Origin of the sequence: Chelativorans sp. J32 (assembly GCF_000518985.1) — a bacterium.
GTDB lineage: Bacteria > Pseudomonadota > Alphaproteobacteria > Rhizobiales > Rhizobiaceae > Chelativorans.
Window position 1 is genome coordinate 1 of sequence record NZ_JAEQ01000013.1, and the last position, 106431, is coordinate 106431.

The 106431-nt window shown below is 61.5% G+C and carries 116 protein-coding genes, 2 tRNA genes, 1 pseudogene and 1 riboswitch (1 of these 120 only partly in view); of the genes and pseudogenes, 62 read left to right on the plus strand and 57 right to left on the minus strand.

Features of this window, described 5'->3' with window-relative positions; all coding sequences use genetic code 11:
- Positions 1 to 469: IS630 family transposase (locus tag CHEJ32_RS0115995; RefSeq protein ID WP_028034688.1), on the plus strand; the 469-nt coding region annotated here is incomplete at its 5' end.
- 75 nt (positions 470 to 544) lie between these two features.
- Here CHEJ32_RS0115995 and rpoH read toward each other — a convergent pair.
- Together rpoH and CHEJ32_RS0116005 are read right to left on the minus strand one after the other, a co-directional pair.
- Positions 545 to 1471 (minus strand): RNA polymerase sigma factor RpoH, encoded by a 927-nt coding sequence (rpoH, locus tag CHEJ32_RS0116000; RefSeq protein WP_028034689.1) that lies wholly within the window; start codon positions 1469 to 1471, stop codon positions 545 to 547.
- Positions 1472 to 1636: 165 nt separating this feature from the next.
- Positions 1637 to 2668, minus strand: a complete 1032-nt coding sequence (locus CHEJ32_RS0116005; RefSeq protein WP_028034690.1) for an RluA family pseudouridine synthase — start codon at positions 2666 to 2668, stop codon at positions 1637 to 1639.
- Between the two features lie 30 nt (positions 2669 to 2698).
- Here CHEJ32_RS0116005 and CHEJ32_RS0116010 point away from each other — a divergent pair, with 30 nt between their 5' ends.
- The 5 genes and pseudogenes from CHEJ32_RS0116010 (at position 2699) to CHEJ32_RS0116040 (ending at position 6387) form a co-directional block, all read left to right on the plus strand.
- Complete coding sequence (locus tag CHEJ32_RS0116010) at positions 2699 to 3094, plus strand: hypothetical protein (RefSeq protein ID WP_028034691.1); 396 nt, start codon at positions 2699 to 2701, stop codon at positions 3092 to 3094.
- A 1205-nt stretch (positions 3095 to 4299) separates the two neighbouring features.
- Positions 4300 to 4375 (plus strand) — tRNA-Glu (locus tag CHEJ32_RS0116025).
- A 248-nt stretch (positions 4376 to 4623) separates the two neighbouring features.
- The gene (locus tag CHEJ32_RS0116030) at positions 4624 to 5388 is read left to right on the plus strand and encodes an HpcH/HpaI aldolase/citrate lyase family protein (RefSeq protein ID WP_028034694.1); all 765 of its coding nucleotides are present in this window, start codon (positions 4624 to 4626) and stop codon (positions 5386 to 5388) included.
- A 48-nt stretch (positions 5389 to 5436) separates the two neighbouring features.
- Positions 5437 to 5906: pseudogene (locus CHEJ32_RS25050) on the plus strand (DUF1801 domain-containing protein).
- A 55-nt stretch (positions 5907 to 5961) separates the two neighbouring features.
- Positions 5962 to 6387, plus strand: a complete 426-nt coding sequence (locus CHEJ32_RS0116040) for a DUF1801 domain-containing protein (protein ID WP_034658621.1) — start codon at positions 5962 to 5964, stop codon at positions 6385 to 6387.
- Between the two features lie 23 nt (positions 6388 to 6410).
- Here CHEJ32_RS0116040 and CHEJ32_RS0116045 read toward each other — a convergent pair whose 3' ends face one another.
- Positions 6411 to 7493: a substrate-binding domain-containing protein gene (locus CHEJ32_RS0116045; protein WP_051469707.1), complete on the minus strand. Its 1083-nt coding sequence runs from the start codon at positions 7491 to 7493 to the stop codon at positions 6411 to 6413.
- 242 nt (positions 7494 to 7735) lie between these two features.
- Here CHEJ32_RS0116045 and CHEJ32_RS0116050 point away from each other — a divergent pair, with 242 nt between their 5' ends.
- From CHEJ32_RS0116050 to CHEJ32_RS25055, 6 genes are all read left to right on the plus strand, one after another.
- On the plus strand, positions 7736 to 8785 hold the full coding sequence (locus tag CHEJ32_RS0116050) for a sugar ABC transporter substrate-binding protein (RefSeq protein WP_028034697.1): 1050 nt from the start codon (positions 7736 to 7738) through the stop codon (positions 8783 to 8785).
- Positions 8786 to 8875: 90 nt separating this feature from the next.
- Positions 8876 to 9691, plus strand: coding sequence for an ATP-binding cassette domain-containing protein (locus CHEJ32_RS0116055; RefSeq protein WP_028034698.1), 816 nt, complete (start codon positions 8876 to 8878; stop codon positions 9689 to 9691).
- Positions 9681 to 10925 (plus strand): sugar ABC transporter permease, encoded by a 1245-nt coding sequence (locus CHEJ32_RS0116060; protein ID WP_028034699.1) that lies wholly within the window; start codon positions 9681 to 9683, stop codon positions 10923 to 10925. The genes CHEJ32_RS0116055 and CHEJ32_RS0116060 overlap by 11 nt, the downstream gene beginning before the upstream one ends.
- A gap of 23 nt (positions 10926 to 10948) precedes the next feature.
- The gene (locus tag CHEJ32_RS0116065) at positions 10949 to 11677 is read left to right on the plus strand and encodes an SDR family oxidoreductase (protein WP_028034700.1); all 729 of its coding nucleotides are present in this window, start codon (positions 10949 to 10951) and stop codon (positions 11675 to 11677) included.
- A gap of 51 nt (positions 11678 to 11728) precedes the next feature.
- Positions 11729 to 13366, plus strand: a complete 1638-nt coding sequence (locus CHEJ32_RS0116070) for an FGGY-family carbohydrate kinase (RefSeq protein WP_028034701.1) — start codon at positions 11729 to 11731, stop codon at positions 13364 to 13366.
- A gap of 134 nt (positions 13367 to 13500) precedes the next feature.
- A complete protein-coding gene (locus CHEJ32_RS25055) occupies positions 13501 to 14028 on the plus strand; it encodes an SH3 domain-containing protein (protein ID WP_034658636.1) in 528 nt (175 codons plus the stop codon).
- A gap of 182 nt (positions 14029 to 14210) precedes the next feature.
- Here the strand turns inward: CHEJ32_RS25055 and CHEJ32_RS0116080 are convergent, their stop codons facing one another.
- The 7 genes from CHEJ32_RS0116080 to CHEJ32_RS25065 all read right to left on the minus strand — a co-directional run bounded on the left by CHEJ32_RS0116080 (position 14211) and on the right by CHEJ32_RS25065 (position 17797).
- Positions 14211 to 14477, minus strand: a complete 267-nt coding sequence (locus CHEJ32_RS0116080) for a zf-TFIIB domain-containing protein (protein WP_028034702.1) — start codon at positions 14475 to 14477, stop codon at positions 14211 to 14213.
- A 67-nt stretch (positions 14478 to 14544) separates the two neighbouring features.
- Entirely contained in the window at positions 14545 to 14874 is a 330-nt protein-coding gene (locus CHEJ32_RS0116085) for a low affinity iron permease family protein (protein ID WP_028034703.1), read from the minus strand.
- 73 nt (positions 14875 to 14947) lie between these two features.
- Entirely contained in the window at positions 14948 to 15436 is a 489-nt protein-coding gene (locus CHEJ32_RS0116090; RefSeq protein WP_028034704.1) for a BA14K family protein, read from the minus strand.
- A 94-nt stretch (positions 15437 to 15530) separates the two neighbouring features.
- Positions 15531 to 15932: a lysozyme inhibitor LprI family protein gene (locus CHEJ32_RS0116095; RefSeq protein WP_028034705.1), complete on the minus strand. Its 402-nt coding sequence runs from the start codon at positions 15930 to 15932 to the stop codon at positions 15531 to 15533.
- 221 nt (positions 15933 to 16153) lie between these two features.
- On the minus strand, positions 16154 to 16909 hold the full coding sequence (locus tag CHEJ32_RS25060) for a DUF3618 domain-containing protein (protein ID WP_051469708.1): 756 nt from the start codon (positions 16907 to 16909) through the stop codon (positions 16154 to 16156).
- A complete protein-coding gene (locus CHEJ32_RS0116110; RefSeq protein WP_028034706.1) occupies positions 16906 to 17301 on the minus strand; it encodes a phage holin family protein in 396 nt (131 codons plus the stop codon). Before CHEJ32_RS0116110 ends, CHEJ32_RS25060 begins: the two co-directional genes overlap by 4 nt.
- A complete protein-coding gene (locus CHEJ32_RS25065; RefSeq protein WP_051469709.1) occupies positions 17291 to 17797 on the minus strand; it encodes a hypothetical protein in 507 nt (168 codons plus the stop codon). Before CHEJ32_RS25065 ends, CHEJ32_RS0116110 begins: the two co-directional genes overlap by 11 nt.
- A gap of 283 nt (positions 17798 to 18080) precedes the next feature.
- Here CHEJ32_RS25065 and CHEJ32_RS0116120 point away from each other — a divergent pair, with 283 nt between their 5' ends.
- A complete protein-coding gene (locus CHEJ32_RS0116120) occupies positions 18081 to 18788 on the plus strand; it encodes a ribonuclease activity regulator RraA (RefSeq protein WP_028034707.1) in 708 nt (235 codons plus the stop codon).
- A 42-nt stretch (positions 18789 to 18830) separates the two neighbouring features.
- Here CHEJ32_RS0116120 and CHEJ32_RS0116125 read toward each other — a convergent pair whose 3' ends face one another.
- From CHEJ32_RS0116125 to CHEJ32_RS0116160, 8 genes are all read right to left on the minus strand, one after another.
- Positions 18831 to 20063 carry an amidohydrolase family protein gene (locus CHEJ32_RS0116125; RefSeq protein ID WP_028034708.1) on the minus strand — a complete coding sequence of 411 codons (1233 nt, stop codon included), beginning with the start codon at positions 20061 to 20063 and terminating at the stop codon, positions 18831 to 18833.
- Positions 20064 to 20075: 12 nt separating this feature from the next.
- Positions 20076 to 21050, minus strand: coding sequence for an oligopeptide/dipeptide ABC transporter ATP-binding protein (locus CHEJ32_RS0116130; protein ID WP_028034709.1), 975 nt, complete (start codon positions 21048 to 21050; stop codon positions 20076 to 20078).
- Positions 21037 to 22032 carry an ABC transporter ATP-binding protein gene (locus tag CHEJ32_RS0116135; protein WP_245261144.1) on the minus strand — a complete coding sequence of 332 codons (996 nt, stop codon included), beginning with the start codon at positions 22030 to 22032 and terminating at the stop codon, positions 21037 to 21039. Before CHEJ32_RS0116135 ends, CHEJ32_RS0116130 begins: the two co-directional genes overlap by 14 nt.
- Before the next feature lie 16 nt (positions 22033 to 22048).
- Positions 22049 to 22993, minus strand: a complete 945-nt coding sequence (locus CHEJ32_RS0116140) for a succinylglutamate desuccinylase/aspartoacylase family protein (protein WP_028034711.1) — start codon at positions 22991 to 22993, stop codon at positions 22049 to 22051.
- Between the two features lie 36 nt (positions 22994 to 23029).
- Positions 23030 to 23881: an ABC transporter permease gene (locus tag CHEJ32_RS0116145; RefSeq protein WP_028034712.1), complete on the minus strand. Its 852-nt coding sequence runs from the start codon at positions 23879 to 23881 to the stop codon at positions 23030 to 23032.
- A gap of 1 nt (position 23882) precedes the next feature.
- The gene (locus CHEJ32_RS0116150; RefSeq protein WP_028034713.1) at positions 23883 to 24863 is read right to left on the minus strand and encodes an ABC transporter permease; all 981 of its coding nucleotides are present in this window, start codon (positions 24861 to 24863) and stop codon (positions 23883 to 23885) included.
- A gap of 95 nt (positions 24864 to 24958) precedes the next feature.
- Entirely contained in the window at positions 24959 to 26488 is a 1530-nt protein-coding gene (locus CHEJ32_RS0116155) for an ABC transporter substrate-binding protein (protein WP_028034714.1), read from the minus strand.
- A gap of 5 nt (positions 26489 to 26493) precedes the next feature.
- A complete protein-coding gene (locus CHEJ32_RS0116160; protein ID WP_028034715.1) occupies positions 26494 to 27564 on the minus strand; it encodes a GntR family transcriptional regulator in 1071 nt (356 codons plus the stop codon).
- Between the two features lie 220 nt (positions 27565 to 27784).
- Here CHEJ32_RS0116160 and CHEJ32_RS0116165 point away from each other — a divergent pair, with 220 nt between their 5' ends.
- Positions 27785 to 28762 carry an aldo/keto reductase gene (locus tag CHEJ32_RS0116165; protein WP_028034716.1) on the plus strand — a complete coding sequence of 326 codons (978 nt, stop codon included), beginning with the start codon at positions 27785 to 27787 and terminating at the stop codon, positions 28760 to 28762.
- 36 nt (positions 28763 to 28798) lie between these two features.
- Here CHEJ32_RS0116165 and CHEJ32_RS28075 read toward each other — a convergent pair whose 3' ends face one another.
- On the minus strand, positions 28799 to 29050 hold the full coding sequence (locus CHEJ32_RS28075) for a DUF982 domain-containing protein (protein WP_034658623.1): 252 nt from the start codon (positions 29048 to 29050) through the stop codon (positions 28799 to 28801).
- Positions 29051 to 29205: 155 nt separating this feature from the next.
- Between CHEJ32_RS28075 and CHEJ32_RS0116175 the strand changes: the two genes are divergently transcribed.
- Together CHEJ32_RS0116175 and CHEJ32_RS0116180 are read left to right on the plus strand one after the other, a co-directional pair.
- Positions 29206 to 29436: a hypothetical protein gene (locus tag CHEJ32_RS0116175; protein ID WP_028034717.1), complete on the plus strand. Its 231-nt coding sequence runs from the start codon at positions 29206 to 29208 to the stop codon at positions 29434 to 29436.
- On the plus strand, positions 29418 to 29627 hold the full coding sequence (locus CHEJ32_RS0116180; protein ID WP_028034718.1) for a hypothetical protein: 210 nt from the start codon (positions 29418 to 29420) through the stop codon (positions 29625 to 29627). Before CHEJ32_RS0116175 ends, CHEJ32_RS0116180 begins: the two co-directional genes overlap by 19 nt.
- 273 nt (positions 29628 to 29900) lie before the next feature.
- Here CHEJ32_RS0116180 and CHEJ32_RS0116190 read toward each other — a convergent pair whose 3' ends face one another.
- Positions 29901 to 30140 (minus strand): DUF3072 domain-containing protein, encoded by a 240-nt coding sequence (locus tag CHEJ32_RS0116190; protein WP_028034719.1) that lies wholly within the window; start codon positions 30138 to 30140, stop codon positions 29901 to 29903.
- A 129-nt stretch (positions 30141 to 30269) separates the two neighbouring features.
- Here CHEJ32_RS0116190 and CHEJ32_RS0116195 point away from each other — a divergent pair, with 129 nt between their 5' ends.
- Positions 30270 to 30539: a PepSY domain-containing protein gene (locus CHEJ32_RS0116195; protein ID WP_028034720.1), complete on the plus strand. Its 270-nt coding sequence runs from the start codon at positions 30270 to 30272 to the stop codon at positions 30537 to 30539.
- Positions 30540 to 30600: 61 nt separating this feature from the next.
- Here the strand turns inward: CHEJ32_RS0116195 and CHEJ32_RS27205 are convergent, their stop codons facing one another.
- From CHEJ32_RS27205 to CHEJ32_RS0116215, 4 genes are all read right to left on the minus strand, one after another.
- Entirely contained in the window at positions 30601 to 30771 is a 171-nt protein-coding gene (locus CHEJ32_RS27205; RefSeq protein WP_156936719.1) for a hypothetical protein, read from the minus strand.
- A gap of 89 nt (positions 30772 to 30860) precedes the next feature.
- Positions 30861 to 31817, minus strand: a complete 957-nt coding sequence (locus tag CHEJ32_RS0116205) for an ABC transporter permease (protein ID WP_028034721.1) — start codon at positions 31815 to 31817, stop codon at positions 30861 to 30863.
- Entirely contained in the window at positions 31804 to 32745 is a 942-nt protein-coding gene (locus CHEJ32_RS0116210; RefSeq protein WP_028034722.1) for an ABC transporter ATP-binding protein, read from the minus strand. The genes CHEJ32_RS0116205 and CHEJ32_RS0116210 overlap by 14 nt, the downstream gene beginning before the upstream one ends.
- The gene (locus CHEJ32_RS0116215) at positions 32742 to 33962 is read right to left on the minus strand and encodes an NEW3 domain-containing protein (RefSeq protein ID WP_028034723.1); all 1221 of its coding nucleotides are present in this window, start codon (positions 33960 to 33962) and stop codon (positions 32742 to 32744) included. The genes CHEJ32_RS0116210 and CHEJ32_RS0116215 overlap by 4 nt, the downstream gene beginning before the upstream one ends.
- Before the next feature lie 405 nt (positions 33963 to 34367).
- On the opposite strand from CHEJ32_RS0116215, the gene CHEJ32_RS0116220 reads away from it, so the two are divergent.
- The 6 genes from CHEJ32_RS0116220 to phoB all read left to right on the plus strand — a co-directional run bounded on the left by CHEJ32_RS0116220 (position 34368) and on the right by phoB (position 40657).
- Positions 34368 to 35408 carry a PstS family phosphate ABC transporter substrate-binding protein gene (locus CHEJ32_RS0116220; RefSeq protein WP_028034724.1) on the plus strand — a complete coding sequence of 347 codons (1041 nt, stop codon included), beginning with the start codon at positions 34368 to 34370 and terminating at the stop codon, positions 35406 to 35408.
- A 121-nt stretch (positions 35409 to 35529) separates the two neighbouring features.
- On the plus strand, positions 35530 to 36900 hold the full coding sequence (pstC, locus tag CHEJ32_RS0116225) for a phosphate ABC transporter permease subunit PstC (RefSeq protein WP_028034725.1): 1371 nt from the start codon (positions 35530 to 35532) through the stop codon (positions 36898 to 36900).
- A 2-nt stretch (positions 36901 to 36902) separates the two neighbouring features.
- A complete protein-coding gene (gene pstA / locus CHEJ32_RS0116230; RefSeq protein WP_028034726.1) occupies positions 36903 to 38273 on the plus strand; it encodes a phosphate ABC transporter permease PstA in 1371 nt (456 codons plus the stop codon).
- The gene (gene pstB, locus CHEJ32_RS0116235; protein WP_156936720.1) at positions 38270 to 39145 is read left to right on the plus strand and encodes a phosphate ABC transporter ATP-binding protein PstB; all 876 of its coding nucleotides are present in this window, start codon (positions 38270 to 38272) and stop codon (positions 39143 to 39145) included. Before pstA ends, pstB begins: the two co-directional genes overlap by 4 nt.
- A gap of 31 nt (positions 39146 to 39176) precedes the next feature.
- A complete protein-coding gene (phoU, locus tag CHEJ32_RS0116240) occupies positions 39177 to 39875 on the plus strand; it encodes a phosphate signaling complex protein PhoU (protein WP_028034728.1) in 699 nt (232 codons plus the stop codon).
- A gap of 95 nt (positions 39876 to 39970) precedes the next feature.
- Positions 39971 to 40657: a phosphate regulon transcriptional regulator PhoB gene (gene phoB, locus CHEJ32_RS0116245; RefSeq protein WP_028034729.1), complete on the plus strand. Its 687-nt coding sequence runs from the start codon at positions 39971 to 39973 to the stop codon at positions 40655 to 40657.
- Here phoB and CHEJ32_RS0116250 read toward each other — a convergent pair.
- Entirely contained in the window at positions 40636 to 41898 is a 1263-nt protein-coding gene (locus CHEJ32_RS0116250; protein ID WP_028034730.1) for an ROK family protein, read from the minus strand. The two genes, phoB and CHEJ32_RS0116250, sit on opposite strands and share 22 nt — an antisense overlap.
- Positions 41899 to 42191: 293 nt before the next feature.
- Between CHEJ32_RS0116250 and xylF the strand changes: the two genes are divergently transcribed.
- The 3 genes from xylF (at position 42192) to CHEJ32_RS0116265 (ending at position 45440) form a co-directional block, all read left to right on the plus strand.
- The gene (xylF, locus tag CHEJ32_RS0116255; RefSeq protein ID WP_028034731.1) at positions 42192 to 43235 is read left to right on the plus strand and encodes a D-xylose ABC transporter substrate-binding protein; all 1044 of its coding nucleotides are present in this window, start codon (positions 42192 to 42194) and stop codon (positions 43233 to 43235) included.
- A 93-nt stretch (positions 43236 to 43328) separates the two neighbouring features.
- On the plus strand, positions 43329 to 44642 hold the full coding sequence (locus tag CHEJ32_RS0116260) for a sugar ABC transporter permease (protein ID WP_028034732.1): 1314 nt from the start codon (positions 43329 to 43331) through the stop codon (positions 44640 to 44642).
- A 12-nt stretch (positions 44643 to 44654) separates the two neighbouring features.
- A complete protein-coding gene (locus tag CHEJ32_RS0116265; protein WP_028034733.1) occupies positions 44655 to 45440 on the plus strand; it encodes an ATP-binding cassette domain-containing protein in 786 nt (261 codons plus the stop codon).
- A gap of 2 nt (positions 45441 to 45442) precedes the next feature.
- Here the strand turns inward: CHEJ32_RS0116265 and CHEJ32_RS0116270 are convergent, their stop codons facing one another.
- From CHEJ32_RS0116270 to CHEJ32_RS0116285, 4 genes are all read right to left on the minus strand, one after another.
- Positions 45443 to 45748: a hypothetical protein gene (locus tag CHEJ32_RS0116270; RefSeq protein ID WP_028034734.1), complete on the minus strand. Its 306-nt coding sequence runs from the start codon at positions 45746 to 45748 to the stop codon at positions 45443 to 45445.
- Positions 45749 to 45817: 69 nt separating this feature from the next.
- Entirely contained in the window at positions 45818 to 45988 is a 171-nt protein-coding gene (locus tag CHEJ32_RS27210) for a hypothetical protein (RefSeq protein WP_156936721.1), read from the minus strand.
- 35 nt (positions 45989 to 46023) lie between these two features.
- The gene (locus CHEJ32_RS26810) at positions 46024 to 46191 is read right to left on the minus strand and encodes a DUF1328 domain-containing protein (protein ID WP_028034735.1); all 168 of its coding nucleotides are present in this window, start codon (positions 46189 to 46191) and stop codon (positions 46024 to 46026) included.
- Between the two features lie 121 nt (positions 46192 to 46312).
- The gene (locus CHEJ32_RS0116285; protein ID WP_028034736.1) at positions 46313 to 47110 is read right to left on the minus strand and encodes a response regulator; all 798 of its coding nucleotides are present in this window, start codon (positions 47108 to 47110) and stop codon (positions 46313 to 46315) included.
- A gap of 206 nt (positions 47111 to 47316) precedes the next feature.
- Between CHEJ32_RS0116285 and CHEJ32_RS25075 the strand changes: the two genes are divergently transcribed.
- Positions 47317 to 47520, plus strand: a complete 204-nt coding sequence (locus CHEJ32_RS25075) for a NepR family anti-sigma factor (protein ID WP_034658639.1) — start codon at positions 47317 to 47319, stop codon at positions 47518 to 47520.
- Positions 47521 to 47523: 3 nt separating this feature from the next.
- Complete coding sequence (locus CHEJ32_RS0116295) at positions 47524 to 48075, plus strand: sigma-70 family RNA polymerase sigma factor (protein WP_028034738.1); 552 nt, start codon at positions 47524 to 47526, stop codon at positions 48073 to 48075.
- Here CHEJ32_RS0116295 and CHEJ32_RS25080 read toward each other — a convergent pair.
- Entirely contained in the window at positions 48058 to 48474 is a 417-nt protein-coding gene (locus CHEJ32_RS25080) for a response regulator (RefSeq protein WP_051469711.1), read from the minus strand. The genes CHEJ32_RS0116295 and CHEJ32_RS25080 overlap by 18 nt on opposite strands.
- 207 nt (positions 48475 to 48681) lie before the next feature.
- The gene (locus CHEJ32_RS0116305; RefSeq protein WP_245261145.1) at positions 48682 to 49734 is read right to left on the minus strand and encodes an AI-2E family transporter; all 1053 of its coding nucleotides are present in this window, start codon (positions 49732 to 49734) and stop codon (positions 48682 to 48684) included.
- Positions 49735 to 49947: 213 nt separating this feature from the next.
- Here CHEJ32_RS0116305 and CHEJ32_RS0116310 point away from each other — a divergent pair, with 213 nt between their 5' ends.
- From CHEJ32_RS0116310 to CHEJ32_RS0116320, 3 genes are read left to right on the plus strand one after another with little or no spacing between them, the layout of a single operon-like run.
- Positions 49948 to 50283, plus strand: coding sequence for a hypothetical protein (locus tag CHEJ32_RS0116310; protein ID WP_028034740.1), 336 nt, complete (start codon positions 49948 to 49950; stop codon positions 50281 to 50283).
- Between the two features lie 13 nt (positions 50284 to 50296).
- Positions 50297 to 50734, plus strand: a complete 438-nt coding sequence (locus CHEJ32_RS25085; protein WP_034658628.1) for a hypothetical protein — start codon at positions 50297 to 50299, stop codon at positions 50732 to 50734.
- 30 nt (positions 50735 to 50764) lie between these two features.
- Positions 50765 to 50965, plus strand: coding sequence for a hypothetical protein (locus tag CHEJ32_RS0116320; RefSeq protein WP_028034741.1), 201 nt, complete (start codon positions 50765 to 50767; stop codon positions 50963 to 50965).
- Between the two features lie 30 nt (positions 50966 to 50995).
- On the opposite strand, the gene CHEJ32_RS0116325 is transcribed toward CHEJ32_RS0116320, so the two are convergent.
- Positions 50996 to 51889 carry a diacylglycerol kinase family protein gene (locus CHEJ32_RS0116325; protein WP_028034742.1) on the minus strand — a complete coding sequence of 298 codons (894 nt, stop codon included), beginning with the start codon at positions 51887 to 51889 and terminating at the stop codon, positions 50996 to 50998.
- 203 nt (positions 51890 to 52092) lie between these two features.
- On the opposite strand from CHEJ32_RS0116325, the gene CHEJ32_RS0116330 reads away from it, so the two are divergent.
- The 4 genes from CHEJ32_RS0116330 to CHEJ32_RS0116345 all read left to right on the plus strand — a co-directional run bounded on the left by CHEJ32_RS0116330 (position 52093) and on the right by CHEJ32_RS0116345 (position 55271).
- The gene (locus CHEJ32_RS0116330) at positions 52093 to 53235 is read left to right on the plus strand and encodes a PRC-barrel domain-containing protein (protein ID WP_028034743.1); all 1143 of its coding nucleotides are present in this window, start codon (positions 52093 to 52095) and stop codon (positions 53233 to 53235) included.
- 181 nt (positions 53236 to 53416) lie between these two features.
- A complete protein-coding gene (locus CHEJ32_RS0116335; protein ID WP_028034744.1) occupies positions 53417 to 54349 on the plus strand; it encodes a ring-cleaving dioxygenase in 933 nt (310 codons plus the stop codon).
- A gap of 2 nt (positions 54350 to 54351) precedes the next feature.
- The gene (locus CHEJ32_RS0116340) at positions 54352 to 54984 is read left to right on the plus strand and encodes an alpha/beta hydrolase (RefSeq protein WP_028034745.1); all 633 of its coding nucleotides are present in this window, start codon (positions 54352 to 54354) and stop codon (positions 54982 to 54984) included.
- Positions 54981 to 55271, plus strand: a complete 291-nt coding sequence (locus tag CHEJ32_RS0116345; protein ID WP_028034746.1) for a GNAT family N-acetyltransferase — start codon at positions 54981 to 54983, stop codon at positions 55269 to 55271. The genes CHEJ32_RS0116340 and CHEJ32_RS0116345 overlap by 4 nt, the downstream gene beginning before the upstream one ends.
- 41 nt (positions 55272 to 55312) lie before the next feature.
- Here the strand turns inward: CHEJ32_RS0116345 and CHEJ32_RS0116350 are convergent, their stop codons facing one another.
- Positions 55313 to 56287 (minus strand): M91 family zinc metallopeptidase, encoded by a 975-nt coding sequence (locus CHEJ32_RS0116350; protein WP_198023879.1) that lies wholly within the window; start codon positions 56285 to 56287, stop codon positions 55313 to 55315.
- Between the two features lie 244 nt (positions 56288 to 56531).
- Here CHEJ32_RS0116350 and CHEJ32_RS0116355 point away from each other — a divergent pair, with 244 nt between their 5' ends.
- Positions 56532 to 59129, plus strand: coding sequence for a TIGR02302 family protein (locus CHEJ32_RS0116355; protein ID WP_028034748.1), 2598 nt, complete (start codon positions 56532 to 56534; stop codon positions 59127 to 59129).
- A gap of 103 nt (positions 59130 to 59232) precedes the next feature.
- Here the strand turns inward: CHEJ32_RS0116355 and CHEJ32_RS0116360 are convergent, their stop codons facing one another.
- The gene (locus CHEJ32_RS0116360) at positions 59233 to 59442 is read right to left on the minus strand and encodes a hypothetical protein (protein WP_028034749.1); all 210 of its coding nucleotides are present in this window, start codon (positions 59440 to 59442) and stop codon (positions 59233 to 59235) included.
- Between CHEJ32_RS0116360 and CHEJ32_RS0116365 the strand changes: the two genes are divergently transcribed.
- On the plus strand, positions 59441 to 59755 hold the full coding sequence (locus CHEJ32_RS0116365) for a co-chaperone GroES (protein ID WP_028034750.1): 315 nt from the start codon (positions 59441 to 59443) through the stop codon (positions 59753 to 59755). The genes CHEJ32_RS0116360 and CHEJ32_RS0116365 overlap by 2 nt on opposite strands.
- Positions 59756 to 59801: 46 nt before the next feature.
- Positions 59802 to 61430, plus strand: coding sequence for a chaperonin GroEL (groL, locus tag CHEJ32_RS0116370; protein WP_028034751.1), 1629 nt, complete (start codon positions 59802 to 59804; stop codon positions 61428 to 61430).
- Between the two features lie 105 nt (positions 61431 to 61535).
- On the opposite strand, the gene CHEJ32_RS0116375 is transcribed toward groL, so the two are convergent.
- Both CHEJ32_RS0116375 and hpt read right to left on the minus strand, forming a co-directional pair.
- The gene (locus CHEJ32_RS0116375; protein ID WP_028034752.1) at positions 61536 to 61901 is read right to left on the minus strand and encodes a response regulator; all 366 of its coding nucleotides are present in this window, start codon (positions 61899 to 61901) and stop codon (positions 61536 to 61538) included.
- 58 nt (positions 61902 to 61959) lie between these two features.
- Complete coding sequence (hpt, locus tag CHEJ32_RS0116380) at positions 61960 to 62502, minus strand: hypoxanthine phosphoribosyltransferase (RefSeq protein ID WP_028034753.1); 543 nt, start codon at positions 62500 to 62502, stop codon at positions 61960 to 61962.
- A gap of 659 nt (positions 62503 to 63161) precedes the next feature.
- Here hpt and ftsE point away from each other — a divergent pair.
- From ftsE to CHEJ32_RS0116405, 4 genes are all read left to right on the plus strand, one after another.
- Complete coding sequence (gene ftsE / locus CHEJ32_RS0116390) at positions 63162 to 63821, plus strand: cell division ATP-binding protein FtsE (RefSeq protein WP_028034755.1); 660 nt, start codon at positions 63162 to 63164, stop codon at positions 63819 to 63821.
- A complete protein-coding gene (locus tag CHEJ32_RS0116395; protein WP_156936722.1) occupies positions 63814 to 64803 on the plus strand; it encodes an ABC transporter permease in 990 nt (329 codons plus the stop codon). The genes ftsE and CHEJ32_RS0116395 overlap by 8 nt, the downstream gene beginning before the upstream one ends.
- 104 nt (positions 64804 to 64907) lie before the next feature.
- On the plus strand, positions 64908 to 65600 hold the full coding sequence (locus CHEJ32_RS25090) for a YdcF family protein (protein WP_051469712.1): 693 nt from the start codon (positions 64908 to 64910) through the stop codon (positions 65598 to 65600).
- Positions 65601 to 65686: 86 nt separating this feature from the next.
- The gene (locus CHEJ32_RS0116405) at positions 65687 to 66505 is read left to right on the plus strand and encodes a 1-acyl-sn-glycerol-3-phosphate acyltransferase (RefSeq protein WP_028034757.1); all 819 of its coding nucleotides are present in this window, start codon (positions 65687 to 65689) and stop codon (positions 66503 to 66505) included.
- On the opposite strand, the gene CHEJ32_RS0116410 is transcribed toward CHEJ32_RS0116405, so the two are convergent.
- Positions 66500 to 67033, minus strand: coding sequence for a gamma-glutamylcyclotransferase (locus CHEJ32_RS0116410; RefSeq protein WP_028034758.1), 534 nt, complete (start codon positions 67031 to 67033; stop codon positions 66500 to 66502). The genes CHEJ32_RS0116405 and CHEJ32_RS0116410 overlap by 6 nt on opposite strands.
- 61 nt (positions 67034 to 67094) lie before the next feature.
- Here CHEJ32_RS0116410 and CHEJ32_RS0116415 point away from each other — a divergent pair, with 61 nt between their 5' ends.
- Positions 67095 to 68075: a DUF2125 domain-containing protein gene (locus CHEJ32_RS0116415; protein WP_028034759.1), complete on the plus strand. Its 981-nt coding sequence runs from the start codon at positions 67095 to 67097 to the stop codon at positions 68073 to 68075.
- 6 nt (positions 68076 to 68081) lie between these two features.
- Here CHEJ32_RS0116415 and CHEJ32_RS0116420 read toward each other — a convergent pair whose 3' ends face one another.
- The gene (locus tag CHEJ32_RS0116420; protein ID WP_028034760.1) at positions 68082 to 69023 is read right to left on the minus strand and encodes a prephenate/arogenate dehydrogenase family protein; all 942 of its coding nucleotides are present in this window, start codon (positions 69021 to 69023) and stop codon (positions 68082 to 68084) included.
- A 3-nt stretch (positions 69024 to 69026) separates the two neighbouring features.
- On the minus strand, positions 69027 to 70127 hold the full coding sequence (hisC, locus tag CHEJ32_RS0116425; RefSeq protein ID WP_028034761.1) for a histidinol-phosphate transaminase: 1101 nt from the start codon (positions 70125 to 70127) through the stop codon (positions 69027 to 69029).
- Positions 70128 to 70207: 80 nt separating this feature from the next.
- Positions 70208 to 70286: riboswitch (SAM riboswitch) on the plus strand.
- 54 nt (positions 70287 to 70340) lie between these two features.
- On the opposite strand from hisC, the gene metA reads away from it, so the two are divergent.
- On the plus strand, positions 70341 to 71279 hold the full coding sequence (metA, locus tag CHEJ32_RS0116430) for a homoserine O-succinyltransferase (RefSeq protein ID WP_028034762.1): 939 nt from the start codon (positions 70341 to 70343) through the stop codon (positions 71277 to 71279).
- Between the two features lie 11 nt (positions 71280 to 71290).
- On the opposite strand, the gene CHEJ32_RS0116435 is transcribed toward metA, so the two are convergent.
- Together CHEJ32_RS0116435 and CHEJ32_RS0116440 are read right to left on the minus strand one after the other, a co-directional pair.
- Positions 71291 to 72358, minus strand: a complete 1068-nt coding sequence (locus CHEJ32_RS0116435; protein ID WP_028034763.1) for a nitronate monooxygenase family protein — start codon at positions 72356 to 72358, stop codon at positions 71291 to 71293.
- A 1-nt stretch (position 72359) separates the two neighbouring features.
- Positions 72360 to 73121: a class I SAM-dependent methyltransferase gene (locus CHEJ32_RS0116440; protein ID WP_028034764.1), complete on the minus strand. Its 762-nt coding sequence runs from the start codon at positions 73119 to 73121 to the stop codon at positions 72360 to 72362.
- A 102-nt stretch (positions 73122 to 73223) separates the two neighbouring features.
- On the opposite strand from CHEJ32_RS0116440, the gene gloB reads away from it, so the two are divergent.
- Positions 73224 to 73991 carry a hydroxyacylglutathione hydrolase gene (gene gloB, locus CHEJ32_RS0116445; RefSeq protein ID WP_028034765.1) on the plus strand — a complete coding sequence of 256 codons (768 nt, stop codon included), beginning with the start codon at positions 73224 to 73226 and terminating at the stop codon, positions 73989 to 73991.
- Positions 73992 to 73994: 3 nt separating this feature from the next.
- Here gloB and CHEJ32_RS0116450 read toward each other — a convergent pair whose 3' ends face one another.
- The gene (locus CHEJ32_RS0116450) at positions 73995 to 74885 is read right to left on the minus strand and encodes a DMT family transporter (protein WP_028034766.1); all 891 of its coding nucleotides are present in this window, start codon (positions 74883 to 74885) and stop codon (positions 73995 to 73997) included.
- A 105-nt stretch (positions 74886 to 74990) separates the two neighbouring features.
- On the minus strand, positions 74991 to 75749 hold the full coding sequence (locus tag CHEJ32_RS0116455) for a DUF3108 domain-containing protein (RefSeq protein WP_028034767.1): 759 nt from the start codon (positions 75747 to 75749) through the stop codon (positions 74991 to 74993).
- 220 nt (positions 75750 to 75969) lie between these two features.
- On the opposite strand from CHEJ32_RS0116455, the gene rpmB reads away from it, so the two are divergent.
- Together rpmB and CHEJ32_RS0116465 are read left to right on the plus strand one after the other, a co-directional pair.
- Entirely contained in the window at positions 75970 to 76266 is a 297-nt protein-coding gene (rpmB, locus tag CHEJ32_RS0116460; RefSeq protein WP_028034768.1) for a 50S ribosomal protein L28, read from the plus strand.
- 50 nt (positions 76267 to 76316) lie between these two features.
- Positions 76317 to 76943, plus strand: a complete 627-nt coding sequence (locus CHEJ32_RS0116465) for a VUT family protein (protein WP_028034769.1) — start codon at positions 76317 to 76319, stop codon at positions 76941 to 76943.
- A 6-nt stretch (positions 76944 to 76949) separates the two neighbouring features.
- On the opposite strand, the gene CHEJ32_RS0116470 is transcribed toward CHEJ32_RS0116465, so the two are convergent.
- The 5 genes from CHEJ32_RS0116470 to CHEJ32_RS0116490 form a co-directional block, all read right to left on the minus strand.
- Entirely contained in the window at positions 76950 to 77969 is a 1020-nt protein-coding gene (locus CHEJ32_RS0116470) for an esterase-like activity of phytase family protein (RefSeq protein ID WP_028034770.1), read from the minus strand.
- Positions 77959 to 79851 (minus strand): cobaltochelatase subunit CobT, encoded by a 1893-nt coding sequence (gene cobT, locus CHEJ32_RS0116475; RefSeq protein WP_028034771.1) that lies wholly within the window; start codon positions 79849 to 79851, stop codon positions 77959 to 77961. Before cobT ends, CHEJ32_RS0116470 begins: the two co-directional genes overlap by 11 nt.
- Before the next feature lie 18 nt (positions 79852 to 79869).
- The gene (locus CHEJ32_RS0116480; RefSeq protein WP_028034772.1) at positions 79870 to 80217 is read right to left on the minus strand and encodes a GFA family protein; all 348 of its coding nucleotides are present in this window, start codon (positions 80215 to 80217) and stop codon (positions 79870 to 79872) included.
- A gap of 8 nt (positions 80218 to 80225) precedes the next feature.
- Entirely contained in the window at positions 80226 to 81212 is a 987-nt protein-coding gene (cobS, locus tag CHEJ32_RS0116485) for a cobaltochelatase subunit CobS (protein WP_028034773.1), read from the minus strand.
- A gap of 73 nt (positions 81213 to 81285) precedes the next feature.
- The gene (locus CHEJ32_RS0116490; RefSeq protein WP_028034774.1) at positions 81286 to 81906 is read right to left on the minus strand and encodes a J domain-containing protein; all 621 of its coding nucleotides are present in this window, start codon (positions 81904 to 81906) and stop codon (positions 81286 to 81288) included.
- Between the two features lie 221 nt (positions 81907 to 82127).
- On the opposite strand from CHEJ32_RS0116490, the gene CHEJ32_RS0116495 reads away from it, so the two are divergent.
- Positions 82128 to 82430: a BolA family transcriptional regulator gene (locus CHEJ32_RS0116495; protein ID WP_028034775.1), complete on the plus strand. Its 303-nt coding sequence runs from the start codon at positions 82128 to 82130 to the stop codon at positions 82428 to 82430.
- 37 nt (positions 82431 to 82467) lie between these two features.
- On the opposite strand, the gene CHEJ32_RS25095 is transcribed toward CHEJ32_RS0116495, so the two are convergent.
- The 3 genes from CHEJ32_RS25095 to CHEJ32_RS0116510 are packed head-to-tail and all read right to left on the minus strand — an operon-like array spanning position 82468 to position 85471.
- Positions 82468 to 83760, minus strand: a complete 1293-nt coding sequence (locus CHEJ32_RS25095; protein ID WP_034658629.1) for an HlyC/CorC family transporter — start codon at positions 83758 to 83760, stop codon at positions 82468 to 82470.
- Positions 83757 to 84887, minus strand: coding sequence for a 3-dehydroquinate synthase (gene aroB / locus CHEJ32_RS0116505; protein ID WP_028034776.1), 1131 nt, complete (start codon positions 84885 to 84887; stop codon positions 83757 to 83759). The genes CHEJ32_RS25095 and aroB overlap by 4 nt, the downstream gene beginning before the upstream one ends.
- Positions 84866 to 85471: a shikimate kinase gene (locus CHEJ32_RS0116510; RefSeq protein WP_028034777.1), complete on the minus strand. Its 606-nt coding sequence runs from the start codon at positions 85469 to 85471 to the stop codon at positions 84866 to 84868. The genes aroB and CHEJ32_RS0116510 overlap by 22 nt, the downstream gene beginning before the upstream one ends.
- A 115-nt stretch (positions 85472 to 85586) precedes the next feature.
- Here CHEJ32_RS0116510 and CHEJ32_RS27455 point away from each other — a divergent pair, with 115 nt between their 5' ends.
- From CHEJ32_RS27455 to CHEJ32_RS0116540, 6 genes are all read left to right on the plus strand, one after another.
- Positions 85587 to 85733, plus strand: a complete 147-nt coding sequence (locus tag CHEJ32_RS27455) for a hypothetical protein (protein ID WP_028034778.1) — start codon at positions 85587 to 85589, stop codon at positions 85731 to 85733.
- A 72-nt stretch (positions 85734 to 85805) separates the two neighbouring features.
- A complete protein-coding gene (locus tag CHEJ32_RS0116520) occupies positions 85806 to 86732 on the plus strand; it encodes a site-specific tyrosine recombinase XerD (protein ID WP_028034779.1) in 927 nt (308 codons plus the stop codon).
- Between the two features lie 93 nt (positions 86733 to 86825).
- Positions 86826 to 87776 (plus strand): acetyl-CoA carboxylase carboxyltransferase subunit alpha, encoded by a 951-nt coding sequence (locus CHEJ32_RS0116525; protein WP_028034780.1) that lies wholly within the window; start codon positions 86826 to 86828, stop codon positions 87774 to 87776.
- Between the two features lie 217 nt (positions 87777 to 87993).
- Positions 87994 to 89289, plus strand: coding sequence for a murein L,D-transpeptidase family protein (locus CHEJ32_RS0116530; RefSeq protein ID WP_028034781.1), 1296 nt, complete (start codon positions 87994 to 87996; stop codon positions 89287 to 89289).
- The gene (locus CHEJ32_RS25100) at positions 89286 to 89564 is read left to right on the plus strand and encodes a sulfurtransferase TusA family protein (RefSeq protein WP_034658630.1); all 279 of its coding nucleotides are present in this window, start codon (positions 89286 to 89288) and stop codon (positions 89562 to 89564) included. Before CHEJ32_RS0116530 ends, CHEJ32_RS25100 begins: the two co-directional genes overlap by 4 nt.
- A 130-nt stretch (positions 89565 to 89694) precedes the next feature.
- The gene (locus CHEJ32_RS0116540; RefSeq protein WP_051469713.1) at positions 89695 to 90915 is read left to right on the plus strand and encodes an MFS transporter; all 1221 of its coding nucleotides are present in this window, start codon (positions 89695 to 89697) and stop codon (positions 90913 to 90915) included.
- On the opposite strand, the gene CHEJ32_RS0116545 is transcribed toward CHEJ32_RS0116540, so the two are convergent.
- Positions 90905 to 91939 carry a GTP-binding protein gene (locus CHEJ32_RS0116545; RefSeq protein ID WP_156936724.1) on the minus strand — a complete coding sequence of 345 codons (1035 nt, stop codon included), beginning with the start codon at positions 91937 to 91939 and terminating at the stop codon, positions 90905 to 90907. The genes CHEJ32_RS0116540 and CHEJ32_RS0116545 overlap by 11 nt on opposite strands.
- A 6-nt stretch (positions 91940 to 91945) precedes the next feature.
- Positions 91946 to 93049: a D-alanyl-D-alanine carboxypeptidase family protein gene (locus CHEJ32_RS25105; RefSeq protein WP_034658643.1), complete on the minus strand. Its 1104-nt coding sequence runs from the start codon at positions 93047 to 93049 to the stop codon at positions 91946 to 91948.
- A gap of 183 nt (positions 93050 to 93232) precedes the next feature.
- Here CHEJ32_RS25105 and CHEJ32_RS0116555 point away from each other — a divergent pair, with 183 nt between their 5' ends.
- From CHEJ32_RS0116555 to CHEJ32_RS0116580, 5 genes are all read left to right on the plus strand, one after another.
- On the plus strand, positions 93233 to 94396 hold the full coding sequence (locus CHEJ32_RS0116555; protein WP_028034784.1) for a M20 aminoacylase family protein: 1164 nt from the start codon (positions 93233 to 93235) through the stop codon (positions 94394 to 94396).
- Between the two features lie 106 nt (positions 94397 to 94502).
- Positions 94503 to 94579 (plus strand) — tRNA-Arg (locus tag CHEJ32_RS0116560).
- A gap of 419 nt (positions 94580 to 94998) precedes the next feature.
- Positions 94999 to 96600: a glucan biosynthesis protein gene (locus CHEJ32_RS0116565; protein ID WP_028034785.1), complete on the plus strand. Its 1602-nt coding sequence runs from the start codon at positions 94999 to 95001 to the stop codon at positions 96598 to 96600.
- 182 nt (positions 96601 to 96782) lie between these two features.
- Positions 96783 to 98588: a glucans biosynthesis glucosyltransferase MdoH gene (mdoH, locus tag CHEJ32_RS25110; RefSeq protein ID WP_034658631.1), complete on the plus strand. Its 1806-nt coding sequence runs from the start codon at positions 96783 to 96785 to the stop codon at positions 98586 to 98588.
- On the plus strand, positions 98585 to 99763 hold the full coding sequence (locus CHEJ32_RS0116580) for an OpgC family protein (protein ID WP_028034786.1): 1179 nt from the start codon (positions 98585 to 98587) through the stop codon (positions 99761 to 99763). The genes mdoH and CHEJ32_RS0116580 overlap by 4 nt, the downstream gene beginning before the upstream one ends.
- A gap of 43 nt (positions 99764 to 99806) precedes the next feature.
- Here the strand turns inward: CHEJ32_RS0116580 and lysA are convergent, their stop codons facing one another.
- Genes lysA through argH form a run of 3 tightly spaced genes read right to left on the minus strand, consistent with a single transcriptional unit; the run spans position 99807 to position 102759 of the window.
- Positions 99807 to 101072 (minus strand): diaminopimelate decarboxylase, encoded by a 1266-nt coding sequence (gene lysA / locus CHEJ32_RS0116585; protein WP_028034787.1) that lies wholly within the window; start codon positions 101070 to 101072, stop codon positions 99807 to 99809.
- A 28-nt stretch (positions 101073 to 101100) separates the two neighbouring features.
- Entirely contained in the window at positions 101101 to 101304 is a 204-nt protein-coding gene (locus CHEJ32_RS0116590) for a lipoprotein (protein ID WP_028034788.1), read from the minus strand.
- Positions 101305 to 101337: 33 nt separating this feature from the next.
- Positions 101338 to 102759 carry an argininosuccinate lyase gene (gene argH, locus CHEJ32_RS0116595; RefSeq protein WP_028034789.1) on the minus strand — a complete coding sequence of 474 codons (1422 nt, stop codon included), beginning with the start codon at positions 102757 to 102759 and terminating at the stop codon, positions 101338 to 101340.
- 27 nt (positions 102760 to 102786) lie between these two features.
- Here argH and CHEJ32_RS0116600 point away from each other — a divergent pair, with 27 nt between their 5' ends.
- From CHEJ32_RS0116600 to CHEJ32_RS0116610, 3 genes are all read left to right on the plus strand, one after another.
- Positions 102787 to 103458 (plus strand): TlpA disulfide reductase family protein, encoded by a 672-nt coding sequence (locus CHEJ32_RS0116600; RefSeq protein ID WP_028034790.1) that lies wholly within the window; start codon positions 102787 to 102789, stop codon positions 103456 to 103458.
- Positions 103459 to 103511: 53 nt separating this feature from the next.
- Positions 103512 to 103865, plus strand: a complete 354-nt coding sequence (locus CHEJ32_RS0116605) for an MliC family protein (RefSeq protein WP_034658632.1) — start codon at positions 103512 to 103514, stop codon at positions 103863 to 103865.
- A gap of 74 nt (positions 103866 to 103939) precedes the next feature.
- Positions 103940 to 106216 carry an acyl-CoA dehydrogenase gene (locus CHEJ32_RS0116610; RefSeq protein ID WP_028034792.1) on the plus strand — a complete coding sequence of 759 codons (2277 nt, stop codon included), beginning with the start codon at positions 103940 to 103942 and terminating at the stop codon, positions 106214 to 106216.
- A 27-nt stretch (positions 106217 to 106243) separates the two neighbouring features.
- On the opposite strand, the gene CHEJ32_RS0116615 is transcribed toward CHEJ32_RS0116610, so the two are convergent.
- Positions 106244 to 106431: the final stretch of a 3-hydroxybutyryl-CoA dehydrogenase gene (locus tag CHEJ32_RS0116615; protein WP_028034793.1), read on the minus strand. Its footprint extends 694 nt past the window's final position; 188 of the gene's 882 nt are visible here — the last part of the coding sequence; its start codon lies beyond the right edge, outside the window — the gene reads right to left on this strand; it ends in the stop codon at positions 106244 to 106246.

The window sequence follows — 106431 nt, forward strand, 5'->3', positions numbered from 1 at the left end:
CTACCGCTGGGGACCATGCGGCAAGCGCCTGCGCGGCTTTGCCCCGCACGGCCACTGGCGCACGCTGACCTTCCTCGGCGCTTTGCGCCACGACCGGCTGACGGCGCCTTGCGTCTTCGACGGACCGATCAACGGCCAGTGTTTCCGCGCCTATGTCGAGCAGCAACTCGTGCTGGTGCTTAAACCAGGCGACATCGTCGTCATGGACAATCTCGGCTCTCACAAGTCGGCCGCCGTCCGGCAGATGATCAAAGCCGCCGGCGCAAGGCTCTGGTATCTGCCCCCATACTCGCCCGACCTCAATCCGATCGAGCAGGCCTTCGCCAAGATCAAGCACTGGATGCGTGCGGCCCAGAAGCGAACCATCGAGGAGACATGGCGGCACATCGGCGGCCTTGTCTCCTCAATCCAGCCCAGCGAATGCAGTAACTACTTCGTCAATGCAGGATACGCTTCCGTCAAAACCTGAAAGGCTCTAAGAAAAAGCCCTCCCGGATGGGAGGGCTTTCAATGTCATCGCGCTGCAGTTTCAGGCAAGACAGCTTCAGACGGAAGCATGCTGTCCTTCGTTCTGCGTCTGGGTGGTGCGGAGCGCCTGGGCCTGACGCTTAGCGGAGGCCTTCACCGCTTCCTGCACCTTTTCGAAGGCGCGCACCTCGATCTGACGCACGCGTTCGCGGCTGATGTCGAACTCGCCGGAAAGCTCTTCCAGCGTCATAGGATCGTCGGAAAGCCGGCGAGCCTCGAAGATCCGGCGTTCCCGATCGTTCAGGACTCCCATGGCGTCTTCCAGCATGCGCCGGCGCGACTCCAATTCGTCCTGCTCAACCAGCATCTCCTCCTGGTTCTCGTGTTCGTCCACAAGCCAGTCCTGCCACTCTCCGGACTCGCCCTCGGTTGCGCGGATCGGCGCGTTGAGGGAAGCGTCGCCCGAAAGACGGCGGTTCATTGAAATGACCTCGTCTTCGCTCACATTGAGCCGTGTGGCGATTTCCGATACCTGCTCCGGATTGAGGTCGCCCTCTTCCAGAGCCTGAATCTTGCCTTTCACCTTGCGGAGGTTGAAGAACAACCGCTTCTGGTTCGCCGTGGTGCCCATCTTCACGAGGCTCCACGAGCGCAGGATATATTCTTGAATAGCCGCCTTGATCCACCACATCGCATATGTAGCCAGGCGGAAGCCGCGTTCGGGTTCGAACTTCTTGACGGCCTGCATGAGGCCGACATTACCCTCGGAGATGACTTCTCCGATGGGTAAGCCATAGCCGCGATATCCCATGGCGATCTTCGCCACGAGCCGCAGATGGCTGGTTACAAGCTTATGCGCGGCGTCGGTGTCGCCATGCTCGTGATAACGCTTCGCGAGCATGTACTCCTCTTCCGGCTGAAGCATGGGAAATCTACGGATTTCCTCGAGATAGCGGGTGAGACCACCCTCGCCAGATACAATGCTTGGCAATGTCTGGGCCATTTAGCACCCTCCTTTCTTCGCCCCCTAGAGGCGGGCGGACGCGTGGCCGCACCGGTGCGCACCACGACACATAGCCTATATAGGGACAAATGCGGAGAAATAAAAGCTTCCTACGCCGGTCAACAATACGTTACCGGGCTCGCGGTATCAATCCGCATTCCGTGATCACAAACTGGCGAAACCGTCGAGAAGTTCCCTCATATCGTCAGGAATTGGGGCTTCGAAATGCATCAGCCTTCCAGTTTCGGGGTGGCGGAAGGCAAGGAGTCGCGCGTGCAAGGCCTGCCTGGGAAAGGTGGCGACCTTTTGCGCCAGCTCCGGCGGAAGGCGGTTGACCTTGGTGCGGAACGCGCGTCCGTAATCGGGATCGCCCAGAAGCGGGTGGCCGATATGCGCCATGTGGACCCGGATCTGGTGCGTGCGTCCGGTTTCCAGCCGGCATTCGACAAGCGAGGCGATCTGCTCTCCAGGATTCCCGGGGCCGTACCGTTCCAGAACCGTGAAGTGAGTGACTGCATGGCGCGCATCGGAGCGTCCGGCGGGCACCACGGAACGAAGCGTCCTGTCGCTCGAGGAACGGCCAAGGGGAACATCGATGGTGCCGGATGCGCGATGGGGAGCCCCCCAAACAAGCGCGACATAGGCGCGTTCGAGGTCGCCGTCTCGTCCGTGATCCGCGAAAGCTGCGGCGAGCAGGCGGTGGGCATGGTCGCTCTTGGCCACCACCATCACGCCGCTCGTGTCGCGATCGAGCCGATGCACGATTCCCGGCCGGCGCACCCCGCCAATCCCCGAAAGGCTTTCGCCGCAATGGTGGATGAGGGCGTTCACCAGCGTGCCCGTCCAATTGCCCGGTCCGGGGTGAACCACCAGGCCGGCCGGCTTGTTGATTACGATCAGGGCGTCGTCCTCGTAGAGGATCTCAAGCGGAATGTCCTCGCCCTGAGGTTCCGGCGTTTCCGGCTCGGGCAGGATGATCCGGTAGGTCTCGTCCATCGAAACCTTTCGCTTGGGTTCGCTCACCACCCGGCCATCAAGCGTTACCGCGCCTTCGCGGATGAGGGCCTGTATGCGGCTGCGGGAGAATTCCGGTGCGAGTGCCGTCGCAAGCCACTGGTCGAGTCTCTTGCCTGCGGATCCTTCATCTGCCCGCAACTCTTTCCATCCCGCGCCGGCTTCGCTATCAGGACCACTCATTTCCGATTTCTCTCACGATTGGAAGAACCCATGGCCGGGCCGGATGCCTCGCTCGAACCTGATGAAGAGAAACCGCTCGACCCCGCCACGGAGCGCGTGCGCCGCAAACTGGTTCGCTTCATGGTCATCAATCTCGGCATTTTGCTCGCCGCGGTTATGGCCGTGGTGTTGGCGCTTGTCTACAAATCCGTGAGCGAGAAGCCTGCCGAAAGAGAAATATCCGCGGTACCCACCGTCCCTTCGGGTGAGATGATCTCCGGCACGATCCCTCTGCCTGCGGGAGCCCGCATCATTTCGCATTCCGCTGCGGGAGACAGGCTCACGCTGCTTGTGGCACTCGCCGACGAAAGCCAAGCGATCTACCTCTACGACATTCCGGCGAGGCAGATAATCGGACGTTTCTCGGTGACGGGCGAAGGACACTAAGCGAAGCTTGGGGCGGCATCCCCACCGGCTACACGATATGAGAACCCGATAGCCTTGCGTCGGGAGAAGCTGGCTTCGCCTCTGTTCGAAGCCTGGACGCCAGCCGGTGCATGCCGTCCATGAGTCGCAGATGTCGCCGCTCAAGCCTCTGCTCAAGGTATACTGCAGGATGAGCAATACGACGCCAGATAATTCAATTATATAAATATCCTTTATCAATAACTCACGCGTTCTCCGTATATAGTCTCCGATAAGCTGACGTAATTTCATAGTCTACTTAATTTATAGGTGTTTTATGGGTCGTTCACATATTTTGGCCGCTCTTCTTGTCGGCCTTACTCTTCCGGGCTGTGCCGCTGTAGAGGAGGCATGGAGGCAGGCAACCATGTCGGATCGGGACCGTTGCCTAAGTTACGGGCATCGTGAAGGCAGTGAGCGGTTTGCAAGTTGTATGCAGAGGCTTTCCATGCAGCGCGAGATACAAGCTGCAAACCGGCGCCGTCAGGAGGAAATTCAAGCTGCAAACCGTCGTCTCGATGATCTAAGGAACGAGTTTCGGAAGCGGACAGAAGCCGAGGCGGAAAGCCGCAGGCGCGCTGAGATGGAGGCAGAGACAGAGCGGCGCCGGCGCACGGAAGCTGAAGAAGAAGCCCGCAGGCGCATGCAGGCAGAAGAAGAATCGCGCCGACGCGCAGGGGTCGAGGAAGAGAGGCGTAGGCGCGCCGAAGCGGAAGCGGATGCCGAAAGGCGCCGGCGCGCGGAAGCGGAAGCAGAAGCCGAAAGGCGCCGGTCTGAGGCCGCAACCACTCGTGTATCGCCCGAGCCTCCCTCGCCGTCCATACCGCCCATGCCACCTGCGCCAGACTTGGGCGGTGGTGGCGAATGGTGAGCCGAAGCTAAAGGAATAATCGCAGACGGGAAAGAATCAGCTTCGCGCAAGCGATGGTTTGCCGGCTGCGCCTGTTCCTTTTGATATCCAGGCCGCAAAACCCTCTCGGCGAACGAGTGCTCGTATTGACGGCTCCGGCGCGATTGTCGTCGATGCTGCCACGCGGCGGGGTTTCCCTCAGGGGCCGCGCCGCGCATTCGCGGTTTTCGTGGCGATCGGCAGGAGCATTTGGAACCGGCTCCACGGAATATTCGAAGAAGCGGTTGGAGGCTGTTGCAATTCCTGCTGATCCCGACTATATCGCGGGCTTCTGAGCGCTCCCATCGTCTAGCGGTCTAGGACGCCGCCCTCTCACGGCGGAAACAGGGGTTCGAGTCCCCTTGGGAGTACCAGCTTTCTCCATCAAGTCAGCGCCGGCTAATGCGACCCCAACTGTGGGCACGCGACTGTTTTTGTGCGCCTATGCGCAGTATTTGGCCGGCTCGCCAAAGGTGAGCAGCCTCAAGCTTCCATCAGGAAGAGCTCATCGGTTGCGATCGGTATCGGCTGCTTCTATCGCCGATGCCGGACTCAGCGTGCGTTGTGAAAGGCTCTGAGTTATTGAGGCCTGCGCAGGTGATTCAATGGTGAGGAGGATTTCATGCCCGGCTTTCGTCAAAAATGTCTCGAATCTGAGCGGCTCATCGGGACATTCGCGGCGATCCCACACGCCGTCGCAATTGAGATTATCGCTTCATCAGGCGTGGATTTTCTTTGCATTGATTGGGAGCATTCCCAGATCGGCCGGGAGCATATCGAGGACCTCATTCGCGCTTCCGATGTGCATCGGATTCCTGCAATGGTGCGCGTTCCCGGGCATGCGCAGGAATGGATCGCTTCCGTGCTCGATGCAGGTGCGGCAGGTGTGCTCGTCCCGCGGATCGCAACGGCAGAACAGGCGCGGCGCGCGGTTGCTGCCACGCGTTATCCGCCCTTGGGCGAAAGGGGCGTCGGGCCGGGGCGCGCATCCTGCTACGGGTACCGCATCCCCGATTACCTCGACACGGCCAACTTGAATATTCTCCTGGCCGTTCAGGTCGAGACGGCGGAGGGGCTCGCGAATATCGACGAGATCGTTCGTGTCGAGGGCGTGGACATGATCTTTATCGGCCCGGGAGACCTGTCTGTCTCCCTCTCTGCCGGCGGCAGGCCGGGCGCCGAAGAGCTCAATGCTGCAATCGGCAGGATCACGGAAGCGGCGCGCGATGCCGGGAAGGCCGTGGGCATCTTCCGTCCGTCGACTGAGGATATCGACGCCTGGTCTGCGCGGGGGATCAGCTTTTTTATATTGGCCAGCGATACGATGATCCTTGGAGCCGGATTGGCTGCCGCGGCCAAGGCCGCACGGGAGTGCGGGTCGACTTGATTCCAAATCGCGGTATCCTCGTTTCTGTCCACGAATGGAGCGAATGCGATGGCCAACGAGAAGCCCCGAGCAGGGAGCCCCGAAAACAAGGGGGAAGCCCCCGGTTCTGAGGTGGCCGCAAAGCCGGTGCTCCTCGCGGGTGGCAATCCTCAAATTCCCAAGGGCTACGGAGACGCTCCTGTGCAGGCCTATATCGCGGCCATGCCCGGCTGGAAAAGCGATGTCGGCCGCCGCATCGACCAGATCATCACGAGCGTCGTTCCCGAGGTGAGCAAGGCAGTCAAGTGGAATTCCCCTTTTATGGTATCGAGGGGCAGGGATGGTTTGCCGCCTTTCATTGCTTCACGAAATACATCAAGGTGACCTTCTTCCGCGGAAGCTCGCTCGATCCCCTTCCGCCCGGCAAGTCCAAGCACAAGGAAGTGCGATATCTTGATGTTTACGAAAACCAGTTGGATGAAGCACAGCTTGCCGATTGGATAAGGCAGGCTAGCCGGCTGCCCGGCGAAAAAATGTGAAGGCGCGACCGCGGGCGTGCTCGGTCCTTATAAAGCGCGAAGGAATCGATAATTGATGGAAAAGGGTAGCAAGGAAACCGGCGCGTCGCCCTCTCAACTGATCGATGCGAGAATCCAGGAACTTAATGATTGGCGCGGCGAGACCCTCGGCCGGATCCGCTCACTCATCAAGGAGGCCGATCCCGAAGTGGTGGAGGAGTGGAAGTGGAGAGGGGTGCCGGTATGGTCGCATGCCGGGATCATCTGCACCGGTGAAACCTATAAGAACGTCGTCAAGATGACCTTCGCCAAGGGCGCCTCGTTGGAGGATCCATCCAGCCTTTTCAACTCCAGCCTGGAGGGCAACACCAGGCGGGCGATCGATATCCGTGAAGGCGACAAGATCGATGAGGAAGCATTGAAAGCGCTCGTTCGCGCTGCCGTCGCACTCAACCTGTCCACCCGTCCCAGCCGAGCTCGAAAAAGTGCAAAGGAGGCTTGAGGGCAGCCTGTCGACGGACGGTCTTAGCCGGCAAGGTTCACCTCCCGAAAAGCCTCTCCCGTCCGGCTCCATTCATCGGGAACGCGGAGGATGCAGGGAATCTTGCGGAGGATATTGGCCGACGGTTGCATGTCGATCATCTCGAACACCGCTTCCAGCATATGCGGCACGTCCTGTTCCGCCATCCCGACGTTCTCCGGCAGGCGGGCAGCAAAGGAATCCCAGTCGAAGCAGCCAAAGCGAAGGCCGGATCTGCCGCCTCGCTTGTTTCGCTGCATCCACCGCACCACGCCCTCGAGCGTGATGGTGGAATTGACGAAAATTCCGAAGCGCTCCGGCAGATCCATTGTTTCAAGCGCTTCCTCGGCCTTCTCCGCCGCGTAGCCTCTTATGATGATCTGGTCCGCCGGCACTTCGAGCCCCAACTCGGCATGGGCTTCGCGAAAGCCGCGTAGCCGCTCGGCGGTATTGTGATCGCTCGCGCGCCCGCCGATGAAATAGAGCGGTTCGCGCACCCCAAACTCCGCGCGGATGCGGGAAAGAATGATGCGGGTCAGGTCGCGTGCTCCGCCGAAATTGTCCGAAACAACGGAAGGCGAGCGGCTTCCCGGCAGGTCGAGATTGATCGTCCTGATACCTGCCGCCGCGCATAGCTCGCTGATCCGGTCGGGATCCGTCGCTCCGGTGGCGATCAGCAGGTCCACCTGATAGGAAACGAGCGCGCGTGCGGCCTCCACTTCCAGTTCCGGTTCGCGCTGCGTGCAGGTGATGACCGGGAAGAGCCCGCGCTGCCGGCTGCGCGCCTCAAATTGCTCCGCAATCGCGCCGAAATACCGGTTGTCGTATTTGGGCATGATCATGCCCACGATGTTGGAGCGCTCCCGCCGCAGCACGCTCGCTTGCAGATTAAGCGCGTATCCCTGTTCCTCTGCGATACGGGTAATCCGCTCCGCCAGCTTTTCGCTGATGCGGCGCTTCTTCCAGGTGCCGTTCAGGACAGCGCTCACCGCGCTGGGAGAGGTCCCGGCGATTTCCGCGATGTCGTAAATCGTTGTCCTTTTTATCGAATTCCCGGCGCCATTGCCGGCGCCACTGCCGTTGTCCACGCGCTCACCCTTTCATGTCGCGATTTGATCTTGACACCAAAGCGACGAAACAACAATCTTAGCTTCATCGATTGAGCACGTATGCACAATCGATGGTGCAATGGAAAACCGGGCTATGCTGGCCAAACGGCTTGCAGGACGGCGGTTACAAATTCACGGGCAGGGAAGCCTCTCCTCGCGGGAGCCCCTTAAGAATGATTTCAGCTCTTCTCGGGCTGGAGCGATATGTGGAGGAAACAGACATGAAGACGATCCTTACGTTTGCCGGCGCCTCAGCCTTGGCCATGGCCGCGCTTTCCGGCACCGTATCCGCACAGGAGGCGGCGACGGTCGCCTTTCTGATGCCCGATCAGGCATCCACCCGCTATGAAGAACATGATTTCCCGGGCTTCAAGGCGGCAATGGACGAGCTTTGCCCGGACTGCACGGTGATCTACCAGAACGCCAATGCGGATGCCTCGCTGCAGCAGCAGCAGTTCAACTCGGTCATCGCCCAAGGGGCGAAGATCGTCGTTCTCGATCCGGTGGACTCGGCGGCTGCCGCAGCCCTTGTGGAGATTGCGCATTCGCAGGACGTCAAGGTCATCGCCTACGACCGTCCGATCCCCGATGTCCCGGCGGATTATTACGTCTCCTTCGACAACAAGGGCATCGGTCAGGCGATTGCTCAATCCCTCGTGGATCATTTGAAGGCCACGGGCGTTCCCGCAGGATCCGGCGTCCTTCAGATCAATGGCTCGCCGACGGATGCCGCCGCTGGCCTGATCCGCGACGGCATCGATGCGGCGCTTGACGCCTCCGAATACAAGACGCTCGCCGAATACGACACGCCGGATTGGGCTCCGCCGAAGGCGCAGGAGTGGACCGCCGGCCAGATCACCCGTTTCGGATCCGAAATCATGGGCATTGTCGCCGCAAATGACGGCACGGCGGGCGGCGCGATCGCGGCCCTCAAGGCAGCTGGCGTCAATCCGCTCCCGCCCGTCACCGGCAATGACGCGACCATTGCAGCGCTGCAGCTGATCATTTCCGGCGATCAGTACAATACCATATCCAAGCCTTCCGAGATCGTCGCCCGCGCAGCGGCGGAAGTGGCGGTAACCTTCCTGAAGGGGGAGACTCCCGAGGCGAAGACCACGCTCTATAATACCCCGTCGGAGCTTTTCGTGCCGGCCGTGGTCACGAAGGAGAACATCAAGGCCGAGATCTTCGACAAGGGCATCCAGACGCCTGAGGAGATTTGCACCGGCGAATATGAGGCGCCTTGCAAAGAGCTCGGAATCCTGAAGTAAGCGCGCGCTAGCGGCTATCCTGAAGAAGACCATTGCGCTCACGCGATCGAGTTTGCGTGGGCGCAGGGCCGAGAAAGGAGGGAAGGGCGAATGAGCGCAGTGTCCCCCGGCAACATGACGCGAGGCGAGCCAATCCTGCGCCTGCGCGGCATTTCAAAGCAGTTCGGAGCGGTATCCGCGCTGGCCGATATCGATCTCGATATCCATGCGGGCGAGGTGGTGGCGCTTGTCGGCGACAATGGTGCGGGCAAGTCTACCCTCGTGAAGGTTCTCGCCGGCGTGCATCAACCCACATCCGGCACGGTCGAGTTCATGGGCCGGGAAGTGACGCTCGACACGCCCGCAAAGGCCCTGGAGCTTGGCATCGCCACCGTTTTCCAGGACCTGGCGCTTTGCGAGAACCTGGACGTGGTCGCCAATCTCTTTCTGGGGCACGAGGTTGCCCCCTGGCATCTCGACGAGGTGGCGATGGAGGTTCGTGCCTGGACGCTCTTGAACGAGCTCTCGGCGCGTATCCCTTCCGTGCGTCAGCCGATCGCTTCGCTCTCAGGCGGCCAGCGGCAGACCGTCGCCATCGCCCGTTCCCTTCTGCTCGATCCCAAGATCATCATGCTGGATGAGCCGACCGCCGCCTTGGGTGTCGCGCAGACGGCGGAGGTTCTCAACCTGATCGAGCGGCTGCGTGACCGCGGTCACGGCGTCATCCTGATTTCACACAATATGGAGGACGTCCGCGCGGTCGCCGACAGGATCGTCGTGCTGCGTCTCGGGCGCAACAATGGCGTGTTCACCACCGAAAACTCGAACGAAGAACTCGTAGCGGCCATAACCGGCGCAACGGAAAATGCGGTCTCGCGCCGCCGTGCCCGCAAGTCTGAACAGATAGGCGTTGAACATGACGCATGAGAGCCGTTCCGCCGCACTCGACCGCGCCGACGTTCGGGTTCGGCATGATGAAGGTTTCGCCGGCATGGCCCGGGGCTTTATCGACCGGATCCGCACCGGCGATCTGGGCATGCTGCCCGTCGTGGTCGGGCTGATCCTCATCGCTACGGTCTTCACGTCGCTGAACCCGGTCTTCGTGGCGCCCAACAATCTCGTCAATCTTCTCTTCGACGCGGCGGCTGTCGGATGCATATCGCTCGGCATCGTCTGCGTGCTCCTGCTCGGCCAGATCGACCTGTCCGTCGGCTCGATGAGCGGACTTGCCTCCGCGCTTGTCGGCGTCCTTTGGGTGAATATGGGCACGCCGCTGCCATTGGCCGTGCTCGGCGCTCTTGCCACGGGCGCCGTTGTCGGCTTCATCTACGGCACATTCCTCAACCGCTTCGGCATGCCGAGCTTCGTGTCCACTCTGGCCGGTCTCCTCGCGTTGCTTGGCCTGCAGCTTTACATCCTCGGGCCGACCGGCTCCATCAACCTCCCCTACAGCTCGCCTCTCGTGCGTTTCGGACAGATCCTGGTGATGCCTGACTGGCTCAGCTATGTGCTGGCGATCGTCCCAGGTGTGGTGATGGTCGTTCTCGGCCTTCGCACAATCCGCACCCGTGCCGCCGCCAATCTGTCGAGCCCCGGTATCAGCGTTCTTTTGTTCAAGGCGGGCGTGCTTACCGCGGCCCTGCTGATCGCGGTGGTCTATCTCAACCAGGGGCGTGGCATCCCCTACATGTTCGGCCTGTTCGTCGTGCTGGTCGTCGTGATGAACTACGCGCTGACCCGCACGAAATGGGGCCGGTCCATGTTCGCGGTCGGCGGCAACACAGAGGCTGCGCGGCGCGCCGGTATCAATGTCAACCGCATCCGGCTCTCGGCCTTCGTGCTCTGCTCCACGCTGGCCGCTCTGGGTGGCGTGCTTTCCGCCTCCCGCCTCGCATCGGCCAGCCAGCAAGCCGGCACCGGTGACGTGAACCTGAACGCGATCGCAGCCGCCGTTATCGGTGGCACGTCGCTGTTCGGCGGACGCGGCTCTGCCTGGTCAGCGCTGCTCGGCATATTGGTGATCCAGTCCATATCGAATGGTCTCACGCTGCTCAATCTGAGCTCGTCGCTCCGCTACATGATCACCGGCGCGGTGCTTGCGATCGCGGTGATCGTGGATTCCCTTGCGCGCCAGTCCCGCGCCAGCCATGGCCGCGCTTAATCCTAATCGAATGGAGAAAGACAATGGCTGAAAGCATGAAGGGCAAGGTCGCCGCCATCACCGGCGCGGCATCGGGCATCGGCCTCGAATGCGCCCGCACGCTCCTTGCCGAAGGCGCCACCGTCGTCATGATCGACCGGGCAGAGGATCGGCTGAAAGCCCTTTGCGAGGAACTCGGCCCCAATGCCCGGCCTCTGGTCGTTGACCTGTTGGATGGCCCGCAGGTCTCGTCCATGCTCGACAAGATCATCGAGATTGCAGGCCCGCTCGACATCCTGCATGCCAATGCCGGGGCCTATGTCGGTGGCCCGGCGGCCGAGGGAGATCCCGATGCCTGGGATCGGATGCTCAACCTGAACATCAACGCCGCGTTCCGCTGCGTCCGTACCGTCCTGCCTCACATGATAGAACGCCGGACGGGCGATATCATTTTCACCTCGTCGGTTGCCGGCGTGGTGCCCGTCGTTTGGGAGCCGGTCTATACGGCCTCGAAATTCGCCGTTCAGGCCTTCCTGCATGCGACGCGGCGCCAGGTTTCGCAACACGGCATCCGTATGGGCGCAGTCTTGCCCGGGCCGGTGGTGACGGCCCTCCTCGACGACTGGCCGAAAGCCAAGATGGAGGAGGCGCTCGCCAACGGCTCGCTGATGCAACCGAAGGAAGTGGCGGAAGCGGTGCTCTTCATGTTGACGCGCCCGCGCAACGTGGTCATTCGCGATCTCGTCATTCTCCCGAACAGCGTGGACCTCTAGACAAGCCGCCTTCGGCGGGGGCCCCCGCCTGGCTGACGCACAGGAGCGCCAATGCCCCAGGACCGGACTTCTTTCGCCCGTAGCGAAGCCTATCTGCTCGGCATAGATGTCGGCACAGGCAGCGCACGTGCCGGTCTCTTCGACCGGGATGGCAGGATGGTCGCTGCAGACAAGCGCGACATAGCCCTTTGGCGGGAGGGTGCTGAAATCGCCGAGCAATCGAGCAATGACATCTGGTCCGCCGTTTGCGAGGCCGTGCGCGGCGCGGTGGCAAAGGCCGGCATCGAGCCGTCTCTGGTCGCCGGAATCGGCTTTGACGCGACCTGTTCGCTTGTCGTCCTGGGAGATGGCGGCAGGCCGCTGCCCGTCGGCAGGAGTGGAAATCCCGAACGCAACATCATTGTCTGGATGGATCACCGGGCGATCGAGCAGGCGGAGCGGATCAACGCGACCCGCCACAAGGTACTGGATTATGTCGGCGGCGTGATCTCGCCGGAAATGGAGACCCCGAAGCTCCTTTGGCTCAAGGAGAACCTGCCCGACACTTACCATGCCGCTTGGCAATTCTTCGATCTGGCCGATTTTCTGAGCTGGCGGGCGACAGGGGACCTTTCGCGCTCCACCTGTACCGTCACCTGCAAGTGGACCTATCTCGCGCATGAAAACCGCTGGGATCCGGATTATTTCCGCAAGATTGGCCTGGGCGACCTGCCCGAGCGGGACTTCGCTCCCATCGGACAATCTGTGGTTCCGCCCGGCACTCCGGTCGGGCAGGGGCTGAGCGGCGAAGCGGCTGCCGAACTGGGTTTGCGGCCGGGGATTCCGGTCGGCGCGGGGCTGATCGACGCGCATGCCGGTGGCATCGGCACCGTGGGCGCGGATGGAGAGCCGGAAAAGAATCTCGCTTATGTCTTCGGCACCTCATCTTGCACGATGACAACCACTCGCGACCCTGTCTTCATCCCAGGCGTTTGGGGTCCCTATTTCCAGGCCATGGTTCCGGGCATGTGGCTCAACGAGGGCGGCCAATCGGCAGCCGGTGCAGCCATCGACCAGCTCTTGTCGTTTCATCCGGCATCCGCCGAAGCGAAGCAGGAGGCGAAGGCAGCGGGCACATCATTGCCGGGATGGCTTTCCGAGCGGGCGCGCCAGACGGTAAGCGACCCGTCCGAGGCCGCAATGCTTGCGCGCGGCCTTCACGTCGTTCCGGAATTCCTCGGCAATCGCGCGCCCTTTGCCGACCCGCACGCGCGTGCGGTCATCGCGGGCCTCGGCATGGAACAGGATGTTTCAAGCCTCGTGTCTCTCTATATCGCGGGCATTTGCGGCATAGGGTACGGCCTGCGTCAAATCCTGGAAACACAGGACAGGGCAGGGGCCATTGTCGAGCGGATCATGATTAGCGGTGGAGCGGGGCAGGACCCCCTCGTGCGCCAGATCCTGGCCGATGCGGCCGGACGCCCGGTCTTGGGCAGCCAAGTCGAAGAGCCTGTGTTGCTCGGCGCAGCAATTCTTGGTGCCGTCGCCTCGGGTCTCTATCCGGACATCGTTACCGCTATGGGCTCCATGTCCGGAACATCGGCTGATTACCAGCCTGCCGGCGGCGCGATCGCCGCGGAGCATGAGGCACGATATCGGGCCTTCCTTTCTCTTCAACAGGCGGCCCGGGACGTCCGCGCCGCCTCCTGATACTGCCGCAAACGAGCGGGCACTTGATGCCTTTCTCATGAACGGCTTGTTCATCCTGTGCTCATTCGGGACCGTTTAAAACCGCCTCGTTTCCTGGCCTGCTTCGGCGGCCCATCACCAGAAATGAGGTTCGTATGTCGTATAAGTCTCTCGGTGCGGTTGCCATTCTCGCAACGCTACTTGCGCCCGGTGCGGCCATGGCCGCATCCGCGGTCGCGACCACCAATGTCAATCTTCGGGCAGGTCCCTCCACCGCTTATCCCGCGGTCAATGTGGTCGGCGCGGGCGAGGGCGTCAGAGTTCACGGATGCCTGAACAGCCGGTCGTGGTGCGATGTGAGTTATGGCCGCCAGCGCGGCTGGATGTCATCGAACTATCTTGCATTCATCGATCGTGGCCGGCGCTATACGGGCACCCACGCTGTCACCGCGCTTCGCGCCCCCGTGATCACTTTCTCATTCGGCAAATACTGGGACGATCATTATCGCGGGCGGCCGTTCTACCGTGATCGCGACCGCTGGGAGCGGCGGGACTTCCGCGATGCCCGGCAAGAGCTGCGACATGAAAGGCGCGATGTTCGCGACGCTCGCCGCGAACTCCGAGAAGAACGTCGTGAATTGAAGGATGCCCGCAAAAGGGTGGAGCATGAGCGCTGGCGCTAGTGCTGGAACCGGATCGGCTTTTGAAGCCGAACGCGTCGGCCCGATAAGCGCGATACGTCGATTCGATAACTTACTGGCGTCCTTGTGCGTCCGAATGGACGTGCGGCGCTGTAACGGAGGCGTATCAGAATGAAGGGCGGCTTTGGCCGCCCTTTTTCACTTCTTCCGCACCGAATACCTGATCAGAAATCGAAGATTTCGCCCAGCAGGGACTTTTTCTTCTTATAAGGACGCTGCGCGCCATGGTCCCGGTCGCCGTAATGATCCCTGCTTTGGCTTTGCGGTCTTTGTCCATATTGAGCGGATGGCGCGTCGTCGGCGGTCCGCTCTATTATCTTGTCGAGTTCTCCCCGGTCCAGCCAGACTCCGCGGCATTTAGGGCAATAATCGATTTCGATTCCTTGCCGCTCGCTCATCACGAGTTCAGCTCCGTCTAGTGGGCACTGCATGTCTCTCTCCTCCGGCTAGGCCTTGAACTGTATCACGGGATGCCTCTTGGCGCGCGCTCAGAGTCGTTCATTCCGAAATCTGCTGATGGGCCCGATGCTCTTCGATGACTTCGGGCTCTTCCTGATCCAGCTTGGTAAGATCGTTGCGCGCACGCGTATGAACGCGAAGAAGCTCGTCCAGCTTGGCCTGAAGCGCCTGGGTATCGCGGTGCTCGGCACGCTGGATGAAGAGCGTCATGGCCCAGGTGACGAGGGTGGCAAATCCGTGCCAGTCCAGCGTCTCCGGCTGGATGATGATCCATAGAACCGTGTAGCTGCCCAGGACTACGAATGCCCCAGGACGCGCGCTTAACGTGCCCAGACTGGTCGTGACCCGGCGGACTTGTTCCAGAACCATGCCGCCAAACCGCAGAGTTAGGCTGAGGTTCCAGAGAGGCGGGTCCGTGCCGAGGCAGCACGGACCCCTGCGGTCAGCTATAAGGCGATACGCACTGGCGACGCGGCCCGTTGTAAGGCTGGTATGTGTTGTCCGATGGACGATAGGATCTGTACCGGTTGTAGCACCATTGGACATGGGCGTTGCCGGCGGGCCTTGCCTGTTGGCCCTGGCTCATGGCGCCGCCGATAATAGCCCCGAGCGCAAATGCGGCAGGCGGAAACCACCAACCATTATATTCGCGATATCCCGGCCGGCGCTCGCGGAAACCCCTGTGGCCACGCCAATATACACCATCGCCACGACGCTCGAAGCGGTCATTGTCCCAGCCGCGACGGCGATCGTCGCGGTATCTGAAATCGCGATCCCGGTCGAAGCGGCGGTCCTGGACTTTGATGATGTTGGGAGTGGCTTCCACAGCCTGTGGAAGTTTGAGAGGAGCGCTCATGGCCGGCGCTGCGGTCCCGATCATCATCGCGACCGCGAGCATCCCACAGAGCGACGCTGACGGTTTCTGTCTCATTTTGGCCTCCAGATTGAAGCGTCTGCTCTTCAACCATGAGGAGGAGCAACAGTTCCCTCGATGGAGTAGTCGGCGTCCTAATCGTACTTATGGATCATCTGGCAGCCGGAACGGGGCAGCTTAGATCGCCCTCCTGACAGGAGAGATAGGTTTCGAGGTCCTTTAGGCGAGCTTGGGTGAGGCTTTGCATGCAGCCTGACAGAACCGCCGGATAGATGCTGCCCTCTGCGGCATTGGAGGTCTGGAACCGGCACTCCGCGTCCCGGTAGGCGATCCAGGCGCGCTGTGCTCCTGTCAAAAGCTTTCTCGCATCCTCATCCAGGCGTGCCACGATTTTCTGATACGCGGTATTGAGTCGCGCATCCGCTGCCTTGTAGGCCTTGTCCGCGCATTGGTTCATTGTGGCTTGGTCTTCGGGCTCGGCGCAGTCTTCGGCAACAGCGTTCGAAATGGAAGCTCCCAGAAATAGCAGGGCGGCGAGCAGCGGCAATCTCATCAAGCATCTCCCTTCGTTGACCCCGGCCCACTGCCGAGAGTCCTCGATTTGCTGCTTCATCGCAAGGGAGCTAGCGGTCGAACCACCAGATGGCCAGGGCGACCACGAGCACGATGAGGAGATAGGCTATTTTTCGCGGTTCGAGGCGGTACATCTGCGATCCGTCCGGTTTGACGAATCGCTTATATACCGCCGGGCAGATGAGTCACACTCTCTGCCGGCTATTGCTGGCCACGCTCAGTGAGCGAATCCTGGGTGCTGCTGCTTTCCTCGGTTGCCGAATGAACGGTTTCGGAAACAGCGCTTTTCGCCTGTTCCAGCCCACTATTCATCGCATCCATCGCGCTTTCGCGCGCCTTCTGCCCATAGGGCCTAAGAACTTGCTCCTCGGCTCTGGTCGTGGGCAGCATGGCTCCGATCGCGGCGCCCACGGCCATTCCAAGCGCCCCGATGATGAGCGGTTCTTGGTCGAGCGTGTCGCTTACCATCCTCTGCAGGTTGCTTCCCGCATCCCGAACGCGAGAAGATGCGTGTCGGCCAGCATCGCTCGCCCATTGACCTGCCGCGTGCGCCCGCTCGCTCGCTGAATGCAATGCGCTCGTCGCCGAGCTTTCCGAAGATGTTTCGGAGCCGAAGGAAGACGTGCCGTAGGATTCCTCGGGCCAGCTTCCGTCGGTGTTCGGATAAGTGCCGCTGCCGCTCATCTTGTGCCGCAACGTATCGGCTTTCGGGCCACCCCCCATGAAAAGCCAAGCCAGTCCGACGCCGACCAAGGCCAAGGGCAGCGGATTGTCCCTGACCTGGGTTTTCAGATTGTCCAGGGCCAAGGCACCATCGGAATTCTTGAAATACGTGCCGATTTCGTCGAGGAGTTGGCCGGGAGAGAGTTTCCGCTGGAGCGTCTCGGCGGTTTCGCTCATCCTGCTGCGGACGGCTTCGGCCTCGCGCTCCAGTTCGGCTGATGATTTCTGCGTCATCGGATCTGCTCCTTTACTGTCCGCACATCCCGATCCAATTGCGCCTGTGTCCGATCGGGCGTCAGATTGCTCGCCGACATGTTCGAGCTTCCCGTCCTGACCAGGATGGCGCCCAGAATCGCGACGACGACTCCGACCAAAAGGGATGCCCATGCGGGCCCGAGGCCGAGGCGCGCAAGCGCGACGATAAGGGCCTGCAAAAGAACCAGCAGGGCGGCCATGAGGCAGATGGCGCCGGCAATCACCTCGATTGCCCCGTTTTTGACCTGTCCGAGCTTCTCCGACATTTCGGTGCGAAGAAGCTCGAATTCAGTCCTTACAAGCGTCGAGGCCTGGTCTGCCAGGTCCGATATCAAGGTTGTAATTCCGCGCGGGTCATCATTAGAAGACATCGCTACCTCCCGGCATCGGGCTCCGCCTATCCGGTAACGGCTCTAGGCTGTCCTGCTGATCCATGGCTGTTTCATGCGACGTTGTCGGGGCGGCGCTTCGGGCAAACCGGCCCAACGCCACGCCCACGAGCACCGAACCGAGCATGAAAGCACCCGGATGCTCGCGTCCGAAGCGCCTGACGTCACCGACGAGGTCATCCAGCCGCTTCTGGCCGATCGCATTAGAAATTTGCTCAAGCCCGCTGGCGGCCTGGGACAGAAGCTGCGAAGCAGGACCCTCATCCTTGTCTTTCAGCTCGTCGCCGGCGTGCCTTACTGCCTCGGCAAACGCCCGCAAGCTTTCTGAAGTCGCACCCCGTGCCTCTTCGACGCGGTTCCTCGCCTCCTGCTTCATGTCGGAGCCGATCGTCGAAGCGGTGTCGCCAAGCGAGCTTGCCGTACCTGAGGTGGTTTGGGCGGGCTGGGTGCGGTCAGCCTGATTTGTCGTGGTTGCCATCATGTCCTCCTATGACAAGCCGAGGAAGGAAAGGATGGCGAGCACCACGACTATGAGGCCAATGAGATAGATTATGGAGTTCATGGGAAGCCTCCTGATGGAACCCCCCGAACTACTTACGCCCCGTCGTGTTCCCTACGCCGGTGCGCTGACCGCAACGGCAGGATCGAAACGGCTTCTTCTTGACGGCCGGGGCATCACGAGCGAGAACCCGAAGCCTCAGGACGGTCGAGCGGCCCGGTTGCGGCAATTGCCAAGCGATCCTAGAGCTGACGGAGGGGTTATGGGTTTGGAAACAAAAGTAATCGATACGCTCAAAAACGTGTCGACGGCCACGCTAACCACGATTCTGCTGAAAAAGGGCCTGCGGAATGTCTGGCTTCGGGGCACCAAGCCGATCAGGCCTGGCCAGCCGCGCACCGTCGGTCCAGCCTTCACGCTCCGCTTCGTGCCGGCCCGCGAGGATCTCGCCACGCCGGCAAGCTGGGCTTCTCCCATCTCCACTCGTGCGGCAATAGAGGATATGCCCGAGGGCGCGGTGGCTGTGGCAGACGCCATGGGCGTCACCGATGCCGGTATTTTCGGCGACATTCTCTGCGCGCGCATGATGAAGCGCGGCGTTGCGGCCCTCGTGACGGATGGTGTGATGCGCGACGCCGCGGGCGTACTCGGCACGGGCTTGCCCGTCTGGTGCAATGGTTTCGCTGCACCACCGTCCGTGGCGGGCCTTACATTCGTGGGCTGGCAGCAGCCTATCGCATGCGGCGGCGTTGCGGTTTTTCCGGACGATGTCATCGTGGTCGATGACGACGGCGCCGTCGTGATCCCGGCCGCCCTGCTTGACGAAGTGGTCGCGGAGGCTCCGGAGCAAGAGCGCATGGAAGAGTGGATCATGAAGGAGGTGGACCGGGGCGTGCCGCTCCCCGGTCTTTATCCCATGAACGCCGAAACCAAGGCGCGCTACGAGGCTGAGAAGGGGCGGAAGGATTGACCTCGATCAGAGGCCGGCGCCGGTGGGTCCGGCGTCCGGGCTTCAGTTCAGGCGATCCTTCAGGATGAGGCCGTCGCGCATCACCAGCGGGATATGTGCGCCATCGTCCTGCAGAAGGGCGATATTCTCTAGCGGATCGCCATCGACCACGATCAGATCCGCAAGCGCATCCGGCGTGATCACGCCAAGCTTGCCGGCATAGCCGCAGAGTTCCGCGCCGATCACGGTCGCCGAACGGATAATCTCGGCCGGCGTGAGGACCTTTGCCAGAAGTTCGAACTCCATGCAGTGATATTTGCGCAATTCGCCGAGCAGGTCGGAGCCGAAAGCCATCTTCAGGCCGGCATCGCGCATGATCTCGAGCGATCTCAGGCCGCCATTGCGCACCACGTCGATTTTGGAGAACTCGGTCTCTCCGAAGCCGAAGCGCTTGCCTTCCAGGTGCAGCGCCTCATAGGCCACCAGCGTCGGCACGGCGATGCAGCCCTTTTCGGCCGCCATCCGGGCCGTCTCCGGCTCGATCAGGTTGCAGTGTTCCAACGAATGGACGCCAAGCTCGACCGCCCGGCGGATGGCCCGATCCGTATAAAGATGCGCCGAGACATATATATTGGCGTTCTCTGCTTCCTCGACGATCGCAGCGATCTCCTCGCGCGAGAACTGGATCGACTCGATCGGGTCGTTGGGCGAGGAAACGCCGCCATTGGCCATGATCTTGATGAACCGGGCACCGCCTTTGATCATCTCGCGCGCGGCTGCCCGGCAGGCATCCACGCCGTCCACCACATAACCCATCGAACCCAGCCGGTCCGACATCATGCCTGGCCGGTCGTCCGTGCGCCGCCGCAGGTCGGCGTGGCCGCCGGTGGTCGTCAGCCCCTTGCCGCAGATGATCAGGCGCGGACCACCGATAAGACCTTCTTCCACGCCCCGCACCAAGCCAATGTCGGCCCCGCCAAGATCACGAAGCGTGGTAAAGCCGCGCTGCAGAGCCTCTTCCATGACGCGTGCCGAGCGCAGCGCCGCAAGCGAGGTGGGCGCGATGATGTTCGCCCAGAGATCCAGCGTTTCGGCCACCACATGCACGTGACAATCGATGAGACCCGGCATCAGCGTGCGCCCGGCGAGATCTATGCGGCGCGTTCCTGAAGGGGCGTCCAGGCCCGAGCCCACGCTTTTGATGCGACCATTCTCGACAAGAACGTCCAGGCCGCTCTTGGTGACACCCCCCTCGGGATCAAGCACCTTGCCATTGGTGAAAAGAATGCTGGTCATCAGAAACTCCGTTCAGCGATGATGGCAGGCCACGAGGCGCCCGTCGTCCCTCGACGTCAGCGCCGGATCCACGGTCGTGCACTTCTCCGTCGCGAGGGGGCAGCGCGGGTGAAACGGGCAACCCGCAGGCTTCCGCGTTGCGCTCGGCACAAAATCGCTGCTTGCGCTGAAAATACGGCGCTGACGCGGGTCGAGCGACGGCGCCGATTTCATCAGAAGTTCGGTGTAGGGGTGGGTGGGACTGGCGAAGAGCGCGTCACGGTCGGCAATCTCGACGATCTTCCCCAGATACATCACGGCCACGCGGCGGGAAATATGCTCCACCACGCCGAGATCGTGCGAGATGAACAGGTAGGAGACGCCCAGGTCGCGCTGGAGATCGGCCAGCAGGTTGAGAATCTGCGCCTGGACCGAAACGTCGAGAGCCGAAACCGGCTCGTCGCAGATGATGATCTCGGGTTCGAGCGCAAGTGCACGGGCGATGCCGATCCTCTGCCGTTGACCGCCGGAGAACTGGTGCGGGAAGTTGTCCGCCTGATCAGGCCTGAGGCCGACCCGCTCCATAAGCTGGGCAACCCGCTTCCGCCGCTCCTTCGGCGTGCCGACTCCATGGATGTCGAGAGGCGCGCGAATAATGTCGCGCACGCGCTGGCGCGGATTGAGAGAGGAGAACGGATCCTGGAAGACGATCTGCACGCGCCGGCGGAACGAACGCAGTGCGGCTCCTCGCAAGCCGGCAATGCGCTCGCCCGCGAAGGTTACGGTGCCGCCTGTGGCTTTGACGAGCCCCATCAACGCAAGCCCGGTGGTTGATTTTCCGCATCCGGACTCGCCGACAAGGCTCAGCGTCTCGCCGCGCTTCAACGTGAAATCAATGCCGTCGACGGCGCGCACCGTTCCCACCTGCCGCTGCAGGACACCCTTGCGGATGGGGAAATGAACCGTCAGCCCTTCGACCTGGAGGAGAGGCGCTTCAGACATCGTCATGCTCCCAGCAGGCGGCGAAGTGGCCGGGTCGCTTTTCCTCGAAGGGCGGCCGCTCCTCGAGACAGCGGGCGGATGCACCCGGGCATCGCGGCGCGAAAGCGCAGCCCTTGGGCAGATCCCACATGGGGGGTACCGTGCCGGGAATATCCGTTAGCCTCTCGGAGGCGCGCCCGCGGGGAATCGCCCCCATGAGCCCTTTCGTATAGGGGTGAATAGGATGGTCGAAGAGGTCGTACACCGACGCCTCTTCGACCTTGCGGCCCGCATACATCACGATCACCCGGTCCGCCACCTCGGCAACGACGCCGAGGTCATGAGTGATCAGGATTTGCGCCGAGCCTAGGCGCTTCTGCAGGTCAGCAATCAAGCCCAGGATCTGTGCCTGGATGGTCACGTCAAGCGCGGTCGTCGGCTCGTCCGCAACGATGATCTTCGGGTCGCAGGCGAGTGCCAGCGCGATCATTGCACGCTGGCGCATGCCGCCGGAAAGCTCGTGAGGATATTGCCGGGCGCGCCGCTCGGGATCCGGCATCTGTACGAGCTTCAGTGCTTCGACGGCGCGCGCCATCGCAGCGGAAGCGCTCACCTTCCGGTGCTGCCGGACAGTCTCGGCGATCTGGTCGCCGATCGTCATGACCGGGTTGAGGGCGGTCAGCGGCTCCTGGAAGATCATGGCGATTTCCTCGCCGCGCAGATCTTCCACATCGTGGCCGTTGAGCTTGAGGATGTCCCGGCCATTGATCTTGATGCGGCCGCCGGCAATCTCGGCTGCCTCCGGCAGGAGGCGGAGGAGGGCAAGCGCCGTCATCGATTTGCCGCAGCCGGACTCCCCGACGATACACAAGGTCTCGCCCGCCGCCACGGCCAGGCTCATGTCGGAAACGACCGTGAACGGTCCGTGTTCGCCGCGGATGCGAATTTGCAGGTCCTCGACGGAGAGAACCGGCTTTCGATCCGCAGGCATGGTGGCGGGCGTCGTCATGACCTTGTCCTGTATCTTAGTCCGTGGCCCGCGCGAGGTTGCCCACCATGAAACCGTAGTCGCCGCTTTCCACCAGGTTTCGGGAAAGGTGTGACAGGATCATGATGCCACGCTCGAACGGCGTCGGGATCTCTTCAAGCGTTTCGAAAGTGTAGGGGCTGACCACCCGGCCAAGGAGCTGGCCTTTCTCGATCACCTCGCCAAGTGGTGGGCAAAGCGGCTCGAGCCAGCCGCCCTGTGTCGGCCGGATGCCCGCGATCTCGTCCACCACCACCTGCTTCGGCGCGGGTTTCACGTCGCCGGGGATGGCGCCGAGATGGCGGAGCATGTTGAGCACGCCGTCGACCGTGCGCTGGACATAAGGCGTCTGGTCGACGATGCCGCCGCCGAGCTCGACAACCACCGACGGTATCCCGCGCTTGTCGAGTGTCACGGCCTTCGTCGTACCGGTGAATACGGTGCCGTCCTTGTCGGGCGCCGGCCGGTAGAGGATCTTGGAGCCGAAGGATCGCGACAGCGCTTCGTCATTCCAGATGTAGACGTAATCGACCGTGGGCCGGTCCGTGCCGGCGTGAAGGTCGATATGGACATCGATCTTCTCCAGGAATTCCGACGTGATCGCGGCGGCAAGCTGCTGGGTATAGTTGCCGCTTCGGTTGCCCGGGAATTCACGGTTGAGGTTCAGCTCGTCGATCGGGGTGAAGCGGTGGTTGACCGCCATCGCGCGGGCATTCGCCACCGGCAGCATAAGGATGCGCCCCTTGAGCGGCAGGTCCTTGATGGCGCGGTAGATGTCGACCATGGCCTGCGCGCCGGTATTCTCGTTGCCGTGGATCGCTGCGGAGAGACCGATCGTCGGCCCGTCCGTTTCGCCGACCAGCTCGTGCATCACCAGCACGGCGTCGGAGCCGTCCGCATGGGTCGTAAATTTCGGCCGCAGGATTCTTGTCGATTTGACCATCTTTTCTTGTTCCTCGTGAAATGGATGGTTGGAAATTCAGTCGTTTCGCCGCTCGCCACCGCCGCGTGAAAGCTGGCGGGGATCCAAGAGATCGCGCAGGCCGTCACCGAGCAGGTTGAAGCCGAGCACGGTGATCATGATCGCGGCCCCCGAGACGATGGCGAGCCATGGCTCGTCGCGCATGAACCGCGTGCCGTAGGACAGCGTCCATCCCCAGGTCGGCGCCGGTGGGGGAAGGCCGAAGCCTAGGAACGAAAGGGCGGACTCGGAAATGATGGCGGTTCCCAGTCCCAGCGAGGCGAGCACGATGATCGGTCCCAGCGCGTTGGGGAGGATTTCGCGGAAAATGATGCGCAACGGACTGGCGCCCAGCGCGCGTGCCGCCTGCACATAATTCTGCTCGCGCAATACGAGGGCTGCGCCTCGCACGACGCGCGCATATTCCGTCCAAAAAACCACGATCAGAGCGAGCGAGACGTTCATGATGCCGGGGCCGAGGACGGCGACTATCGCGAGCGCCAGGATGATGGCCGGGAAACCGAGGAAGATGTCGGTGATGCGGCCAAGCACCAGGTCTACCCACCCACCGAAATAGCCGGAAACGAGGCCCACCACCGTTCCGATCAGGGCAGCTCCGCCAACGGAGACCACGGCGATGATGAGCGAGATACGCGCCCCGAACACCATACGGCTCCAAAGGTCGCGACCGAAATTGTCGGTACCCAGCAGGTGCTCCAGGCTGGGGCCGGCAAATCGGTTGCGCATATCCATCTGCTCAACCCCATAAGGGGCGACATAGGGCGCAAGAACGGCACAGCCGACGATGAAGAGCGTGATCGCCGCGCCGATGACGAAGGAGGGATTACGAAGCGGTTTCGGCAGGCGCATCTCAGCCGAGCCTCACACGTGGGTCGACCGCCGCATAGAGCAGGTCGACAATCAGGTTCACGAGCGCGAAGATCAGGGCGAAGGTCAGCACGATGCCCTGGATCAGCGGCAGGTCACGCTGCGAAATAGCCGTGATCGTGAGCTGGCCGAGCCCCGGCCAGGCGAAAATCGATTCCGTCAGCACGGCGCCCCCCAGAAGCATTCCAAAGCGCAAGCCGATCACCGACAGGACGGGCAGAAGCGCGTTGCGCAGCACGTGGCGGATGATCACCCGCGGTCGCCGCAGGCCCTTGGCATAGGCGGTGCGGACGAAGTCCTCGCGCAGCATCTCCAACATGGATGTGCGGGTCAGCCTGGAGATGATCGCGGCCGGCATTGCCGAGAGCGCAAGCGCCGGCAGAAGAAGATGGCTGAGCGAATCCATCAATACCTGCGGCTTGCCGGTGAGAGCTGCCCAAAAAGCTTCCGGTAGCGGGGGCCCGCGACCGATCGCCGGCAGCCAGCCGAGCTGGACCGCGAAAGCCAGCATCAGCAGCAGGCCAAGCCAATAAACGGGCATGGAAACGCCGAGCTGGGCGAAGATCATGGTCACCGTATCCACGATCGAGCCCTGCCGCATGGCAGAGATCACACCCATGGCGAGGCCGAGCACCGTGGCGATCACAAGAGCTGCGACTGCCAGCTCCAGGGTCGCTCCGAGCCTGCCGAGAATGATCGTCGCAACCGGCTGGTTCTGGAATATGGATGTGCCGAAATCACCAGAGAGGAGATTGGCGAAATAGTCCCAGAGCCGCACATACCAGGGATCGTTGAGGCCAAGGGAATCCCTCAGCCGCTCGATTGCCTCCGGCGACGCCTCCTGTCCCAGAAGGACGGAAGCCGGGTCACCTGGAATGATGAGAAGGAGGCCAAAGGTCACCACCACCATTCCCACCGCCATGGGAATGAAGAGCAGCAGTCGGCGGATTATGTAGGCAATCACGGCGTCGGTTTCTTGTCTGCTTCTGCGGGTTTCATCTGACGCGGATCAACGCCAGGGCGTGGTGCCGGCCGCACCTGGCGCGGCCGGCCCGGTATTTACTGCGTCTCCATTCCGATAAGGCCGCGCAGATAGCCGCGCGGTGTAGCATTCACCTCGGACGGGAAATCCTTGTCGTAGAAGAGCTGGTATCCCTGATAGGAGACGATGAAATACGGAAGTTCCTCGGCGAGGATCTTCGCCGCTTCCTGGTAGGCTGCAGCGCGCTCTTTCTGGTCCAGCGAGGAGCGGCCCTTCTCCAGAAGCTCGTCGACCTTCGGATTGGAGTAGCCGCCCCAGTTCGTCGAACCTCCGGTGGTGAGCTGCGAGAAAAGCAGCCGGTCAGGATCGACGAGGTTTAGCCATCCGAGCAAGGCGATCTGGTGCTGCGACTTCTGCACGTAATTGGTCGAGAAGCTCGGCCAATCGGTGATCTGCGTCTTCGCGTCCACGCCGGCCTGGCTGAACATGGCCTGGAGGAATTCCACGGTCTGCACACGGTTCGGATCTTCGCTGTGCGTGGCGAGGGTCACGGTCAGGTTCTTGCCATCCTTGTCGAGGATGCCGTCGCCGTTGCTGTCCGTCCAGCCGAGCTCGTTGAAGAGGGCCACGGCGCCTTCGAGATTGAAGGTCGGCTGCTTGATCTCCGGCGAATAGGCCCAGGAAGAAGGCAGGAGAACCGAGGTCGCTACCTCGTCCACCCCTTGATAGATATCGCCCACGATCGTCTGCTGGTCCACCAGCATGGCGAAGGCCTGCCGCATCTTCGGATCGGCAAGCAGCGGGTCCTTGGTGTTGAAGTTGATATAAGTGACGCCGAGGCCCGGCATGATCGCGTTGCCGAAACGGTCATCGGCGGCAAGGCGGGAAATATCCTGAGGGGACAGGGGCGATTGGATCACGTCGAGATCACCAGCCTCGAAGGCTTGGGCGCGAGCTGAATTGTCCGGAATGATCTTCAACGTCACTTTCTCGATCTTCGGAGCGCCCGCCCAGTAATTCGGATTGGCTTCCAGAACGATTTCCGCCCCGCGATTCCAGGAGGCAAGCTTCATCGGGCCTGCTCCCACCGGCTGGGTGGCAAGGTCCTGTCCTCCTTCGGCCAGCTCCTGGGGAACGATGCCGAGATCAAGGTAGGACAGAAGAGGCGCGTAAGGCGTGTCGAGGTTGAACTTCACCGTGAGGTCGTCAACCTTCTCCACCGACTTGATCGGCGTATAGAGCGTGCGCATCGGCGCGTTGAAATCGGGATCGAGGAGCGTCGTGTAGGTGTACACCACGTCATCGGCGGTCAGCGGCGTGCCATCCGAGAATTTCAGCCCCTCGCGCAGCTTGAAGACGAAGGTCTGCGGGTCCGGCGTCTCCCAGCTCTCGACAAGATCGGGAACGGCTTCGAGCTTCGGCGTGATATGGACAAGGCCGGAATAGACGAGGTCGGCCACGCGATAAGCGGTCGTATCCCGCGTCAGGCGCGCATCGAGCGTACCCGCATCGACATCCGTTCCGACGACGATCTCTTCCTGGGCGAGGGCAGGGCCGATCGCCATGGCAAGGATCAATGCGGTGGTGGAAAGCAGCAGTTTTTTCATGGTCGTCACCCTCTGGACTGAAATGCCGCTTCGCGGCTGTTCCTGCGGCGTTGCATTTTCGAAGATTGGGGAACCGTGGTTTCCACGGCATCTGCCTTTGCGGCTTTGGCGCGCCGCAAATGCGCCAGATAGGGCACCAGCAGATTTTCCAACGCGTCCGGGTCCGGCGCATGGCGAAATTCGAAGCAGGGGATGCCCGGCCGCGCGAGGCGCCGCACGTCGTCGGCACCGGTTGCGTAGATCACCGCATCGCACCGCTCGAGAAGGTCGGCCAAATCCGGGGCAGATGCCCATGCCGCAGTGATGTCGGACACATGCGGCGCGAATTCGCGCACACTGGGCTTCATGATGGCGATGTAATCTTGAAAATAAGTGATGGCGGCGACGCGCGACTTTGGCGAAAGGCCGGCAAGGGCCTGGCGGGTATGGGTGGAGGGAATGAAGCGGATCGCCAGAATATTGGCCTCCGGCACGATTTTCCGCACCTCCACTTCCCGGTGGACGAAGGTGAGCACCACGTCGGCACGCCGTAGAGCCATCTGCGCCTCTGGAGAGGTCTTCAGCTGGTCCAACATGACGAGATTGATCTGATCTCCAGGTTCGAGAACCGGGCGTATCTCGGCGACATAGTCACGCGCCGCCGCCTCGAAAATGCCGACAAAAACGATGGTGAGACCGCTTCGCGGCTTTCTCAGCTGTGCCTGAGCCGTGATCATGGTGGCGAGCGTGGATGGGGGGATACCCAGTCGGTCGGCGCTGTCCAGAACCTTGCCGATTTCCTCGCGCAGGCTCGCCATTGCACCCTCGTCACCCAGGCGGCGATGCGGGTCACGTGCCGAATAAGCTCCCTTGCCGCGCCGCATCTCGATCAACCCGGCATCGCGAAGCTGCTGGTAGACCTGGCTCACCGTCATTGGCGCGATCCGCAATTCCGCAGCCAGCTGACGCACGGATTGCAGCTTGGTGCCGTAAGGCACGTCCGAATGGGAGAGGTAGTAGCTCAAGAGGCCATAAAGCTGCGTGCCCACCGGTACGGGCAGCGACTTGTCTATGGCGGAGGCGTCTACCGGGAACATGTGTCCTAATACCTTGATACACTCAACCGTAGCATGTTTTTTTGCTGACGCAATGGACCGGCATCATTTTTTCAGAACACCGGCTAACATGGAAAATCAAGCATTTAGGGCAATATCGCCTGTTTTTTGGGCAGATTGACTGAACTCTCGCCATTGTTATTGGCGACTGGTTTCTGCCATAGTGGCAGTCGGCGAAGCTGGTTGTTAAGAGGGTGTATCGATGAAATATGTCAATCTTGGCCGGTCGGGTCTCAAGGTCTCACGCCTTGCGTTGGGCTGCATGACTTTCGGCTCACCCAAATGGGCGCCTTGGGTTCTGGATGAGGCCGGCGCAACTTCCATAATCGAGCGGGCTCTGGACCTCGGGATCAATTTCTTCGATCTCGCAGACATGTATTCGCTTGGCGAAAGCGAGGTCGTGACCGGCAAGGTACTGAAGCGGCTTCGTGCGCGGCACCAGCTTGTCATCGCCACAAAGCTCTACAATCCGATGAGCGATGATCCCAACGACCGGGGATTGAGCCGGAAACACATCTTCGAGGCAGTGGATGGCAGCCTGAAGCGCCTAGGCACGGATTACATCGACCTCTACCAGCTCCATCGTTTCGACTATGAGACGCCTCTTGAGGAAACGCTGGATGCGCTCAACGATCTCGTGCGCGCCGGCAAGGTGCGCTATCTCGGCGCTTCCTCCATGTTCGCATGGCAGTTCATGAAGGCTCTCGGCATGCAGCGTCAGCACGGCTGGGCTCAGTTCGTGTCGATGCAGCCTCACTACAACCTCATCTATCGCGAGGAAGAACGCGAGATGCTGCCGCTCTGCCGCAGCGAGGGGATCGGCGTTATCCCGTGGAGCCCGCTGGCGCGCGGCCGCCTCGCAGGCAGGGGGAGCGACCAGTCGACGGTGCGCGCCCAGACCGATCGGACGCAGGTCAATCTCTATGGATCGACCGAGGAGCAGGATGCGAGGGTGATTGAAGCCGTTCGCCAGGTGGCTGAGCGCCACGGTCGCCCGATGGCCCAGATCGCCTATGCCTGGGTTGCATCGCGCCCCGGCATCACCGCGCCGATCGTGGGCATTTCAAAGATGAACCAGTATGATGACGCCGTCGCTGCGCTCGACGTGGAACTCAGCGACGAGGATGTGGCCGCGCTGGAGGCGCCATACCAGCCGAAGAGGGTCGCCGGTCACAGCTGATCCGACCAGGGGCGCCCGCGGGCGTCCGCTCCTTTCCTAGACAAGGAAGCCGTGGGCCTTTGCGAAAGTCCTCAGGCCCCGGCGCGCTTCTTCGATAGCCTCATCGTTATAGGTGGCGGCGAAGCAGGCCTCCAACGCCCCTTCGAAAATGGGGCCTTCCTGCACGGGGCATGTTCTCAAGAAATCGAAGGCCTGTCGGGGGCTTTCGATATCTGTTGTTCTTCCTGGGTGGAGGCTGATGCGGACGGGTGACTTGAAGCGCGGCTGGATAGATTGTTCTTGATTCATCGGGTTCCCTCGGCCTGACTATGCAAAACGGCCAAGGTGCCTAAAAGTTTCATTCTTTTTTGCTGACTTGATTTTGCGCCTGCCCGGCTGGACTATCCTTCGGGTGGAACGATCCGGCCGTGCGCCGGTTGTTCGGGTGATGACTGGAGGAAGTCATGCCGCCGGAAGACATGGATATCGTGCTTACGAAACTTCCGCTGCGCATTGGAGCTTATGTGCCGAGCGATCTGCTTGAGGAATGGTTCGCCCCGGGAACAGGCATGAAGCCGGTCAGCGATGCAGCCATCGAGGCGGCGAGAGCCTATGGCCGTCGCTTCGAATGCGAATTCGAGTACTACCCCGAACGAATGGAAGGCGTGTTCTGGAAATGGGTGCCGGCAATATGAACCCCGGAGGTGCCTCTCCCCTCGAAGAGAAGGTGAAGCAGGCGATCATCGACGAATTGAAGCGTCAGGCCGACCTTCATCCGGGGAGCTTGCAAGTCTCCCCGGCGGAAACGACGATCTTGGTTAATGGCAAAATCGACCTCGACGACCTCACAATGGTGGTGATCGGGGCGCTTGCCGGCGGGCCGTAAGCGTCGCCGGATTCTTGCACACACAACAATTTACGCTCAGGTAAGATGTTTGAATTGCGGATGAACGCCGCATTCAGCCACAGTTCTGGCGATCGCAGATAGCGTGAGATCCTCCAAGGGGGTGATCCAAATGTTTATACGCTTGTTTTTCGCCGCTATGTTCGCTGTCTGTCTGGGCGGTGTTCTCTCGAAGGCCCTTGATCCGTCGCTGAGCAAGCGGGTGGCTCAGCCGCAGGTCAGCTATGGGCAGGCTGTGGGACTCCCGGTGATGGATTAGGCGCTTCGATCGTCCTTCTCCAATCCAAGCTTTCGCTTCAGCTCGTCGATACGTTTTGATGCTTCCGCTTTTGTGAGGTCTTCGGCATAGGCCTCCGGTTCGTTGGCCTGCTCGGCGAGCGTCTTCAGGTAGGATGCCTGGGCTCCGGTCATCGGCTCGTCGCCGCTGATCCAATCGGCGGGATCCTTTTCCATGTTCGAGCGCGGGTGTTGCTTGGGATTGTCACTGGGCGGCATTGTGCTTCCTTTCGCCCGGAAAAACATTCAAGTGCCGGCCAGGGTTCCGCTGCAATGTTTGCAAGACGGAACTTCCTGCGGCTTTCTCAAGTTGAACTGCGTCTGCACAGTCTTGAGAGGGCATTTTTCATGAATAACAGAAGCATCTTTGCGCTTTCCTTGGTCGTCATCCTATCCTCAACGCCCGTTCTTGCGCAGATGGCCGATGAAAACACAGTTCCTCCCGAAAACGCCATGAAGGTTTCGGAGATCGTTGCCAAGATCGAGGCTCGTGCCGACTTCCGTTTCCTGGACGAACTCGATTGGGATGATGATGGTTATTACGAGATCATCTATTTCACCAAGGACAAAGCCAAGGTTGAAATGAAGATCAATCCCGTCACCGGAGAACCGATCTGAAGGCAGCACAAGGGCGCGGAGCATCGCCCACCTGCTCCGCGCCTACAGGTGCCTTAATTCCTCAGCTCGTGACCGGATCCTTTTTGCGATGATCGCAGCCGCCACCGCTGCCGTCGTCGCCGGGAGCAGGTGTTCCCCCCTCGGTCTGTGCGATGGCTATGACAACTGGAAGAGTGACCGCGCCGAGAATGGAACCCAGTCCGAGGGCGGCGATAAGAAGCGTTTTGCGCATGGCTACACTCCGCTTTACGCAAGCGAAGTTAGCGCGCCGCAGGTTTTTCGGCGAGGTCCTTTGAAAAAAATAGTGGTGACCAGGGCGGATTACGCCCTGATCTCCTGTCTCTGGAAGGAGACGTAAGCTCCGGTGAACAACACCAGAAGCGCGGCGATCATGCAGCAGAGCTGAGGCCAGATCAGCATCAGGCTTTGCGAGACCGGCAGCGGTGCCCCGATCACCGCCTGGCTGAGCTGGTTCGCGAAGACGATGCCCAGCGATCGCGTCTCCGGATTGAGGATCGCCAGCGTCATTTCGCCGAAGAGAGTATTGGGCGAGATCCGGGCGATCGCCCGCTGCACCTCGACCTGGTTCACCGCCGTCATGGGGTCGAACGGATCGACGGGCACCACCGCGCCGGCAATGAGTGGCGACAGCATCGGCCAGAAGATGGTGAAGAGCAGCCAGACCGTGAGGGTGGCCAGCGCCGATGTGGCAGGCGAGCGGAAGATGGTCGAGAACACCATCGCCACTCCCAGCCACACGCCCGCATAGACGAAGGAGGCGAGCAGGAAGGCCAGCCCGCGCAGTATTTCTTCTCCGCTTGGCGGCAGGCCGAGAAGCAGGATGCCGAGACCGATCACCAGGAGCCATAGCACGAGCAGGCATTGAGCGATGACCAGCAGGCATCCCAGGAACTTGCCTGTCAGAAGGGCGTCGCGGTAGATCGGTTGCGACAGGATACGCGACATGGTGCGCCGATTATACTCACCATTGATGGCGTCGAAGCCGAGCGCGATCGCGACCAGCGGCAACAGAAACCCCAGGAAGGCGACGAAGGAGGGCAACGGCTCCTGCGCCGTGGTCAACAGGCGAAGGAAAAGAAACTGGTCCTCGCTGACGGTCTGGGAAATCTGGCCGATCGCCGCATAGACAGCGCCGATGGCGGTGAGAAGCACGAGCAGCATCACCAGGTGGATGCGCGCGCTCGTCATATGGTCGGCCGCTTCCTTGAGGGCGACCGTCGCAAGCCCGGTAAAGGGCGAGCCTTCACGCTGCGGCATGGATCTTGTCCTCCTCGAAGAACCTGACATAGACCTCGTCCAGGGTCGTGTGGCGGATGGACATGGTGCGGAGCAGGCCGCCGGCGGCGACCACGCGGCGGGCGATTTCCGGCCGCGCGTCGGCATCGGCATCCACACGCCAGAAGCCCGGCCGCTGTTCCGTCACGCCGGTGATGTGTGGTGCGCCGTCAAGGGCCGCCCTCAGATCCACGTCGCCCGCTTCCACCTCGACCACATGGGTTCCGCCGAGCACGTCGCTGGTCAGGTCGGCGACCCGGCCCATAAGGCCAATCCGCCCGCGGTTGAAGAGCGCCACGCGGTTGCAGATGGTCTGGACCATGGAAAGCAGATGCGAGGAGAGCACGATGGTAATTCCTTCCCGCCCCAGCTCGACGATGAGTTCCAGAAGCTCCTGGGTGGATTGCGGATCGAGGCCGGAAGTCGGTTCGTCGAGGATGGCAATCTCCGCGCGCTTGATCAGCACCTCGGCAAGACCGAGGCGCTGGCGCATGCCGCGCGAGAAGGTGCCGACGCGGCGGTCGGCGGCGTGGGTAAGTCGCACGCGGTCCAGCGCTTCTCCAATGAGCGTATTGGCTTCCGCCGTGGAAAGTCCGGTGAGGCGCGCGGTGTAAAGCAGATTTTCGCGCGCCGTCAGATTGTCGTAAAAGCCGATCTGGTCCGGCAGGTAGCCAACCCGGCGCTTGACCTCGAGCGGGTTACGCAGCGGATCGAGGCCGATCACGCGCACCGCGCCGGATGTCGGCTCCGTGAGGCCAAGAAGAAGGAGGATGGTCGTCGTCTTGCCGGCGCCGTTCGGCCCAAGCAGGCCGAACACCTCACCTTTCTCGACCGTCAGGTCAAGCCCGTCCACGGCCGCGTGGCGGCCGTAATGCTTGACGAGGTCCCTCGTCTCTATGACCGTGTTCATCGCCTGCCATACCGTGTGACCGCAAAACCAAGGACCACGACGGCGGCGGCGATGACGCCGAGCCCCGTGACGCCCCAGATGGTCGACGTCCGTACGGTGACGCGGAAGCTGGCATTATCCGAGGCACCGTCGCCATTGGCGCGCACGGACACCACATAGTCGCCGGCGATCGCCTGGTCGGAGGGCGTCATGTTCACCGCCACCTCGGCGGTTTCGCCAGCCGGCAGCTCGGCTATCTCTTCCGGACTGAACTCGACTTTCCATCCGGAGGGTGGACTTGCCGAGAATTTCACGGCTCGGGCGGGCGCAGTGCCCCGGTTCTCGACCGTGAAATTGAAGCTGCGCTGCTCGCCAGCGGTCGCATCTCCCGAGAGACGACCGCCCGGACCGGCGAGGGAGAGCTGCGGCTGGCCGGTGATGTCGAGCACGAGTTGCGTTTCGGCCGAGGCGTTGCCGCCAGCTGCGCCAACCCTGACGGGATACTGCCCCGCCTGGGCGTTCTCCGGCGCCTTGACGGAAACCGACAGATCCTTCTTCTCACCCGCCTTCAGCGGAAGGCTGGTGAGTTCCTGCGAGCCGTAGCGTTCCTTGAATGTGACCTGGAACCCGGGCGGTGCTTCGGACACCAGATTGATGACGGTATCTTCCTGGCCGTCATTTGTGACCGCCACCTGATAGTCGAAGGATGAGCGGACAGTCCCCCGGAGCGCCGGCAGTTCTGGCTCCAGAGTCAATTTTGCCGGTTCGGTTTCCGACAATGTCACCGCGACGGGCAATTCGAGCGTTCGGTCGCCGGCACGCCCGGTGACGGTGAACCGATAGGTTTCGTCCGTTGCATTTTCGGCAGGCGTCACCTTCAGCGAAAGGTCGACCGTCTGGTCGGAACCGGCAATCGCAGCTCCGACGCGCTTGCCGCCGCCTTCGATCTGCCACTGCCAGCCTTCCGGCAGACCGGATAGGCCGAACTCTACCCGCTGCGGCGCCAACCCTTTGTTGGCGAGCGAGAGGCCGATATTCACCTCCTCGCCTTTCTGGGCGTAGAAGACCGGGTAGGGGGTCGTAAGCCATAGCCCCTGGAGTTCCTGGCCCGTGGCCGGCCGCGGATTTGCCTGAGCATGGGCCGAGCCGGGGCTGAGCAAAATCCCGGCCGTGACGAAGGTTGTAGCAATAAGTGTTGTGAGAGTGTTGCGCGCAGAAAAAGCGTGCGCAGGAATCATGGATAGCCTCCCCGCTTCGCGATCAATGCGGAATTCACGGCGTCCGGCCGTGGATTCGGATTTACGAAAACGGGAGAATTGCTCCAACTGTGGCAAGACTGCGGCAAAAAATGTTACATCTTTGTAATACTCGCGTCAGCCGGTACCGCCCTAATTTCCGTGTCTTTTGCTTCCCACCAAGAGAGACGGCGCGGTGAAAGAGGGCGGTACGGAACCTGGATATGACAGCGATGTTACGGCTGTATCATCGGGAGCGTGGCAGAAGGCTTGCCGGGCTCGAAGTCTGTCCTGCCAAGATTTACGGACCCGACATGAAACTGTCATCGAACTGTTACATGTCGCCGCTAATGCCACTCCCGACGCGACATGGCGTCGACACCGCATTCCGGACAGGAGTAGGCTCAAATGAAGAAGTATTTCCTCGCGGCAGCTGTGGCGTCCGTCGCCGTCGCCGCTTCTCTTGGCTCCGCCGCCGCGCAGTCGCGCGATACGATCCAGATCGCCGGATCCTCGACCGTTCTTCCCTTCGCCAGCATCGTAGCGGAAGAGTTCGGCAACGCGTTCCCGGATTTCAAGACGCCGGTGGTCGGTTCCGGCGGATCGAGCGGTGGCCTGCGTCAGTTCTGTCAGGGTGTCGGTGAGAATACGATCGACATCGCCAACTCCTCGCGTCGCATCAAGACCGGCGAGATCGAGGCCTGCAACCAGGCCGGTGTGAAGCAGATCCTCGAGGTCCAGATCGGTTTTGACGGTATTGTCTTCGCCACAAGCGCCGACAAGGGCGACTTCGCGCTCGAGCCCGTCCATATCTACAAGGCGATCGCCGCCCAGGTGCCGGTCGACGGCAAGATGACCTCCAACCCGTACAAGAGCTGGAAAGAGATCGACGAGTCGCTCCCCGATCAGCCAATCGCCGTCGCGATCCCCGCCTCCAACCACGGCACCCGTGAAGTCTTCGAAGAGAAGGTGCTGACTGCCGGCTGCGAAGAGGCCGGACTCCCGGAGATGGCCGAGGAGGAAAAGGAAGCCGCTTGCTCCACGGTGCGCCAGGACGTGGTCGTGGAGATCGCCGGCGACTACACCGAGACGCTTGCCCGCCTGCAGAGCAACCCGGATACGCTCGGCGTGTTCGGCCTGAGTTTCTACGAGCAGAACCGTGACACGCTGAAGGTCGCCACCATGTCCGGCGTGACGCCTTCGCTGGAGACGATCGCCTCCGGCGAATACCCTGTCTCCCGCCCGCTCTTCTTCTACGTCAAAGGCGAGCATATCGGCCAGATCCCGGGCATCGAGGAATATGTCGAGTTCTTCCTCTCCGAGCAGATGGCCGGCGCGGGCGGCACGCTTGAAGGTGCCGGCATGATCCCGCAACCCGCCGAGAAGACCGAGGAAGTGCTCGCGAATTTCAAGGAGCGCAAGGCGTTGACCGCCGCCGATGTCCAGTAAACGGACTTGCAGCGCTCGGGGAGCCCTATTAGGGCTCCCTTCATTCCTGGCTGGACGCGCTGTTATTCTCTGCGTATGGGGCGCGGAGCCGGGATGCGGCTGAGACACGGGGGCCTTGATCGTGAATAGCTTTATTGTCGCCTGCCTCCTCCTTCTCCTCCTCGGTTTCGCATACCAGGCGGGATGGTCGCGAAGCAGACAAGTCGCGCCCGCCAGCGGACGCTTGCATTCACGTCCGAACTACCACGGCTCGCTAGTCGCTATTTGGGCGGTGGTTCCCGCGCTCCTCATTCTCGCGCTCTGGGTTCTCTTCGGCGATACCGCCTCGCGCGCCTTTGTCATGGCGCAACTGCCGCCCGATATTCGGGCGTTGAGCGGGCCCGAACTCAATCAGATCATCAATCGCGTGAACCAGATCGCGACGGGTTTCGGCGTCATCGGTGAACCCGCTCCCTATGAGAGTGCCGCCGGTCAGGCGCTGCGTGAATTTCGCACGCTCTCCTTCGCTTTCGTCATTGCGGCTGCGGCCGGCACCGGCGCTCTGGGGCTCTATCTGGCTCGCAGCCGCATAACCGCGCGTTTTCGTGCCCGCGACGAGGTGGAGCGCGTTGTACGCTATCTGTTGATCGCCTGCTCGGTCGTGGCGATCCTGACCACCATCGGCATTGTGGCTTCGCTTCTCACCGAGGCGATCCGGTTCTTCAGTTTCGTCAGTCCCATCGACTTCTTCTTCGGCACGGTATGGAACCCGCGCTTTTCCACCGTGGGTGCGGGCTCCGGCGAATACGGTCTCCTGCCTCTCCTTTGGGGCACGCTGATGATTTCAATCATCGCCATGCTCGTATCGCTGCCCATTGGTTTGATGACGGCTGTCTACCTCACGCAATATGCGCGTCCCAAAACGCGCAACGTGGTCAAGCCCGTCGTCGAGGTTCTGGCGGGTATTCCGACCATCGTCTACGGCTTCTTCGCCCTCGTGTCCGTCGGCCCCTTCCTCGCAAGAATCGGCAGTACGGTCGGCCTCGATATCCGCGCCACCAGCGCGCTCACGGCCGGTATCGTCATGGGGATCATGATCATTCCCTTCATCTCCTCGCTCTCCGACGACATCATCCGGCAGGTGCCGAGGGCGATGCGCGATGGGTCGCTGGGTCTTGGCGCGACCCAATCGGAGACGATCCGGCGCGTGATCCTTCCGGCCGCATTGCCCGGTATCGTGGGTGCCTTCCTGTTGGCCGTCAGCCGTGCAATCGGCGAAACCATGATCGTGGTCCTCGCCGCTGGCAACAGCCCCTATCTGCGGCTCAACCCCGGCGAGCCGGTCTCCACGGTGACCGTGACCATCGTCAATCAGCTCACCGGTGATACGGATTTTGCTTCGCCGCAGTCGCTCGTAGCTTTCGCGCTCGGGTTGACGCTCTTCCTGATGACGCTCATCCTCAACGTGGTGGCGCTCTATATCGTCCGCCGCTATCGGGAGCAGTATGAATAGCCATGGCAAACACGCTCTCTCCAGTTGCCCCGACAGCCCCGGCTCCCAGCGAGACGCTGACGAAGATTAGAAGTGGCCTTGCGCGGCGGCATGCGCGCGAGCGGCGCTTCCGCGCCTACGGCATCGCGGCCATCTGCGCTGCGCTTGGTGCGGTGGTCATCCTCTTCAGCATGATTCTGATGAAGGGTGTCCCTGCTTTCACGCAAGCCAAGCTGACGCTGGATGTCTTCTTCGATCCTGCCATCATAAAGGTCGATCCCAAGCCCGTCCGCGCGCCGGACCAGTCGGCCGCCGCCTACGAAAGGGCACGGCTCGATTGGGAAAGGCAGGTGACGCTCGTAAACTGGAACCGCATCCTGGAGGCGGCGGTGCGGGCGGCAGCACCGGACATCGAAGTCGATACGCGCCAGGCCCTGTCCATCGTGGAGACGAGCGAGCGGTTCGTCCTGCGCGATCGCTTCGTGGCGGATCCTGGCCTGCTCGGGCAGACGGTCAAAATGGATCTCCTCGCTTCCGCCAATGCAGATAATTGGCTGAAGGGAAATATCGACCGCAGCCTGCCCGACACCCAGCAACAGCTTTCGGCGCCAGCCCGCGCTCTCGCGGACAGGCTCAAGGAAGACGGAACCATCCGTTTCGCCTTCGCCTCGCAGATCTTCACCAATGTGGATTCGCGTTCGGCTCCCGCAAGCGCCGGCCTGGCCGGTGCCTTAATGGGGTCGCTCTATATGATGCTCGTGGTGATCGTGCTGGCGGTGCCGCTTGGCGTCGGCACAGCGATCTATCTTGAAGAGTTCGCACCCAAGAACCGTTTCACCGACCTTATCGAGGTGAACATCAACAATCTGGCGGCGGTCCCCTCGATCGTGTTCGGTCTGTTGGGCGCGGCAGTCTTCATAAATTATTTCCACCTGCCGCTTTCCGCCCCGCTTGTCGGCGGCCTGGTCCTTACGCTGATGACGCTTCCGACGATCATCATCGCCACGCGTTCGTCGCTCAGGGCCGTGTCGCCTTCGTTGCGCCAGGCGGCCCTCGGACTTGGCGCATCGCGTATGCAGATGGTGTTCCACCACGTCCTGCCGGTAACCTATCCGGGCATCCTAACGGCGACGATCATTGGTGTCGCCCAAGCCCTGGGCGAAACCGCGCCGCTGCTTCTCATCGGGATGAACGCATTCGTCGCTGCGGTCCCGGCAACACCGCTCGATCAATCCACGGCGCTGCCGGTGCAGATCTACCTCTGGCAGGGCAATGAGAATCGCAACTTCTTCGAACCGCGCACGTCCGCCGCGATCATCGTTCTGCTCGGGCTCATGATCGCGCTCAACGCGCTGGCTATCTATCTGCGGACGAGATTGGAGCGACGCACATGAACAATGAAAACGCGGAGGTCCTCGAGATGCACATGCCGACCGAAAAGATCGTCGGACAGACGGATCTCTATTCCATCAAGTCCTCGACGGTGCGCACGCCCGATGAGACGCCCAGGCCCATCCGTGTGAAGGCCCGGGAGGTGAACGTCTTCTACGGCTCGAAGCAGGCCTTGTTCGACGTCTCGATCGATATTCCCGAGCGTGCCGTGACCGCCTTCATCGGGCCGTCGGGCTGTGGCAAGTCCACCTTCCTGCGTTGCTTCAACCGCATGAACGACACTATCGAAAGCAGCAAGGTGACCGGCCGGATCGAGCTTGACGGGGCCGACATCTATGACGGGTCCATCGACGTTGTGGAGTTACGCGCCCGAATCGGAATGGTTTTCCAGAAACCCAATCCGTTTCCGAAGTCGATTTACGAGAACATTGCCTATGGGCCGCGTATTCATGGGCTTGCCAAATCCAAGGCCGATCTGGATGCGATCGTCGAGAACAGCCTGCAAAAAGCGGGTCTCTGGAGCGAGGTGAAGGACCGCCTCCAGGAGCCGGGCACCGGCCTTTCAGGCGGCCAGCAGCAGCGTCTGTGCATTGCCCGCGCCATCGCGGTCTCGCCGGAGGTCATCCTGATGGACGAGCCGTGCTCGGCTCTCGACCCGATCGCCACCGCCAGGGTGGAGGAACTCATCGACGAGCTGCGCGAGAACTACACCATCGTGATCGTTACCCACTCGATGCAGCAGGCCGCGCGTGTTTCCCAGCGTACGGCCATGTTCCATCTCGGCCATCTGGTCGAGGAGGGCCCCACCGACAAGATGTTCACGAATCCGGAAGAAAAGCGCACCCAGGATTACATCACGGGTCGGTTCGGCTGATCCCGTACAATCTTAGAAAAGGAGCGGATTCATGGGCCAGCATACAGTCACCTCCTTCGATCAGGAATTGGAGCATCTCGACCGTCTGATCCGGGAGATGGGTGATCTCGCCGGCGCGATGACCCAGGCCGCCACGCGGGCGCTGCTTTATGGCGACAACGCCCTGGCACAGCGGGTGATCTCCGACGATGCGGTCATGGATGCCAAGCAGCGCGAACTCGACGAGAGTGCCATCACCCTTATCGCCAAGCGCCAGCCCATGGCGCAGGACCTGCGCGCGGTGGTCGGAGCGATCCGAATGGCGGCCGATCTGGAACGCATCGGTGATCTCGCCAAGAACATCTCCAAACGGGTCGGGGCTGTGGGCGGCAGCGCTCCGCGGGGGCTTACGCAGCCCATTGATACGATGGCAAGCATGGTTCTGGAGCAGGTTCGGGCGGTCGTGGATTTTTATGTTTCCCGCCAGGATGAGGCACTGGTCAAGCTTCGCGACGGCGACGAGAAGATCGATCTTCAATACACGTCTGTTTTTCGTGAGCTTCTCACTTACATGATGGAAGATCCGCGTAATATAACTGCCTGCACGCATCTTCTATTCTGCGCGAAGAACCTGGAGCGTATTGGCGACCATGTGACGAATATCGCCGAGAATGCCTACTATATCATAACGGGGATGCAGCTTCCGGTGCAGCGGCCGAAGCAGGACGAAACCCAAGTTGCGGCCAACTGAGCGCGACGCGAGCCGTGATGATCCGGCCAGATGGGCTCACACCCTTCGACCGTGCTTATGCATTTGCGACCTAGTCCAGGCGGAGTTGTAGAATGATCGCACCCAAAGTCATGGTCGTAGAGGATGACGAGCCTCTATGCGTCCTGCTTCGGTACAATCTGGAGGCCGAAGGCTATCAGGTCGAGATGATCACGCGCGGTGACGAGGCGGAAGTTCGTCTGCAGGAAAACGTACCGGACCTGCTCGTCCTTGATTGGATGGTGCCGGCCGTCTCGGGCATCGAGCTTTGCCGGCGGCTGAGGATGCGGCCGGAAACCGAGCGGCTGCCCATCATCATGCTCACGGCACGCGGCGAGGAGAGCGACCGGGTGAGGGGGCTCTCCACGGGTGCCGACGATTATCTGGTGAAGCCGTTCTCGACGCCGGAATTCATTGCCCGCGTGCGCGCGCTGCTGCGGCGCGCCAAGCCGGAAGTTCTTTCCACGGTGCTCAAGGTCGGCGATATCGTGCTCGACCGGGAATCCCACCGCGTCTATCGGCGCAAGAACGAGATCCGGCTCGGCCCCACCGAGTTCCGTCTGCTCGAATTCATGATGCAGCATCCAGGCCGCGTCTTCTCGCGCAGCCAGCTTCTCGACAATGTCTGGGGCGAGACGATCTACATCGACGAGCGCACCGTCGATGTCCATGTCGGCCGGCTCCGGAAGGCAGTCAACCAGGGACGCTTGCCCGATGTTATCCGCACGATTCGCGGGGCGGGCTATGCCATCCGGGAGAACTGAGCCGAGCGCTCTTTCGGGGACGGCTCGGCCTGCCGCGAAGTCCTGAGTCCGGGGGCGAAGACATCCCGGTCAAGGCCGGTCAAGGCCGTCATGGCCGCGCCATGCAGGATGAGCGGGGTCGCGCTCGGCAGTGTTTCGAAGGAAATCGCCTCGGCGTGTTGGCCCCCCGCCGTTTCGGCCAGCGCGCAGCGGATTTCCGGCTCCAGGATGTCGAAAGCCGCGGTGCCCTGGCCGACAATGGCTACGGGCGCGGGGTCGATGAGCGCGAAGAGATTGCCGAGGCCGTATCCCATCGCTCGTCCCGCCTCTCGAAAGGCCTGGCGGGCGGGTCCCTCCTCGCGGCGTGCGAGTTCCGCGAGCTTCTCCATCTCGCCGGCTTCGATATCGACAACTGGCTTTTCGTCCGGCCCTTTTCCGGAGGCGCGCCGCCATATCGCGTAGTTGCCGGCATAGGCTTCAATGCAGCCCCGGCGCCCGCAACGGCAGAGCGCACCACCAGGCTCGTGGACCATGTGGCCGAACTCCCCTGCGGACGAGCGGGTGCCGCTGAACATCTTGCCGTTCAGCATCAATCCCATGCCAATCCCGTGCGAAAGCAGAATCGCTATGAAATTGTCGCTGTAGCGCTCGGGGTTGAGCCAACGCAGCGCCACGGCCATCATGTTGCAATCGTTTTGCACCGGTGACGGTACGCCGAATGCGTCTTCCAGCGCGGGACCGAAGGGCAATGCGCTGAGCGGCGTAATCGGCGACCACAGGAGCTCGCGTTCGGCCGAATCCGTTATGCCCTGGACCGCGCAGGCAATGCGCAGGAACCCGCGCTGCCCTTGAGCAAGATCCCGCACCGCCGCGATGGTCGCGTCCAGAAGTTCGTCGCGGGTCATCTCAAGCGTGGGTATGCGGTGCTTTCGTATGGCGATTGTCTCACCGCGATAATCGACCAAGGCCACCGAAAGGCTGTTGAATGAGAGGTAGAGGCAGACCACCGAGGCGGCATCCGGGTTGAGACTGAGTGCCACCTGCGGCCGGCCACGTCGTAAGGGTACGGCGTCGCCTTGCCCCACCTCCCGCATCGTGCCTTCTTCGATCAGGCCTGAAGCAATGGCGGAAATCGTGGAATGGCTGAGCCCAGTAAGCTTGGCGATCTCCGTGCGCGAGGGCTGCCCCGATTGCCGCGCAGCAGCGATCACCAGGGCGCGGTTGCGCTTGCGCATTTCATCGTGACGTATGCCTGCGGTCACTTCTCTCCCCGGTGCCGGTAATTCCCTTACCGGCGTTGCACTTCAGTTGATATTGACACGGGCAGGTACCTGCGTCATTCTTTTTTTCGAGGCTCGAAAAAATGGGCCTCCCGGCATCGCAGTCCGGGATCGCATGGGAGCGGTCTCGAACGGCGGGGGGCCGGCGAGGATGGGCCTCGGTGTGAGATCGGATTGGACGTCCCGCTTGCATTGCACGGCGGAAGGAATGTCAAATCCTTCACATCGGCGCAAGCTAAACCGAAAGTCGCGCCACCCGGCGCTGGGAGGAAATCATGAGGAATACCGCGACCGCCGTCCTGGCGGGGATTGTCTTTTCTCTGTCGTTGTCGACGGCGGCGCTCGCCGAAGGCAAGACGATAGGCGTGTCCTGGTCGAACTTCCAGGAAGAGCGCTGGAAGACCGACGAGGCTGCGATCAAGGCTCAGATCGAAGCAGATGGGAACACCTATATCTCCGCCGATGCGCAATCTTCCCCGTCGAAGCAGCTGACCGATGTGGAGTCGCTTATCGCGCAAGGCGCCAATGCGCTCATCATCCTGGCGCAGGATGCTTCGGCGATCGGGCCCGCAGTGGAGAACGCCGTTGCCGAAGGCATTCCGGTTGTCGGCTATGATCGCCTGATCGAGAACCCGGACGCCTTCTATCTCACCTTCGACAACAAGGAAGTTGGCCGGATGCAGGCGCAGGCGGTGTTCGATGTCGCGCCTGAAGGGAATTATGTCTTCATCAAAGGCTCGTCGGCCGACCCCAATGCGGATTTCCTGTTCGAGGGTCAGATGGAAGTGCTGAAGGAGGCGATCGACTCCGGCAAGATCAAGAATGTCGGCGAGGCCTATACCGACGGTTGGCTCCCCGCCAACGCGCAGCGCAACATGGAACAGTTCCTCACCGCCAACAACAATGAGGTGGATGCGGTTGTCGCTTCGAACGACGGTACCGCAGGCGGCGCCATCGCCGCTCTGGAAGCGCAGGGCTTGGCGGGTTCAGTGCCCGTTTCGGGGCAGGACGGCGATCATGCAGCGTTGAACCGCATCGCGCTCGGAACCCAGACGGTTTCTGTCTGGAAGGACGCCCGAGAGCTCGGCAAGGCGGCAGCACAGATCGCCAACCAGCTTGCCGAGGGAACGGCGCTGGACCAGGTAGAGGGCGCGACCAAGTGGGCCGATGGCCCTAACAAGGTCGAGATGAATGCCCTGTTCCTGAAGCCCGTACCGATCACCAAGGACAATCTGAATGTCGTGATCGACGCCGGTTGGGTCTCCAAGGACGTAGTCTGCCAGGGCGTGCAGCCCGGCACCGTCGACGTCTGCGGGTGAAAAGCGATATAGTCGCGATCAGCGCCGCGGTTTGAGCGACCGCGGCGTTCGCGTACCGGTCCGGCCAGCGCCGGCCGGGCGGAGGAGACCAATATGACGGATGTGACCTCCAGCGCGCCCCCGCAGGGGGCCTCGGCGGTGAGCAGCAACCCGGCCCAGCGCTTTCTCAAGGCCACTGAACTCGACACGCGCATGCTCGGCATGGTCGGTGCGCTCGCCGTGATCTGGATCGGCTTCCACATCATTTCGGGTGGACTGTTCCTCACGCCGCGCAATCTCTGGAACCTGTCGGTACAGTCTGCGTCCGTCGCCATCATGTCGACGGGCATGGTACTCGTGATCGTCACGCGCAATATCGATCTGTCGGTGGGCTCCCTGCTTGGCTTCGTCGGCATGATCATGGGCGTGACGCAGACGGAGATCCTGCCGCAATGGCTCGGCTTCGGGCATCCGGCGATCTGGGTTGTGGCGCTCATCGTTGGGATCGCGCTCGGAGCGCTTATCGGAGCGCTCCAGGGCTACATCATCGCCTATATGGGTGTGCCGTCCTTCATCGTTACGCTTGGGGGTCTGCTCGTCTGGCGGGGTGCAGCCTGGTGGGTCACGAGCGGGCGCACCGTTGCGCCGCTCGATGCGACGTTCCGCCTGATGGGCGGGGGACCCGACGGAGCCATCGGCTCGTTCTGGAGCTGGGTGGCCGGCTTCATCGCCTGCATAGCGCTCGTGCTCATGCTATCTTATGGCCGCAAGCAGCGGCGCAAGTTCCACTTTCCGCTGCGGCCCCTCTGGGCGGAGGGGTTTCTTGCCGCTTTCGGTTGCGCTGCTATCCTGGGCGCGGTGGCCGTCGCGAATTCCTATCCCTGGCCAGCAGCGATCGTGCGGCGCTATGCTGAGGCCAACAATATCGCCATCCCCGAGGGTGGCTTGTTCATCGCCCATGGGATCGCCATTCCGGTGCTGATTGCCGTTGGCGTTGGCATCGTGATGACCTTCCTCGCAAACCGGACGCGCTTCGGCCGTTACGTCTTCGCGATCGGCGGCAATCCCGAAGCTGCGGTGCTCGCCGGCATCAATACCCGCTGGGTGCTGATGAAGGTGTTCATACTCATGGGCATGCTCGCGGCCATTTCCGGCGCGATTTCGGCGGCGCGCCTGAATGCGGCGACAAATGCGATGGGCACGCTAGATGAACTGCTCGTCATCGCCGCTGCGGTGATCGGCGGCACGTCGCTGGGAGGCGGGATCGGCACGATCGCCGGCGCCATGATCGGCGCCGTTCTCATGCAGTCGCTTGCCAGCGGCATGATCCTGCTGGGTGTCGATACGCCGCTGCAGAACATCGTGGTGGGTATCGTGCTCGTGATCGCGGTGTGGCTGGACACGCTCTACCGCAAGCGCGTGAAATAACGGGAGGATGCCATGGACAGCAGGACGCCGCTCGTCGAAATGAAGAACATCTCGATTGCGTTCGGGGGCATCCATGCCGTCGACAATGTTTCGGTCGACCTTTTTCCGGGCGAGGTCGTTGCGCTCGTGGGCCATAACGGCGCCGGCAAGTCGACGCTCATCAAAATCCTTTCGGGCGCGTACAAGCGCGACGCGGGCACGATCCTCATCAACGGCGAGGAGGCGCAGATCAATAATCCGCGCGATGCCAAGAAATACGGGATCGAGACGATCTACCAGACTTTGGCGCTGGCCGACAATGTGGATGCCGCCGCGAACCTGTTCCTTGGTCGTGAACTGAGGACCTCCTGGGGCACGCTGGATGACGTTGCCATGGAATCCGAGACGCGCAAGGTCATGGGACGGTTGAACCCGCGTTTCCAGCGCTTCAAAGAGCCGGTGAGCAGCCTTTCAGGTGGTCAGCGGCAATCGGTGGCGATCGCACGGGCGATCTATTTCGACGCGCGCATCCTCATCATGGACGAGCCCACTGCAGCGCTTGGGCCTCAGGAGACCGCGCAGGTTGGCGATCTGGTGCGGCAGCTGAAATCAGACGGGATCGGCATATTCCTCATAAGCCACGATATCCATGACGTGTTCGGCTTGGCCGACAGGGTCGTGGTCATGAAAAACGGCCAAGTGGTCGGAACCGCCCGCACCAGCGACGTCACCGAAGACGACATCCTGGGAATGATCATCCTCGGCAAATGTCCGCCCGGCGCTGTCCCCGGGCCAGGGGCGTTGCAGGTTGCCGCCTAGGTCTACTGAGCGCTGCGGGCGACCTTCAGCTCCCGATGGGATGTCGGTTCGACGGAGGCGATGAGGTCGCCATTTGGGTCAATGTGCCAGGCGATCTCCGCACCCTCTTCCTCAAGTGCAGGATTGAAGCCGATGCATTTGGCGAGGATTTGCGGAAATTGCTGAACATGGCGGCGCATCTCCTCCGGCAGGACGCTCTCGCATTCCGCTGCCTCCGCATAGAACGGCGCCGGCGCCGGCAGCTCGGTGCATTGATTGAGATCGTCGCTACAGCCGATGATGAGGAGCAGGAAAGCTGCGGTTTCCATGGCATTGTCCTTTCACCATGAAGAACCGCGGGCGGTGGTGTCAGGTTCCGGACACCACCGCCGAAGCGATCAAAAGAGGTTGATCACCAAGAGAACGCCGACAACCGCGGCAAGCAGCAAAATCGCAAGTCGAAAATATCCGAAAGGCCCATAATTCGGCCCGGGAGGAAGCGGGTCGCGCGACTCAATGTTGACCATGGCGATGCGCGCCGCGTCCTCGATGCCGTTGAGCATCTTCATCTGATCGCCTCCTGAAAAGCTGGCAAGTCTGGTGCTCAGCGTGCTCTGCGGAACAGCCCGAACAAGAGTGAAACGACCAGAAGGACGAGGAAGATATAGAAGAGGATTTGCGCTATGCCGGCCGAGGCGCCCGCTATTCCGCCAAAACCCAGCGCGCCGGCAATGATCGCAACGACCAAAAAGACAAGAGCCCAGTAAAGCATCGACGTCTCCCGTGTTTATGAGAGACCTTCGGCCTCTCTTCTCTGCGGGAGGAAAACGCCCGGCTGCAAGTGTTGGTTCCCAAAACGAAAAAGCCGCCCGAAGGCGGCTTTTTCGTGTCTCTTAAGCTGCCGCCGCTCGGGCCTGATGGTCGAAGAAGAGCGCCTGGCTGATAAGAGCCTTCACCATATCTGGGTTGAAGGGCTTCGTGACCAGGAACGCCGGTTCTGGTCTTTCGCCAGTCAAAAGCCGTTCCGGGAAGGCCGTGATGAAGATCACTGGAACAGGAGTCGTGCTCAGGATCTCGTTGACGGCATCGATACCCGAACTGCCGTCGGCGAGCTGAATGTCGGCCAGCACCATGCTCGGCCGTGTCTTCTCGAAAAGGGCGGTCGCTTCCTGGTGGGTGCGAGCCGTGCCCACGACGCGATGCCCCAGGCTCTCGACCAGCTCCTCAATATCCATCGCGATGAGCGGCTCGTCCTCGATGATCATGATGTCGGTTGCGACCTGCCGCGAAATTTCGTCGCTTGCCTCCCTCAAAAGCTCATTGAGCTTCTCTTCGCCCACATCCATGATTTCGGCGGCCTCGGCGGTATCGAACCCTTCGACCGCGACGAGGAGGAAGGCCTGGCGCGGCTGCGGGGCAAGGGCGGAGAGGTTTGCGACAGCGCGCTGCTCCCAAGCCGAAGTGGGCCTTACCTCAGGAACCCGGATCTCGAAAGTCCCGAACAGCTTCGTGAAAAGCTTGAACAACGCGATTCGGTCCGACGATGCCTCGGGAAAGATGGAGGTGTCGGCGATCAAGGCCTCCAGAGTAGCTGCCACCAACGCATCGCCGCTGCTCTGCGAGCCCGACACAGCGCGGGAGAACCGGCGCAGATAGGGCAAATGGGGAGCAATTCTTGCTGACAGACTCATGCTGATTTGATCTCCTTAAGAGAAAGAAGCCCTGGAATTGAGGCAAAGATATTGCGGTCAACGCGTCCCGGGTAAAAAAGTTCCTCAGGGGCGGGAACTTTTTTGGAGCTCCCCCGTTAAACCGAGAATTGTGATCTTGTGGGCGCAGGCGCGAAATGACGAGAATGTTCAAGGATGTGGGGCAGGATGCGGACGACGAGAGAGGTATGACCTATCAGAAGCTCGACAAGGGCAGGAGTGGCAAGCGCAATTCCGTAACCGATCCTCTGGGGCCTAATTCTGAAATAGGCCGGAAGCTTAGGCAATATTACGACGATTTGATCTCCGAGGAAGTTCCAGACCGTTTCAGCCAGCTGCTTAACCAGCTGCAGCAGCAGGAACAGCAAGGATCGACGGCGAAAGAGGATTAACCGATGTCGGCGTCATCGAGTTTCCGCGACGGTCTCCTGGCCGCAGTGCCTACCCTGCGCGCCTTTGCAGTCTCGCTCGCAAAGAATGCGGACCGGGCCGATGATCTGGTCCAGGAAACCCTGGTAAAGGCTTGGGACAAGCAGGACAGTTTCCAGCCAGGCACCAACCTGAAGGCCTGGCTGTTTACGATCCTGCGCAATGAGTTCTATTCGCAGATGCGCAAGCGGCGCCGCGAGGTGGAAGACAGCGACGGCAGCATAACCGCGCGCCTGTCGATCCATCCAGCGCAGGACGGATCTTCTGATCTGAACGATTTCCGCCGTGCTCTGGAGCTTCTGCCGGAAGACCAGCGCGAAGCCATCATCCTGATTGGCGCATCGGGCTTCTCCTATGAGGAGGCCGCGGAGATCTGCGGATGCGCCGTGGGCACGATCAAGAGTCGCGTGAGCCGCGCTCGCAGCCGCCTTCAGGAAATCCTGTCGATTACAGGTGAGGGCGATTTCGGGCCGGACCCGATCACCGCCCAGGTGACCAATTCACCCGCGGTGGTGTGAGCCGGTTCGCTCCACCGCGGTGAGCACCGCACCGACCAGCTCGTCGCCCGTATAGGGTTTTGACACGACGGGAACGTTGGGGAACTCCGCGAAAAAGGCTTCGCCGCTGGAATATCCCGTGGCGAAGACAAAGGGTATTCCGTGCTGCGTGAGCCGGCGCGCCAGTTCGGTCGTCCAGCCCCCGCCGACCTTTGCATCGAGGATAGCGGCGTCGGCGCCGAGCATCTGCGCCTGTGCCTCGACCGAATCCAATGCATCTGAGGACAGCTTGGTCTCGGAACTGATCGTCGCCACAGCGGCCGCGCCGAGGTCGTAGCAAAGCTGTTCGATGTCCATCGCGATGAGCGCCTCTTCTTCGACGAGAAGAATCTTCAGCCCCTCAAAAACTTTCTTCTTCAACCGGGTTCCCCGAATGACGCTCTTTGACGACGCTGTCTCACATCTATCCGGAACCCTGTCATTTAAAAAAGATAGGTTCCTCGTAATGTGCGCGTCAGCTACAGCGCCGTGCGTCCATTCGGACGCACAAAGGACGCTGTAAGTTATTGAATCGACGCATCGTGCTTTCCGGAAACTGATTCCAGTTTTCGGGCCGATGCTGTAGCCTCACGGCAGGCGCGAATATTGGCGTCGCCGTTCCTCCGAGAGGGCCCATTCAAATCCGGGAAGGATGTTGCGGGCGATCGCGAAGAACACCAGCAATGCAGGGATGGCGACGAAGCCGCCGATTGGTCCCCACAGCCAAAGCCAGAATGCGATGGAGAGGAACACCAGGAAGGGGTTGAGCGTCATGCGCCGGCCGATCACGCTCGGCGTGACGAACTGGGCTTCTGCGCCATGGATCAGGAGGAAAATGATCATCGGCAGGATGCTGGCCCAGAATGTGTCGAAACTGGCGAAGCCCACGACGACCAGGATCACCGCCATGGTGATCGGGCCGATATAGACGACGAAATTGAGAAGCCCGGCCATCGCGCCCCACAGCAGGGCCGAAGGAACGCCTATGAGCCAAAGACTGATCCCTACAGCGAAGCCGAGACCAATATTGATGATGGTGATGGCTAGGAGATAGTTGGCGACCAATTCCTCGACATCCCGGAAGATATGGGCGACGCGCCAGCGCAGCAGGCGGCCGGAGCATAATCTCAGGACTGTGAGGCGCGTCTGGTCTCGCGTGGCGATGAAGAAATAGAGGCTGGCGAGAAAGATCAGCACCTGGGCGATAAGTGCGGGTGCGAGCACGGCTACGCTTTCGACTGGCGACCCCTCTTCCACGGAAACCGTTACATCCGAACCTCCGGTCACTTTGCGGATCTCGTCGCGGATGCTCTGAACCATCTCCAATGGTTGGGACAGGCTGGAAAGCTGGAGCTGAAGCTCCCTCCACATCTCGGGCACGCGGCCCGCCCACGAGGTCAATGGTGCGGCCACGGCCGCGATCAGGAAACCCACCAGGAGGATAAAGACCACCACCGCCACCGCTGCTGAAACCGCCGGCGGCATCTTGCGGCTTTCCAGCCGTTCGGCGATGGGACTCAGCATCAGGCCGACCACGATCGCCAGTGCTACCGGTGCTGCAAGGAAACGCATCGCGTAGAGACCCGCGATTGACGCTACAATGGCAAGGGCGATCGTCGCGGCCTGCGCCCCTCTGGTCAAAACCGTATCCACGCCCGATTTTGCTGGGGTGTCTGCTGCAGGCGGCCTTCTCTTCTTCAATGCGTTGCCCATAACCGGTTCCGGCGTGAGATGCCTCAACGGCAGCGCATGAGGATGGTTCCAGAAAGCTCATGGGGAGGCATCGTGGGATCCGCAAACGGAACCTAGCCGGGGTTCGCGCGTTCCGCCGTCATATTGCGAAAGGAGTGGACCATGGCAACTGGCGCACGATCATCCAAGGACGAGGCCCAGCAGCGCGGTGCTGAAGCTCAACAGGGCGGCGCGGACGCGCAACAGGCGCGGAATGTGGATGCAGATATTCAGCAGCTTCGAGAGGATATTGCCCGACTCAAGGAACACCTGATGGAGGTAGGCAATCGTTCTATGTCCCGTGCGCGTCGTGCCGCGTGGGAGCAGGCGGACCAGCTGCGCGACAGTGCTGAAGAATTGCAGGACGATGTGATCGAGGCCGTGCGGGAAAAGCCGCTGACTGCGCTTGCCCTTGCAGCGGGCGCCGGCTTTCTTCTCGCCATGATGATGCGCCGCTAGGCGCGGTGCGGGAATGTTCGCTCGACTTATCGCCCTGCTCGCCACGGGTGAAGCGGCGGCAGTCAAGCGGCGAATAAAAACAGCGGTGATCTTCTATGCGGCCGCTGGTTTTTTAGGCCTCTTGGCAGTCGTTTTCCTGGCGTTGGCCGCCTATCTTGCGGCCGCGTCCCAATGGGGACCGATCGCGGCGGCATTGTGGTTTGGCATCGGCCTCCTGGTGCTGAGCGCGATTGTTTTCATCGCTTACAGGATAACGGCGCGGTCGCGCAGGCGGGCTGAAATGGGCAAGAGGGCCGAGAGCATGATGGTCGGTGCTTCGGCCCTCGCAATGCTGCCGAGTCTGGTGGGCAAGAAGCGCGGCTGGCTCACAGCCCTCACCGTTCTGGCCGGGCTGGCCGGTTATGCGGCTTACACAGAAATGACACGGCGGAGCCGCCGGGACGGCGACTAGCCGTCAGGCCAAGAAAGGACAAAGGAATCAATGGAACAGAAAGTGCCACCCGAAAAAGCACGCCAGGGGCGGGAAGGAATACCGGTCCTTCTTGTCTTGATCGGCGGTCTTGTGCTGGCCGGCATAATCTGGGCGATTGCCGAACTCTACGGCGTTTTCATTGACGAGCGCCAGCCCGTCGAAATGCCTCAGTCGAGCGAGCGCGTCCCGCTCCAGCAGTCGCAAGACTGAAAGAGCGGCCCGCGCCTGTTGGGCGGGCTGCTACTCTGCCGGGACAAGCACCTGCAGCGCCTTCGGCCAGAGCTCGATGTGATAGTCGCGCTCTAAAGGGAAGAGTTCGCCGTCGATGGCGCTCCTGAAACGCTTGCCTGCCGAGAGAATCTTCAGGTGCACCTCATGCGCTTCGTGGATCTCGACCTTGTTGTTCTCACGCCAGCGCCCGAGCGCCATGTTGATGAAGAATGCAAGCAGGTCCCATCTGTCTTCCGCTCGCGTGATGTAGATGCCGAGTACCCCGCCGTCCGGCTTCTCGGCATAGGGCAGATGGCCCTCTCCGAACAGGTTGTTGGTGATGCCGATCCCTGAAGTGCTCGTCAGCAGTTCGGCATCGCCGAATGTCAGCGCCACGTCGAGATTGTGGGGATTGCGGAAGGTGGCGAGGGCCGCCTGCGCCGATGCCAGCAGTTTGCCTAGCCGTCCGCGGAAGGGAATGCGCGAGCGCAGATGGATGAGCTGCGGATGCATTCCTATCGAAAACTGATGCACGAAGGGCCGTCCGTTCACGCAGGCCATGTCCACCCGCCGCACTCTGCCCTCGGCCAGCGCCGTGATCGCGGTATCGATGTCGAGCGGGATCGCGAGGCTGCGAGCAAAGAGGTTCATGGTGCCGGCGGGCAGAATGGCCAGGATCTTGTCCGTTCCGGCAATCATGCTCGCAGCGAGGGAGACGGTGCCGTCCCCGCCGCCCACGAGCACCACCTCGGACCGTTCGCAACTGTGCCGGATGGCGTCGGCGATTGCCTTCCCCTCAACCGCCGTCACGTCAATCGTATGGCCGGCCTGCGTGAAAACCTCCGTCAGGCGAGCTGAAACTGTATTCAGGTCCATTGTGCTGAGCGTTCCGCCGCCGCGGTTCAGCACGGCACGGATGCGCATCCAGGGATCCTTTTCTGATCTGGCCGTTCGACGGGAACAATGTACAGCGCGCCCCTTCCGTTCCCGGCTCCATAGCTCGGTTCACGGAACTGTTTCACCACATGCACGTTGTAGAAATGTGGTGGCCGCACACCCGCTCCTCACTGCCAGGTTCGGTCGGATGCGCGGCCATGTACAGCAAAACTGCACATGGAGAGCTTAACATGATCCGCACACTTTTGGCGACCACCGCGATTGCCACCCTCCTCGCCGGCGGTGCGCTCGCCCAGCAGACCACGCCGCCAACGACGGCTCCTTCGGCCAGCCCGGCTGACGGCCAGAACCAGCAGATGGTGGTTCACGCCGAGGGACATCTCGCATCCAACCTCATCGGAGAGGCCGTTTATAACGGCACCGGCGATGACGCGGAGGATATCGGCGACGTGACGGACCTCGTCATCGACAATGAAGGCAAGGTCGAGGCTATCGTTGTCGGCGTAGGCGGCTTCCTTGGCATTGGCCAGAAAGACGTCGCCCTTGAATACAACCTCGTTCAGTGGTCGCAGCAGCCGGATGGCGACCAGCGCCTTGTGGTCGAAACCACGGAAGACGCGCTGAGGGCGCAGCCGGAATTCGATCGCTCGGCCTTCAAGCCGATGCCAGCCGACGCGCAGGTGGGCGAGACGAAGCCTGCGACTGAACAGGACCTAGCCGCCGCTCCGGCACAGGACCAGGGAGCCAGTGACGACAACGCGGCCGGTGGTTCGACAGCGATGGCTCCATCACCAGATGCGGGCGGCGCGGCGAATGATACGGCTGCCAACCAGAACGACACCGCCGCCAATCAGACGGATAACCAAGCCGGTGGAGCCGCCGGCGGCGCAGTCGCAACGGCTCCGGCTACCGGCGCTGCCGAAAATCAGCAGGCTCAGCAGAACCAGTCTGCCGACCAGCAGGCGGCCCAGAACAACCAGACCGGCGCGGGTGAAGCAGCAACCGATCAAACCCAGACGGGCGCGATCGATCGCAGCACGCTGCAGCAGGCCGCCCCGGACCAGCTGACCGCCGAGAAGCTCGTCGGCACCACCGTCTATGGCGCTAACGAGGAAAATGTCGGCGAGATCGGCGACGTGGCCCTTACGCCTGACGGCAAGGTCGATGCGGTGATCGTCGACGTCGGCGGTTTCCTGGGCATCGGGGAGAAGCAGGTAGCGATCGCGATGGACAATCTCAACTTCATGACGAATGAGGACGGGGATCTCTATCTCTTCACCAACTTCACCAAGGATCAGCTCGAGGCGCAGCCTGCCTACGAGGAATCCAACTACGCGCAAAACCGCGATCAGATGCGCATGCGGGCGCAGTAACAGCGTATTCGCGCTAGCATCGCATGCCGGAAGGCCCCGCAACCGCGGGGCCTTTTCGCATCCGTCACTGTATCCGCCGGGAAGACAGTGCATCCTTTATGACGTATCTTCCGGTTTCGTGGCGGTGGCTCCACCTAGATGCCGATCGAGGGCGCAGGTGCGCCATCCGAAGGAGGCTGTTATGCTCAACGCAATTGAAGGCATCCACCACATCACGTCGATGGCGCGCGATGCCAACATCACCGATCAGTTCCACACGAAGGTGCTCGGCCTGCGCCGTATCAAGAAGACCGTCAATTTCGACGCGCCGGATGTCTATCACCTTTATTACGGCAATCGTGCCGGTCAGCCCGGCAGCGTCATGACCTATTTCCCTTTCCCGAACATCATCGATGGTGTTCGCGGCGCGGGTGAGGTGGGTACGACGGTGTTCTCGGTGCCGCAAGGAAGCTTGGATTTCTGGGAGAAGCATCTTGCCGAGAACGCAACCGGCGGTATCCGCAGAGAACAGGCTTTCGGAGAAGACCGCCTGTACTTCGACGGAATTGATGGTGACGGCTTCGCCCTTGCCGCGGTGGCTGGCGATGCACGCGAACCGTGGACGGATGCCGGCATTCCTGCCGAGCATGCAATCCGCGGTTTCCATTCTGCCACTTTGGTGCTGAACGATGCTTCGGCAACCCGCGAGCTTCTGCAACTGATGGGTTTTCAGGAAAAGGGCAGGGAAGGAAACACCACTCGCCTGGAAGGTGAAGGCGGGAACGGCGCGGCTGTCATAGACCTCGTCAGCGATCCATCTGCGAGGCCTGCCCGCCAGGGCGCCGGCTCCGTTCACCACATCGCCTTTGCCGTCCGGGATGCAGCGGCGCAGCGCAGCGTGCGCGAGACTCTTGCTCAGGAAGGCTTCCACATCACTCCGGTGATCGACCGCGACTATTTTCTCGCAGTCTACTTCCGGACCCCCGGCGGGGTGCTGTTCGAGATCGCAACCAACGAGCCCGGCTTCGCGCGGGACGAGGATCCAGATCATCTGGGAGAAGCGCTGAAGCTACCACGCCAGCACGAGCATCTCCGGCCCTATCTCGAAACCCATCTTCCGGCAATCGGGAGCTGATCATGACCGTCGATGCCTACAGGCATTTATCGGCGCCGGCCGGTCCCGGCCGGCCGCTTCTTTTCCTCTTTCACGGGACCGGCGGCGATGAGCGCCAGCTCCTGCCGCTTGCCCGTGAAATCGCGCCTTGGGCAGGTGTCGTCGCGCCCTTGGGCGACGTGAGCGAATATGGAGCGCCGCGCTTCTTCCGGCGGACCGGTGAGGGCGTCTACGACATGGGCGATCTTGCTCGCGCGACGGAGAAGATGACCGGTTTCATCCGCGCCCATATTGCTGAGCAGGAGCCGAGCGCGGTGCTCGGGCTCGGCTATTCGAACGGGGCCAATATCCTGGCCACGGTCGTCTTCGGCGATCCTGCGCTTTTCGATGCGGCTGCGCTGATGCATCCGCTCATCCCCTTCGAGCCGCATTTTGGCTCAGGTGAGGTAAAAACGCGGCTCCTCCTCACGGCTGGCAGGCATGATCCGATCTGCCCCGCTGAATTGACAACCAGGCTGGTCTCCTACCTGGAAGCAGCCGGTATCCGGACCGAGCTTGTCTGGCACGAGGGCGGCCATGAATTGCGGTCGAATGAGATCGAAGCTTCAAAAGAGTTTTTTGCCGAGTTTGATGGCGTGGAGGGACCGAAGGGATGAGCGATTTGCAGATCGAGCTTCAGGAAACGGGCAGCAAGGGACGTTACGTGCACGCCGTCGATGGCGAAGAGGCGGTGATGACCTTTGTCAGGATCGGCGACAAGCAGGTCATCATCGACCATACGGAAGTGCCGGCGCACTTCCGCGGCCAAGGGGTCGGGGAAGCGCTGGTGAGGCGAGCCGTCGAGGACGCGCGCAACGGCGGGTGGAAGATCAGGCCGCTATGCCCCTTTGCCGCTGCCCAGTTCCGCCGCCACAGCGAATGGGCCGACGTACTGGCCCATTAGCCGGGAGGAGTGCGGCGGCTCTGCCGCAAGCCGGAGATCTGCTAGAGCTCCGTCCGGCCGCCCGAGAGCATGGATCTTTGCTCCAGTCCAAAGCTCGCTCCGGGTCCGATCGCGGTGTCATCGTCGTATGACACCCAGTCGCCCGATGTGGCTGACGCACGCGGCTGGACGCCGATTTCGGATCGGAGCCGGTTTTCGCAAAGCTGCTCGTCCCTGAACATTCCCAGGCCGACCGTCCTGGCTTCCTCATGCAACAAGTGGGGAAATTGTGCCTGATCAGGGTCGGCAGCTTGAACAAGCACCCGCTCACCGATGACATTGTGATAGACGTGCACCAGTTCATGGAAGAGCTTCAGAACGTCGGAAATGCCCGGCGTGAGCCCGCCTTCAACCCCGCCATCATCCAAATTGCAATACAGGTTGGAATCCGTTCCCCTGCCGTTCGACGCTCCTTCGGGCGAACGCGGTTCAACGCCGAGGCGAGCATCGCGGAAGAAGACCGTCAGATGACGATCGTTTTGCTTCGAAGCCGCATCCAGGCACTCGAGCAACAATTTCCCTATCTCTGTCGCCTCGATTTGCGCCAGCGCGCGTTCAAATCGTTCGATTTTATCGGAAGCGGTTTCAGCAAAATGCATCCAGGAAGCATCGCGCAACAGGGCGACATCGGAGTTCCTGCGGACCTCTTCTATGTCCCGCTGCGGCTCGTCCTCGAGCGACAAAAGAGACAAATTGAGCGAAAACCGTGGTGTCGGCCTTGCTGTTCTCCCGGGTTGGCCATCGGTACCAGCGGGGGAAGGACTTCCCACGGAGCGTTCCGCCAGGCCAGCCGCCTCCTCGAGCATCACCTGGACGGGAATCATGTAGCTGCCGTCTTCCTCCAGGCTGGGCAAGGACTGAGCGCCTCTGGCAGATGCCGCCGTGCGGCTATTGCTGCCAAGCCTGTCGATTGAAGAAGGATCGGCATTTACGGAGTGCAGATCGGGCATCGATGAGAAACGGATGGAAAACGGCATGTTCGAATCCCCTTCGGAACAAATGACGACGCGACCAACCTTCCACCCGTCAGCGAAATCCTGAATTCGCATTTTGTTATCCCGCCTCCTTCCTGCTCACGACGCCCCACTTTCCCAATTTGGTCGCGAACACCGCTCGGCGGAAAGATATGACCGTTACGCCTCGCCTTTGCCGTCTTTGATGCTATCTTAGTGCGCAGGTGTTCCGCTTCCCGCGCGGTTCGCCGTGCGATCTGGAAGAACGATGGCGGAGCAACACTCAATAGACGGCCTGAGACCCGGACTGCTCACCCGCCTTCGGCGGACGCGCACGGTGGTGCGTGGCGTGATTCTGATCGAGCGGCTGTGGCCAGTCGTCCTGCCGCTCCTGGTGATCATCAGCCTTTTCTTGAGCTTTGCCTGGCTGGGCGTGTTCCGCATCCTTCCCGATTGGGCAAGGTTCGGCGTCCTCGGCGTGCTCGCTGTCGGCGGGCTTGCGTGCTTCTGGCCGCTGCGCGGTTTCCGCATGCCGACCACCGGAGAAATCGATCGCCGCATCGAGCAGGCCAACCTGCTAGAGCATGCGCCCGTTTCGGTCCAGTCGGACCGGCTAGCCGCTCATGGCGAAGATCCCTTCGCCTCTGCCCTCTGGCGTGAGCACCAGAAGCGCATGGCCGAACGGCTCTCGCGCCTCAAAGGCGATCTGCCCCAGACTTCGATTCCCGAGCGCGATCCCCTCGGCCTGCGCGCGCTGGCGGCGCTTCTCTTCGTCACGGCTCTTGCCTTTTCGACCGGGCCCTATGGCGGCCGCATCTCCGATGCCTTTCAGGCGCCTGCGGGCCAACAGGTTGCGCCTGCCCGCATCGACGCCTGGGTGACGCCGCCGGGCTATACGGGGCGGGCTCCCGTCTTCCTCACTGCTGATGCGAATGCTCAACAGCACGCGTTCACCGTGCCGCAGAACAGCAGCGTTGCCGTGCGCGTCAGCGGCGGTTCCGGTGAGGAATCCCTGGCCTTCGTGGATTCGTCTGGCGTGGAACAGCCGGTTGAGCCTGGCGATGACGCGGTGCAAGAGCCCGTTCCGAGCGCTCAATCAGGGGGCGCGCTTCGCTTCTCGCATGTGCTTTCCGCCGACGGGACGGTGATCCTTCGCAGCGGAGGCCGAGAGCTGCAAAACTGGGCCTTCTCGGTGATCCCCGATGCGCCGCCGCAGATAAGGTTCGTGGAAGAGCCGAAGCGTGCCGCAAATGGCGCCCTGGAACTCGCATATGAGATCAAGGACGACTATGGCGCCACCAAAGCCGAGGCACAATTCGAGTTGACGGAGGCCGACGAGCAGGCACGTCCGCTGTTCGAAGCGCCCGAAATGCCGCTCACATTGCCACGTGGCGGCGACCGGACCACCGCGAAAGCGTCACGCGACCTGACAGAGCATCCGTGGGCCGGGTCGGAGGTGAACCTCAGCCTTTCGGCGACGGACGCGGCCGAGCAGACCGCCCGGAGTGAAACGAAGACGTTCCGGCTTCCCGAGCGGACCTTTACGAATGCGCTTGCCCGGTCGGTGATCGAGCAACGCCGCGTCCTCGCCCTCGACGCCAATCAGAAGCGCCGTGTCCTCGCTCTCATGGACGCCGTTTTGCTTTGGCCGGAGGAGACCTTCGCCGACGCCACCCATTTCCTTCTTCTGTCTGCCGCGCGCTCCAAGCTCTCCATGGCGGAAAGCGACGATGCGCTTCGTGATGTGGTCGCCCAGCTTTGGGAGATTGCGCTTATCATCGAGGATGGCGACATGACCGCCGCCGAAAAGCGGCTTCGCCAGGCGCAGGAAGAGCTCAAGCAGGCCTTGGAGAACGGTGCCAGCGACGAGGAAATCGAGCGGCTTATGAACGAACTGCGCCAGGCGATGCAGGAATTTCTGCGCGAGTTTGCAGAGCGCGCCATGCAGAACCAGCAGCTCTCCGAGATGCCGAATGGCGAGATGCTGAGCCAGAACGATCTCGAGCGCATGCTCGATCAGATCGAGGATCTCGCGAAATCCGGCGCGCGCGACCAGGCGCAGGATCTGCTGTCACAGCTTCAGAACATGATGAACAACCTGCAAATGGCGCGGCCGCAGCAGGGGCAAGGCGGCCAGCAATCCGAAATGCGCCAGCAGATGGATCGCTTGGGCGATCTCATGCGCCGCCAGCAGGAACTCATGAACGAGACGTTCCGTCTTGACCAGCAGCAGCGCGGCCAGCAGGGGGAGATGGGTGAGCAGGGCCAGATGGGCCAACAGGGCCAAATGGGCCAGCAGGGACAGCAAGGTCAACAGGGTCAGCAGGGGCAGGGTCGCCAGCCCGGTCAAGGGCAGGGCATGTCGCCGGAAGAACTCGCCGAGGCGCTGCGCGGCCTGCAGGAGGGGCAGGGCGGCCTTCGCCAGGAGCTCGAGAGCTTGATGGAGGGGTTGCGCGGGCTCGGGATCCAGCCTGGCGACGGCTTCGGAGAGGCTGGAGATGCGATGGGTCAGGCGGAAGGCGCTCTTGGTCAGGGAGAGGGTGAGCGCGCCGTGGGCGAACAGGGGCGAGCACTCGAAGCGTTGCGTCGCGGCGCGCAGGACATGATGAACCAGATGCAGGCCATGCAGGGCGACCAGGGCGGTCAGGGACAGCAGGGGGCGCGGCAGGGCACTTTCGGTCGCGATCCGTTGGGACGCCCCCGCGCGACCACTGGGCCGGATTTCGGCGATGATGTTCAGGTTCCCGACGAGATCGACACGCAACGGGCGCGCCAGATTCTCGACGCCATCCGGCGCCGTCTTGGCAACGCGCTGAGCCCGGAGATTGAGCGCGAATATCTCGAGCGTCTGCTCGACATGCGATAACCACTTAGCGATCACGGCCCCCCCCCCGAGATCCCGACACAGCCAAACGCGCCTGCTTCCCGTTCGAAAGCCCGGACGAGGCGTGGTGCAGGGATAACGTGTCTTATGAAGGCGTGGCTGCGGGCGAAGCCGAGATATCCACGGCGTTCTGGCACTCTCCCATGGCGAGTGCTAATTTTTCTTCCAACCCCTCTTGAAGGTCCGTTTTTTTCGAACCAAATTTTTCGCGCGCGGCGCCATGACGGGCCGCGTGCCGCGCCGGATGGATGGCGCGGGAGGTGCTTCGAAATTGTTTGTCCCAGGAGGAAGACATGAAGTTCCGTCCTTTGCATGACCGCCTGCTTGTCCGCCGCATCGAGGCGGAGGAGAAGACGGCGGGAGGGGTGATCATTCCCGATACCGCGAAGGAAAAACCGCAGGAAGGTGAGGTGCTGGCCGTCGGCCCCGGTGCGCGCAACGAGAAGGGCGAGCTTGTCGCCCTGGAGGTGAAGGTCGGGGACCGCATCCTTTTCGGCAAGTGGTCCGGCACGGAAATCCGCCTGCAGGGCGAGGATCTCCTCATCATGAAGGAAAGCGATGTGCTCGGCATCCTCGACAAGGAGGCCGAGGTCAAGAAGGCTGCCTGAGCGGAGCCTCCCATCAGTCGAATGCTGCCTATGAAGGAGTATTGAAATGGCTGCCAAGGACGTAAAATTCCATACGGATGCCCGCGAGCGCATGCTGCGCGGCGTCGATATCCTCGCCAATGCCGTCAAGGTCACCCTCGGCCCGAAGGGCCGCAATGTGGTGATCGACAAGTCGTTCGGCGCCCCGCGTATCACCAAGGATGGTGTCACCGTCGCCAAGGAGATCGAGCTTGAGGACAAGTTCGAGAATATGGGCGCTCAGATGGTGCGCGAAGTGGCGTCCAAGACCAATGACGCCGCGGGGGACGGCACCACGACCGCGACCGTTCTCGCCCAGGCCATCGTGAAGGAAGGCGCCAAGGCGGTCGCTTCCGGCATGAACCCAATGGACCTGAAGCGTGGCATCGACAAGGCGGTCGAAGCCGTCGTCGAAGAGTTGAAAAAGAACGCGCGTAAAGTCACCAAGAATGACGAGATTGCTCAGGTGGGCACGATCTCGGCCAATGGCGACCAGGAGATCGGCCGGTTCCTCGCCCAGGCCATGGAAAAAGTGGGCAATGAGGGCGTGATCACCGTCGAGGAGGCCAAGACGGCCGAGACGGAGCTTGAAGTGGTCGAGGGTATGCAGTTCGACCGCGGCTATCTCTCCCCGTATTTCATTACGAACCAGGAGAAGATGCGGGTGGAGCTGGACGAGCCTTATGTGCTTATCCATGAGAAGAAGCTTTCGAGCCTCCAGCCGCTGCTTCCCGTTCTGGAGGCGGTCGTCCAATCCGGCCGTCCGCTCCTTATCATCGCCGAGGATGTCGAGGGCGAGGCGCTCGCAACACTCGTCGTCAACAAGCTGCGTGGCGGCCTGAAGGTTGCCGCGGTGAAAGCTCCCGGCTTCGGCGATCGCCGCAAGGCCATGCTTCAGGACATTGCGATCCTGACCGGTGGTACCGCGATCTCCGAAGACCTTGGCATCAAGCTCGAGAATGTCACGCTTGAGATGCTGGGTCGCGCCAAGAAGGTGGTGATCGAAAAGGAAAACACCACCGTTGTCGACGGCGCAGGCTCCAAGGACGAGATCCAGGGCCGCATCGCCCAGATCAAGGCGCAGATCGAGGAGACCACCTCCGATTACGACCGCGAGAAGCTGCAGGAGCGGCTTGCCAAGCTTGCCGGCGGCGTCGCGGTGATTCGCGTCGGCGGCGCCACCGAGATCGAGGTGAAGGAGCGCAAGGACCGCGTGGACGATGCCATGCATGCCACGCGCGCGGCCGTAGAGGAAGGTCTGCTTCCCGGCGGTGGCGTGGCTCTGCTGCGCGCGGCGAAGGCGCTGGATGGCGTTACCGCCGATAATGAGGATCAGAAGGTGGGCATCAACATCGTCCGCCGCGCCATCGAGGCTCCGATCCGGCAGATCGCCGAGAACGCGGGTGCGGAAGGCTCCATCATTGTCGGTAAGCTGCGCGAGAAGGCGGATTTCGGCCATGGATGGAACGCCCAGACCGGCGAATATGGCGACCTCTACCAGATGGGCGTCATCGACCCGGTGAAGGTGGTCCGCACCGCTCTCCAGGACGCCGCCTCTGTCGCAGGCCTGCTGATCACGACCGAGGCGATGGTGGCCGATCGGCCGAAGAAGGAAACCGCACCGGCCATGCCCGCCGGCGGTGGAATGGACTTCTAAGCCGTTATTTAGGGATTGACGGGCGCGGTCGGGTTTCCGGCCGCGCTTTTTTAACGAAAGATCGTGAGCGGAATTGATGGAGGCAATGGCGGTCGCTGGCGGGTTTTAGGCCGCGAGCGCCCTTACAACCCGGTCGCGGATCTCCGCTAGCGTAAAGGGCTTGTTGACGACGCCCAGAACCGTGCCGTCCATTTCCACGGCGCGTTCGCGCTGGTCGGCGAAGCCGGTCATGAGCAGAAGCCGCAGGCCCGGGAATGTCCTTACGGCCGTGCGTGCCATCTCGATGCCGTCCATCGCAGGCATCCGGATGTCGGACAGCACGAGGTCGAAGGCACCGTCGGCCTTCTCCAATTTGTCTAGCGCATCGACGCCATCTTCCGCCATCTCGACCATATGGCCAGCGGCGGCGAGGGCGCGTGCAGTAAAAGTTCGGACCGAATGGTCGTCGTCAACGATCAGAAGTTTTGCCATGTAGAGATTTTGGCCAGCAATTGTTGACGTTCGCTGAACGCGAGCCGATTTCCCAATGTCAGCCGTCGCCCTTTACCACGCCGACGAAAGGCAGCTCGCGGAAGGCGTGGGCGACATCCATCCCATAGCCGACCACGAAATAGTCGGGGCATTCGAAGCCCACGAAATCCGCCTCCAGGCTCGCCTGCCGGCGTGAACGCTTGTCGAGGAGGACCGCGATAGAGACCGAACGTGCACCACGCGAAAGCATGAGCTCGCGCGTGAATTTCAGCGTCTTTCCCGATTCCAGAATATCGTCGATCAGCAGGATGTCGCGCCCCTGCACGTCGTTGTCGATATCCCGCAGCACTTTGATCTCGCCGCTCGTCTTGCCGGCGCCATAGCTGGAGATCATGATGAACTCGACTTCGGGCGAGATACCGGCGTCATGCATTGCGCGGATGAGGTCGGCCGCGAAGATGAAGGAACCCTTGAGCACGGAGACCACAAGCAGATCGTTGTAGTCGCGCCCTGCTATTTCCTTTGCGAGCTCCAGATTCCGCTGCGCGATCGTGGAAGCGGAATAGAGGACTTCGATTTCCTTGCCGCGCACGACAGGCATTGGACACATGCTCCTTGAACAAAACCGATACACGTTCTTTTCCCTTAACCGCGGCTGGCCGGCGGTAGAAGGAGAAGCGCTTTCCAAGGCTGGTTGCAAAGGGCTTCTCCCCAGGAAATAGTACGCTGTTCCGCAATTGTCGCTGAAAAAAGGACCGTGATGCCGCGTGCACCCTGTGCGCTTCTAACGGGTCTGCGGTTTTGCCCTGAACGCACGGATGCCAAGGGCGCGGGACATGGCAGCCGCGAGAAGCCACGAGGCCAGGAGGCTTCTCCCGCCTCGGCGCAGGATATCGAGGCCTGAGTACCCTAGGTCAGACGCAGTTGCGGACGATGCGAAGGATGCCCTTGGAAGGCATTCTGGAAGCAGGGTCTCGTATTCGGCGTCGATGACGTCTTCCTCTTTGACGTCCACGCCGTTTCGGGGCGCAGCTGTGGCTATGATAAGCTCTCCCGCTTCCGGACCCACTACTCTTCTCCGCGTTTCCGCTGACATTTCCTTCGTGTAGCCGTTAATGGTTAATGTTCCGCAATTTGGCGGTTTTCACCCGTCTATTAATCGGGCATTAACCATAACCGCCAAAGGTAGGTCCGTGTCTCGGGCCGCCATCTTCGCAACCGCGGCTGGTTATCCGCTCCGAAAAGCGCAGGTCTGTTCACGTGATACGCTTCGAGAATGTCGGCCTCAGATATGGCATGGGCACCGAGGTGCTCCGCGACGTTTCCTTTTTTCTGCAGGAGCGTTCGTTCCAGTTCCTGAGCGGTCCCTCCGGCACTGGAAAGACGACCTTGCTGCGGCTGCTCTTCCTGTCGCTGAAGCCCACCCGCGGCCTCATCACGATTTTTGGCAAGGATCGGTCGCGGATCACGCGCGAGGAATTGCCGCTCATCCGCCGGCGGATTGGCATCGTCTTCCAGGATTTCCGGCTGCTTGACCATCTTACCACCTATGAGAACGTGGCGCTGCCGCTGCGGGTCCGTGGGCGCGAGGAGGCAAGCTATCGCAGCGACGTGGTCGAACTCCTGAAATGGGTCGGCCTTGGTGACCGCATGCATGTCTTTCCGCCCGTTCTTTCGGGCGGTGAAAAACAGCGCGCGGCCATCGCGCGGGCGCTCATCGAGCAGCCGCAAATCCTGCTCGCTGACGAGCCCACGGGCAATGTGGATCCGCAACTTGCCCGCCGTCTGCTGCGCCTTCTGATCGAGCTGAACCGGCTCGGCACCGCGGTCGTCATCGCCACGCACGACATAGGGCTTATGGAGCAGGTCGACGCGCGGCGAATGATCCTCTCTGGCGGAAGGCTCGAGATCTATGATTAGATCCGATGCGGCGAGGGAGCAGGCGACCCGGCTGGCCGATAAAGTCGGCGCCCTGAAGCGGGAGGCCGCCATGCGCAAGGCGCGCAGGCAAAATCCTATCGTGCCGCCGGACAATGTCGCCGGGCGGGCGATGGTGCTCGTCATCGCCATCATGACCTTTCTTTCCTGTCTTACCCTTGGGGCAGTCACCCTGGTTCGCGACACCGCGACCACGTGGCAGACGCAGATCGCCCGGGAAGCGACGATCCAGATAAAGCCGGTCGAAGGGCTGGATATGGAGGAAGCCCTCGCCAGCGCTCAACGCATCGCAGCGGGCTATCGCGGCGTGCGCAGCGCGAGCATCGTGGATCGGGCGGCGACGGCACGGCTGCTTGAGCCTTGGCTCGGCCCCGGCCTGAATATCGACGATCTTCCCGTGCCGCGCCTGGTGATCATCACGATCGATCCGGCGGAACGCCCGGATTTCGCCGCGATGCGCGAGGAGCTGGCACAGGCAGTGCCCAGCGCGACGCTGGATGATCACCGGACATGGGTAGACCGGCTGGTCGCGATGGCGCGTAGCACGGTCGCCATCGGTATCGGAGTGCTCGCGCTGATGCTTTCCGCCACCGGGCTGACGGTGATCTTCGCCACCCGTGGCGCCATGGTCGGGAACGGTCATGTGATTGAAGTTCTGCATTTCGTTGGGGCGGAAGCCGGTCTTATAGCCCGCGAATTCCGCCGTCACTTCCTGCTCGCCGGTATGCGGGGAGCCGCCGCCGGAGGATTGACCGCTATCGTCGTATTCGTGATTTTCTCCTGGTGGTCGTCCCGCAACGTGGCTACCCCGGAAGGAGATCAAGCGGCCGCGCTTTTCGGCAATTTTTCCATAGGGCTGTCAGGCTATTTGGGTGTTGGACTCATCGTGGTGCTGATCGCGATCCTGACCGCCGCCACTTCCCATATTACCGTCATTCGTTATCTCAGACGCATAGACATATGACGCCCAAGCAATTTTCACGGACCGATTCCTTTGGTAACGCATTGTGCTCACAAGGAGCATGCTCTGACTCGCCCTTGCCGCAATTGCCGTCTACTTATGGAAAGATGACGGGAATTGCGATTACGTCGGCGGATACCAGCTTGCGCCGCCCGCGTCGTGTGCGGATGGCGCTAAGATTGCTGCTTACCGCTTTTTCCCTCACCGTTGCCCTTTACATCGGCGGCTTCGGCCTTTTTGCGGATCACGTTGCGCATCTGCGTGCACCGGCGGAACTCAATCCTGCCGATGGCATCGTGGTGCTGACCGGCGGTCAGTCACGGATCGATACGGGCATGGATCTGCTCAAGGCTGGCAAGGCCAAGCGCCTGCTTATCAGCGGCGTCAATCCCATCGCCCGCGTGGATGATCTGAGGCTTGCAACAGGCAGCGACCGGGCGCTCTTCAACTGCTGCGTCGATATCGACCGGGTGGCGCTGAACACGGTCGGCAACGCGCAAGAAAGTGCCAAATGGGTGAGCGCCAACACCTATGGCAGCATCATTGTCGTCACCAACAACTACCATATGCCGCGCAGCCTGTTGGAGATGCGGCGCATCCTCCCGAATGCGGATCTGCAGCCCTATCCGGTCGTCAACACGCCGCTTGATGACGGAAGCTGGATCAGCAAGCCGGACGCAATGAGGGTGCTCTTGATCGAGTACAGCAAATATGTCGCGGCCTTGGCCCGCGGTCTCCTGCCGACGAGGGATGGCGCGGTGCCCTTTGAAGGCCTGAGCACCGCGATCGCCCACAAGTAGGTAGGCTTCTCGCTTTCTGCTCTTTACATCGAGCCTGCTTGCGGTAACGAACGGCGGTGGCCCGCGCCCTTCGATCAGGTTTCCGTATGCTCTTCCTCCGCTCGCTGGCATTCAACACCGCTCTTTACCTCAACACGATCATCCAGATGATCCTGTGGGCACCCGTCTATTTCCTCCTGCCACGCAAGAAAGCCTGGTTCGTGCCGAAGTTCTGGGCGGCCTCCTGCCTCTGGCTGCACAAGGTGCTCGGGGGCGCAAAGGCCGAAATCTCGGGAACCGAAAACCTTCCCGCCGGCCCCTGCATCATCGCCCCGAAACATCAGTCATTTTGGGACACGATAGCCTTCCTGCCCTCGATTCCCGATGCAGTTTACATCTTGAAACGGGAGCTCATGTGGATCCCGCTCTTCGGCTGGTATGTCGCAAAGATGCGCATGATTCCCATCGACCGTGGGAGCCGCTCGAAAGCACTGCGGCAGGCAGTCAAGATCGGTCGCGAGCGCATGAGCGAAGGCCGGCAACTCATCATCTATCCCGAGGGCACGCGCCGGCCGCCTGGCGCCGAGCCCGCCTATAAATACGGAATCGTCGAACTTTATGCCCAGCTCCAGGTCCCCGTCGTTCCGGTCGCGCATGTGGCCGGCCTCTACTGGCCGCGGCGGAAGTTCCTGCGTTATCCGGGCGTCATCCGCGCCCGCTTTTTGCCGCCCATCGAGCCGGGACTTTCGCGAGAGGATTTTCTGAAGCGGCTGATCCGTGAGACGGAAGCGGCCTGTGACGAGTTGTTGCTGGAGGCGGCAAGCGGCCCCAACCCTCCGCCCCTGCCGCCGACCGCGATTTCGCGAATCCAGGAATTGCAGAAGGCCGGCACAGCTTCGAAGGAAGCAAGCAGCGAGCCGCTATAGGCTTTTTGCAGGGCCGGAGATCCGCTCCGCCACCGCTTCCAGCCAATGATCGCGGATACCGAGTGCCTTCAGGTGCTGGACGGTGTTGATCACATATTCCTCGTTGGGCCCCGATTGCCCAACGGCTCCCGCCACCCTGCGCGCCGCTTCGGAGGGGTCCATCGCGCCCGCATATTGCGGATGCCGGCGATCGACCACGTAAGTCAGCGCCTCCACGATCTGCCCGCCTTCCAGCCTGACGGCCAGACGGCGCTCAAGATAGACGTTGGTGATCAGTTCCCTTTCCCGCAGATAAGCGATGACTTCTCCAGCGAGCTTGCCCGGGACGGAGAAGGCAAGCCCGAGGCAGGAGCCTCCACGATCAAGGCCGAGCACCAAGCCCGGCCGATCAGGCGTGCCACGATGCACATGCGAATGGATGCAAAGCGCCCGGCGGTAGCCGAACAGCCGGGCTTTGCGCGTTTCGACATGGGCAAAACCGGGCCGCCACATCAAAGAGCCGTAGCCAAACACCCAAAAATCGTCCATTTCGCTGGTTCTGCCTTTGTCTTTTCTGGGCAAAGACGATTCGGGTAAAGGGAGCAACGGCATGGCGTCAAGAACAGGCTCGCGTTTCGGCCGGCGCATCGTGCTGCTTGCCGTTGCCGTCGTTCTTTTCTGCGCCGCCTATACCGCCGGCTGGTATTATTTCGCGCGTGGGCTGGAAACGCGCGCGGCCGCTACGCTTGCCAGCCTCAATGGCGGCGGCGTACGCGCTTTCTGCGAGGAGCCGGAGGCAAGGGGGTTTCCGTTCCGCATTGGCTTATACTGCAAGGGCGTTTTCTACGAGAATGTCAGCGATGGGGTTTCCATCCGAGCGGGGCGAATGCAGTCGGCCGCAAATGTTTACCAGCCCTACCGGGTTCTGGGCCAGTTGGATGGGCCTGCCAAGATCATCCTGCCTTTCACCATACCGCTGGAGGCCCGCTGGGAGTCCCTCTTGGCCAGCACACGGCTTTCCCGGCCATTGCCGGAAACCCTTTCGGTCGAAGGCAAGAAAGTGGAAATTTCAGCCGAGGAGGGCGATCCGGCCCCTCTTTTGACCGTGGACGATGTTCAATTCCACGCGCGGCAAAGGGAGGCCGATCTCGAAATAGCGGTCAGTTTCAGGGACCTTGTTGCCGGCGCAGAAATCGCACCGGGCTTGCCGCCCATTGAGGGGAGGGTGCTCGGACTTGTTCAAGACGGCGTCTCCCTGCTTAAGGAAAAGGTGCATGATCTGCGCGGGCGATCTGCAACGATCGAGGAAATGGTGGTCGGCGTCACCGGCGAGAGGGCGGGCTTTTCTCTTTCGGGCCCCATCTCCGTGAGGGATGACGGACGGATCGATGCGGATCTTTCGATTACGATCAATGATCCCCGGGAGGTGGCCGAAGTCATGGCCCAAATCTTCCCGGACGAGGGCGATCAGATCCGGGCGGCTACAGGCATGCTTGCCAGCCTGGAAAATCAGCCGCTTCCGGTCCGCATCACGCGGGGCAAAGTCTTCCTTGGCTTTATCCCGCTCGGTGAGATCCCGGCGATTGAGTAGCCGTGCTCAGGCACCCTGCTTGGGCGGATGCGCAATGACCTGCCGGCCGAAATCTGGTGCGTCCACTTCCTGACCCGCTTCGATGATCGAGCGCCTGATGGCCCGGGTGCGGGTGAAGAGGTCGAACAGCTTCTCGCCGTCGCTCCAGCGGATCGCTCTCTGCAACGCCGACAGGTCCTCCGAAAACCTGGCCAGCATCTCAAGGATCGCGTCCTTGTTGTGCAGGCAGACATCGCGCCACATGGTCGGGTCGGAGGCCGCCAGGCGCGTGAAGTCGCGGAAACCTGAAGCCGAATATTTGATTACTTCGGATTTGGTGACCGTTTCCAGGTCGTCGGCGGTGCCCACGATGTTGTAGGCGATGATGTGAGGCAGGTGCGAGACAATGGCGAGCACGAGGTCGTGGTGCTGTGGATCCATGGTATCGACCTTCGACCCGCACCGTTCCCAAAACCGGGTCAGGCGGGCAAGCGCCTCCTCGTTCGTTCCGGGAGGCGGCGTAAGGATGCACCAGCGTCCTTCGAACAGCCCGGCAAATCCGGCATCGGGGCCTGAATGCTCGGTGCCGGCGATAGGATGGCCGGGGATGAAATGCACCGTCTTGGGCAAGACGGGTTCCATCTGCTCCAGGACCGATCGCTTCGTGGAGCCCACATCGGTGACAATCGCGCCGGGTTTCAGGGTGCCGGCGATCTCGGCTGCGACGCTGCCCGAAGCACCGACGGGCACGGACACGATCACGAGATCGGCATCTTCAACCGCGTCGGCGGCCGTTTCGAAATACTCGTCGCCCAGGCCGAGCTCTCGGGCGCGGGCCAGGGTTTCCGGCCGCCGGGTGTTGACGACGATGGTGTTTGCCAAGCCTTCCCGGCGGATCACGCGCGCAATCGATGACCCTATGAGGCCGATACCGACAAGCGCGATTCTGTTAAACAGCGGGTCGGCCACGGCTCACCTTCCTAAAAATCCGGCGAGCGCAGCAATGACGCCGCGATTGGCTTCTTCGCAGCCGACGGTCAGGCGGAGCGCATTGGGAAAGCCGTAACCTGTCACGCGTCGCAATATGTAGCCGCGAGAAGTCAGGAAAGCGTCCGCCGCCTCCGCGGTCTTGCTGCCCTCCATCGGGAAATGAACCAAGAGGAAATTGCCGACGCTTGGCGTTACCCTGAGGCCGAGCTTCTCCAGCTCTTCCGTCAGCCAGGTGCGCCAGGTTTCGTTATGCGCCACCGCCCGTTCCACATGCGCCTTGTCACGTATGGCGGCCGCTCCGGCCTCGATGGCGATGGAGTTCACGTTAAAGGGGCCGCGCACACGGTTCACCGCCTCCACCACGTGGCTGGGGGCGTACATCCAGCCGATGCGCAGCGCTGCCAGGCCGTAGATCTTCGAGAATGTGCGTGTCATGACGACATTGTCATTGGACGAGACGAGCTCGATCCCAGCCTCGTAGTCGTTGCGGCGCACATATTCCGCATAGGCGGCATCCAGCACGAGAAGGACGCCGCGCGGCAAACCGGCGCGCAGGCGCTTCACCTCGTCCACTGGCAGATAGGTGCCCGTGGGATTGTTCGGGTTCGCGAGAAAGACGATCTTCGTGCGATCGGTGACCGCCGCGAGGATCTCGTCCACATCGGTGCGCTCGTTCCTCTCCTTGACGACCACCGGGGTGGCCCCGGCGGCGAGGATCTGGATGCGGTAGACCAGGAATCCGTGCTCCGTATAGATGCCCTCGTCGCCCGGTTTCAGATAGGTTTGCGCGAGGAGGCCAAGGAGCTCGTCGGAGCCGTTGGAGCACAGGATGTTCGCGGGATTGAGCCCGTGCGCTTCCGCTATCGCGTTGCGCAATTTCGAAGCGGAGCCATCCGGATATCGCTCGAGATGCTGAGTTGCCTCCTGCACCGCCTCCAACGCGGCCGGCGAGGGGCCAAGAGGGGTCTCGTTCGAGGAAAGCTTCCAAACCTTTGCGGCGCCAGGCGCGCTTTCGCGGCCGGGTACATAGGCCGCAATATCCATGACGCCGGGCTTGGGCTGGGGACGATCGAGCGAAGTCATCAGAAGTTCCGTCAGTTTGAGGCCGCCTGCTTTAACCCATCAACTCCATTGACGCAAAGGGGAGGCAGGCCTAAATAGCAAGGTGAACCCGTGGTGATTTGGCCGGTCGGCTTGCAGCCACGTAAAAGAAGTCGCTAAAGAGGCCGAAGATATCAAGTCCGTTGGGACCGGCCGCGATCTTCGCCGCCGGTTTTTTTGTTTTGGAGTTCTACTATGCCGATCAAGATTCCCGATCAGCTGCCTGCCCGCGAGGTGCTTGTGCGCGAGGGCGTCTCCGTCATGGACGAAAAGACGGCGCTTCGTCAGGATATCCGTCCATTGCAGATCGGGCTCTTGAACCTCATGCCGAACAAGATCCGCACGGAGACGCAGTTCGCCCGGCTGATCGGCGCCAGTCCACTCCAGGTGGAACTGACGCTGGTGCGCATCGGAAACCACAAGGCCAAGAACACGCCGGAAGAACATCTGATCGCCTTCTATGAAACCTGGGAAGAGGTGGCATCGCGCAAATTCGACGGCTTCATCGTAACCGGCGCCCCCGTGGAATTGTTGCCCTACGAAGAGGTGACTTATTGGGAAGAGCTGGCGCGGATTTTCGATTGGACCACGACCAACGTCCATTCGTCGTTCTTCATTTGCTGGGGCGCGATGGCGGCTGCCTGGCATTTCCATCGCATCCCGAAACACACGCTCGAGAAAAAGGCATTCGGCGTCTTCCGGCACCGCAACTACGCTCCCGCCTCCCCCTATCTCGCCGGGTTCTCGGATGATTTCGCCATTCCCGTCTCGCGGTGGACCGAGGTGCGCGCAGCCGATATTCCCGCCGATTCAGGGCTGGAAATGCTGATGGAGTCGGACGAGACCGGCCCTTGTCTGCTCGCAGAGGCGACGGGAAACCGGCTCTACATGTTCAATCACATCGAATATGATTCCACGTCCCTCAAGGAAGAATACGATCGGGACGTGGCTGCCGGCGTGCCGATCGATGTGCCGCATGAATATTATCCGGGCAACGATCCTAAGCGGCCCCCGCTCAACCGCTGGCGCTCGCACGCTCATCTGCTGTTCGGAAACTGGATCAACCGTGTCTACCAGACGACGCCCTACGACCTGGAGAAGATCGGGAAGAACCTGGAGCCCGCGCTGTCCTAACGCCCCCAGGCTCACGCGGTTAGAAGTTTCTCGGCGTCTTCCGAAAGCTTTCGCGTAAGCTCCGCCGCAGGCATGGGCCGCGCCAAAGGTGCTGCCTGACCGGCCCAGAGCGGCGAGAAATCGCCCGAGCCCGCGCTTTCCGCCGCCTTTCGCAGTGGCGCAATCGCGGCCGTGGCAAGCGGAAAGGCGGGAGCTTCGGCGCTGATCGGTCCCACTTCGCGGATAATGCGGTTGATCAGGCCGCGCGCGGGACGCCCTGTGAAGACATTGGTGAGCACGGTGCGGTCATCGCGCGCCCGCGCAAGCGCTTCGCGGTGAAGAGGGCCGGTCAAAGCCTCGGGCGATTGAAGATAAGCGGTGCCGACCTGGACCGCCGATGCGCCCAACATGAAGGCAGCGGCCATGCCGCGCCCGTCCGAGATGCCTCCTGCGGCGATAACCGGCACCGAGACGGCGTCGACCACCTGGGGCACCAGCGCCATCGTGCCGGGCTGTGTCGAAATATCCTCCTCAAGGAAAATGCCCCGATGTCCACCGGCTTCGGCGCCCTGGGCGATGATGGCATCGCAGCCGCGTTCCTCGAGCCATCGAGCCTCGGCGACCGTCGTAGCGGAAGCGATGATCTTGGCTTCCGTCTTGCGGACGCGCTCGAGCAGCTGTTCTTTCGGCAGGCCGAAGTGGAAGCTCACGATTTCCGGGCGATATTCCTCGACGATCATGCACGCTTCTTCGTTGAAAGGATTTCGGCCGGCGCCTGCCGGTGCGGCATCCGGGTCGAGGCCGTATTCAGAATAGTAGGCGGCCAACCGTCCACGCCAATCGGCTTCGCGCCCGGAGTCCGGCTCCGGTGGCGTATGACAGAAGAAATTGAGGTTAATCGGCTTGCTCACCCGCTGGCGGATAATGCCGAGTTCCGTGCGGACTTGCTCTGGAGAAAGCATCGCGCAGGGAAGTGCGCCGAGCCCGCCCGCCTGGGCGACGGCGATCGCAAGCTCAGAGCCGCCGGAGCCCGCCATGGGCGCCAGCAGCACCGGTCGTTCGATGCCGAACAGGTCGAGGATCCGTCGGTCCCGCCACATCTCACTCTCCCTTTTTCTCCATATGGATCGCAGCTCCGCGGGTCGCCCCCTGCGGGCTCAATACGGGAACGAGCACACGCCGCTTGCGGCGCGCTTTTGCCGGAATGCCCTGATAAAGCCGTTTCTCGGCCTCGACCACGAGGACTCCAGCGAAAAGGGGCCAGAACCGTTTGCCGGCACGCTCCAGCACTTGGTGAAGCCGCATCACCCAGCGGCGCCGCGCGGGCGGGAAATGCAGCGTATCCGCCCACGCGCCGGGCGTGAAATTGGCCTCGCGAAGAAGCTCCACCAACTGCGTCCGGGAGTAGGGGCGGCCGGTTCCGAAGGGCGTATGCTCGAAGCGCGCCCAGACCCCTCGCCGGTTCGGCACCACGATGACGATACGCCCGCCCGGCGCCAGCACGCGCCAAAGCTCCATCAGCATCTGCCGTGGATTTTCCGCATGCTCCAATGCATGGACCACCAGCACCCGATCGATCGCGGCGTCAGCGAGCGGCAGTTCCTCTTCGAAGACCAACGCCGTCGTGGAAGGCCGCCCGGTTGGCCACCGGATGGCCCCCTGGCGCGCGGGCATGAAAGCAAATACGCGTTCCGCGTCGGCACCGAAGCGCTCGAGCCAGGGCACGGCATAGCCAAGGCCCACAAGACGCTCGTCCGGCAGCTTGCACCAGATCGATGAAAGGGCCATGGCAATAGACCTCTCGGCCAGCTTTCCGAGCAGGCTTGCGTAGAATGCCCTGAGGTCGACGATGTCGGTGTTCATACGAAGAGGGTAAGCGTCCAGGGCGCCCGCTTCAAGAAAGTCTTTCGGCGGTGACAAAGGCCGGCCGAGACCCTATGTGTCTGACTGGATACGGAGATAGTGATGACGCTCGAAATCGAACAGTTCATGTGCCACAGCGACAATTTCGGCATCCTTGCGCGCGATTCGGAAACGGGTGTCACCGCCCTGATTGACGCGCCGCAGGAGCGCCCGATTCTGGAGGCGATCGAACGTACGGGCTGGACACCCTCATTGCTGCTCATCACGCATCATCATGCCGACCATGTCGAAGCCAATCTAGCGCTCAAGGAGCGTTTCGGCCTTACGATTGTCGGTCCCGCCAAGGAGGCGGACAAGATTCCGGGTATTGACCGGCAGGTGAATGAGGGGGACATCGTGCGCGTCGGTAACCAGGAAGCGCGCGTGATCGAGACGCCGGGGCACACGGCTGGCCATGTCAGCTACTTTTTCCCCAAAGCAGGCGTCGCCTTCACGGCCGACACGCTGTTTGCTCTCGGTTGTGGCCGGTTGTTCGAATGCAAGCCGCCGGTCATGTACGAATCGCTCAAGAAACTGACGGAGCTGCCGCTCGAGACCGTCATCTATTGCGGGCACGAATATACCGAGTCCAACGCCCGCTTCGCGCTCTCGGTCGATCCCACCAACTCTGCACTCAAGGAGCGGGCAAAGAAGATCGAAGCGCTGCGGCGCGAGGACAGGCCGACCCTGCCGACCACCTTGCGTGAAGAGATGGCGACAAACCCGTTCCTTCGTTGGCACGATCCGGTCATTCGCCGCAATCTCGGCATGGAGAACGCCCCCGATGTGGAAGTCTTCGCCGAGATCCGCAAACGGAAGGATATCTTCTAGCCGTCAGACCGCGGCATCTTCCGCCAGCTCCTTTTGGCGGAAAATCATGCTTTTGGCTGCAAGCGCGGCGCCGCCGGTGATGAGAAGGCAAGCCGCAAGCGTCGCCGCGGTCGGCTCGGCCCGGCCCGCAGCGATCAGGACCAGCGTGGACAGGAGAGGGGCTGCATAGCTGGCGGCTCCCAACACCTGGATGTTACCGTGCTTCACGCCATAATCCCAGGCGTAGAACGCAGCTCCCACCGGCAGGAGGCCGAGGCCGAGCACCGCCAGCCACTCGCCCATGTTCACCGGCCAGATCGTCTCTTCCAGCGCCATGTGGCAGAGTGCGGAGAGGAGAGCGGTGGCAGCACAGAACCAGGTGACCGTGCTTGTTGGCACTGCCTGAAAGCGGCGTGAAAGAAGCGAATAACCGGACCAGAAAAGGGCACTTGCACCGGCTGCGGCGTACCCAAGGGAATAGCGGCTGTCGAAGCTGAAGCCACCATCCTTGCCGATGATCAGCAAAGTGCCAGCCAAGCCCAGACAGGCGCCGGCGACATGATGCCAGCCGAGGCGCTCGCCTGGCACAAGAGCCGAGCCGAGCACGATCAGAAGCGGCCAGAGATAGCCGATGAGGCTGGCTTCCACGGTGGGCGCATTGCGAAGCGCCGTGAAGTAGAGGAAGTGATAGCCGAAGAGGCCGCCGATACCGATGAGCCACACCACGGGTGGCACTCTCTCGCTCTTGCGGAAGGCCGGCGAGGCAGCTTGGGCGGCCAGCCCCACCCCCGTTCCGATGGCAAAGGTGATGGCGGAAAGCTGGAAGGGCGGGACGCTGCCGGATGCCGCCGTCATCAGCGCCAACAGCGCCCACATGGCAATCGCCGAAAAGCCGATCAAAGTCGCGCGCGCCATTTATTCCGAACCCTGCTCCAGTTGCGTCGATCTTGTTGACCGGCGCTGTTGACCTGTGAAGCTCAGGTCCGGATGTTCACCGCCGAGCCTGATCAAGAACTGTCGTCACATCTGACGCGCTCTGATGTGCACCGTTCCGATCTTCGTGGCAATGGTGGCTTCGACCGGCGAATAGAGTTCCCTACCGGCTACAGGGGCAAATCCCACAAGCATGCGTCCGCGATCGCGCAAAAAGGTGATCGAGGAATGGTTTCTCCGATATCCGGACACCGGTACGAACCGCGCCCGGCACGTTACGGCGGCACCACGAAAGTGCTCCCACTCATTTGCGGGCTGAAGCACGATATCGGCGCGGATCTCGCCGTCATAGACACGAATCCTGCGGTTGCAGACGGCGTCATTGCCGGAAACGGGCAAAAGCAAAGCGGAAATGGGATCGGCCACCCCAGAGAGATGATTGCGAGCGAGCGGGACCCAGTCGTCTCCACGTTTTTTCAGAGGTGGGTCGTTCCTGGTTTCGGCGACCCTGCCTCCCTGGAAGCGGATCGTCGTAATCTGGCGCTTGTCGCCTTCGGTGTATTCCAGCGCGTAAAGGCTGGGACGTGTGGAATTCCTTGCAAACCGGCCATTCACTTTCACCGTTCCGTCGGTGCGCTCGAAGATGCGCGCGATGCCAGCGCTGGCGAAGCTTCCGGCTATGGCAAAGCCTTCGCCTTCGAACCGGCTTTCGAAAGTGGCGCGTCCCACGGGGAAGCCGAAAAGAGAGACATCATAGCGCGTATGATAGGCTTCCGCGCCGGCCATCGGCGCCGACGCAAGGAAAAAAACCGCAGCGACAAAAACGCGGTGGCGGAGATTGATCATGGCTTGCTTCCGGCGTTGTCCTCTCCGTCCTTCCCACAGGCAAACCGTCTTTTACGGCGTTTGTATGGAGCGGTTTTCGGGCCGCTGGTGCCGCAAAGCTTGACCGCAGCCGGTTTTGCCTCTATTGAACCCGCGATTTCCCACGAGGCCGCTTAAGGAACCGCGCGCCGCAATCTGGTGCGGCAACTGGTCATGGGCCCGAAAGATAAAGGATAAACAGATGTCCCGCGCTTGCGAACTGACTGGCAAGGCCGTGATCAGCGGCAACAATGTGAGCCACGCCAACAACAAGACCCGTCGTCGCTTTCTGCCCAATCTTTGCGACGTCACGCTGATGTCGGAGGCACTCGGCCAGAGCTATCGTCTGCGCGTTTCGGCCAATGCGCTTCGCTCGGTGGAGCATCGCGGCGGTCTCGACGCCTTCCTGCTGAAGGCCAAGTCGAACGAGCTCTCGCAGCGTGCGCGCCTCCTGAAGAAGCAGATCGTCAAGAAGATCGCCGAGCAGGCCACGGCCTGATCCTTCGGGCGGGCGTTTGCCCGACTGGTTCCATCACCCAGGCTAAAAAAATGAACCGCGCATTCCAAGTTTGGCCATTCGTGGTCGCCATGGCGTCTACCGTCGTGGCGTCCAATATCCTCGTTCAGTTTCCGTTTAACCATTTTGGGCTGGGCGAAATCCTTACCTGGGGAGCGCTCAGCTATCCCGTCGCATTCCTGATCACGGATCTGACCAATCGGCGGTTTGGTCCGGCGGTTGCCCGCCGCGTGGTTCTGGTGGGCTTCATCTTTGCCGTGGCACTCTCCGTGTGGCTGGCCACGCCGCGCATCGCCATCGCCTCGGGAACCGCATTCCTCGCCGCTCAGCTTCTCGACATCACTGTGTTCGATCGCCTGCGGAGACAGGCTTGGTGGCAGCCACCCTTGTTTTCGACGGTCGTGAGTTCGGCGCTCGATACATTGCTCTTCTTCTCCATCGCCTTCGCGACAGTCTTTGCCTTTTTCGATACGGCTGTCGGGCTTCACGATGGATCGCTTGCGTTCCCGGTGCCGCTCCTCGGTTTTGGCTCCGAGGTGCCACTTTGGGTGTCGCTTGCCGTGGGCGACTTCTGCGTGAAGCTCCTCATGGGCTTTGCCATGCTGGGCCCCTATGGAGCGATGCTTTCGTTTCTCAGGCCCGCTGAAGCGGTGCGCTAGGGAAGGCTACCGTTCCAGCAGCCGGAATTCCAGGTAGAGATTGCGCTGCAGGAAGGAGCGGTTGTCGTCCGACATGAGCGAGACCATGGTCGCGCCATCGGAGCGCTGCCAGACGTCCAGCGCTTCCATATTGTCGATCTGATAGCCCATATCCGCCTCAAGCAGGACAGGCCCGTCGGCAATGCCGCCCGGGCGGATCGTCTCGGCCGGGATACGGCGGAGCCGCATAGCGACGCCGGCCGATAGCGAAAAGCTCCGCTCAAGCAGGAGGAGGTCACCATCGGGCAGGAAGGCGCCATCCGTGATGTCGAACTCGTCCCGGCGAGCAATGGTGAAGGCGCCTTTCCGTGGCCCGTCGAGAACGGCGGCGAAGACGTTTCCATTCTTGTCGATGCTTCGTTCTGTGATGGCGACCAGAGCTCCCGCAAGGACGCTTTCCTGCGGCGCGAAGGCCACCGTTTCGAAGCTTCTATTCATCCGGAGTTCGTGCCGGGGGATAAGGAAGTCCAGATCGGCAACAGGGCTTCCCATCTTGCCGGGTTCCAAGCGGAACTCGGAAATGCGGTGTTCCCGCTCGAAGCCGACGAGGACCCTGTTTCCGCGCAGGGCAATCGCTTCGGCATCTGTCGTCCATTTTTCTCCCGCGTTGCCGGCGGCGTCGAGTATCGGGCTCATCGTGAAGTCCTCGATGGCGCTCGGCCGGCCGCTCTCGTCGCGAAGAATTTTGCCGAAGAACCAGAAGCCCGTATCGGTGACACCGATGAAACTCTCTCCCGGCGAACGGAAACGAAAGGAAGAGATGCCGCCGAAGTCGCGGCTGCGGGAGATCATCTCCAGTCCGCCGACGAATTCCAGAGCACCGAAATCTTTCTCGCGGGAGCCTATGCGAAAGCTGTCGATGACGCGCGCGGAAACCGAAACGCTTTCAGCAGAAGCATTTTCGGTTATTGCCGGTGACGGAAAGAAAATGCCCGCAGCGAGAAGAAAAATACCGAAAAACAGGCCGTGAACCCGGTCAGCCCGCACGACGCAGGCGTCCGGCTGCTCGGCCGCGCCGCAAGCTTTCCTCCTCGAAAAGGGAGGCGAGCTGCTCCGTCATGGCGCCGGCCAGTTCCTCGGCATCCACAATGGTGACGGCACGGCGATAATAGCGCGTCACGTCGTGGCCGATGCCGATGGCGAGCAGCTCCACCGGAGAGCGCGTCTCGATCAGCTCGATGATCCCGCGCAGATGCCGTTCCAGATAGTTTCCGGGATTTACAGAAAGCGTCGAATCGTCAACCGGTGCGCCATCCGAAATCATCATCAGGATCTTGCGCTGCTCCGGTCGCGCAATCAGGCGCTGATGCGCCCAAAGCAGCGCCTCGCCGTCGATATTTTCCTTGAGTAGGCCTTCGCGCATCATCAGGCCGAGATTGCGGCGTGCGCGCCGCCACGGCGCATCCGCGGACTTGTAGACGATGTGACGAAGATCGTTGAGCCGGCCGGGATTGGCGGGCTTGCCTTCCTTGAGCCACTTCTCGCGTGCCTGGCCACCCTTCCACGCCCGCGTGGTGAACCCCAGGATTTCGACGCGAACGCCACAGCGCTCCAGCGTACGGGCGAGAATGTCTGCACAAGTCGCGGCCACTGAAATGGGGCGCCCGCGCATCGAGCCGGAATTGTCGATCAGCAGCGTCACCACCGTATCGCGGAAATTGGTGTCGTGCTCCTGCTTGAAGGAGAGAGGCTGCATGGGATCGATGATGAGGCGCGGAAGGCGGGCGGTGTCGAGAACCCCTTCCTCCAGATCGAACTCCCAGGAACGGTTTTGCTGCGCCATCAGGCGCCGCTGCAAGCGGTTTGCGAGCCGGCCGACCACGCCCTGCAGATTGGCGAGCTGCTTGTCGAGGAAAGCGCGCAGGCGGTCCAGCTCTTCCTCGTCGCAAAGGTCCTCTGCGCCGACCACCTCATCGAATTCGGTGGTGAACACGCGATAGTCGATCGCATGGGCTGCTTGGTCGAACGGGTTCTCGGGCCGTCGTGCCTCGCCGGGCGTTTCGGCGTCGATATCCTCCTGCTCGACGGCATCCTCGGCAGCCGTGGCAGCAGCTTCGCTTTCGCCGGCTTCGTTCTCGTCGCTGGATGCATCGGCTTCTTCGGCTTGGCTGCGCTCGCCTTCCGACTGATCCTCGCCGCCCTCCTCGGAGGAGTCCTCGCCTTGCGGCTGGTCGTCGTCTTCCTCGCTATCGTCGGTCTGCTGGTCTTCGGCAAGATCCTCGCCCATGTCCATGGCGCCGAGAAGATCGCGAACGGCGCGGGCGAAGGCATCCTGATCGTTGATGCGGGGGAGCAACGTGTCGAGGTCGGTGCCGGCCTTTTCCTCGATCCAGTCACGCCAAAGGGAAACGATTTTCTCGCCGCTCTTGGGAGCAGGCCGTCCGGTCAGCTTCTCGCGTACCATCAGGGCAACGGCTTCTTCCAGCGGAGCGTCGGCGCGGTTGTTGATGTCGGCCAGATTGGCGCGCGCGTATTTGTCCTCCAGCATGGCCGCCAAGTTCTCGGACACGCCTGCCATGGACCGGGCGCCGATGGCCTCGACCCGGGCCTGCTCCACCGCATCGAATATGGCGCGCGCCTGCGTGCCCTGCGGCGCCAGTCGGCTGTGAACGCGCGCGTCATGGCAGGCATGGCGCAGCGCCATCGAGTCTCCGAGGCCGCGGGTAACGCGAAGAGCGTCCGCCGTCGGCTTCTTGGGCAAATCAGGCAGCCGGACCCGGCTTCCCGTCAGCGCCGGTTTGTCCTTGGAAAAGACAACCTCGATCTCACCATCGCCAGCGATAGCGCGCACACAGCCGGTAAGCGCTCGCTTGAAGGGATTGAGCGGGCTCTCGGCGGGCTGTCCTGGCTTGCGGTTGGAGGGATTCACGAGAAAAACTTTCTGGCTCTAGCGAGAGCGGCCGTCGAATTGTGTGGGTTGCAGACTGTCCAGATCGACGCCTTCGAGGCATCGGATATTGACGGCAACCATCTTCGTGCCGTCCGGCATCTCACCGCGTGAGAAGGACTCCATGCCGCAGACCGAGCAGAAGAGATGCTGGATCTTCTCTGTGTTGAAGCGGTACTCGGTCAGCTTCTCCTCGCCCTGCTCCAGCTCGAATTTCTCCGCTGGCGTGAATGCAAGGATACTGCCGCTGCGCGAGCAGTAGGAACAATTGCAGGTGATCGGATGCGAAAGGTCCACGTCGACCTTGAAACGCACCTCGCCGCAATGGCAGCTTCCCTGATAGGCCATTTTCCCTCCTAGCTCAGCACGACATTCGCCGCCGACTCCGGCAGTTCCTCGCCGAAGGCGCGCTGGTAGAACTCGGCCACCATGGCGCGCTCCAGCTCGTCGCACTTGTTGAGGAAGGTTAGCCGGAAAGCAAAGCCAACATCTCCAAAGATTTCGGCGTTCTCCGCCCACATGATCACGGTACGGGGGCTCATGACGGTCGAAAGATCGCCATTCATGAAGGCAGAGCGCGTCATGTCGGCCACACGCACCATGCGGCCGACGATCTCGCGGCCTTTCTCGTTCTGGTAGTGCTTGGCCTTGGCCTGCACGATCGAGACTTCTTCGTCATGCGGCAGGTAGTTGAGCGTGGTGACGATGGACCAGCGGTCCATCTGCGCCTGGTTGATCTGCTGCGTGCCGTGATAGAGGCCCGTCGTGTCGCCCAGACCCACCGTGTTGGCCGTCGCGAAGAGACGGAAGGCGGGGTGCGGCCTGATGACGCGGCTCTGATCGAGCAGCGTCAAGCGGCCGGAGGATTCCAGCACGCGCTGGATCACGAACATGACGTCGGGGCGGCCTGCGTCGTATTCGTCGAACACCAGTGCGATATTGTGCTGATAGGCCCAGGGCAGGATGCCGTCGCGGAACTCGGTAACCTGCATGCCGTCCTTGACCACGATGGCATCCTTGCCGACGAGGTCGATACGGCTCACATGACTGTCCAGATTGATACGAACGCAGGGCCAGTTGAGGCGTGCTGCGACCTGTTCGATGTGGGTGGATTTGCCGGTTCCGTGATAGCCGGAAATCATGACGCGGCGATTGTAGGCAAAGCCTGCAAGGATCGCGAGGGTCGTCTGCTTGTCGAAGAGATAATCCGGGTCGATATCGGGCACATGGGGGTCCGTCTCGGAGTAGGCGGGCACGACCATGTCTGCGTCGAAGCCAAAGGTCTCGCGCACCGAAACCGTGGTGTCGGGCAGGTTGGCGATATCGCGGTCGATCTTGTTCATCATACCTCCAGCGCGCACGGGGAGGACCGCACCGCTTCTCATCGTAATGTTGGCCTCTTAGCAGAGACCGGGGTTAACAGAAACCCGCCTGCTTGAGGAGCCGGTAGGCCTGTAGGACATCGCGCAGGCGTGCCTCAGACCCCCGATCGCCGCCATTCGCATCCGGATGGTGGCGTTTCACCAGCGTTTTATAGCGCGCCTTTATATCCGCGCCAGTCGCATTCGCCGTAAGGCCAAGCGTTTCCAGCGCCTTGGCCTCAAGCGGCTTGAGGCGCCGCTCGGTGGGAGCATGGGGGCGACCTTCCGCGCCGCCAAACAAATTGAACGGGTCGCCGAGGCGGCGGTAATAGGTTGCCTGACCCGAGCGAAACGGAGCGAACTCGGGGGCAGCTTGGCCATTGCCGAGCGATCCCATCTTCCAGGTCGGGCGGTGACCGGTCAGCGCCTCCTTCTGGAAACGCGCGATATCGGTGTCTTTCAGACCCGAGAAGTAATTGTAATTCTTATTGTACTCGCGCACATGCTCGAAGCAGAAGCGGAAATACTCCCCTTCCCGGTGCCGGCCTACCGGGGCACGATGAAGACCGGGCTCCTCGCAGCCATCCCACTGGCAACGGGGCGCGTCCGTCTTGGTTTCCGCCTGGGTATCGGGGCGGATACGAATTTTCTCGAAATATTTCGAGTTCAGTTTCATGCCTGTCCTGAAGCGAGCAAATCAGTAGAGATTATGGCCTTCCGCGGCTGCGAAACAAGAATTGACATTTCGCGGACGTTGGACCTAGCACTCCCCGGCATTGCGGACGGTCTTACAAATCCCATTTGCGGACAAGCGTTTCCACTTGGGCCGAAAATGCGTTAGGCCATGAGTCGGATCATGACGGGGAAGCTTCCCCTATATGGTATCAGGAGGCATTCTTGTCCATCAAAACCGCGATCGAAAACAAGCTTACCGAAGCCTTCTCGCCGGAACGGCTCGATGTCGTTAATGAAAGCCATCTTCATGCCGGCCATCATCATACCGAGCGTGGTCATGAGGAAATATTCGACGGCACGGGCGAGACACATTTTCGCGTGCGCATTGTCGCGGCGGCTTTCTCCGGCCTGAGCCGCATCGAGCGTCACCGGGCGGTGAACCAGGTATTGTCGGAAGAGCTCAAGCGGGGCGTTCACGCGCTTGCTATCGAGCCTGCGGCACCCGGCGAGAAGACGCGGTGGTGATTCTTCGTCGAGCTCAGCGCTGAACGGCCGGCAGCTTCTACTGTTTCGGCGGGGCTGCCTTCTCCTCGACTGCAGGGCGGATCCTTAGGCGGGTGATGCGGTTCTTCTCGCGCTTCATCACGATGAAGCGTTTGCCGAAGAAGGTGAAGGCCTGCTTCTCTTCCGGGATGGTCTGCGTCTCGTGGATCACGAGGCCGGCGATCGTGGTCGCCTCATCATCCGGCAAGTTCCAATCCAGCGCGCGGTTAAGATCCCTGATCGGCACGGAACCGTCCACCACGATGGAGCCGTCCGCTTCCTGCTTCACGCCCTGCATGTCCACATCGTGCTCGTCGGTGATGTCGCCGACGATCTCCTCGATGATGTCTTCGAGCGTTACCAGGCCCTCCACCTCGCCATACTCATCCACAACGATGGCGAAATGAGCCTTGCGACGCAGGAAGGCGTTGAGCTGGTCCTGCAAGGTGGTGGTGTCGGGCACGAACCAGGGCTTGCTTGCCACCTTCATGATGTCGATGCGGTTCGGGTCGTTGTCGACTTCATGCAGCGCGCGCAGAAGATCCTTTGTGTGGACGACGCCCACAATGTTCTCGCTGGTGCCCTTCCAGACCGGGATGCGTGTGTACGGGCTTTTGAGAAGTTCGCTCACCACCGCGCTGGCGGGTTCGTCTGCACTGACCGAACGCATATTGGTGCGATGGATCATGATGTCGGAAACTTCCAGCTCATGCAGATCCAGAAGGCCGCCCATGCGGTCCCGGTCCTGCTTCACCACGCCACCTTCGCGGTGCAGCACCTCGACCGTGCCGCGAAGTTCTTCATGAGCCGTGAGCAATGGCTTGTCGCGTGCGAGGCTGACCCCGAAAATGGAGAGCAGGAGGCGCACGATCGCATTCGCGCCCGAGGAAAGCGGGCCGAAAACCAGCATGACGAAACGCGCAAAGGGGCTTACGAAAAGCGCGAATTGCTCGGGTCTCGCAAGCGCCCAGGACTTCGGCAGGATCTCCGAAAAGATGACGAGAATCACCGTCATGGCGATGGTCGCATAGACCACGCCGGCTTCGCCGAAGAGCGCAAGCAACACGCTCGTGGCAAGCGCCGATGCGAGGATATTCACCAGGTTGTTGCCAATGAGGAGCGCGCCTATCAGGCGGTCCCGCCTGGCGATCAGCTTCTGTACTAGGGCTGCCCGGCTGTCTCCGGCCCGTTCCAACGTGTGGAGGCGTGCGCGGGATACGGCCGTCATCCCCGTCTCCGTTCCCGAAAAGAGGAAGGAAAGGATGATCAGGCACAAGATGATTCCGCCCGTGACGAGAAGCCCGGTCGTCATTGCCGTAGCACGTCCTCAAGGAAGGCCAGGACCTCCGAGCCGGGCACGTCCTTGGCGATGAACGATTGCCCGATGCCTCGGGTGAGGATGAAGGTAAGCGCTCCGCGCGTCACTTTCTTGTCTTGCGCGATAAACGAAAGCAGCGTCGCCGCATCGGCCAGTCCGCCGGGGATCTGGTTCGGCCGGGTTGGCAGCCCCACAGCGCTCAAATGGGCCTCGACGCGGGCGGAATCATCAGGGCTCGCGAGATTCATGCGGGCGGAAAACTTATGCGCCAGAACCATGCCGACCGCGACCGCTTCGCCGTGAACCAGGCGTGCGCCATCATATCCCGTCGCCGCTTCCAGTGCATGGCCGAAGGTGTGGCCGAGATTGAGCAGGGCGCGGTCGCCCGTCTCCCGCTCGTCTTTTTCCACGATCTCTGCCTTGGCCCGGCAACATTCGGCGATCGCTTCGGTTCGCGCGGCGCCCCCAGAAAAGATCTCCTCCCAGTTCGCCTCGAGCCACGCGAAGAAGTCAGGCCGGTTGATCAGGCCATATTTTGCGACTTCGGCATAGCCAGCGCGGAATTCGCGTAGCGGCAACGTGTCGAGAACCTCCGTGTCCGCGAGCACGAGCCGAGGCTGGTAGAAGACGCCGACCAGATTTTTTCCGCGTGGCGTGTTGATCCCGGTCTTACCGCCAACCGAGGAGTCGACCTGCGCCAATAGCGAAGTGGGCACCTGAACGAAGTTCATGCCCCGGCGGACCACGCCGGCGGCAAAGCCGGCAAGATCCCCGACAACGCCGCCTCCCAGGGCGATGACCGCATCGCGCCTTTCGAGCTTTGCCTCGAGAATGGCATCGACCGTTCGCTCCAGCGATTCGAAGCTCTTGCTTCTCTCACCGGGTTTCAGGCGGACAGCCACGCTCTCGATGCCAGCGGCGGCAAGTGCCGCCTGAAAGGTATCCAAATGGACGGCGGCAACATTCTCGTCGGTGACGATAGCCGCCCGGGTACCAGGAAGACGACCGGCAATTTCCGTACCCGCACGGGCGATCAGGCCAGGGCCGATAAGGATATCGTATGCGCGTTCGCCCAGGCCGACGGGGACGGTCACCGCGTTCACTTCGCCGATTTCCTGCATTCTCTGCCCTTTTGAAGAAACGCGACGAGACCTTCGACGACCTCCGAGGCGATCACTTCCTTCGGTTCGTCGCGCGTGCGGATGGTGATGTCGGCCTGTCCATAGATTGGGTAGCGGATATCCATCAAGCCCTGCATGACCGCGCGCGGATCTCCTGAATTGAGCAATGGCCGGTTCTGGCGCTTTGCCACCCTTTGCATGAGCGTGTCGAGATCGGCCTTCAGCCACACGGAAACGGCTTGGCGCGTGACGGCGCGCCGAGTCTGTTCGCTCATGAAAGCGCCGCCGCCGGTGGAAAGCACCCGGGGGCCGTCCCGCAGCAGGCGCGCGATGACCCTCCGCTCCAGCGCGCGAAACTCCGCCTCACCGTAATTGGCGAACAGTTCCGGTATGGTCATCCGGGAGACGGTTTCTATTTCGTGGTCGCTATCGACGAACGGAAGGCCAAGCATCCCGGCCACCTTGCGCCCCACGACGGTCTTGCCGGCACCCATCAGCCCGACAAAGACGATGTTGCGACGCCCGAGCTGCTTCAGCACGGCACTGGTATCGGGCACAAGGGCGGATCTCGTGGACAATGTCATTCCACAGCTTTCGACACGAAATGCAGGACGCGTCAAGCATCTGAAATAACAGATGCGCATGCTTGCATTGCCGGACTCTGCGAGACATAAGCGTCGGGCACCACGAAGGTTGTATATGCCTACCCTTTTTCGGCTTTTGACAACGATCGTCATCCTCATTGCGCTTGCATATGCTGCTATGTATGCGCTGGCGACTTTCGTGACGCCCAGGCAGACCGAGATCGTCGTACCCATCCCGCCGGAACGGCTCGACCCAAGTTAGGACGCTGGGGCCGTTGTTTGGAAATTGTTTGCCTTCTTCGTCTAGGAGTGTTGGCTTGACGGTCGGAAGAAGATGGCAAGCGGCGCGCGGATCGAAGCTTTTCTGGAGATGATGGCGGCCGAGCGGGGCGCGAGCGACAACACGCTTGCCTCCTATCGCCGGGATCTGGAGGACGCGGATGGCTTCCTCTCCGCATCCTGTGGCGGGCTGGCCAAGGCGGGCTCCGCGGATATCCGCAACTATATCGCCGACATGACGGCGCGAGGCTTTGCCGCGACGACCCAGGCACGCAAGCTCTCCTCATTGCGTCAATTCTTCAAATTCCTCTATGCGGAGGGCCTGCGCGGAGATGATCCGACGGGCGTGCTCGACAGCCCCAAGAAGGGGCGGCCGCTGCCCAAGACCTTGAGCGAAGCCGAGATGGCGGCGCTTCTGGAAAGGGCGGCGGAGGAGGCACGCACCGCGCCGGAAGGTACGCCGGAAGCCATGACGTCTCAACGCCTCTCGACCCTGCTCGAAATGCTCTATGCATCGGGGCTGCGCGTTTCGGAACTGGTCAGCCTGCCGCTCCGGGTAGCGCTCAGGGATGAGCGCTTCTTCAACGTGCGGGGGAAGGGCAGCAAGGAGCGCGTCGTTCCGCTTTCCGGCAAGGCCAGGCATGCCGTGGCGCTGTGGATCAAGGAGCGTGCGCGGCATCCTGCCTTTGCCGAAAGTCCATGGCTCTTCCCGGCCGCTTCTGAGAGCGGCTATCTGCCCCGCCAGGTTTTCGCGCGCGAACTCAAGGGGCTTGCCGCGCGGGCGGGCCTGCCGTCAGCGAAAGTTTCCCCGCATGTGCTGCGCCACGCCTTCGCCAGCCACCTTCTGCAGAATGGTGCAGACCTTCGCGCCGTGCAGCAATTGCTGGGACATACCGACATCTCCACCACGCAAATCTATACCCATGTGCTCGAAAAACGCCTTCAAGAACTGGTGCAGAAGCACCATCCGCTTGCCGATTAGCGGCATCGCCGCTATGTGAAACCCACGTTTTTGAGCGGCATGGCGCCGGAAATGCCCAACCGCAGTGTCTCGTGTCCGATATTTGGCGGGTGAATGTACAACTATCTCGATTTCGAAAAGCCGGTCGCCGACCTTGAAGGCAAGATCCTCGAACTGAAGAAGCTCAGCGAAAACGGTGAGGCCGTGGACGTGGGCGAGGAGATCGCTCGCCTGGAGCGGCGCTCGAAGGATGCGCTGCGTGAGATCTATCGCGCGCTGACGCCCTGGCAGAAGGCACAGGTCGCGCGCCACCCGGACCGGCCGCACTGCATGGACTACGTGCGGACACTCTTTACCGACTTTACGCCATTGGCTGGCGATCGGGCCTTCGGTGAGGACGAGGCGGTGGTTGCAGGCTTCGCGCGGTTCCGGGGCGAGTCCATAGCCATCATCGGCCAGGAGAAGGGGAACGACACCCAGAGCCGGCTCAAGCACAATTTCGGGATGGCAAGGCCTGAAGGTTATCGAAAGGCCGTTCGGATCATGGATCTGGCCGACCGCTTCGGCATCCCCGTCGTGAGCCTCGTGGATACGGCCGGCGCATATCCCGGAATCGGCGCGGAAGAACGAGGACAGGCAGAAGCCATTGCGCGTTCAACCTCGAAATGCCTGAGCCTGAAGGTTCCGAACATTTCCGTCATAATCGGCGAGGGGGGCTCGGGAGGCGCTATCGCTATCGCTACGGCCAATCTCGTCTACATGCTTGAGCATTCGATTTACTCCGTGATTTCTCCGGAGGGCGCCGCATCGATCCTGTGGCACGATTCGACCCGCGCCAGAGATGCTGCAACGAACATGAAAATCACGGCGCAGGACCTCCTCCAGCTCAAGATCATCGACGGCATCATTCCCGAACCGATCGGCGGTGCGCACCGCGCGCGTGAGGCGGTAATCGAAGCCACCGGCGAGGTTATCGAGAAAGGCTTCCGCGATCTTGCGGAGAAGGGCGGCGATCACCGGGAACAGCGGCGGGAGAAATTCCTCGCCATCGGCCGCAGCCTTTAGGCTCCATTCTCGGCGTTCCCCGATAGCTCCCGCGGCGGCTCAAGGCGGAAGATAATGTTACCCGCCATAATATTGCCTTTCCAGGTGCTTCAGGATAAGCGCTAATATGCTCGTGTCCGGTAATGATTTGTCAAGCCTAACGGGTATTTAGTAGTGGGGACACTCACCTCCTGCGCCGGGAGAGGGGAAATTGGCGAAAAAAACCCGAGACTTTTGCATGAGAAGCCGTTTCGTTAGCGCTGTGCTTCTGCCGGCCTTCATCCTTGTCGGATGCAGCGGCTCGCTTGAGGATATTGCCCCAAAGGCCGCCGAAAAGAGACTTCCTCAGGAAGTCACGGAAATCATGAAGGTGAAGGGCATGAGCACGAATGCCCCCATCATGATGCGTGTCTTCAAGGAAGAGGGCGTGCTCGAAGTCTGGAAGCAGAAGAAGGACGGGCGCTACGATCTCGTGAAGAGCTACGAAATCTGCAAATGGTCAGGCAAGCTCGGCCCGAAATATATCGAAGGGGATCGTCAGGCGCCGGAAGGTTTCTATACCATCCAGCCTCACCAGATGAATCCGAATTCCAGCTATCACCTGTCTTTTAATATCGGCTTTCCCAACGCCTATGACCGCGCCAACGGGCGTACCGGTCAGCACCTCATGGTGCATGGCGCCTGTTCCTCGGCCGGTTGCTACTCGATGACCGACGAGCAGGTGGAAGAGATTTATGCCTTCGCCCGGGATGCTTTCCGCGGCGGCCAGACGGCCTTCCAGTTCCAGGCGTTCCCCTTCCGCATGACGCCGCAGAACATGGCGCGCTACCGGAATGATCCGAATTACCCGTTCTGGCAGATGCTGAAGGAAGGTTACGACCAGTTCGAGATCACGAAGACGCCGCCGAAGGTCGATGTCTGCGAAAGCCGATACGTCTTCAATAGGATAGCTGCCGAAGGCTACAGCTTCGAGCCGACGCAGGCCTGCCCGCCCTCGACACAGCCCGAAGCCCTGCTGATGGCCTATCAGGCGCACAAGAAGAAGCAGGACCTTGCCATCTCCAAAGCTGCTTGGAGCTGGTCGAAAAAGGAGCCGAAGGCGACAATCGCCGGCCTGGAGGAGGCCAAGCTCGTGGCCGATTGGAGCCGCCGCCGCGCTCGTGGAGAACGGGTGAGCCCGGAACCGCCTTCGCTGAACCCCGTGATGGTCGCGAAGGTCAAACCGCTGCTGCAGTCCTCGCCGGTCACGGCCTATGCCGCTGCCCCCCAGCCGCAGCCCGCCGCCCAAGTCGCAGCCAATCCCGTCCAAGCAGAAGGCGAAGAGCGTGCTCAGGTCGCCGCAGCGCCCAACAGCGCCGGCGAGACGGTGGCCGAATCCCGGGTTCAGGTTGGCGCAACGCCGCTCATCACAGGCAGCACGCCCGTTCCTTCGCCGAACCCGAAGGCGGAAGCCGCGGCTGCCGCTCAGACACAGGAGGCCCCCGATCCGGAAGAGGGCCGTGTGAGCCGGCTCTGGAACATGCTCCGCAAGTGACCACGCCGGAACACGTCGTACAAACCTATGATCTCAGGGGGCTGAACTGCCCCTTGCCGGTGCTGAAGGCACGAAAGCGGCTTGCAGCCATGGGAGTCGGCGAGCGTCTGTGGGTTGAAACGACTGATCCGCTGGCCGTCATCGACATCCCGGCCTTCTGTTCTCAGGAAAACCACCGGCTGATCACGACGGAAAGCATGCCGGGCGGCCACCGGTTTCTAATCGAGTGCGGCGAAGCCAAACCAAAACGTGAGCTTGACCTCAACCAAGCTTGAGGCTTTATCGGAGCAGCTCCTGTCTTAATGGAGCTGCATCGATGTTCATCAACAGACGTCTTTATCCTTTCACCGTCGAGCGCTCGCGGCCCTCCGCATTATGCGGAACTGGTCCTCGGGAGGCGCTCCGATGAGAACGCCGGTGGATGATTTGCCGCCCGCCTTCGCCGCCCGGCCTGCTGCGACGGCGGGACGAAACGCGACCATCCTGTTCCTGAGTGCGCTCACGATAATGGCCGGCGCTACGATTGCGCCGGCGCTGCCTGCCATAGAAGCCAGCTTTAACGGGAGCCCCTCCGCAGCACTTCTTACGCGCTTGATCCTCACCGTTCCCGCGCTTTCCATCGCTCTTTGCGCGCCCTTCGCGGGTGTCTTTGCGGACCGGTACGGCCGCAAGCCGGTCGCCGTCGCGTCGGTTCTTCTCTATGCGGTAGCGGGAAGTTCGGGACTCTATGCGGATTCGCTTCTCACCCTCCTCATCGGCCGGGCGCTGCTCGGTGTCGCGGTCGCGGGCATCATGACTGTGGCGACAGCGCTTGTTGGAGATTATTTCACCGGCAGTGCCCGTGAACGTTTCATGGGCCGGCAGTCGGCATTTGTCGGTGTTGGCGGACTGTTCTTTCTGACCGGCGGAGGATTGCTCGCGGAACTCCACTGGCGAGCGCCTTTCCTCGTCTATATGGTTGCGCTGGCGCTGGTACCCGCGCTCCTGGCTTTCATCCGGGACGAGCAGCCGCGGCCTGCCTCGAGGAACCTGAAGGCCAGCGGACCTGCAGGCCCGCTCATTACTCTGCCCCTTATGGCCATCCTTGGCTCGGCAGTCCTGAACAGCGTCGTGTTCTATCTCATGCCGACGCAATTGCCTTTTCATTTGCAAGCACTGGGTGTTCGCGCTCCTTTTATGGCGGGCATAGCAATGGGCCTGATGACCCTGACTTCCGCAATCACGTCCTTCTATTACGGTGCGATGCGGGCTCGATTGAGCGTTCCGGCCATTTTCGCGCTCGGTTTTGCCCTGCTCGGGACTGGATTTTTCGTGGTGGGCTTCGCAGAGGGCTTCCTGACGGTCTTACCCGGTGCGGTCGTGGTGGGAATCGGTCTTGGCCTGGTAATGCCGAACTTGGCCACCGCCACCATGGCGCTGGCGGACGAGAATAACCGGGGGCGTCTCGCCGGGCTGCTTACGGCAAGCATCTTCCTCGGGCAGTTTATCTCGCCCTTTGCCAGCCAGCCACTGGCGACCGGCGGTGGTTATGCCGTGATGTTCGTAGGGGGTGGGATGGCGCTGCTTCTCGCAGCCTTGCTGGCGCTCGCCGTGGCCGCGTGGCAACGGAGGAGCGCTAGCGCCTGAAACCCGGAATCGACAGCGGGTTTTGCTCCAGAGCGGTGCGGTCGGGGGTATCGACCGCCATCTGGCCGGTGAAGGCGGCGAACAGCCGGCTGATATAGTTTTTGTCGAGATTGCGGCCGATCACGACGAGCCGGGTGCCGCGCTCGTCGTCCGGCCAGCGGGGCAGGAATTCCGGTGCGTGAAGGAGTTGTTTAACACCCTGGATCAGAAGCGGGTGCTCCGGCTGCTCCAAAGTCTCGACCAGCCCCTTTATGCGAAGGATTTGCTCGCTCTGCTGAGAAACCAGAAGATCGAGAAAATTCTCGACCGCCGATCTCGGCAGGGCAGCGCAATGCTGGAGCGTCACACTCTGAAATTCTTCGTGGTGATGATTGTGATGGGCATGCCCGTCCTGTGACGCAACGAGCATTCTCTGCCCGTCGAGCACCGGACGCAGGAGGCTGTCCGTGACCGATGGACATGTGGCGTCCAGCAGCTCTGCGGTCCCGTTCAGGATCGAAAGTCTTTGCAGGAGGGCTTGGCGCTCCTCCCGCGAACCGAGTTCTCCCTTCGAGACGACGATGCGGTCAGCCACGGCTGCCTGCCTGCGTGCCTCTTCGTACTGGTCGAGCGTGGCCGAGCCGTTCACGCCATCGATCACCGTCACAACGCAATCGGTCCGGTAAATTCGCGCTAGAAGAGGGTGGGCGATGACCGACTGCAGCAATGGGACGGGATCCGCCAGACCGGTTGTCTCGATGATGACGCGGTTGAGCGTGGGGCGATTCTCGGGAAGGGAGAGAAGCAGGTCCACGAGGTCGCCGCGGACAGTGCAGCAAAGGCAGCCGCCCGCCAGCTCCACGATACCGCCGGCTTCACTCTGCTCGACCAGAAGATGATCGAGCGATACATCGCCGAATTCGTTGACGATCACCGCCGTGTTGGTGAGGTCGGGAGACTTCAATATGCGGTTCAGCAAGGTCGTCTTGCCGGCTCCGAGAAAACCGGTGACGATTACAAGCGCGATGGGCCTTTGGATAGCCACGGCTGCTCAACCGCCTTGTTCCACTGCGACAGGCGGAGAGTAGGCAGGCCGGGGCGTCGGTATGGGCACATTGGCGTAACGCGGCTTTGCCGGTTCTTCGCCCATTGCTCCACCCAAACCGACGGCGACCACCTGAGGCTCGCGTGTCAAAGGATGGACATGCGGCGACGTCAGGATCAGGCGCCCCTGATCGTCGCGCTCCTTCATCCGTTGGGCCACGGCTTCCTGGGAGCAGATTTCCGGCCTGATGTCGGCGACCGCTTCCGTCGCGGCTCCATAGCGCTTGAGATTTGCTATGTTCGGCCCGCCGAGGCCGGGGGCCTTGAAGCCCCTGGTCAAGAGGTCAGCGGCGATCTCTGCGCGCTGCACCTGTGAGTGGGCGCCAAGCACGATGGCCGCAAGCGTCCGCCGGCCGCGCGTGGCTGTCGCAACGAGATTGAAACCGGACGAACAGATATAGCCCGTCTTCATTCCATCGGCACCGTCGAAGCGGCCGATCAGGAAATTCGTATTCTCCTTGACCGACTTCCCGTTGCGTACGGCTTCGATGGAGAAATAGCCTGCATATTGTGGGAATTCCACGCGCAGGGCATGCACGAGAATGGCAAGGTCGCGTGCGGTGGTGAACTGAGCGGGGCCAGGCAACCCATGGGCGTTGATGAAATGCGTATCCACCATCCCCAGACGCTGTGCTTCCGCGTTCATACGCGCGACAAAAGCGGATTCGGAGCCCGCCACGCTTTCAGCCGTCGCCGTGGCGATGTCGTTGGCCGAGATCACCATGATGATTTTCAGAGCGTTGTCGAGCGTCAGCACGGAGCCGACCGGGTAGCCCATTTTGCTCGGCGGTTCATTTGCGGCGTTCTGAGAAATGCGCACGGGGGAGTTTGGCTGGATTCGGCCCGATTGCAGCTCACGGAAGATGACATAGGCCGTCATCAGCTTTGTCAGTGAGGCAGGATACCAGCGTTGAAAAGCGTTCTCGTGCGCGAGCACACGCCCGCTGCCCACGTCGAGCAAAACATAAGGGCCGGCTAGCGCCGGCAGGCTCAGAAGTGAAAGGCAGAGCGCCGCTAGCAGAGTGACCGGTCTGTTCCGCCAATACCGCATATCATCCGATTCCGTGTTGCCTGCCCACCATCGATATCCATAAGATGCATCGGGAAATTTCCGCTTAACCGGATTTTCCAACGCACCCGTTGCGATAGCCAACGCAATTTGTCGTTATCATGACGGGTCTCCTGCCCATTGTTTCTAAATTCTTGCGGACCGCAAGCATAGGGAAGAATTTTCATGCCGATTGTGAATCGCGTTGCTGAGCTTCACGGAGAGATCACCAACTGGCGCCGCGAGTTGCACCGCAAGCCCGAAATCCTGTTCGACGTGCATGAGACCGCCGCCTTCGTGAGCGAAAAGCTGCGCGAATTCGGCTGTGATGAAATCGTCACGGGCCTCGGTCGCACGGGCGTGGTCGGCATCATCAAGGGCAATCGCGGCGCGGGGACCTGCATAGGATTGCGCGCCGACATGGATGCGCTGCCTCTCCAGGAAGCAGGCGATCGGCCCTATGCCTCCGCCATCCCCGGCCGCATGCATGCCTGCGGGCATGATGGTCATACCGCAATGTTGCTGGGAGCAGCCAAATATCTCGCCGAAACGCGCAATTTCGCGGGCACTGTCGCTCTGATCTTCCAGCCGGCCGAAGAAGGGGGCGGCGGAGGAAACGAGATGGTGAAGGGCGGCCTGATGGAGCGTTTCGGGATCACGCGCGTCTTCGGCATGCACAATCTGCCGGGAATGCCGGTCGGCCAGTTCGGCATCCGTTCCGGCCCGATCATGGCTTCCACGGCGGAGTTCACGATCGATGTGCAGGGTAAGGGCGGGCACGCCGCAATGCCGCACAAGAGCGTCGACCCCGTCGTCACAGCGGCTCAGATCGTCGTGGGGCTTCAGACCATCGCTTCTCGCTCGGCTGATCCTCTCGAATCGCTCGTGGTGTCGGTCACGAAAATTCATGGCGGTGACGCCTACAACATCATTCCCGACAAGGTCCAACTGGCGGGAACGATCCGGACGCTAAAACCGGAGGTGAGCAAACTCGCCGAGGAGCGGCTGCATCAAATCGCTGAGGGCGTTGCGCGCGCCCAGGGGGCAACGGTAACGATCGATTATGATCCCAACTATCCGGTGACCGTGAACAATCCCGCGGAAACCGATTTCGCGTCAGGCGTCGCCGGCGAGGTGGCCGGATCTGCCAACGTGGTCATCGACTTGCCGCCGATGATGGGAGGAGAAGATTTCTCCTATATGCTTCTTGCCCGCCCTGGCGCCTTGATCTTCATCGGCAATGGCGACAGCGCAGGCCTTCACAATCCATCCTACGACTTCAATGACGAGGCCATCCCCTATGGCGTGAGCTATTGGGTGCGGCTTGCGGAAATGGCACTCGCCGCCTGAACTGCGGCAGCGGCAAAATGTCTCGACCCGGGTGCTGCGCGGTCTTTGCGGCATGCGTTTCGGCTTGGCTACGTCGCTTCTACGCGCTATGAGTGCCTGTCCACGGGGTCCCGTAGCTCAGTAGGATAGAGCATCAGATTCCTAATCTGAGGGTCGCAGGTTCGAATCCTGCCGGGATCACCACCGGTTCTGTTGCATTACAATTTCGGTCTGCTTCAAAGTATTGAAAGTCTTGCATTTTAGCTGATCTACCGCTAAGAGCGGGCAGACCTGGCTGTTGCCTGATCGCTCTCTTCCGGGAAGCCGTTCCCCGGAACGGAGTTTCCTAGTCGGCTTTATACGCTCTCATGGTTTCGCGTTGCGTTTTTGTGTCGTCGGCAGTGTTCTGCGGTCGGTTCGCAACCGTGTGCTATCCACCATAGTTGATGGATTTTGATGATCGTTGACCTTGGAAGAAGGTCGTCTCGATCATCATATTCTATGACAGCGCGTCGTTGAATTTTACGCAGCGTTAGCCAAGGTTTTCAGCTTCCTGGGCTGTTCGCCGCAATTCTGACGAAGACATCCGGGCATTCGCAAACTTCACATCGAAGCAGGATTTCATGGACAGACGTTCATTCATTATAGGCGGGGGCGCGGCACTGGCGGGTGTGACCGCATTTCTGAACAGTGTCGCTTTTGCCCAGGATCAGATTCCGGCAACTCCGCCGGCTGCGGCACCGGCTGAAGAGGCCCAGCCTTTCTCGTTCGATCTTCTGACCGCCGCAATGAAGGAAAAGGCGGCCAAGGAGTATCAACCGGTACAGGAAGCCATGCCGGAAATCGTGACCGAGCTGACATATGATCAGCATCGCGGTATCCGATTCCTGCCCGAGGCATCTTTTTTTGCGGGCGAGTCGCCTTTCGAGCTTCAAGCCTTTCACCCGGGCTGGCTGTTCAAACAACCCGTGCATCTTCATCTCGTTGAAAACGGTACCGCCACGAGGATGCACATCACCTCGGACATGTTCGAGTACCGCGCTCCTCTGGTGGATCCCGAGGCATTCAAGGGCATAGAATTCCCGGGTGTTGCGGGCCTTCGTCTGCACTACCCGATAAACACGCCGGACGTTATGGACGAACTCGTTTCCTTTCTCGGGGCGAGCTATTTCCGTGCATTGGGCCGGGGCAGCATCTATGGCATTTCGGCGCGTGGCCTCGCGGTGAACACGGCGACGTCGGACGGGGAAGAATTCCCAATCTTCACCGATTTTTGGATCGAGAAGCCGGGGCGCCGCAACAAATCGATCATCGTGTATGCCGCGCTCGACAGCGCCAGCGTCACGGGGGCTTATGCGTTCCAGATCACGCCCGGGCAGAACACGATCATGGACGTGACCGCCCGGCTATTCATCCGCAAGGACATCCAGCGACTGGGCATTGCGCCTATGACCTCCATGTTCCTTTTCGGAGAGAACAACCGTCATGCCTTCGACGATTTCCGCGGTGAGGTCCATGACAGCGAAGGCTTCAAGATCGTGCGCGCCAACGGCGAGGAGCTGTGGCGGCAGCTGAACAATCCGAAGGAACTTGCCAATTCCTTCTTTGGCGAGACGGGCGTCAAAGGGTTCGGGCTGTTCCAGCGCGATCGGAACTTCGACCATTATCAGGATGCCGAAGCCCATTACGAACGTCGTCCCTCGCTACTTGTGGAGCCACTGAACGACTGGGGGAAGGGTTATCTCAACCTTGTCGAGATCCCCACCGAGCTCGAAGTGAACGACAACATCGTCGCTTTCTGGATGCCGGACGGAGAGGTGAAGGCGGGCCAGGAGCTCGAATATCGCTATCGCCTCACCTGGGGCTCGATCGAGGAGCCGACGGGGCAGCTTGCAAGGGCAGCCGCCCTTCGCACCGGTGTCGGTGGCACGTCAGGCGTCGAGAACCCGGAGGGGTTGCGCAAGTTCGTGGTGGACTTCGAAGGCGACGTGCTGGGGAACCTTTCAGCCGACTCGAACGTTGAAGCGAGCATTTCTGTGACAAGGGCGGAAATCGTGCACAGTGCGGTGTCGCGTGTCGAAGCAAATGGCGCATGGCGATTGGCCATCGACCTTATGCCGGAGGGAGACGCACCCGTCGAAATGAGTGGATATCTGACTTTGGATGGCAAACGGCTGTCCGAAACGTGGGCGTATCAGTGGAGAAGAACCGATGAGCAGCGCTGAGGAAAGCTTGCGGGCACGTCACATCCTTCAGCAGAGCGCGTTGCCGGCAGCTCCAATGGCGATGCCGGAGCAGGTGCTGACGCGCCCCCGTCGCAGCATTTTGCTGCGGCCGCTCTTTCAATGGCTGGCCCTCAGATAATCGGACGAATGGCCAGCCGGCCTGATCGACGGGATATTTACGAATGGTTACGATGCGGCGCGCTGCCTCGATTTTCTTTGCCCTGGCGATGGCGCTCACTGCGAGTTACCTGGCCATAGGCTATTTCAATACGGACGGCCTGCAGTGGCTGGATCTCGTTCGCGTCGTGTTGCTGGCCCTCAGCACTGCATGGCTCGCTTGGGGGGCGGTCCTCGCGCTCAACGGGCTCTTCTCGCTGCGTCGTGGCCGCGTCCCCAGAATGCGCGGGCCCATCACCGTCAAGACGGCCGTCGTCGTGCCCGTCTACAATGAGGATCCCGTAAAATCCTTCTCCCATGTCGCGGCTATGGTCCGGAGCATCGGCCGCACGTCCTTCGCCAGCCAGTTCGATTTCGCGATCGTTTCGGACACGACCGATCCGCGGATTGCCGCAAAGGAAGAGTTCTGGTTTGTCCGGCTCAAGGAGGAAGTCGGGCATATCTGCAGCATCTATTATCGCCGCCGGCCATCGAACCCAGGCAAGAAGGCTGGCAATATCGCTGATTTCATTAAAACCTCTGGGGCGCTTTACGATCATCTCATCATCCTTGACGCCGACAGCCTGATGGAGGGCTCGACGATGGTGGAGATGGTGCGTCGCATGGAGGCGGACCCGCAACTCGGTCTTCTGCAAACCCTGCCGAAGGTCGTCCGCGCACGATCGTTTTTCGGGCGCGCGATCCAGTTCTCCGCTTCCTATTATTCGCCGATCTACGCGCAGGGCGTTGCCCTGCTGCAAGGCACGGAAGGTCCCTTCTGGGGCCACAACGCGATTACGCGAACGCGGGCCTTCGCTCAAAGCTGCGGTCTTCCGCAACTGCCGGGGAAGCCGCCTTTTGGCGGTCACATCCTCAGTCATGACTATGTCGAGGCTGCCCTCCTTGCACGCAATGGCTGGAAAGTGCGGATTGATCCCGACCTTCGCGGCTCCTTTGAAGAAGGGCCGGACAACGTGGTCGATTACGCCAAGCGCGACCGTCGCTGGTGCCAGGGCAATCTGCAGCATGGCCGGATTGTATCCGCACCCGGCCTGAAGGGATGGAGCCGGTTCGTGTTCATCCAGGGCATCATGGCGTATGTGGCCGCTCCGCTCTGGGCGTTGTTTCTCGCCGCCAGCATAGCTGCGCCCGCAATGATGGTCGTTCCGGATTACTTTCCGGTCCCGGGCCTGCCGGTTTTCCCAAAGGTCGAAACGGCGAACGCATTGGCGCTGCTTACGGGCGTCGTCGGCCTTCTTCTCGGGCCCAAGCTCCTGATCCTGATCGACGGCATGATTACGGGCCGGAACCGTCGCTTTGGCGGAAGCTTCCGCGCCTTTGTCAGCGTTTTGATCGAGATTGTCTGCACGAGCATCCTGGCGCCCATCATGATGCTGTTCCAGACGCGGGCAGTGATCGAAATCCTGGCGGGAGCCGATGGAGGATGGCCGGCCGCCAACCGGGAGGCGGGCCGCGTGAGCCTGGGCGAGGCATGGGCCGCCAGCTGGTGGATCGTGGTGGTGGGGCTGATCACAATCGGTGCAGCTTACAGGCTTGCTCCCGAATATCTCCTGTTTGTGCTTCTCGTTGCCGGACCTCAGGTCGCTGCCCCCCTCGTAATCAGCGGCACCTCCTATGTGAGCAGCGCTCTGGGCCGCTCGGCCCTGGGTCTGTTTGCGACCCCGGAGGAAATGGCGCCGACGCCAGTGATGCGTGAGCAACAGAATGTCCTGGCGCGGTGGCGTGCCGAGAAAGCCGATTCAGCTGTTTCAAGCGTGGCCGAAAAGATCGTCGAACCCAACGACTCTGCCGAGGTCGGGACGAGCCGATGACCACTACACTTCCGCCGCAAGGCGTCGGGCGCGATCTCCGGATCGACGCATTCCGGGGACTTGCGCTTCTGATGATCTTCATCAATCACGTCCCGGGAAACGCTTTCGAGAACTTCACCTCGCGCAATTTCGGCTTTTCGGATGCTGCGGAAGCCTTCGTGCTGATGTCCGGAATTGCGGTCGGGCTTGCCTATGCAAGGCTGTTTCGTGCCGGTGAGTATCTCAGAGGCTGCATGCGCGTCTGGCGGCGCGCCGGTACCTTGTACGTGGCGCATATCGTCAGCACGGCGATCGCCATCGCGATCCTGGCCGGGGGCGTCGTCTTCCTGAACACGATCGACGTGCTCCCGCGGGTCAACTTCACCCCGCTCTTGGAGCAGCCGCTCAAGACCATGGTGGGCCTGCCGCTCCTTACGCACCAGCTCGGCTATCTCAACATCTTGCCGATGTATGCGGCGCTTCTCGTGATCTCGCCCGTCTACATCCTTATCGGCCTGTGGAACCGGCTCGGCCTGGTGGCGGTCGCCATCGTGGTTTGGATCATGGCAGGCACTTTCCGCATCAACCTTCCCAACTACCCGCTTCCCGGCGGCTGGTTCTTCAACCCGGTCAGTTGGCAGTTGATCTATGCCATAGGCATTGCCGGCGGGCTTGCCATGATCCACAAGCGCCGGCTGGTAGGCTATCACGGCTGGCTGTTCTCGGCCTGCCTGTTCTATCTCGGCTTCGCCTTCGTTTGGGTGCAGTTCCGGCTGGGAGCCCTGCCGTTCGCCAGCTATCTGCCCTTCTATGTCGGCGGAATGGACAAGACCTTCCTTGCGCTCCCCCGTTTGCTGCACGTGCTGGCGCTGACCTATGTCTTGACCAATCTGGTGGCCGTCTCACGCCTTATGGCAGGTCCGGCATTCCGTGCCATAAGATTGATCGGGCAGCATAGCCTTGCTGTTTTTACCGTCGGGACGGTTCTCTCGATCGCATTGCAGGTCCTGCGCGCGCGTTTCGATACGAGTGCGATGGAGGATGCCGCGCTTCTGACGGGAGGCATCCTCATCCAGTACTGGATCGCCCGCTTCCTCGCCGCAACCTCGGAGAAGAAGCGCGGCGCAGCAGAGCCTGCCGGATCCAGGGAACCGAGCTTGGCGGATTCCCGTGCCAGACAAGCCGTGCGGGGCTAGTCTGGTCCAGTTCTAATGAGAGGCTATGCGAATCCTGCCTGCGCTAAAGCCAGTCGGGCAGGGAATCCAGCGCGATCAGCTCTTCATAGGTCTGCCGCGGTCGCACGACGTGAAAGCGATCGCCGTTGACCAGCACTTCCGGAACCAGCAGCCTTGAATTGTAAGTGCTTGCCTGCACCGCGCCATAGGCTCCGGCGGTGCCGATGGCGATCAGGGCGCCCGGTTCCATTCTGGCAAGATCGCGGTCGAGCGCGAGGAAATCCCCCGTCTCGCAAACGGGCCCTACTACATCGGCCTTGAGCCGGGGCGCATCCGGCGCCGGTTCGACGACGGGCCGGATCGTGTGATAGGCGTCGTAGAGGGTCGGGCGTATCAGGTCGTTCATCGCAGCGTCGACGATCAGGAAGTTCTTAGCTTCGCCTTCCTTTACATAGAGCACCTGCGAAACCAGGATGCCCGCATTGCCAACGATGAGACGACCGGGCTCGAAAATCACTTTCACGCCCAGCCGCGTCACGTGCCTGCGCACCACCTCCGCATAGGCATCGGGCAGCGGGGGCGGCTCGTTGTCTTCCCGGTAGGGAACACCAAGTCCACCTCCGAGATCCACGTGATTGATGGCGTGCCCGTCAGCCCGAAGGGTCTCCGTCAGCTCCGTCAGAAGAGCGAAAGCCTGGTCGAAGGGCTGCAGCTCGGTGATTTGGCTGCCGATATGCATATCGATGCCGGTCACCTTCAGGCCAGGGAGGGCTGCCGCGCTGGCATATGCCTGCCGAGCGTCCTTCCAGGGGATGCCGAACTTGTTTTCGGACTTGCCGGTGGAAATCTTCTTATGCGTCCTGGCGTCTACGTCAGGATTGATGCGCAGGGAAACGGGCGCCTCCAATCCAAGAGCCTGCGCGCGGGCGGAGAGCAGCTGGAGCTCGGGCAGCGATTCCACGTTGAAGCACAGGATGCCCGCAGCGAGAGCGAAATCCATCTCTTCAGCTGTTTTGCCGACGCCGGAGAACAGGATCTTGCCGGCCGGAATTCCGGCCGCCAAAGCGCGGCGAAGCTCGCCTTGCGAAACGACATCCGCTCCGGCACCCAGATTTCCGAGCGTCTTCAGCACCGCCTGGTTTGAGTTGGCCTTCATGGCGTAGCAGACGAGCGCGTCGAGACCGGAAAGCGCTTCGGAAAACACCCGGTAATGCCGCGTCAGCGTAGCTGTCGAGTAACAGTAGAATGGTGTTCCAACAGAGGCCGCAATACGCGGCACCGGAACGTCTTCGGCGTGCAGCATGCCGTCGCGATATTCGAAGTGGTTCACTTCAAGAGCTTTCTAACTCAGCGTCGGCTTAAAGCAGCCGGTCGAGGATGAACGGGCGATCTTCGACGGGCTTTTGCGGCTCGGGCGGAACAGGCTGGTTGTTGCGCTCGGCCTCTCGCCGCGCTTCGACGGCCGCCTCGTAGGGCGTATCAAGCGGGCCTTTGCGGCCACAGGCCGAGAGCCCGACTGCGAGGCCGAGCACAAGAAGGGTGAGCGTTGCCTGTGCTTTCATTGCCGTCCGATCCGTTGCAAATTCTTGAGGGTTTTAGCTGTTTTTCTCCGGCCTTGCATCCCGTTTCAGGCGTTTGCGCCAATAGCGGATTTGCCGGCGCACCTCGGTTGGAGCCGTGCCGCCGTAGGACGTGCGGCTTTTCACGGAATTGCCGACCGAAAGAACGGAATAGACGTCTTGCGTAATGGCCGGATGGATCGCCTGCAAGTCCGAGAGCGGGAGCTTTTCCAGGGCGCATTTGCGCTCCTCGGCCAATGCCACCGCCCGTCCGGTCACGTGATGCGCCTCGCGGAACGGCAGGCCCGCTTCCCTTACCAGCCAGTCGGCGAGATCGGTGGCAGTGGAGAAGCCGCTGCCAGCGGCCCGCTTCATGGCGGCCGCGTTCACCTCCATATCGCCCACCATGCCGGTCATGGCGGCCAGCATCAGGTCGAGCGTCTCGGCCGTGTCGAAGACCGCCTCCTTATCCTCCTGCATGTCCTTGGAATAGGCCAGCGGGAGCCCCTTCATCACGGTCAAGAGGCCGATCAGATGCCCGTTGACGCGCCCACTCTTGGCGCGGATCAGCTCAGCTGCGTCCGGGTTCTTCTTCTGCGGCATGATGGAGGAGCCGGTCGAAAACGCGTCAGACAGGCGGATGAAGCCGAATTGCGGTGTCGACCAGATGACGATCTCCTCGGCGAGCCGGGAAAGATGTGTGCCGCAAATGGAGGCGATGGCAAGGAATTCCAGCGCGAAATCGCGGTCCGAAACCGTATCGATGGAGTTTCGCGTCGGCTCCCGGAAGCCAAGAGCCTTTGCCGTCATCTGCCGGTCAATCGGGAAGCCCGTGCCTGCCAGCGCCGCCGCACCCAGGGGGCATTCGTCAAGCCGCTCGATCGCATCGCGCACGCGGCTTCGGTCGCGTCCGAACATCTCCACATAAGCCATCAAGTGATGGCCGAAGGTGACCGGCTGCGCCGTTTGCAGATGCGTGAAGCCCGGCATCACGGTTGCCGCGTGCTCCTCGGCACGGGTGAGAAAGGCTTCGATCAGCCGGCCCAGCGCGGCATCGACGCGTTGAAGTTCCTCCTTCACCCAAAGGCGGAAGTCGACCGCCACCTGGTCGTTGCGGGAACGTGCCGTGTGCAGCCGGCCAGCGGCCGGTCCGATCAGCTCGGCAAGCCGTGCCTCGACATTCATGTGAATGTCCTCGAGCCTCGTCGAAAACTCGAACTTCCCGTCCTCGATCTCTGACAGGATCGTGTTCAGCCCGTGAGCGATCTTCCGTTCATCCTCGGCGGAGATTATGCCAGTCTCGGCGAGCATCGCCGCGTGGGCGAGGCTGCCTCGGATGTCCTGGGCGTAAAGCTTCTTGTCGAAACCGATCGAAGCGTTGATCGCTTCCATGATGGCATCGGGACCTGAGGCAAAACGTCCGCCCCACATGCGGTTGCTGGCTTTGTTCTCGTTCATCGTGGTAACCGGGCGCTGGAGTAAGAAATGCCGATGATGAAGAAATTTCCAGCGTTTGGTCTGGTCGCGCTTTCCGCGGTCGCAGGCATCATCGCCGGGGTGACTGCCCTATACGTGATCGGTGGCCCGGATGGCAACATCGCTGCGGGAATCACCGGGGAAACCGCCGCCTGTAGCGCCAAGCTCGAAAGAGCCCAGGCCTTGTCCCCTGTTATTGGAGGGGAGGTGGCCGCGATGTTACCTGCCGAGGAGGCGCAGTCGCTCGAAGACCTTCGTTTCAACGGTCCGGACGGCCAGCCAATGACCGTGGCCGATCTTTCCGGCAAAACGGTGCTCGTCAATCTCTGGGCGACATGGTGCGTGCCCTGCCGCACGGAAATGCCGGCGCTCGATGCGCTGGAAAGCGAAATGGGCTCGGACCGTTTCGAAGTGGTGGCTATCAATGTGGACCGCGGCGACGACGAGAAGCCGAAGGCGTTCCTGCAGGAAACCGGCATCAAATCCCTCGCCTATTATCGCGACAGTTCGATGGGCGTCTTCAATGACCTGAAGACGCGCGGGCTGGCGCTCGGCCTGCCGGTCACCTTGCTACTTGATGAGGATGGCTGCCTGCTCGCGCATATGAACGGCCCCGCCGAATGGGCGAGCGAAGACGCGAAGAAGCTTATCGAGGCCGCGCTACCTCCCTCGGGGAGCTGAGCGGTTTGCGCCATTTTCCGCTGCGGGCTATCATTCCGCATCGGAGGTGAACCATGCGAAGCCTGTTCATCCAAGCTGCGGTCCTCGCCGCGCTCACTTCGGCCGCTGGCGCCGCCGAATTGGTGATCGACTTGCCCGGCGACATCCCGGTGGAGCGGGTCGCGGTGAATTATGACTGCGGCGGAACGCCCATGTCGGTCGAATATGTAAATGCGGGGCCGGTTTCTCTCGCCGTTTTCGACTATGAAGGCGAACCGGTGGTTGCCTCCGCGGGTATCGCCGCCTCTGGCGTTCGCTACGCTGGCGGAAAGCTGATCTGGTGGACGAAGGGGGCTTCCGCATCGCTCTATGACCTAACGGAAGGCGAGGACGCCGCGCCCATCGCCGAATGCACGGAGAAATCCTGAGGTTAACGTCTCTGCCGGAACCGCATAGCCGCGGCGAGCTTTGCTGCTATAGTTCCGCATGACGGAGGGCAGCCATGGATTTCAGCAGGTTCCGCCGCGAAAAGCTCACTGCGCCCATTTTCGATTGGGCCTCCCGCATCATGCCGCCGATCTCGGCCACCGAGCGGGAAGCCATCGATGCGGGTACGGTCTGGTGGGACGGCGCGCTCTTCACCGGCAATCCCGATTGGAACGAGCTCCTTGCCATGCCGCCTGCGAGGCTTTCCGCCGAAGAGCAGGCCTTCATGGACGGGCCGGTGCGCGAGCTCTGCGCAATGGTGAATGATTGGGAGCTCAACTGGCGGGACAGGGACCTTCCAAAGGAGGTCTGGGATTTCATGCGAGAGAAGAAGTTCTTCGGCATGATCATCCCGAAAAAATATGGCGGCCTGGGCTTTTCCAATACCGCCCATTCCGAAGTGGTTCGCACGGTTTCGTCCGCAAGCGTGATGGCAGGCGTGAGCGTCATGGTTCCGAATTCGCTCGGGCCCGGCGAGCTTCTCATGCATTTCGGCACCGACGAGCAGCGGGATTATTGGCTGCCGCGGCTGGCGGATGGTCGTGAAATTCCCTGTTTCGGCCTCACCTCGCCCCATGCAGGTTCGGATGCCGCGGCCATGACGGACACTGGAGTGGTAGAATATGGCCTGTGGCAAGGAGAGAAGACGCTCGGTATCAGGCTCAATTTCCACAAGCGCTACATCACACTTGGGCCGATCGCGACCGTGATGGGCCTTGCCTTCAAAATGCGCGACCCGCAGAACCTGCTCGGGCGCGGCGAGGAACTGGGCATTACGGTGGTGTTGCTTCCGACCGACACGCCGGGCGTTTCGCATGGCGAGCGGCATATCCCGCTGTTCACTTTTTTCCAGAATGGCCCGCTCTACGGCAAGGACGTATTCGTGCCGCTCGACTGCATTTTAGGCGGCGAAAAGCAGATCGGTCAGGGTTGGACCATGCTGATGACCGCGCTTGCCGCGGGGCGCAGCATTTCGCTGCCCTCCCAATCGGCCGCCTCCGCCGCCATGTGCGCCAGGGCCAGCGGCGCTTACGCACGGATCCGCACGCAGTTCAACGTTCCCATCGGGCTTTTCGAGGGGGTGCAGGTGCCGCTCGCGGAAATGGCGGCAAATGCCTATTTGATCGATGCCGGAAGGCGGCTGACGCTTGCCGCCCTTGATCACGGTCACCGCCCGTCCGTGCTTTCCGCTATCATGAAGTATCATGCCACCGAGCGCATGCGCCGGTCGATGACGCATGCGATGGATGTGCATGGCGGCAAGGGCATCATAGAGGGCCCGCGTAATTACCTGGCCGCGGGCTATCGCTCCGTGCCTATCGGCATTACGGTCGAGGGCGCGAATATCCTCACCCGCAATCTGATGATTTTCGGCCAGGGCGCGATCCGCTCCCATCCCTTCATGCTCAAGGAATTGCTGGCGCTCTCGGATAGCGACAAAAAGCGCGGGCTCGATGCGTTCGACGACGTCTTCTGGAAGCATGCCGCCCATGCGGTGAAGAATGCCGGTCGCGCGTTCCTTCGGGGCTGGTCGGGAGGCCTGATCGGGCCCGCCCCGCGCGGAGCGGCAATGCCCCGGTACTGGAGGAAACTGTCACGCCATTCGGCGGCCTTCGCGCTGACGGCAGACCTGGCGCTTCTCACTCTGGGAGGCGCTTTGAAGCGCAAGGAGATGCTTTCCGCCCGCCTGGGCGATATCCTTGCGGAGCTTTACCTGCTCGGCGCGGTGCTGAAGCGCTTCGAGGATGAAGGCCGGCAGCCGGACGACCGACCGATCATCGATTATCTGATGCGGGAAGGTGAAAGCCGCATTGCCACCGCGTTTCGCGGTGTGCTGGACAATCTGCCGGCGCGCTGGGCAGCATGGCTCATCCGTTTTCTCGCCTTCCCCTTCGGCGTGCCCGATCCCGTGCCGTCCGACCGGCTCGTGACAAGGCTGGCGGAGATTCTGATGAAACCTTCAACTCAGCGCGACCGGCTGACTCCGGCGCTCTATCTCGGCGAGGGTCATGCCGAGCATCCCATCAAGGACCTGGAGGAAGCCTTTCGCCTGGTCACCGAGGCTGCGCCCATTGAAAAGAGGATGCGGAATGAGCGGGTCCATGACGCAAACCTGGCTCTTGAGAGGGGTATCATTTCTCACGCGCAACGAGACTTGCTCGCAAGAGCGCAGGCGGCCGCGGATAAGGTCGTCGCGGTGGACGCTTTCCTGATGGCGGAAATCTCCCCGATTGCCGCTCAACATAGGCGAGCGGCGAGAGAACGCGAGAATGAAGCTTCTGTAGTGAAGTAGCGACTGGTCCGGATGCCGACCGAGAAACTATCGGGTCGGTACCGGCGGGTCCTCGCGATAATCGTAGAAGCCGCGTCCGGTCTTGCGGCCCAGCCATCCTGCCTCGACATATTTCACCAGGAGAGGGCACGGGCGGTATTTCGAATCCGCCAGTCCTTCGTAAAGCACCTGCATGATGGAAAGGCAGGTATCGAGGCCGATGAAATCCGCAAGTT

What these genes read in the sequence shown, in the direction of transcription:
- CHEJ32_RS0116065 (WP_028034700.1), top strand. Translation starts at nt 10,949, where the DNA reads ATGGCTGAAAGCATGAAGGGCAAGGTCGCCGCCATCACCGGCGCGGCA.
- rpmB (WP_028034768.1), top strand. Translation starts at nt 75,970, where the DNA reads ATGTCCCGCGCTTGCGAACTGACTGGCAAGGCCGTGATCAGCGGCAAC.
- CHEJ32_RS26810 (WP_028034735.1), bottom strand. Translation starts at nt 46,191, where the DNA reads ATGCTTTACTGGGCTCTTGTCTTTTTGGTCGTTGCGATCATTGCCGGC.
- CHEJ32_RS27205 (WP_156936719.1), bottom strand. Translation starts at nt 30,771, where the DNA reads ATGCGCAAAACGCTTCTTATCGCCGCCCTCGGACTGGGTTCCATTCTC.
- hisC (WP_028034761.1), bottom strand. Translation starts at nt 70,127, where the DNA reads ATGACTTCGCTCGATCGTCCCCAGCCCAAGCCCGGCGTCATGGATATT.
- argH (WP_028034789.1), bottom strand. Translation starts at nt 102,759, where the DNA reads ATGAACGAGAACAAAGCCAGCAACCGCATGTGGGGCGGACGTTTTGCC.
- CHEJ32_RS0116260 (WP_028034732.1), top strand. Translation starts at nt 43,329, where the DNA reads ATGACGGATGTGACCTCCAGCGCGCCCCCGCAGGGGGCCTCGGCGGTG.
- pstA (WP_028034726.1), top strand. Translation starts at nt 36,903, where the DNA reads ATGGCAAACACGCTCTCTCCAGTTGCCCCGACAGCCCCGGCTCCCAGC.
- CHEJ32_RS0116610 (WP_028034792.1), top strand. Translation starts at nt 103,940, where the DNA reads ATGGATTTCAGCAGGTTCCGCCGCGAAAAGCTCACTGCGCCCATTTTC.
- CHEJ32_RS0116555 (WP_028034784.1), top strand. Translation starts at nt 93,233, where the DNA reads ATGCCGATTGTGAATCGCGTTGCTGAGCTTCACGGAGAGATCACCAAC.
- pstB (WP_156936720.1), top strand. Translation starts at nt 38,270, where the DNA reads ATGAACAATGAAAACGCGGAGGTCCTCGAGATGCACATGCCGACCGAA.
- phoU (WP_028034728.1), top strand. Translation starts at nt 39,177, where the DNA reads ATGGGCCAGCATACAGTCACCTCCTTCGATCAGGAATTGGAGCATCTC.
- CHEJ32_RS25065 (WP_051469709.1), bottom strand. Translation starts at nt 17,797, where the DNA reads ATGGCAACCACGACAAATCAGGCTGACCGCACCCAGCCCGCCCAAACC.
- xylF (WP_028034731.1), top strand. Translation starts at nt 42,192, where the DNA reads ATGAGGAATACCGCGACCGCCGTCCTGGCGGGGATTGTCTTTTCTCTG.
- CHEJ32_RS0116605 (WP_034658632.1), top strand. Translation starts at nt 103,512, where the DNA reads ATGCGAAGCCTGTTCATCCAAGCTGCGGTCCTCGCCGCGCTCACTTCG.
- CHEJ32_RS0116125 (WP_028034708.1), bottom strand. Translation starts at nt 20,063, where the DNA reads ATGACCAGCATTCTTTTCACCAATGGCAAGGTGCTTGATCCCGAGGGG.
- CHEJ32_RS0116095 (WP_028034705.1), bottom strand. Translation starts at nt 15,932, where the DNA reads ATGAGATTGCCGCTGCTCGCCGCCCTGCTATTTCTGGGAGCTTCCATT.
- CHEJ32_RS0116215 (WP_028034723.1), bottom strand. Translation starts at nt 33,962, where the DNA reads ATGATTCCTGCGCACGCTTTTTCTGCGCGCAACACTCTCACAACACTT.
- CHEJ32_RS0116285 (WP_028034736.1), bottom strand. Translation starts at nt 47,110, where the DNA reads ATGAGTCTGTCAGCAAGAATTGCTCCCCATTTGCCCTATCTGCGCCGG.
- CHEJ32_RS0116340 (WP_028034745.1), top strand. Translation starts at nt 54,352, where the DNA reads ATGACCGTCGATGCCTACAGGCATTTATCGGCGCCGGCCGGTCCCGGC.
- CHEJ32_RS0116120 (WP_028034707.1), top strand. Translation starts at nt 18,081, where the DNA reads ATGGGTTTGGAAACAAAAGTAATCGATACGCTCAAAAACGTGTCGACG.
- CHEJ32_RS0116155 (WP_028034714.1), bottom strand. Translation starts at nt 26,488, where the DNA reads ATGAAAAAACTGCTGCTTTCCACCACCGCATTGATCCTTGCCATGGCG.
- CHEJ32_RS0116165 (WP_028034716.1), top strand. Translation starts at nt 27,785, where the DNA reads ATGAAATATGTCAATCTTGGCCGGTCGGGTCTCAAGGTCTCACGCCTT.
- CHEJ32_RS0116395 (WP_156936722.1), top strand. Translation starts at nt 63,814, where the DNA reads ATGATTAGATCCGATGCGGCGAGGGAGCAGGCGACCCGGCTGGCCGAT.
- CHEJ32_RS0116330 (WP_028034743.1), top strand. Translation starts at nt 52,093, where the DNA reads ATGATCCGCACACTTTTGGCGACCACCGCGATTGCCACCCTCCTCGCC.
- CHEJ32_RS0116540 (WP_051469713.1), top strand. Translation starts at nt 89,695, where the DNA reads ATGAGAACGCCGGTGGATGATTTGCCGCCCGCCTTCGCCGCCCGGCCT.
- CHEJ32_RS0116360 (WP_028034749.1), bottom strand. Translation starts at nt 59,442, where the DNA reads ATGTCTTCCTCCTGGGACAAACAATTTCGAAGCACCTCCCGCGCCATC.
- CHEJ32_RS0116375 (WP_028034752.1), bottom strand. Translation starts at nt 61,901, where the DNA reads ATGGCAAAACTTCTGATCGTTGACGACGACCATTCGGTCCGAACTTTT.
- CHEJ32_RS0116435 (WP_028034763.1), bottom strand. Translation starts at nt 72,358, where the DNA reads ATGTGGCGGGACCGACGGATCCTCGACCTGTTCGGCATCGAACGACCG.
- CHEJ32_RS0116005 (WP_028034690.1), bottom strand. Translation starts at nt 2,668, where the DNA reads ATGAGTGGTCCTGATAGCGAAGCCGGCGCGGGATGGAAAGAGTTGCGG.
- CHEJ32_RS0116145 (WP_028034712.1), bottom strand. Translation starts at nt 23,881, where the DNA reads ATGCGCCTGCCGAAACCGCTTCGTAATCCCTCCTTCGTCATCGGCGCG.
- CHEJ32_RS0116405 (WP_028034757.1), top strand. Translation starts at nt 65,687, where the DNA reads ATGCTCTTCCTCCGCTCGCTGGCATTCAACACCGCTCTTTACCTCAAC.
- CHEJ32_RS0116350 (WP_198023879.1), bottom strand. Translation starts at nt 56,287, where the DNA reads ATGCCGTTTTCCATCCGTTTCTCATCGATGCCCGATCTGCACTCCGTA.
- CHEJ32_RS0116465 (WP_028034769.1), top strand. Translation starts at nt 76,317, where the DNA reads ATGAACCGCGCATTCCAAGTTTGGCCATTCGTGGTCGCCATGGCGTCT.
- mdoH (WP_034658631.1), top strand. Translation starts at nt 96,783, where the DNA reads ATGGTTACGATGCGGCGCGCTGCCTCGATTTTCTTTGCCCTGGCGATG.
- CHEJ32_RS25075 (WP_034658639.1), top strand. Translation starts at nt 47,317, where the DNA reads ATGACCTATCAGAAGCTCGACAAGGGCAGGAGTGGCAAGCGCAATTCC.
- CHEJ32_RS0116325 (WP_028034742.1), bottom strand. Translation starts at nt 51,889, where the DNA reads ATGCGCATCCGTGCCGTGCTGAACCGCGGCGGCGGAACGCTCAGCACA.
- hpt (WP_028034753.1), bottom strand. Translation starts at nt 62,502, where the DNA reads ATGCCTGTCGTGCGCGGCAAGGAAATCGAAGTCCTCTATTCCGCTTCC.
- CHEJ32_RS0116270 (WP_028034734.1), bottom strand. Translation starts at nt 45,748, where the DNA reads ATGGAAACCGCAGCTTTCCTGCTCCTCATCATCGGCTGTAGCGACGAT.
- CHEJ32_RS0116355 (WP_028034748.1), top strand. Translation starts at nt 56,532, where the DNA reads ATGGCGGAGCAACACTCAATAGACGGCCTGAGACCCGGACTGCTCACC.
- CHEJ32_RS0116030 (WP_028034694.1), top strand. Translation starts at nt 4,624, where the DNA reads ATGCCCGGCTTTCGTCAAAAATGTCTCGAATCTGAGCGGCTCATCGGG.
- CHEJ32_RS27210 (WP_156936721.1), bottom strand. Translation starts at nt 45,988, where the DNA reads ATGAAGATGCTCAACGGCATCGAGGACGCGGCGCGCATCGCCATGGTC.
- CHEJ32_RS0116160 (WP_028034715.1), bottom strand. Translation starts at nt 27,564, where the DNA reads ATGTTCCCGGTAGACGCCTCCGCCATAGACAAGTCGCTGCCCGTACCG.
- cobS (WP_028034773.1), bottom strand. Translation starts at nt 81,212, where the DNA reads ATGAACAAGATCGACCGCGATATCGCCAACCTGCCCGACACCACGGTT.
- CHEJ32_RS0116060 (WP_028034699.1), top strand. Translation starts at nt 9,681, where the DNA reads ATGACGCATGAGAGCCGTTCCGCCGCACTCGACCGCGCCGACGTTCGG.
- CHEJ32_RS0116080 (WP_028034702.1), bottom strand. Translation starts at nt 14,477, where the DNA reads ATGCAGTGCCCACTAGACGGAGCTGAACTCGTGATGAGCGAGCGGCAA.
- CHEJ32_RS25085 (WP_034658628.1), top strand. Translation starts at nt 50,297, where the DNA reads ATGTTCGCTCGACTTATCGCCCTGCTCGCCACGGGTGAAGCGGCGGCA.
- CHEJ32_RS0116070 (WP_028034701.1), top strand. Translation starts at nt 11,729, where the DNA reads ATGCCCCAGGACCGGACTTCTTTCGCCCGTAGCGAAGCCTATCTGCTC.
- CHEJ32_RS0116210 (WP_028034722.1), bottom strand. Translation starts at nt 32,745, where the DNA reads ATGAACACGGTCATAGAGACGAGGGACCTCGTCAAGCATTACGGCCGC.
- CHEJ32_RS27455 (WP_028034778.1), top strand. Translation starts at nt 85,587, where the DNA reads ATGCCTACCCTTTTTCGGCTTTTGACAACGATCGTCATCCTCATTGCG.
- groL (WP_028034751.1), top strand. Translation starts at nt 59,802, where the DNA reads ATGGCTGCCAAGGACGTAAAATTCCATACGGATGCCCGCGAGCGCATG.
- CHEJ32_RS25095 (WP_034658629.1), bottom strand. Translation starts at nt 83,760, where the DNA reads ATGACGACCGGGCTTCTCGTCACGGGCGGAATCATCTTGTGCCTGATC.
- CHEJ32_RS0116195 (WP_028034720.1), top strand. Translation starts at nt 30,270, where the DNA reads ATGAATAACAGAAGCATCTTTGCGCTTTCCTTGGTCGTCATCCTATCC.
- CHEJ32_RS0116365 (WP_028034750.1), top strand. Translation starts at nt 59,441, where the DNA reads ATGAAGTTCCGTCCTTTGCATGACCGCCTGCTTGTCCGCCGCATCGAG.
- CHEJ32_RS0116520 (WP_028034779.1), top strand. Translation starts at nt 85,806, where the DNA reads ATGGCAAGCGGCGCGCGGATCGAAGCTTTTCTGGAGATGATGGCGGCC.
- CHEJ32_RS0116490 (WP_028034774.1), bottom strand. Translation starts at nt 81,906, where the DNA reads ATGAAACTGAACTCGAAATATTTCGAGAAAATTCGTATCCGCCCCGAT.
- CHEJ32_RS0116140 (WP_028034711.1), bottom strand. Translation starts at nt 22,993, where the DNA reads ATGGTCAAATCGACAAGAATCCTGCGGCCGAAATTTACGACCCATGCG.
- CHEJ32_RS0116190 (WP_028034719.1), bottom strand. Translation starts at nt 30,140, where the DNA reads ATGCCGCCCAGTGACAATCCCAAGCAACACCCGCGCTCGAACATGGAA.
- rpoH (WP_028034689.1), bottom strand. Translation starts at nt 1,471, where the DNA reads ATGGCCCAGACATTGCCAAGCATTGTATCTGGCGAGGGTGGTCTCACC.
- gloB (WP_028034765.1), top strand. Translation starts at nt 73,224, where the DNA reads ATGACGCTCGAAATCGAACAGTTCATGTGCCACAGCGACAATTTCGGC.
- CHEJ32_RS0116590 (WP_028034788.1), bottom strand. Translation starts at nt 101,304, where the DNA reads ATGAAAGCACAGGCAACGCTCACCCTTCTTGTGCTCGGCCTCGCAGTC.
- CHEJ32_RS0116510 (WP_028034777.1), bottom strand. Translation starts at nt 85,471, where the DNA reads ATGACATTGTCCACGAGATCCGCCCTTGTGCCCGATACCAGTGCCGTG.
- CHEJ32_RS0116565 (WP_028034785.1), top strand. Translation starts at nt 94,999, where the DNA reads ATGGACAGACGTTCATTCATTATAGGCGGGGGCGCGGCACTGGCGGGT.
- CHEJ32_RS0116055 (WP_028034698.1), top strand. Translation starts at nt 8,876, where the DNA reads ATGAGCGCAGTGTCCCCCGGCAACATGACGCGAGGCGAGCCAATCCTG.
- CHEJ32_RS0116455 (WP_028034767.1), bottom strand. Translation starts at nt 75,749, where the DNA reads ATGATCAATCTCCGCCACCGCGTTTTTGTCGCTGCGGTTTTTTTCCTT.
- CHEJ32_RS0116205 (WP_028034721.1), bottom strand. Translation starts at nt 31,817, where the DNA reads ATGCCGCAGCGTGAAGGCTCGCCCTTTACCGGGCTTGCGACGGTCGCC.
- CHEJ32_RS0116040 (WP_034658621.1), top strand. Translation starts at nt 5,962, where the DNA reads ATGGAAAAGGGTAGCAAGGAAACCGGCGCGTCGCCCTCTCAACTGATC.
- CHEJ32_RS0116175 (WP_028034717.1), top strand. Translation starts at nt 29,206, where the DNA reads ATGCCGCCGGAAGACATGGATATCGTGCTTACGAAACTTCCGCTGCGC.
- CHEJ32_RS0116345 (WP_028034746.1), top strand. Translation starts at nt 54,981, where the DNA reads ATGAGCGATTTGCAGATCGAGCTTCAGGAAACGGGCAGCAAGGGACGT.
- CHEJ32_RS0116110 (WP_028034706.1), bottom strand. Translation starts at nt 17,301, where the DNA reads ATGTCTTCTAATGATGACCCGCGCGGAATTACAACCTTGATATCGGAC.
- CHEJ32_RS0116440 (WP_028034764.1), bottom strand. Translation starts at nt 73,121, where the DNA reads ATGAACACCGACATCGTCGACCTCAGGGCATTCTACGCAAGCCTGCTC.
- CHEJ32_RS0116085 (WP_028034703.1), bottom strand. Translation starts at nt 14,874, where the DNA reads ATGGTTCTGGAACAAGTCCGCCGGGTCACGACCAGTCTGGGCACGTTA.
- CHEJ32_RS0116450 (WP_028034766.1), bottom strand. Translation starts at nt 74,885, where the DNA reads ATGGCGCGCGCGACTTTGATCGGCTTTTCGGCGATTGCCATGTGGGCG.
- CHEJ32_RS0116135 (WP_245261144.1), bottom strand. Translation starts at nt 22,032, where the DNA reads ATGACGACGCCCGCCACCATGCCTGCGGATCGAAAGCCGGTTCTCTCC.
- CHEJ32_RS0116180 (WP_028034718.1), top strand. Translation starts at nt 29,418, where the DNA reads ATGGGTGCCGGCAATATGAACCCCGGAGGTGCCTCTCCCCTCGAAGAG.
- CHEJ32_RS0116415 (WP_028034759.1), top strand. Translation starts at nt 67,095, where the DNA reads ATGGCGTCAAGAACAGGCTCGCGTTTCGGCCGGCGCATCGTGCTGCTT.
- CHEJ32_RS0116410 (WP_028034758.1), bottom strand. Translation starts at nt 67,033, where the DNA reads ATGGACGATTTTTGGGTGTTTGGCTACGGCTCTTTGATGTGGCGGCCC.
- CHEJ32_RS0116050 (WP_028034697.1), top strand. Translation starts at nt 7,736, where the DNA reads ATGAAGACGATCCTTACGTTTGCCGGCGCCTCAGCCTTGGCCATGGCC.
- CHEJ32_RS0116010 (WP_028034691.1), top strand. Translation starts at nt 2,699, where the DNA reads ATGGCCGGGCCGGATGCCTCGCTCGAACCTGATGAAGAGAAACCGCTC.
- CHEJ32_RS0116090 (WP_028034704.1), bottom strand. Translation starts at nt 15,436, where the DNA reads ATGAGACAGAAACCGTCAGCGTCGCTCTGTGGGATGCTCGCGGTCGCG.
- CHEJ32_RS0116480 (WP_028034772.1), bottom strand. Translation starts at nt 80,217, where the DNA reads ATGGCCTATCAGGGAAGCTGCCATTGCGGCGAGGTGCGTTTCAAGGTC.
- aroB (WP_028034776.1), bottom strand. Translation starts at nt 84,887, where the DNA reads ATGCAGGAAATCGGCGAAGTGAACGCGGTGACCGTCCCCGTCGGCCTG.
- CHEJ32_RS25060 (WP_051469708.1), bottom strand. Translation starts at nt 16,909, where the DNA reads ATGACGCAGAAATCATCAGCCGAACTGGAGCGCGAGGCCGAAGCCGTC.
- CHEJ32_RS25090 (WP_051469712.1), top strand. Translation starts at nt 64,908, where the DNA reads ATGACGGGAATTGCGATTACGTCGGCGGATACCAGCTTGCGCCGCCCG.
- CHEJ32_RS0116295 (WP_028034738.1), top strand. Translation starts at nt 47,524, where the DNA reads ATGTCGGCGTCATCGAGTTTCCGCGACGGTCTCCTGGCCGCAGTGCCT.
- CHEJ32_RS0116530 (WP_028034781.1), top strand. Translation starts at nt 87,994, where the DNA reads ATGAGAAGCCGTTTCGTTAGCGCTGTGCTTCTGCCGGCCTTCATCCTT.
- metA (WP_028034762.1), top strand. Translation starts at nt 70,341, where the DNA reads ATGCCGATCAAGATTCCCGATCAGCTGCCTGCCCGCGAGGTGCTTGTG.
- CHEJ32_RS0116580 (WP_028034786.1), top strand. Translation starts at nt 98,585, where the DNA reads ATGACCACTACACTTCCGCCGCAAGGCGTCGGGCGCGATCTCCGGATC.
- CHEJ32_RS28075 (WP_034658623.1), bottom strand. Translation starts at nt 29,050, where the DNA reads ATGAATCAAGAACAATCTATCCAGCCGCGCTTCAAGTCACCCGTCCGC.
- CHEJ32_RS0116310 (WP_028034740.1), top strand. Translation starts at nt 49,948, where the DNA reads ATGGCAACTGGCGCACGATCATCCAAGGACGAGGCCCAGCAGCGCGGT.
- CHEJ32_RS0116335 (WP_028034744.1), top strand. Translation starts at nt 53,417, where the DNA reads ATGCTCAACGCAATTGAAGGCATCCACCACATCACGTCGATGGCGCGC.
- CHEJ32_RS25105 (WP_034658643.1), bottom strand. Translation starts at nt 93,049, where the DNA reads ATGCGGTATTGGCGGAACAGACCGGTCACTCTGCTAGCGGCGCTCTGC.
- CHEJ32_RS0116220 (WP_028034724.1), top strand. Translation starts at nt 34,368, where the DNA reads ATGAAGAAGTATTTCCTCGCGGCAGCTGTGGCGTCCGTCGCCGTCGCC.
- CHEJ32_RS0116525 (WP_028034780.1), top strand. Translation starts at nt 86,826, where the DNA reads ATGTACAACTATCTCGATTTCGAAAAGCCGGTCGCCGACCTTGAAGGC.
- CHEJ32_RS0116600 (WP_028034790.1), top strand. Translation starts at nt 102,787, where the DNA reads ATGCCGATGATGAAGAAATTTCCAGCGTTTGGTCTGGTCGCGCTTTCC.
- CHEJ32_RS0116130 (WP_028034709.1), bottom strand. Translation starts at nt 21,050, where the DNA reads ATGACGATGTCTGAAGCGCCTCTCCTCCAGGTCGAAGGGCTGACGGTT.
- CHEJ32_RS0116265 (WP_028034733.1), top strand. Translation starts at nt 44,655, where the DNA reads ATGGACAGCAGGACGCCGCTCGTCGAAATGAAGAACATCTCGATTGCG.
- CHEJ32_RS0116320 (WP_028034741.1), top strand. Translation starts at nt 50,765, where the DNA reads ATGGAACAGAAAGTGCCACCCGAAAAAGCACGCCAGGGGCGGGAAGGA.
- CHEJ32_RS25055 (WP_034658636.1), top strand. Translation starts at nt 13,501, where the DNA reads ATGTCGTATAAGTCTCTCGGTGCGGTTGCCATTCTCGCAACGCTACTT.